This window comes from Crossiella cryophila (assembly GCF_014204915.1).
Classification (GTDB): domain Bacteria; phylum Actinomycetota; class Actinomycetes; order Mycobacteriales; family Pseudonocardiaceae; genus Crossiella; species Crossiella cryophila.
In genome coordinates this window covers 8,283,014-8,396,608 of record NZ_JACHMH010000001.1, presented here as the reverse complement: position 1 = coordinate 8,396,608, position 113,595 = coordinate 8,283,014, and the positions used below count along the sequence as shown (strand labels likewise).

The 113,595-nt window shown below is 71.0% G+C and carries 107 protein-coding genes (2 of these 107 only partly in view); 58 read left to right on the top strand and 49 right to left on the bottom strand.

Annotation, left to right across the window (positions count from 1 at the left end):
- The 5 genes in view from HNR67_RS36045 to kstD are tightly spaced (at most 10 nt apart) and all read right to left on the bottom strand, a layout consistent with a single transcriptional unit that may run on beyond the window.
- Nucleotides 1–385, bottom strand: partial view of a MaoC/PaaZ C-terminal domain-containing protein gene (locus HNR67_RS36045; RefSeq protein ID WP_185007322.1) — the start only. The gene continues 449 nt to the left of window position 1, outside the view; 385 of the gene's 834 nt are visible here — the first part of the coding sequence; its start codon is at nucleotides 383–385; the stop codon falls past the left edge of the window.
- Nucleotides 386–395: 10 nt separating this feature from the next.
- Entirely contained in the window at nucleotides 396–1,406 is a 1,011-nt protein-coding gene (locus HNR67_RS36040; protein WP_185007320.1) for a ferredoxin--NADP reductase, read from the bottom strand.
- The gene (locus HNR67_RS36035) at nucleotides 1,399–1,650 is read right to left on the bottom strand and encodes a hypothetical protein (protein ID WP_185007318.1); all 252 of its coding nucleotides are present in this window, start codon (nucleotides 1,648–1,650) and stop codon (nucleotides 1,399–1,401) included. The genes HNR67_RS36040 and HNR67_RS36035 overlap by 8 nt, the downstream gene beginning before the upstream one ends.
- Nucleotides 1,640–2,776 carry a Rieske 2Fe-2S domain-containing protein gene (locus tag HNR67_RS36030; RefSeq protein ID WP_185007316.1) on the bottom strand — a complete coding sequence of 379 codons (1,137 nt, stop codon included), beginning with the start codon at nucleotides 2,774–2,776 and terminating at the stop codon, nucleotides 1,640–1,642. Before HNR67_RS36030 ends, HNR67_RS36035 begins: the two co-directional genes overlap by 11 nt.
- Nucleotides 2,776–4,437: a 3-oxosteroid 1-dehydrogenase gene (gene kstD / locus HNR67_RS36025; RefSeq protein ID WP_185007314.1), complete on the bottom strand. Its 1,662-nt coding sequence runs from the start codon at nucleotides 4,435–4,437 to the stop codon at nucleotides 2,776–2,778. The genes HNR67_RS36030 and kstD overlap by 1 nt, the downstream gene beginning before the upstream one ends.
- Nucleotides 4,438–4,562: 125 nt before the next feature.
- Here kstD and HNR67_RS36020 point away from each other — a divergent pair, with 125 nt between their 5' ends.
- Genes HNR67_RS36020 through hsaB form a run of 8 tightly spaced genes read left to right on the top strand, consistent with a single transcriptional unit; the run spans nucleotide 4,563 to nucleotide 12,326 of the window.
- A complete protein-coding gene (locus HNR67_RS36020; protein ID WP_185007312.1) occupies nucleotides 4,563–6,164 on the top strand; it encodes an FAD-binding protein in 1,602 nt (533 codons plus the stop codon).
- Entirely contained in the window at nucleotides 6,151–6,945 is a 795-nt protein-coding gene (locus HNR67_RS36015; RefSeq protein ID WP_185007310.1) for a 2-keto-4-pentenoate hydratase, read from the top strand. The genes HNR67_RS36020 and HNR67_RS36015 overlap by 14 nt, the downstream gene beginning before the upstream one ends.
- Complete coding sequence (locus HNR67_RS36010; RefSeq protein ID WP_185007300.1) at nucleotides 6,942–7,832, top strand: acetaldehyde dehydrogenase (acetylating); 891 nt, start codon at nucleotides 6,942–6,944, stop codon at nucleotides 7,830–7,832. The genes HNR67_RS36015 and HNR67_RS36010 overlap by 4 nt, the downstream gene beginning before the upstream one ends.
- A complete protein-coding gene (dmpG, locus tag HNR67_RS36005; protein WP_185007297.1) occupies nucleotides 7,829–8,848 on the top strand; it encodes a 4-hydroxy-2-oxovalerate aldolase in 1,020 nt (339 codons plus the stop codon). Before HNR67_RS36010 ends, dmpG begins: the two co-directional genes overlap by 4 nt.
- On the top strand, nucleotides 8,845–10,011 hold the full coding sequence (gene hsaA / locus HNR67_RS36000; RefSeq protein ID WP_185007295.1) for a 3-hydroxy-9,10-secoandrosta-1,3,5(10)-triene-9,17-dione monooxygenase oxygenase subunit: 1,167 nt from the start codon (nucleotides 8,845–8,847) through the stop codon (nucleotides 10,009–10,011). Before dmpG ends, hsaA begins: the two co-directional genes overlap by 4 nt.
- Nucleotides 10,011–10,880, top strand: coding sequence for a 4,5:9,10-diseco-3-hydroxy-5,9,17-trioxoandrosta-1(10),2-diene-4-oate hydrolase (hsaD, locus tag HNR67_RS35995; protein WP_185007292.1), 870 nt, complete (start codon nucleotides 10,011–10,013; stop codon nucleotides 10,878–10,880). Before hsaA ends, hsaD begins: the two co-directional genes overlap by 1 nt.
- Before the next feature lies 1 nt (nucleotide 10,881).
- On the top strand, nucleotides 10,882–11,787 hold the full coding sequence (hsaC, locus tag HNR67_RS35990) for an iron-dependent extradiol dioxygenase HsaC (RefSeq protein WP_185007290.1): 906 nt from the start codon (nucleotides 10,882–10,884) through the stop codon (nucleotides 11,785–11,787).
- Nucleotides 11,784–12,326, top strand: coding sequence for a 3-hydroxy-9,10-secoandrosta-1,3,5(10)-triene-9,17-dione monooxygenase reductase subunit (gene hsaB / locus HNR67_RS35985; protein WP_185007289.1), 543 nt, complete (start codon nucleotides 11,784–11,786; stop codon nucleotides 12,324–12,326). Before hsaC ends, hsaB begins: the two co-directional genes overlap by 4 nt.
- Here hsaB and HNR67_RS35980 read toward each other — a convergent pair.
- The 5 genes from HNR67_RS35980 to HNR67_RS35960 are packed head-to-tail and all read right to left on the bottom strand — an operon-like array spanning nucleotide 12,295 to nucleotide 17,701.
- Nucleotides 12,295–13,290: an acyl-CoA dehydrogenase family protein gene (locus HNR67_RS35980; RefSeq protein ID WP_221490167.1), complete on the bottom strand. Its 996-nt coding sequence runs from the start codon at nucleotides 13,288–13,290 to the stop codon at nucleotides 12,295–12,297. The genes hsaB and HNR67_RS35980 overlap by 32 nt on opposite strands.
- Nucleotides 13,275–14,228, bottom strand: a complete 954-nt coding sequence (locus tag HNR67_RS35975) for an acyl-CoA dehydrogenase family protein (RefSeq protein ID WP_185007287.1) — start codon at nucleotides 14,226–14,228, stop codon at nucleotides 13,275–13,277. Before HNR67_RS35975 ends, HNR67_RS35980 begins: the two co-directional genes overlap by 16 nt.
- Entirely contained in the window at nucleotides 14,225–15,352 is a 1,128-nt protein-coding gene (locus HNR67_RS35970; protein WP_185007285.1) for an acyl-CoA dehydrogenase family protein, read from the bottom strand. The genes HNR67_RS35975 and HNR67_RS35970 overlap by 4 nt, the downstream gene beginning before the upstream one ends.
- 1 nt (nucleotide 15,353) lies before the next feature.
- Nucleotides 15,354–16,181 carry an enoyl-CoA hydratase gene (locus tag HNR67_RS35965; RefSeq protein ID WP_185007283.1) on the bottom strand — a complete coding sequence of 276 codons (828 nt, stop codon included), beginning with the start codon at nucleotides 16,179–16,181 and terminating at the stop codon, nucleotides 15,354–15,356.
- A complete protein-coding gene (locus HNR67_RS35960) occupies nucleotides 16,181–17,701 on the bottom strand; it encodes a FadD3 family acyl-CoA ligase (RefSeq protein ID WP_185007281.1) in 1,521 nt (506 codons plus the stop codon). Before HNR67_RS35960 ends, HNR67_RS35965 begins: the two co-directional genes overlap by 1 nt.
- A 74-nt stretch (nucleotides 17,702–17,775) precedes the next feature.
- On the opposite strand from HNR67_RS35960, the gene HNR67_RS35955 reads away from it, so the two are divergent.
- The 4 genes from HNR67_RS35955 to HNR67_RS35940 are packed head-to-tail and all read left to right on the top strand — an operon-like array spanning nucleotide 17,776 to nucleotide 21,500.
- Nucleotides 17,776–18,915 carry an acyl-CoA dehydrogenase family protein gene (locus HNR67_RS35955; protein WP_185007279.1) on the top strand — a complete coding sequence of 380 codons (1,140 nt, stop codon included), beginning with the start codon at nucleotides 17,776–17,778 and terminating at the stop codon, nucleotides 18,913–18,915.
- The gene (locus tag HNR67_RS35950) at nucleotides 18,912–19,682 is read left to right on the top strand and encodes an SDR family oxidoreductase (RefSeq protein WP_185007277.1); all 771 of its coding nucleotides are present in this window, start codon (nucleotides 18,912–18,914) and stop codon (nucleotides 19,680–19,682) included. Before HNR67_RS35955 ends, HNR67_RS35950 begins: the two co-directional genes overlap by 4 nt.
- A gap of 14 nt (nucleotides 19,683–19,696) precedes the next feature.
- Entirely contained in the window at nucleotides 19,697–20,323 is a 627-nt protein-coding gene (locus HNR67_RS35945) for a TetR/AcrR family transcriptional regulator (protein WP_185007275.1), read from the top strand.
- Nucleotides 20,324–20,345: 22 nt separating this feature from the next.
- On the top strand, nucleotides 20,346–21,500 hold the full coding sequence (locus tag HNR67_RS35940) for an acetyl-CoA C-acetyltransferase (RefSeq protein WP_185007273.1): 1,155 nt from the start codon (nucleotides 20,346–20,348) through the stop codon (nucleotides 21,498–21,500).
- 281 nt (nucleotides 21,501–21,781) lie between these two features.
- Here the strand turns inward: HNR67_RS35940 and HNR67_RS35935 are convergent, their stop codons facing one another.
- The 3 genes from HNR67_RS35935 to HNR67_RS35925 form a co-directional block, all read right to left on the bottom strand.
- The gene (locus HNR67_RS35935) at nucleotides 21,782–23,065 is read right to left on the bottom strand and encodes a tetratricopeptide repeat protein (protein ID WP_185007271.1); all 1,284 of its coding nucleotides are present in this window, start codon (nucleotides 23,063–23,065) and stop codon (nucleotides 21,782–21,784) included.
- Nucleotides 23,062–23,583 (bottom strand): M15 family metallopeptidase, encoded by a 522-nt coding sequence (locus HNR67_RS35930; protein ID WP_246492668.1) that lies wholly within the window; start codon nucleotides 23,581–23,583, stop codon nucleotides 23,062–23,064. The genes HNR67_RS35935 and HNR67_RS35930 overlap by 4 nt, the downstream gene beginning before the upstream one ends.
- 187 nt (nucleotides 23,584–23,770) lie before the next feature.
- Nucleotides 23,771–24,739 (bottom strand): phosphotriesterase family protein, encoded by a 969-nt coding sequence (locus tag HNR67_RS35925; protein WP_185007267.1) that lies wholly within the window; start codon nucleotides 24,737–24,739, stop codon nucleotides 23,771–23,773.
- A 61-nt stretch (nucleotides 24,740–24,800) separates the two neighbouring features.
- On the opposite strand from HNR67_RS35925, the gene HNR67_RS35920 reads away from it, so the two are divergent.
- From HNR67_RS35920 to HNR67_RS35885, 8 genes are all read left to right on the top strand, one after another.
- Complete coding sequence (locus HNR67_RS35920) at nucleotides 24,801–25,355, top strand: helix-turn-helix domain-containing protein (RefSeq protein WP_185007265.1); 555 nt, start codon at nucleotides 24,801–24,803, stop codon at nucleotides 25,353–25,355.
- Between the two features lie 70 nt (nucleotides 25,356–25,425).
- Complete coding sequence (locus HNR67_RS35915; RefSeq protein WP_312988813.1) at nucleotides 25,426–26,715, top strand: NAD(P)/FAD-dependent oxidoreductase; 1,290 nt, start codon at nucleotides 25,426–25,428, stop codon at nucleotides 26,713–26,715.
- The gene (locus HNR67_RS35910; protein WP_185007263.1) at nucleotides 26,712–26,984 is read left to right on the top strand and encodes a (2Fe-2S)-binding protein; all 273 of its coding nucleotides are present in this window, start codon (nucleotides 26,712–26,714) and stop codon (nucleotides 26,982–26,984) included. Before HNR67_RS35915 ends, HNR67_RS35910 begins: the two co-directional genes overlap by 4 nt.
- A complete protein-coding gene (locus tag HNR67_RS35905; protein WP_185007261.1) occupies nucleotides 26,984–28,300 on the top strand; it encodes an FAD-dependent oxidoreductase in 1,317 nt (438 codons plus the stop codon). The genes HNR67_RS35910 and HNR67_RS35905 overlap by 1 nt, the downstream gene beginning before the upstream one ends.
- Nucleotide 28,301: 1 nt before the next feature.
- Nucleotides 28,302–29,213, top strand: coding sequence for a dihydrodipicolinate synthase family protein (locus HNR67_RS35900; protein WP_185007259.1), 912 nt, complete (start codon nucleotides 28,302–28,304; stop codon nucleotides 29,211–29,213).
- A 1-nt stretch (nucleotide 29,214) separates the two neighbouring features.
- Nucleotides 29,215–30,216 carry a proline racemase family protein gene (locus HNR67_RS35895; RefSeq protein WP_185007257.1) on the top strand — a complete coding sequence of 334 codons (1,002 nt, stop codon included), beginning with the start codon at nucleotides 29,215–29,217 and terminating at the stop codon, nucleotides 30,214–30,216.
- Nucleotides 30,213–31,574 (top strand): aldehyde dehydrogenase family protein, encoded by a 1,362-nt coding sequence (locus HNR67_RS35890; RefSeq protein ID WP_185007255.1) that lies wholly within the window; start codon nucleotides 30,213–30,215, stop codon nucleotides 31,572–31,574. The genes HNR67_RS35895 and HNR67_RS35890 overlap by 4 nt, the downstream gene beginning before the upstream one ends.
- 17 nt (nucleotides 31,575–31,591) lie before the next feature.
- A complete protein-coding gene (locus HNR67_RS35885; protein ID WP_185007254.1) occupies nucleotides 31,592–33,034 on the top strand; it encodes an aminopeptidase P family protein in 1,443 nt (480 codons plus the stop codon).
- 42 nt (nucleotides 33,035–33,076) lie between these two features.
- On the opposite strand, the gene HNR67_RS35880 is transcribed toward HNR67_RS35885, so the two are convergent.
- Entirely contained in the window at nucleotides 33,077–34,714 is a 1,638-nt protein-coding gene (locus tag HNR67_RS35880) for an ABC-F family ATP-binding cassette domain-containing protein (protein WP_185007252.1), read from the bottom strand.
- A gap of 86 nt (nucleotides 34,715–34,800) precedes the next feature.
- Between HNR67_RS35880 and HNR67_RS35875 the strand changes: the two genes are divergently transcribed.
- On the top strand, nucleotides 34,801–35,634 hold the full coding sequence (locus HNR67_RS35875; RefSeq protein ID WP_185007250.1) for an NmrA family NAD(P)-binding protein: 834 nt from the start codon (nucleotides 34,801–34,803) through the stop codon (nucleotides 35,632–35,634).
- A 2-nt stretch (nucleotides 35,635–35,636) separates the two neighbouring features.
- On the opposite strand, the gene HNR67_RS35870 is transcribed toward HNR67_RS35875, so the two are convergent.
- A complete protein-coding gene (locus HNR67_RS35870) occupies nucleotides 35,637–36,533 on the bottom strand; it encodes an oxidoreductase (protein ID WP_185007248.1) in 897 nt (298 codons plus the stop codon).
- Nucleotides 36,534–36,578: 45 nt separating this feature from the next.
- Between HNR67_RS35870 and HNR67_RS35865 the strand changes: the two genes are divergently transcribed.
- Complete coding sequence (locus HNR67_RS35865) at nucleotides 36,579–37,001, top strand: MerR family transcriptional regulator (RefSeq protein WP_185007246.1); 423 nt, start codon at nucleotides 36,579–36,581, stop codon at nucleotides 36,999–37,001.
- Here the strand turns inward: HNR67_RS35865 and HNR67_RS35860 are convergent.
- From HNR67_RS35860 to HNR67_RS35830, 7 genes are all read right to left on the bottom strand, one after another.
- On the bottom strand, nucleotides 36,983–38,692 hold the full coding sequence (locus HNR67_RS35860) for an acyl-CoA dehydrogenase family protein (RefSeq protein WP_312989681.1): 1,710 nt from the start codon (nucleotides 38,690–38,692) through the stop codon (nucleotides 36,983–36,985). The genes HNR67_RS35865 and HNR67_RS35860 overlap by 19 nt on opposite strands.
- Nucleotides 38,693–38,758: 66 nt before the next feature.
- The gene (locus HNR67_RS35855; RefSeq protein WP_185011507.1) at nucleotides 38,759–40,999 is read right to left on the bottom strand and encodes a HelD family protein; all 2,241 of its coding nucleotides are present in this window, start codon (nucleotides 40,997–40,999) and stop codon (nucleotides 38,759–38,761) included.
- A 185-nt stretch (nucleotides 41,000–41,184) separates the two neighbouring features.
- Nucleotides 41,185–43,080: a M48 family metallopeptidase gene (locus tag HNR67_RS35850; RefSeq protein ID WP_185007242.1), complete on the bottom strand. Its 1,896-nt coding sequence runs from the start codon at nucleotides 43,078–43,080 to the stop codon at nucleotides 41,185–41,187.
- The gene (locus HNR67_RS35845; RefSeq protein ID WP_185007240.1) at nucleotides 43,077–43,721 is read right to left on the bottom strand and encodes a sigma-70 family RNA polymerase sigma factor; all 645 of its coding nucleotides are present in this window, start codon (nucleotides 43,719–43,721) and stop codon (nucleotides 43,077–43,079) included. The genes HNR67_RS35850 and HNR67_RS35845 overlap by 4 nt, the downstream gene beginning before the upstream one ends.
- Nucleotides 43,722–43,788: 67 nt before the next feature.
- Nucleotides 43,789–44,082, bottom strand: a complete 294-nt coding sequence (locus tag HNR67_RS35840; protein WP_185007238.1) for a DUF1330 domain-containing protein — start codon at nucleotides 44,080–44,082, stop codon at nucleotides 43,789–43,791.
- Nucleotides 44,083–44,295: 213 nt separating this feature from the next.
- Nucleotides 44,296–45,036, bottom strand: coding sequence for an SDR family oxidoreductase (locus HNR67_RS35835; RefSeq protein ID WP_185007236.1), 741 nt, complete (start codon nucleotides 45,034–45,036; stop codon nucleotides 44,296–44,298).
- Nucleotides 45,037–45,091: 55 nt separating this feature from the next.
- Nucleotides 45,092–46,072 carry a sigma-70 family RNA polymerase sigma factor gene (locus HNR67_RS35830; protein WP_312989680.1) on the bottom strand — a complete coding sequence of 327 codons (981 nt, stop codon included), beginning with the start codon at nucleotides 46,070–46,072 and terminating at the stop codon, nucleotides 45,092–45,094.
- Nucleotides 46,073–46,253: 181 nt separating this feature from the next.
- Between HNR67_RS35830 and HNR67_RS35825 the strand changes: the two genes are divergently transcribed.
- A complete protein-coding gene (locus HNR67_RS35825; RefSeq protein WP_185007232.1) occupies nucleotides 46,254–46,658 on the top strand; it encodes a DoxX family protein in 405 nt (134 codons plus the stop codon).
- Nucleotides 46,659–46,711: 53 nt separating this feature from the next.
- On the top strand, nucleotides 46,712–47,113 hold the full coding sequence (locus HNR67_RS35820; protein WP_185007230.1) for a VOC family protein: 402 nt from the start codon (nucleotides 46,712–46,714) through the stop codon (nucleotides 47,111–47,113).
- A gap of 73 nt (nucleotides 47,114–47,186) precedes the next feature.
- Here the strand turns inward: HNR67_RS35820 and HNR67_RS35815 are convergent, their stop codons facing one another.
- Both HNR67_RS35815 and HNR67_RS35810 read right to left on the bottom strand, forming a co-directional pair.
- Nucleotides 47,187–47,660 carry a hypothetical protein gene (locus HNR67_RS35815; RefSeq protein ID WP_185007228.1) on the bottom strand — a complete coding sequence of 158 codons (474 nt, stop codon included), beginning with the start codon at nucleotides 47,658–47,660 and terminating at the stop codon, nucleotides 47,187–47,189.
- A gap of 186 nt (nucleotides 47,661–47,846) precedes the next feature.
- Entirely contained in the window at nucleotides 47,847–49,130 is a 1,284-nt protein-coding gene (locus HNR67_RS35810) for a nitric oxide synthase oxygenase (RefSeq protein ID WP_185007226.1), read from the bottom strand.
- Between the two features lie 154 nt (nucleotides 49,131–49,284).
- Here HNR67_RS35810 and HNR67_RS35805 point away from each other — a divergent pair, with 154 nt between their 5' ends.
- Nucleotides 49,285–50,973, top strand: coding sequence for a hypothetical protein (locus HNR67_RS35805; protein WP_185007224.1), 1,689 nt, complete (start codon nucleotides 49,285–49,287; stop codon nucleotides 50,971–50,973).
- Here HNR67_RS35805 and HNR67_RS35800 read toward each other — a convergent pair.
- The 7 genes from HNR67_RS35800 to HNR67_RS35770 form a co-directional block, all read right to left on the bottom strand.
- The gene (locus HNR67_RS35800; protein ID WP_185007222.1) at nucleotides 50,948–51,661 is read right to left on the bottom strand and encodes a hypothetical protein; all 714 of its coding nucleotides are present in this window, start codon (nucleotides 51,659–51,661) and stop codon (nucleotides 50,948–50,950) included. The two genes, HNR67_RS35805 and HNR67_RS35800, sit on opposite strands and share 26 nt — an antisense overlap.
- Nucleotides 51,662–52,057: 396 nt before the next feature.
- Nucleotides 52,058–53,359, bottom strand: a complete 1,302-nt coding sequence (locus HNR67_RS35795) for an MFS transporter (protein WP_221490166.1) — start codon at nucleotides 53,357–53,359, stop codon at nucleotides 52,058–52,060.
- Between the two features lie 42 nt (nucleotides 53,360–53,401).
- Nucleotides 53,402–54,607, bottom strand: coding sequence for an alpha/beta fold hydrolase (locus HNR67_RS35790; protein ID WP_185007220.1), 1,206 nt, complete (start codon nucleotides 54,605–54,607; stop codon nucleotides 53,402–53,404).
- Nucleotides 54,608–54,650: 43 nt separating this feature from the next.
- Entirely contained in the window at nucleotides 54,651–55,040 is a 390-nt protein-coding gene (locus tag HNR67_RS35785; RefSeq protein WP_185007218.1) for a septal ring lytic transglycosylase RlpA family protein, read from the bottom strand.
- Between the two features lie 61 nt (nucleotides 55,041–55,101).
- Complete coding sequence (locus HNR67_RS35780) at nucleotides 55,102–56,010, bottom strand: LysR family transcriptional regulator (protein WP_185007216.1); 909 nt, start codon at nucleotides 56,008–56,010, stop codon at nucleotides 55,102–55,104.
- A gap of 24 nt (nucleotides 56,011–56,034) precedes the next feature.
- Entirely contained in the window at nucleotides 56,035–56,997 is a 963-nt protein-coding gene (locus HNR67_RS35775) for a hypothetical protein (protein WP_185007214.1), read from the bottom strand.
- Between the two features lie 110 nt (nucleotides 56,998–57,107).
- Entirely contained in the window at nucleotides 57,108–57,785 is a 678-nt protein-coding gene (locus HNR67_RS35770; protein WP_185007212.1) for a biliverdin-producing heme oxygenase, read from the bottom strand.
- 257 nt (nucleotides 57,786–58,042) lie between these two features.
- On the opposite strand from HNR67_RS35770, the gene HNR67_RS35765 reads away from it, so the two are divergent.
- Nucleotides 58,043–58,636, top strand: coding sequence for a dihydrofolate reductase family protein (locus HNR67_RS35765; RefSeq protein ID WP_185007210.1), 594 nt, complete (start codon nucleotides 58,043–58,045; stop codon nucleotides 58,634–58,636).
- Here the strand turns inward: HNR67_RS35765 and HNR67_RS35760 are convergent.
- Nucleotides 58,633–59,265 (bottom strand): TetR/AcrR family transcriptional regulator, encoded by a 633-nt coding sequence (locus tag HNR67_RS35760; protein ID WP_185007208.1) that lies wholly within the window; start codon nucleotides 59,263–59,265, stop codon nucleotides 58,633–58,635. The two genes, HNR67_RS35765 and HNR67_RS35760, sit on opposite strands and share 4 nt — an antisense overlap.
- A gap of 109 nt (nucleotides 59,266–59,374) precedes the next feature.
- Here HNR67_RS35760 and thrS point away from each other — a divergent pair, with 109 nt between their 5' ends.
- The 6 genes from thrS (at nucleotide 59,375) to HNR67_RS35730 (ending at nucleotide 67,406) form a co-directional block, all read left to right on the top strand.
- On the top strand, nucleotides 59,375–61,438 hold the full coding sequence (thrS, locus tag HNR67_RS35755; RefSeq protein WP_185007206.1) for a threonine--tRNA ligase: 2,064 nt from the start codon (nucleotides 59,375–59,377) through the stop codon (nucleotides 61,436–61,438).
- A gap of 271 nt (nucleotides 61,439–61,709) precedes the next feature.
- The gene (locus tag HNR67_RS35750; RefSeq protein WP_185007204.1) at nucleotides 61,710–64,208 is read left to right on the top strand and encodes a PEP/pyruvate-binding domain-containing protein; all 2,499 of its coding nucleotides are present in this window, start codon (nucleotides 61,710–61,712) and stop codon (nucleotides 64,206–64,208) included.
- A 10-nt stretch (nucleotides 64,209–64,218) separates the two neighbouring features.
- On the top strand, nucleotides 64,219–64,770 hold the full coding sequence (locus tag HNR67_RS35745; RefSeq protein WP_185007202.1) for an HIT family protein: 552 nt from the start codon (nucleotides 64,219–64,221) through the stop codon (nucleotides 64,768–64,770).
- A 94-nt stretch (nucleotides 64,771–64,864) separates the two neighbouring features.
- Complete coding sequence (gene pgsA / locus HNR67_RS35740; RefSeq protein WP_185007201.1) at nucleotides 64,865–65,473, top strand: phosphatidylinositol phosphate synthase; 609 nt, start codon at nucleotides 64,865–64,867, stop codon at nucleotides 65,471–65,473.
- Entirely contained in the window at nucleotides 65,470–66,321 is an 852-nt protein-coding gene (locus HNR67_RS35735) for a phosphatidylinositol mannoside acyltransferase (protein ID WP_185007199.1), read from the top strand. The genes pgsA and HNR67_RS35735 overlap by 4 nt, the downstream gene beginning before the upstream one ends.
- Entirely contained in the window at nucleotides 66,318–67,406 is a 1,089-nt protein-coding gene (locus tag HNR67_RS35730; RefSeq protein WP_185007197.1) for a glycosyltransferase family 4 protein, read from the top strand. Before HNR67_RS35735 ends, HNR67_RS35730 begins: the two co-directional genes overlap by 4 nt.
- Here the strand turns inward: HNR67_RS35730 and HNR67_RS35725 are convergent, their stop codons facing one another.
- From HNR67_RS35725 to HNR67_RS35715, 3 genes are all read right to left on the bottom strand, one after another.
- On the bottom strand, nucleotides 67,407–67,619 hold the full coding sequence (locus HNR67_RS35725; RefSeq protein WP_185007195.1) for a hypothetical protein: 213 nt from the start codon (nucleotides 67,617–67,619) through the stop codon (nucleotides 67,407–67,409).
- Nucleotides 67,620–67,696: 77 nt separating this feature from the next.
- Nucleotides 67,697–68,260 carry a hypothetical protein gene (locus HNR67_RS35720; RefSeq protein WP_185007193.1) on the bottom strand — a complete coding sequence of 188 codons (564 nt, stop codon included), beginning with the start codon at nucleotides 68,258–68,260 and terminating at the stop codon, nucleotides 67,697–67,699.
- A 65-nt stretch (nucleotides 68,261–68,325) separates the two neighbouring features.
- The gene (locus tag HNR67_RS35715; RefSeq protein ID WP_185007191.1) at nucleotides 68,326–70,410 is read right to left on the bottom strand and encodes an elongation factor G-like protein EF-G2; all 2,085 of its coding nucleotides are present in this window, start codon (nucleotides 70,408–70,410) and stop codon (nucleotides 68,326–68,328) included.
- 127 nt (nucleotides 70,411–70,537) lie between these two features.
- On the opposite strand from HNR67_RS35715, the gene HNR67_RS35710 reads away from it, so the two are divergent.
- Together HNR67_RS35710 and pdxS are read left to right on the top strand one after the other, a co-directional pair.
- On the top strand, nucleotides 70,538–71,053 hold the full coding sequence (locus tag HNR67_RS35710) for a pyridoxamine 5'-phosphate oxidase family protein (RefSeq protein ID WP_185007189.1): 516 nt from the start codon (nucleotides 70,538–70,540) through the stop codon (nucleotides 71,051–71,053).
- A 158-nt stretch (nucleotides 71,054–71,211) separates the two neighbouring features.
- On the top strand, nucleotides 71,212–72,111 hold the full coding sequence (pdxS, locus tag HNR67_RS35705) for a pyridoxal 5'-phosphate synthase lyase subunit PdxS (RefSeq protein WP_312988804.1): 900 nt from the start codon (nucleotides 71,212–71,214) through the stop codon (nucleotides 72,109–72,111).
- Between the two features lie 83 nt (nucleotides 72,112–72,194).
- Here pdxS and HNR67_RS35700 read toward each other — a convergent pair whose 3' ends face one another.
- A complete protein-coding gene (locus HNR67_RS35700) occupies nucleotides 72,195–72,869 on the bottom strand; it encodes a TetR/AcrR family transcriptional regulator (protein ID WP_185007185.1) in 675 nt (224 codons plus the stop codon).
- A 129-nt stretch (nucleotides 72,870–72,998) separates the two neighbouring features.
- Here HNR67_RS35700 and HNR67_RS35695 point away from each other — a divergent pair, with 129 nt between their 5' ends.
- Entirely contained in the window at nucleotides 72,999–73,331 is a 333-nt protein-coding gene (locus HNR67_RS35695) for a hypothetical protein (RefSeq protein WP_185007182.1), read from the top strand.
- Nucleotides 73,332–73,424: 93 nt separating this feature from the next.
- Here HNR67_RS35695 and HNR67_RS35690 read toward each other — a convergent pair whose 3' ends face one another.
- Nucleotides 73,425–74,276, bottom strand: a complete 852-nt coding sequence (locus HNR67_RS35690; RefSeq protein WP_185007180.1) for an SDR family NAD(P)-dependent oxidoreductase — start codon at nucleotides 74,274–74,276, stop codon at nucleotides 73,425–73,427.
- A gap of 231 nt (nucleotides 74,277–74,507) precedes the next feature.
- Between HNR67_RS35690 and HNR67_RS35685 the strand changes: the two genes are divergently transcribed.
- The gene (locus HNR67_RS35685) at nucleotides 74,508–75,971 is read left to right on the top strand and encodes an alpha/beta hydrolase family protein (protein WP_185007178.1); all 1,464 of its coding nucleotides are present in this window, start codon (nucleotides 74,508–74,510) and stop codon (nucleotides 75,969–75,971) included.
- Nucleotides 75,972–76,071: 100 nt separating this feature from the next.
- Here the strand turns inward: HNR67_RS35685 and HNR67_RS35680 are convergent, their stop codons facing one another.
- Nucleotides 76,072–76,638, bottom strand: coding sequence for a helix-turn-helix domain-containing protein (locus HNR67_RS35680; protein ID WP_185007176.1), 567 nt, complete (start codon nucleotides 76,636–76,638; stop codon nucleotides 76,072–76,074).
- 114 nt (nucleotides 76,639–76,752) lie between these two features.
- On the opposite strand from HNR67_RS35680, the gene HNR67_RS35675 reads away from it, so the two are divergent.
- Together HNR67_RS35675 and HNR67_RS35670 are read left to right on the top strand one after the other, a co-directional pair.
- The gene (locus HNR67_RS35675) at nucleotides 76,753–77,397 is read left to right on the top strand and encodes an AzlC family ABC transporter permease (RefSeq protein ID WP_312988801.1); all 645 of its coding nucleotides are present in this window, start codon (nucleotides 76,753–76,755) and stop codon (nucleotides 77,395–77,397) included.
- On the top strand, nucleotides 77,394–77,702 hold the full coding sequence (locus HNR67_RS35670; RefSeq protein WP_185007172.1) for an AzlD domain-containing protein: 309 nt from the start codon (nucleotides 77,394–77,396) through the stop codon (nucleotides 77,700–77,702). Before HNR67_RS35675 ends, HNR67_RS35670 begins: the two co-directional genes overlap by 4 nt.
- Before the next feature lie 15 nt (nucleotides 77,703–77,717).
- Here HNR67_RS35670 and HNR67_RS35665 read toward each other — a convergent pair whose 3' ends face one another.
- The 3 genes from HNR67_RS35665 to HNR67_RS35655 all read right to left on the bottom strand — a co-directional run bounded on the left by HNR67_RS35665 (nucleotide 77,718) and on the right by HNR67_RS35655 (nucleotide 79,652).
- Nucleotides 77,718–78,500 carry a DUF4190 domain-containing protein gene (locus HNR67_RS35665; RefSeq protein WP_185007170.1) on the bottom strand — a complete coding sequence of 261 codons (783 nt, stop codon included), beginning with the start codon at nucleotides 78,498–78,500 and terminating at the stop codon, nucleotides 77,718–77,720.
- A 65-nt stretch (nucleotides 78,501–78,565) separates the two neighbouring features.
- Nucleotides 78,566–79,126: a DUF4190 domain-containing protein gene (locus HNR67_RS46495; RefSeq protein WP_185007168.1), complete on the bottom strand. Its 561-nt coding sequence runs from the start codon at nucleotides 79,124–79,126 to the stop codon at nucleotides 78,566–78,568.
- A 52-nt stretch (nucleotides 79,127–79,178) separates the two neighbouring features.
- A complete protein-coding gene (locus HNR67_RS35655) occupies nucleotides 79,179–79,652 on the bottom strand; it encodes an Lrp/AsnC family transcriptional regulator (protein ID WP_407645158.1) in 474 nt (157 codons plus the stop codon).
- Between the two features lie 75 nt (nucleotides 79,653–79,727).
- On the opposite strand from HNR67_RS35655, the gene HNR67_RS35650 reads away from it, so the two are divergent.
- The 7 genes from HNR67_RS35650 to HNR67_RS35620 all read left to right on the top strand — a co-directional run bounded on the left by HNR67_RS35650 (nucleotide 79,728) and on the right by HNR67_RS35620 (nucleotide 85,762).
- Nucleotides 79,728–80,921: a trans-sulfuration enzyme family protein gene (locus HNR67_RS35650; RefSeq protein WP_185007164.1), complete on the top strand. Its 1,194-nt coding sequence runs from the start codon at nucleotides 79,728–79,730 to the stop codon at nucleotides 80,919–80,921.
- Between the two features lie 217 nt (nucleotides 80,922–81,138).
- Entirely contained in the window at nucleotides 81,139–82,512 is a 1,374-nt protein-coding gene (locus HNR67_RS35645; RefSeq protein ID WP_185011503.1) for an amino acid permease, read from the top strand.
- Nucleotides 82,513–82,559: 47 nt separating this feature from the next.
- Complete coding sequence (gene pdxT / locus HNR67_RS35640) at nucleotides 82,560–83,180, top strand: pyridoxal 5'-phosphate synthase glutaminase subunit PdxT (protein WP_185007162.1); 621 nt, start codon at nucleotides 82,560–82,562, stop codon at nucleotides 83,178–83,180.
- 48 nt (nucleotides 83,181–83,228) lie between these two features.
- Nucleotides 83,229–83,981 carry a YebC/PmpR family DNA-binding transcriptional regulator gene (locus HNR67_RS35635; protein ID WP_185007160.1) on the top strand — a complete coding sequence of 251 codons (753 nt, stop codon included), beginning with the start codon at nucleotides 83,229–83,231 and terminating at the stop codon, nucleotides 83,979–83,981.
- Between the two features lie 195 nt (nucleotides 83,982–84,176).
- On the top strand, nucleotides 84,177–84,683 hold the full coding sequence (locus tag HNR67_RS35630) for a DUF4262 domain-containing protein (RefSeq protein ID WP_185007158.1): 507 nt from the start codon (nucleotides 84,177–84,179) through the stop codon (nucleotides 84,681–84,683).
- A 57-nt stretch (nucleotides 84,684–84,740) separates the two neighbouring features.
- Nucleotides 84,741–85,268 carry a DUF4262 domain-containing protein gene (locus HNR67_RS35625; protein ID WP_185007156.1) on the top strand — a complete coding sequence of 176 codons (528 nt, stop codon included), beginning with the start codon at nucleotides 84,741–84,743 and terminating at the stop codon, nucleotides 85,266–85,268.
- Complete coding sequence (locus tag HNR67_RS35620; RefSeq protein WP_185007154.1) at nucleotides 85,265–85,762, top strand: GNAT family N-acetyltransferase; 498 nt, start codon at nucleotides 85,265–85,267, stop codon at nucleotides 85,760–85,762. The genes HNR67_RS35625 and HNR67_RS35620 overlap by 4 nt, the downstream gene beginning before the upstream one ends.
- 178 nt (nucleotides 85,763–85,940) lie before the next feature.
- On the opposite strand, the gene HNR67_RS35615 is transcribed toward HNR67_RS35620, so the two are convergent.
- From HNR67_RS35615 to HNR67_RS35590, 6 genes are all read right to left on the bottom strand, one after another.
- A complete protein-coding gene (locus HNR67_RS35615; RefSeq protein ID WP_185007152.1) occupies nucleotides 85,941–86,342 on the bottom strand; it encodes a pyridoxamine 5'-phosphate oxidase family protein in 402 nt (133 codons plus the stop codon).
- A gap of 1,851 nt (nucleotides 86,343–88,193) precedes the next feature.
- Complete coding sequence (locus HNR67_RS35610) at nucleotides 88,194–89,072, bottom strand: carbohydrate kinase family protein (protein ID WP_185007150.1); 879 nt, start codon at nucleotides 89,070–89,072, stop codon at nucleotides 88,194–88,196.
- Nucleotides 89,073–89,256: 184 nt separating this feature from the next.
- Nucleotides 89,257–90,318 carry a serpin family protein gene (locus HNR67_RS35605; RefSeq protein ID WP_185007147.1) on the bottom strand — a complete coding sequence of 354 codons (1,062 nt, stop codon included), beginning with the start codon at nucleotides 90,316–90,318 and terminating at the stop codon, nucleotides 89,257–89,259.
- A 24-nt stretch (nucleotides 90,319–90,342) separates the two neighbouring features.
- On the bottom strand, nucleotides 90,343–91,359 hold the full coding sequence (locus HNR67_RS35600) for a serpin family protein (RefSeq protein WP_185007145.1): 1,017 nt from the start codon (nucleotides 91,357–91,359) through the stop codon (nucleotides 90,343–90,345).
- Between the two features lie 9 nt (nucleotides 91,360–91,368).
- On the bottom strand, nucleotides 91,369–94,797 hold the full coding sequence (locus HNR67_RS46490) for an NACHT and WD repeat domain-containing protein (protein ID WP_185007143.1): 3,429 nt from the start codon (nucleotides 94,795–94,797) through the stop codon (nucleotides 91,369–91,371).
- Nucleotides 94,798–94,821: 24 nt separating this feature from the next.
- On the bottom strand, nucleotides 94,822–96,447 hold the full coding sequence (locus HNR67_RS35590) for an FAD-binding oxidoreductase (protein ID WP_185007141.1): 1,626 nt from the start codon (nucleotides 96,445–96,447) through the stop codon (nucleotides 94,822–94,824).
- Between the two features lie 160 nt (nucleotides 96,448–96,607).
- Between HNR67_RS35590 and ruvC the strand changes: the two genes are divergently transcribed.
- From ruvC to HNR67_RS35540, 10 genes are all read left to right on the top strand, one after another.
- Entirely contained in the window at nucleotides 96,608–97,198 is a 591-nt protein-coding gene (ruvC, locus tag HNR67_RS35585) for a crossover junction endodeoxyribonuclease RuvC (RefSeq protein ID WP_185007139.1), read from the top strand.
- A gap of 4 nt (nucleotides 97,199–97,202) precedes the next feature.
- On the top strand, nucleotides 97,203–97,793 hold the full coding sequence (gene ruvA, locus HNR67_RS35580; protein ID WP_185007137.1) for a Holliday junction branch migration protein RuvA: 591 nt from the start codon (nucleotides 97,203–97,205) through the stop codon (nucleotides 97,791–97,793).
- A 12-nt stretch (nucleotides 97,794–97,805) separates the two neighbouring features.
- Nucleotides 97,806–98,843 carry a Holliday junction branch migration DNA helicase RuvB gene (gene ruvB / locus HNR67_RS35575; protein WP_185007135.1) on the top strand — a complete coding sequence of 346 codons (1,038 nt, stop codon included), beginning with the start codon at nucleotides 97,806–97,808 and terminating at the stop codon, nucleotides 98,841–98,843.
- A gap of 154 nt (nucleotides 98,844–98,997) precedes the next feature.
- Nucleotides 98,998–99,336: a preprotein translocase subunit YajC gene (yajC, locus tag HNR67_RS35570; protein ID WP_407645157.1), complete on the top strand. Its 339-nt coding sequence runs from the start codon at nucleotides 98,998–99,000 to the stop codon at nucleotides 99,334–99,336.
- Between the two features lie 171 nt (nucleotides 99,337–99,507).
- Nucleotides 99,508–101,223, top strand: a complete 1,716-nt coding sequence (gene secD / locus HNR67_RS35565) for a protein translocase subunit SecD (protein ID WP_185007131.1) — start codon at nucleotides 99,508–99,510, stop codon at nucleotides 101,221–101,223.
- A 1-nt stretch (nucleotide 101,224) separates the two neighbouring features.
- Entirely contained in the window at nucleotides 101,225–102,475 is a 1,251-nt protein-coding gene (secF, locus tag HNR67_RS35560; RefSeq protein ID WP_185007129.1) for a protein translocase subunit SecF, read from the top strand.
- Between the two features lie 59 nt (nucleotides 102,476–102,534).
- Nucleotides 102,535–103,095 (top strand): adenine phosphoribosyltransferase, encoded by a 561-nt coding sequence (locus HNR67_RS35555; RefSeq protein WP_185011501.1) that lies wholly within the window; start codon nucleotides 102,535–102,537, stop codon nucleotides 103,093–103,095.
- Between the two features lie 158 nt (nucleotides 103,096–103,253).
- Nucleotides 103,254–103,463: a hypothetical protein gene (locus tag HNR67_RS35550; protein WP_185007127.1), complete on the top strand. Its 210-nt coding sequence runs from the start codon at nucleotides 103,254–103,256 to the stop codon at nucleotides 103,461–103,463.
- Between the two features lie 136 nt (nucleotides 103,464–103,599).
- Nucleotides 103,600–104,514 carry an FKBP-type peptidyl-prolyl cis-trans isomerase gene (locus tag HNR67_RS35545; protein ID WP_185007125.1) on the top strand — a complete coding sequence of 305 codons (915 nt, stop codon included), beginning with the start codon at nucleotides 103,600–103,602 and terminating at the stop codon, nucleotides 104,512–104,514.
- A 209-nt stretch (nucleotides 104,515–104,723) separates the two neighbouring features.
- Nucleotides 104,724–107,018: a RelA/SpoT family protein gene (locus HNR67_RS35540; protein ID WP_185007123.1), complete on the top strand. Its 2,295-nt coding sequence runs from the start codon at nucleotides 104,724–104,726 to the stop codon at nucleotides 107,016–107,018.
- 16 nt (nucleotides 107,019–107,034) lie between these two features.
- On the opposite strand, the gene HNR67_RS35535 is transcribed toward HNR67_RS35540, so the two are convergent.
- Nucleotides 107,035–109,848, bottom strand: coding sequence for a LamG-like jellyroll fold domain-containing protein (locus tag HNR67_RS35535; protein WP_246492667.1), 2,814 nt, complete (start codon nucleotides 109,846–109,848; stop codon nucleotides 107,035–107,037).
- Between the two features lie 242 nt (nucleotides 109,849–110,090).
- Between HNR67_RS35535 and HNR67_RS35530 the strand changes: the two genes are divergently transcribed.
- Entirely contained in the window at nucleotides 110,091–111,086 is a 996-nt protein-coding gene (locus HNR67_RS35530) for a terpene synthase family protein (RefSeq protein WP_185007119.1), read from the top strand.
- Nucleotides 111,087–111,344: 258 nt separating this feature from the next.
- Here the strand turns inward: HNR67_RS35530 and HNR67_RS35525 are convergent, their stop codons facing one another.
- A complete protein-coding gene (locus HNR67_RS35525; protein ID WP_185007117.1) occupies nucleotides 111,345–112,184 on the bottom strand; it encodes a peptidylprolyl isomerase in 840 nt (279 codons plus the stop codon).
- Between the two features lie 185 nt (nucleotides 112,185–112,369).
- On the opposite strand from HNR67_RS35525, the gene HNR67_RS35520 reads away from it, so the two are divergent.
- Together HNR67_RS35520 and hisS are read left to right on the top strand one after the other, a co-directional pair.
- The gene (locus HNR67_RS35520) at nucleotides 112,370–113,071 is read left to right on the top strand and encodes an MBL fold metallo-hydrolase (protein ID WP_185007115.1); all 702 of its coding nucleotides are present in this window, start codon (nucleotides 112,370–112,372) and stop codon (nucleotides 113,069–113,071) included.
- A 10-nt stretch (nucleotides 113,072–113,081) separates the two neighbouring features.
- Nucleotides 113,082–113,595 carry the 5' end (the start) of a histidine--tRNA ligase gene (gene hisS, locus HNR67_RS35515; protein ID WP_185007113.1) on the top strand. It continues 755 nt past the right edge of the window, so the window shows 514 of its 1,269 coding nt (coding positions 1–514); it begins with the start codon at nucleotides 113,082–113,084; its stop codon lies off the right edge, out of view.

The window sequence follows — 113,595 nt, the reverse complement described above, 5'->3', positions numbered from 1 at the left end:
ACAGCGGGTCGTCGTCGATGTCCACTGTGGACTCCTGCACGATCACCGCGGACTCGCCCTTGTCGTAGACCGCGACGATCCTGGTCACCAGCCGCGCGGTGCCGGCCACCGGGATGGGGCGGCGCAGACTGATCGACTGCTCACCGTGCAGCACCTTGGTCAGGTCCAGTTCGACCCCCGGGTAGGACACCGTGGGCGGGGCGGTGACGTGCAGGGTCGGTGCGACCACGCCGAAGGTGGGTAACACCTGCAGGCCGGGTTCGTAGGTGTAGGGGAGTTCGCTGGCGCCCAGGGCCAGGTGGTACAGCAGCACGTCAGTGGGCGACCAGGAGAACTCCACCGGCGGCAGCTCGGCGCCGATCGCGCGGTCGGGGTCGATGGGCATGGCGCTCCCGTCACTCGTAGCTGATCCGGACCGAATCGGCGGCGGGCAGGGCCTGGCAGGCCAGGATGATCCCCTCGGCGAGGTCCTCCTCGTCCAGGACCTCGTTGTTGGCCAGGGTGACCTTGCCGTCGAGCAGGCGGCAGGCGCACGCGCTGCACGCGCCCGCGCGGCAGGAGTAGGGGGCGGCCAGGCCGTGGTCGAGCAGCACGTCCAGGAGTTTGCGTTCCCGCGGCCAGGGCAGGGTGTGTCGCGCGCCGTCCAGGTCGACCTCGACCACGGCGGCCTCCGCGTCCGCCTCGGGTGCGGCGGCGAAGGGGTTGTCGGACAGGGACAGGAAGACCTCACGGTGGATCCGGTCCTCAGGAATATCCACTGTGGACAGCGCGGCGAGCACCGCGGTCATGAACGGGCCCGGTCCGCACAGGAACACCCGGTGACCGGTCAGGGCCGCGGCGAAGGCGCGGAGCGCGGGGACGGTGGGCAGGCCCTGCACGGACTCCAGCCAGTGGATCACCCGCAGCCGGTCAGGGTGGGCCGTGCACAGCGCCCGCAGCTGCGCCGCGAATATCACCGAGTGCTCGTCCCGGTTGGCGTAGAACAAGGTCAGGCGGCCGGAGCCGTTGGCCAGCGCGGCCTTGATGATCGAGATGACCGGGGTGATGCCGCTGCCGCCCGCGAACAGCAGCAGGTCCTCCTCGAGTGAGGGTGGGGTGAACACCCCGGCCGGGGGCAGCACGTCCAGTTCGGCGCCCGCGGTGATCCGGTCGCACAGCCAGTTCGAGCCGTAGCCCTCGGCCACCCGCTTCACCGTGACCGCGGGCGGTTCGCCGGGGCCGTTGCACAGCGAGTAGGAGCGGGCGATCTCCCCTCGCTCACCGGGGACGCGCAGGGTCAGGAACTGGCCGGGCCGGTGCCGGAACACCTCGGCCAGCTCCGGTGGCACCTCGAACACCAGGGTGCGGGCGTCCGCGGTCTCACTGACCACAGTGGACACCCGGAGCCGGTGACCCCGGTCAGCCATCGGACACCGCCAGCCTGCCCTGGACCACCGCCGCCTCGATCCCGGCCCGCAGCCGGGGACACCCGGCCACCTGCGCGCTCGGCCGGTCCGCGCCGCTGAGCACCGGACAGGCCGTGGTGCCGGTGGTCCACTGCACGCTGGTGTGCTCGGGACTGTTCTTCTTCACCAGCACCTCGGTGGCACAGCCCGGACAGGTCAGCGGGCGCAGGCCACCGGTGAGGTAGTCCGCGCGGTCACCGCCCATCGCCGTCCCGCCGGGCCAGGTTCTCGGCCACCTCGCGCTCCCAGGCGGCCACCGCACGCGAAGTGTCCACTTCGAACTCGAAGCGCCGCACCATGTCCTCGGTGACCTCCTCGGTGTCCACATAGAACTGGTCGTACCAGCGGCGCAACTGGTAGACCGGCCCGTCCTCCTCGCACAGCAGCGGGTTGTCGATGCGTGCCTTGTTCTTCCAGATCTCCACGTCCTGCAGGAAACCCACGCCGATGCCGCGGGCGAACTTGCCGGCGATCTTGTCCGCGTGCTCGTCGGTCAGCCCCGGCAGCTTCTTCACGATCGCGCCCCACTGCAGCACGAAGGAGTTGGCGCTGACCGGGTAGTGGCAGTTGATCAGCACCGTCTCGATCACGGTGCCCTTGTAGTCGTTGGCCAGGTGGTTGATCATGTACGACGGTCCGTAGTAGGAGGCCTCGGACCGCACCTGCACATCGCCGGTGTAGTTGGAGGCCACCGCCACGTCCGGGCGGCCGCGGGTGGTCAGGTACTGGCTGGCGATGTGGCCCTCGAAGACGTTCTTGAAGTAGGTGGGGAAGGCGAAGTGCACGTAGAAGAAGTGCGCCATGTCCACCACGTTGTCCATGATCTCCCGGCAGTTCGAGCCGTCGATGCGCACCGAGTCCCAGGTCCAGTTGCTCCACTCGGAGCTGAAGGCACCCTCGATCCGCGGGATCACCACGTGCTCCGGCGGCGGTTTGCCCTGCGGGTCGTGGTAGACGAAGAGCTGCTTGTTCTGCTCCATGGTCAGCCAGGACCGGGTGCGCGCCCGCAGCGGAACCCTTTTGGCGTACGGGATTTCCACGCAGCGGCCGGCGCCGGACCAGCGCCAGTCGTGGAACGGGCAGGCGATGTTCGCGCCCTTCACCGTGCCCTGACTGAGATCCCCGCCCATGTGCCTGCAGTACGCGTCGAGCACGTGCAGCCGGTCGTCCTCGCCGCGGAAGACCACCAGCTTGGTGCCGAATGCCTCCACCGGATGCGGTTTGCCGTCGCGGAAGGTCGCGGCCAGGCCGAGACAGTGCCAGCCGCGGGCGAACCTGGCCGGCGGCGCACCGGACTCGATCAACCGCACCTCGTCGGCTGTTGCGGTCATCAGCTTCCTCCTGCCTTGGTCCGTGCCGCGTCCAGCGCGGCCAGGTAGCCGAAGGTCATCGCCGGGCCGATGGTCGCGCCGGCCCCGGCGTAGGTGCGGCCCATCACCGCGGCACTGGTGTTCCCGGCCGCGTACAGCCCGGGGATCACCGAGTCGTCGGCGCGCCGCACCCTGGCGTGCTCGTCGGTGCGCAACCCGCCCTTGGTGCCCAGATCCCCTGGCACCAGGCGGATCGCGTAGAACGGTCCCTTCGCCACCGCGCCAAGGCACGGGTTCGGGCGTTGCCGCGGATCGCCGTAGTAGCGGTCGTAGGCGGACTCGCCGCGGTGGAAGTCCTCGTCCCGGCCGGTGTGGGCGAACCCGTTGAATCTGTCCACAGTGGACTTCAACGCGTCGGCGGGCACCTCGATCTGACCGGCGAGGGCCTCGATACTGTCGGCCTTGCGCACCACGCCGAGTTTGAGCCAGCGTTCCGGGAACGGTTGGCGTGGCGGCAGTCCGGCGAACAGGTAGCGGTTGCGGTAGCGCTGGTCGCAGATCAGCCAGGTGGGCAGGTTCGCCGCGGCCTCGCCGGGTGGGCCATACATGGCGTGCACCGCGTCCACGTACGGCGCGGCCTCGTTGACGAACCGTTGCCCGGCCCCGTTCACCAGCAGGCAGCCGGGCAGGGTGCGTTCGGCCAGGCAGAAGTACGGGCCGCCGCCGAGCGGGATGGACGGCCCCCACCACGCCTCGTCCATCAGCTCCACCGCCGCGCCGAGCCGTCGCGCCGCCTCGATCCCGTCGCCGGTGTTGCCCGCCGCGCCCACGGTCCACTCGGCACTGCTCGGCGCCCGGTGGTGCAGTCCGCGCAGCTCCTCGTCGCGCTCGAAACCACCGCAGGCCAGCAGCACCCCGTGCCGTGCGGTGATGATCCGCTCGCCTTCCTCGCCACCGACCTGGATCCCGGTGACCCGGTCGTCCTCGACCACCAGGGACAGCAGCGGGGTGTTCAGCCACACCGGCACCCCGGCCTGGACCAGCCCCGACCGCAGGCAGGCGGCCAGGGCCTGCCCCATGGCCAGCACGGGTTCCCGGCGCAGCAGCACATCGCGCAGTTTGCGCGCGCCCACCCGCGCGGCCCGCCAGAGCCCGCGCGGATGTCGCAGCACCAGGTTGAGCCAGCGGTAGTCCGCCGCGGTCACGGTCAGCCCGTACTGCGCGCTCAGGTACGGCGGTTCGAGGTCCTCGACCTCGCCGCCCAGGGAGTTCGCGCTGACCGGCCGTGGTTCCACCGTTCGGCCGCCGGGGGATCCGCCGGGCGCCTCGGGGTAGTAGTCGGCATAGCCGGGCACCCAGGCCAGGCGCAGCGGGGTGTGCGCGAGGACCAGGTCCAGCATGTCTGGGCCGTGGGTGAGCAGTGCGCGCCAGCGGGCTTCGGGCACCGAATCGCCGAGCAGGTGCGCCAGGTAGGTCGCGGCCTGTTCCGGTGCTTCGGTCACCCCGGCCGCGCGCAGCACCGAGTTGCCCGGCAGCCAGATCGCGCCACCGGAGCGGGCGGTGGATCCGCCGTAGCGCGCGGACTTCTCCACCACCAGCGCGGTCAGCCCGTGCTGGGCGGCGGTCAGTGCGGCGGTGAGCCCGGCGGCCCCGCTGCCGACCACCACGAGGTCGACCTCCATGCCACCTCCCTCGAACATCAGACTGGAACAGGTTATAGTTTTTTCGACGCAAGACGCTATGGTTGGCTTAGATTGCTGCGATCGAGCGAAGAGAACGTGTTGCATGCACGCTTCGGGAGGATCCTGTGTCGACCGCGTGGGACGACCGTGCTGAGGTTGTCGTGCTCGGGTTCGGCGCGGCGGGCGCGTGCGCGGCGATCGAGGCCGCGGCCGGTGGCGCCGACGTGCTGGTGGTGGACCGGTTCAGTGGCGGCGGCACCACCGCGATCTCCGGCGGCGTGGTCTACGCCGGTGGCGGCACGAAGATCCAGTCCGCGGCCGGGGTCGGCGACTCGGTCGAGGCCATGCACGCCTACCTGCGCGAGGAGGTCGGCGACGCGGTCTCCCCGGAGACCCTGCGCCGCTTCTGCGCCACCAGCGCCGACCACCTCGAATGGCTGCGCCGTCAGGGTGTGCCGTTCGAGGGCAGCCTGTGCCCGTACAAGACCTCCTACCCGGACAACCGCTACTACCTCTACTTCTCCGGCAGCGAGAACTCCGGCGCCTTCCGCCGCTACGCCGTGCCCGCCCCGCGCGGCCACCGCGCCAAGGGACCAGGCACCTCGGGAGCCACGCTGTTCACCGCATTGGCCGAATCCGTGCGCTGCCAGGGCGCACGCGTGCGCACCCAGACCACCGCGCGCCGACTGATCGTCGAGCGCGGGCGGGTCACCGGGGTGGAGTGCCGGAGCCTGGACCGAGCGCCGGGCTGGGTGCGGCTCGCACACCGGGTGCTGAGCCGGTACGCGGCCAAACCCGGGGTGTACCTGCCCTGGCTGCGGCGGCTGCTGCACGGGCGGGTGGCCGGGCTGGAACGGCGGCACGGCAGGCGGATCCGGATCGGCGCCACCACCGGGGTGATCATCGCGGCCGGGGGATTCGCGGAGAACCGGGAGATGCTGCGCGAGCACGCGCCGGACCATCGCGGCGGGCTCGCCCTTGGCACGCCTGGGGATGACGGCTCCGGCATCCGGCTCGGCGTCGAGGCCGGGGCGGCGACCGCGTTGCTGGACCGGGTCTCCGCCTGGCGGTTCCTCAGTCCGCCCAGCGCGTTGCTGTCCGGGCTGCTGGTGGATCGGGACGGGGCCAGGGTGATCGACGAGTCCCGCTACGGCGCGGCCGTCGGCGAGGCGTTGATCAGCAGGCATCGCGGGCGTGGCTGGCTGCTGGTGGACGCGGCGATCCTGGCCGAGGCCCGCCGCCAGGTGCCGCGGCAGGCACTGTGGTTCCAACGGGTCCAGGCCTACGCCCAGCTCGCCGCGCGGGTCACCGGGCCGACACTGGAATCGGTGGCCGCCCGCGCCGGGGTCGACCCGGCCGGACTGCGTGCCACCGTGCGGGCGCATCAGGACCGGGTGCGCCGCCGGGCCGCCGACCCGACCGGGCGGCCCGCCGAGCTGTCCAGGGAACTCCGGCCGCCGTTCGCCCTGCTGGACATGTCGATCCGCAACCGGCTCAACCCGTGTCCGATGCTGCCGCTGGGCGGACTGGTCGTGGACGAGCGGACCGGGGCGGTGCGCCGACCGGACGGCTCGGCCATCCCCGGCCTGTACGCGGCCGGGCGCTCCGCGGTCGGCCTCTGCTCGCGCTCCTACGTCAGCGGCCTGTCCCTGGCCGACTGCGTGTTCTCCGGCCGCCGTGCCGGGGCCCACCTCGCCGCAACCAGGAGGTCCGGTGCTCACCGCTGACCAGCGCGTCGACGCCGCGGAGTTGTTGCGCGCGGCCGAGACCGAGCGCAGACCGATCGGTCCGCTGATCCGCAGCCACCGCGGCATCGACGTGGTGGACGCCTACCAGATCCAGCTGCTCAACATCCGCCGCCGACTGGACGCGGGACGGCGGGTGCTCGGGCACAAGGTCGGGCTGTCCTCCGCGGCCATGCAACAGATGATGGGCGTCACCGAACCCGACTACGGACACCTCCTCGACGACATGGCCCTGGCCGAGGACGTGCCCGTCGATCCGCGCCGGTTCTGCCAGCCCCGGGTGGAGGTCGAGGTGGCCTTCATCCTCGGCGAGGACCTGCCGCCCGGCTGCACCGAGGCCGAGGTGCTGGCCAGGACCGCTGCCCTGGCCCCGGCCATCGAACTGATCGACAGTCGGATCACCGACTGGCGGATCAGCCTGCCGGACACGGTGGCGGACAACGCCTCCTCGGCCGCGTTCGTGCTCGGCGCGGCCCGCGTCCCACCGTCCCATGTGGACATCAAGCGGATCTGGGCCAGCCTGTCCCGCAACGGCGAGGTACTGGCCAAGGGGCGTAGTGACGCGGTGCTGGGCAATCCGGCCACCGCGGTGGCCTGGCTGGCCGGGAAGGTGGCGGGCTTCGGCGTGCGACTGCGGGCCGGGGACGTGGTGCTGCCCGGCTCCTGCACCCGCGCCTACGACGCCAATCCCGGCGACAACTTCCACGCCGATTTCACCGGACTGGGCACCGTGTCCCTGACGTTCCAGGAGGGCCAGGCATGACCAAGGCCGCCGCCGCCATCGTCGGCTCCGGCAACATCGGCACCGACCTGCTGTACAAGCTGCTGCGCTCGCCGGTGATCAGTCCACAATGGATGGTCGGGGTGGACCCGGACAGCCCTGGGCTCAAACGGGCCGCCGACCTTGGCCTGTCCACCACCGCCGACGGCGTGGCCTGGTTGCTGTCCCAGCCGGAGTTGCCCGAGCTGGTGTTCGAGGCCACCTCCGCCGCCGTGCACCGGGCCAACGCGCCGCGCTACGCCGAGGCCGGGATCACCGCGATCGACCTGACCCCGGCCGCGCTCGGCCCCGCCGTGGTGCCGCCGGTCAACCTCGGTGAGCACCGCGAGGCCGGCAACGTCAACCTCACCACCTGCGGCGGCCAGGCCACCATTCCGATGGTGCACGCGGTGTCCAGGATCGTGCCGGTGCGCTACGCCGAGATCGTGGCCAGCGTCGCCTCGGTCTCCGCCGGACCCGGCACCAGGGCCAACATCGACGAGTTCACCCGCACCACCGCCCGCGGCATCGAGCGGATCGGCGGCGCGGAACGCGGCAAGGCGATCATCGTGCTCAACCCGGCCGATCCGCCGATGGTCATGCGGGACACCGTGTTCTGCGCCATCCCGGAGTACGCCGACCGGGCCGCGATCACCGCCTCGGTGCTGGCCATGGCCGCCGAGATCGCCGGGTACGTGCCCGGCTACCGGCTGCTCAACGAACCCCACTACGACGATCCCAGTCCGGCCACCGGCGGGATGGCCAGGGTGACGGTGTTCCTGGAGGTGGAGGGTGCCGGGGACTTCCTGCCGCCCTACGCGGGGAACCTGGACATCATGACCGCCGCGGCGACCCGGGTGGGCGAGCAGTTGGCGGGGGTGCGGGCGTGATCGACATCCGGGTCACCGACACCGCGCTGCGGGACGGGTCGCACCACAAGCGGCACCAGTTCACCCCCGAGGAGGTGCGCGCGATCGTGGCCGCGCTGGACGGGGCCGGGGTGCCGGTGATCGAGGTGACCCACGGCGACGGACTCGGCGGCTCGTCCTTCGCCTACGGCTTCAGCCACACCCCCGAACAGCACCTCATCCGGGTCGCCGCCGAGACCGCGACCCAGGCCAGGATCGCCTTCCTGATGCTGCCGGGCGTCGGCGTCACCGATGACATCCTCGCTGCCAGGGACAACGGCGCCGATATATGCCGGATCGCGACACATTGCACGGAGGCGGATATATCGGTCCAGCACTTCGGGCTGGCCCGCGACTGGGGACTGGAGACCGTCGGGTTCCTGATGATGGCCCACTCCCAGCCGCCGGAGGTCCTGGCCAGACAGGCGCGGATCATGGCGGATGCCGGGTGCCAGTGCGTGTACGTGGTCGACTCGGCGGGCGCGCTGGTGCTCGAACAGGTCAGCGACCGGGTGGCCGCGCTGGTCGCCGAACTCGGCGAGGACGCCCAGGTCGGGTTCCACGGGCACGAGAACCTGGGGCTCGGTGTGGCCAACTCGATGGCCGCGGTCCGGGCCGGGGCGAGACAGATCGACGGCAGTGCCCGCCGGTTCGGGGCCGGGGCCGGGAACACCCCGACCGAGGCGTTCGTGGGGGTGGCCGACAAGCTCGGTTTCCGCACCGGCATCGACTTCTTCGCCATCACCGACGCCGCCGAGGACGTGGTCCGCCCGGCCATGCCCGAGGAATGCCTGCTGTCCCGGCTCGCCCTGGTGATGGGCTACACCGGCGTGTACTCCAGCTTCCTCAAGCACGCCGACGACCTGGCCCGCCGCCATCAGGTCTCAGGCGCGCAGATCCTGGTCAGGGCCGGCGCGCGCAGGCTGGTCGGCGGCCAGGAGGACCAACTCATCGACATCGCACTGGAACTCCAGCGAGAGAACGGGATCGTGTCATGACCGAGCAGGTGATCGCCGCCGTCCGCGAGCTGCTGCCCGCGCTGCGGGACCGGGCGCAGGAGGCCGAGGACCTGCGCCGGATCCCCACCGAGTCCATCAAAGCCTTGCAGGAGAACGGCTTCTTCAAGCTGCTGCAACCCACCCGGTACGGCGGCCAGGCCGCGGACCCGGTGGTCTTCTACGAGGCGGTCACGCTGATCGCCGCGGCCTGCGGCTCCACCGGCTGGGTGGCCTCGGTGCTCGGCGTGCACCCTTGGCACCTGGGCCTGTTCGACGACCGGGCGCAGCAGGACGTGTGGGGCGAGGACGTGGACACCCGCATCTCCTCCTCCTACGCCCCGGCCGGCCGGGCCACCCCGGTGGACGGCGGGTTCCGGTTCAGCGGCCGGTGGAGCTTCTCCTCCGGCTGCGACCACGCCACCTGGGTGCTGCTCGGCGGCCTGGTGCTCGGCCCGGAGGGCAAGCCGGTGGACTTCCGGACCTTCCTGCTGCCGATCGCGGATTACTCCATTGTGGACGTCTGGGACACGGTCGGCCTGCGCGGCACCGGGTCCAACGACATCCTGGTGGAGGACGTGTTCGTGCCCGAGCACCGCACGCTCAGCTTCAGCCACACCGCCAAGTGCGCCTCCCCCGGCCAGGAGGTCAACCCGGAGCCGATCTACCGGCTGCCCTACGGCACCGTGCACCCGTTCGCGATCACCGCGCCGATCATCGGCATGGCCCGCGGCGCCTATGAAGCGCACGTCGGGCACACCAGGGCGCGGATCCGGGCCGCCTACCTCGGCGAGAAGGCCGCCGAGGACGGCTTCGCCCAGGTGCGCATCGCCGAGGCGGCCGGTGAGATCGACGCGGCCTGGTTGCAACTGCGGTCCACTGTGGACGAGGAGATGGCGTTGATCGCCGCGAACGAGCGGATCCCGGTGACGTTGCGGCTGCGGGCCAGACGGGATCAGGTGATGGGCACCGGGCGGGCGATCGCCGCGATCGACCGGCTGTTCGAGTCCGCCGGTGGCAAGGCGATCAACAACGGGCTGCCGATCCCGCGGTTCTGGCGGGACGCGCACGCCGCGCGGGCGCACGCGGCCAACGACCTGGAACGCGCGCTGGTGATGTTCGGCAAGCACGAGCTGGGCATCCAGGTGCGGGACGGGATGTTCTGATGACCGCCTCGGTGCTCAGTTTCGAGTCCACCAGCCGCTACGCCGAGGCCGGCGGGCTGCGGCTGCACTACCACGAGGCCGGTCCCGCGGACGGCCCGCCGCTGGTGCTGTTGCACGGCGGCGGTCCCGGCGCGAGTTCGTGGAGCAACTTCGGCCGCAACCTGCCGGTGTTCGCCCAACGGCATCGCACGATCATGCTGGACCAGCCCGGTTTCGGGCACTCGGACAAGCCGGAGATCACCGGCCACTACTTCACCTTCAGCGCCGACGCGTTGCTGGCACTGCTTGATCACCTGGAGATCGGCAGGGCGGACCTGCTCGGCAACTCCCTCGGCGGCGGCACCGCGGTGCGCTTCGCGTTGCGGCATCCGGCGCGGGCCGGGCGACTGGTGCTGATGGCGCCGGGTGGCTTGGGGCTCAACGTGTTCGCGCCCGACCCGACCGAGGGCGTCAAGAAGCTGGCCCGTTTCGGCGCGCCGCCGGGGCCGAGCCGGGAGAAGCTCGCGGAGTTCCTGCGCACCCTGGTCTTCGACCCGGCGATGGTCACCGACGAGTTGGTGGAGGAGCGGTTCGCGGTGGCGAGCACGCCGGAGTCGTTGCGTGCCATGGCCTCGATGGGCAAGTCCTTCGGCAGGCCAGACAGTTATGAGGACGGCCTGCTGTGGCGGGAGGCACACCGGCTGCGGCAACGCGTGCTGCTGGTGTGGGGCCGGGAGGACCGGGTGAACCCATTGGACGGCGCGCTGTTGCCGCTCAAGCTGATCCAGCGGGCGCAGCTGCACGTGTTCGGGCGGTGCGGGCACTGGGCGCAGCTGGAGAAGTTCACCGAGTTCAACCGGCTGGCGCTGAACTTCCTCGGGGAGGACTGAGATGGGCATCCGATCGCTGGCGTACCTGCGCATCGAGGCCACCGACGTGCCGAAGTGGCGCGAGTTCGGCCTCAAGGTGCTCGGCATGGTCGAGGGCAAGGGCGCCGACCCGGCCGCGCTGTACCTGCGGATGGACGATTTCCCGGCCCGGCTGGTGATCCTGCCCGGCGAGCGCGACCGGCTGGCCGCGGCGGGCTGGGAGGTCGCCAACGAGGCCGAGCTGACCGAGGTCGCGGACCGCCTGGACGCCGCCGGGGTGCCGGTGAAAGCGGCCGAGAAAGCGGAACTGGCGGACCGGCGGGTCACCGGCATGATCAGCTTCGAGGACCCGTCCGGGAACACCCTGGAGGTCTTCCACGGCGCCGCGCTGGAACACCGGCGGGTGGTCAGCCCGTACGGGCACCGGTTCGTCACCGGCGAGCAGGGCCTCGGGCACGTGGTGCTCTCCACCCACGACGACGCGGCGGCGCTGGCCTTCTACCGGGACGTGCTCGGCTTCCGGCTGCGGGACTCGATGCGGCTGCCCCCGCAACTCGTCGGGCGGCCGGCGGACGGGGATCCGGCCTGGCTGCGGTTCTTCGGCTGCAACCCTCGCCACCACAGCCTGGCGTTCCTGCCGATGCCCACCCCGTCCGGGATCGTGCACCTGATGGTCGAGGTGGAGGAACCCGACGACGTGGGCCTGTGCCTGGACCGGGCGCTGCGGCGCAAGGTGCCGATGTCGGCGACCCTGGGCAGGCACGTCAACGACCTCATGCTGTCCTTCTACATGAAAACCCCCGGCGGGTTCGACGTCGAGTACGGCTGCGAGGGCAGGCAGGTCGAGGACGAGAACTGGATCGCCAGGGAGAGCACGGCGGTGAGCCTGTGGGGTCACGACTTCAGCATCGGGCAGCCACCGTCGTGACCGTCGACAGTGGACTGACCGCGGACCGGTTCCGCGCGGTGCTCGGGCACTTCTGCACCGGGGTGGCGGTAGTGACCGCGCCGGGACCGGTCGGGTTCGCCTGCCAGTCCTTCGCGGCGCTGTCCCTGGACCCGCCGCTGGTGCTGTTCTGCGCGGGCCACACCTCGCGGTCGTTGCCGCTGATCCGGCAGGCGGGCGTGTTCGCGGTGAATATGCTCGCGGAAGATCAGCAGGGACTGTCCACTGTGTTCGGTCGAAGTGGACCGGACAAGTTCGCGGGGGTTGACTGGAACCCGGCCGGGAGCGGATCGCCGTTGCTGGCCGGGGTGCTGACCTGGGCGGACTGCGAGTTGCGGGCCGAGCATGACGCCGGTGATCACGTGATCGTGGTCGGCGAGGTGCGTGAGCTGGGACCGGTCAGCGAGCGGCGGCCACTGTTGTTCTATCGCGGGCGGTACGCGGCCACCGACGGCGGTGGCGAGTCGCCGGGGCACCTGGACTCGTTGTTCACCTGGTCGCGGCCGACCGACTGGATGTGAGGTCCAGCAGTCCGGCCAGCCGGTCCAGGTGCTGGGCCGGGGTGCCGAACAGGTGCGAGCTGCCGTGCGCTCGTTTGAAGAACAGGTGCGCGTCGTGCTCCCAGGTGATCGCGATGCCGCCGTGCAGCTGGATCATCTCACCGGCCACTGTGGACAGCGCCTCGGAACAGTGCACCTTGGCCAGGGCCGCGTAGCGCGGGAGTTCGGTGGGGTCGGCCAGGGCGTGCAGGGCGGCCGCGGCGGCGGAGCGGGCGGTTTCCACGGTGAGGTGCAGGTCGGCGAGGCGGTGCTTGATCGCCTGGAAGGAACCGATCGGGCGGCCGAACTGGACCCGGGACTTGGCGTAGTCGACCGTCCGGACCAGGGCGTCGGCGGCGATCTCGGCCTGTTCGTAGGCGAGCAGCACACATGCCTGGTCGCGGAGCTGGTCGAGGTCGACGGGACCGAGGTGGTCGGCCGGGGTGTTGGCGCAGTGGAGGGTGCCCAGTGGGCGGGTCGGGTCCAGTGCGTTGGTGTCGACGCGGGAGCAGGTGCGCGGGAGGAACAGGGCGGGGCCGGTGGCGGTCTGGGCGAGGACCAGGGTGAGGTCGCCGTCGAGGACGTAGTGCGCGGTGCCGGTCAGGGTGCCGTCGTAGGTGCAGGCCGGGGTTGTCCAGTGTCCTTTGTGGTCGGTCCAGGCGAGGGTGGCCGGTTCGCCGCCCGCGATGCGGGGGAGCAGGCGGGCCTGGGCCTCCGGGTTTCCGGTGGCGAGGATGGCCTGGGCGGCCAGGGTGGAGTTGAGCAGTGGGTTGGGGGTGAGGCGGAGTTCGCCGAGGGCGATGGCGACCTCGGCGAGACCACCGCCCTGGCCACCGTGGGTGTCCGGAATGGACAGTCCGAGGTCGATCTCCCGGTGACCACGGGACAGGGCGGAGCGGATGGTGGCGCGCAGGGCGAGTTGATCCTCGGTCAGTCCCAGGTCCATGAGTCCTCCGTGAGCGCGGCCATGACCCGGCCGCGATGGTGGTCCTGGGTGCCCCAGCTGGTGTGCAGGGCGCGGACCAGGGTGAGCCAGCGGCTCAACGGATATTCCCGGGTGTAGCCGATCGCGCCGTGCAGTTGCAGCGCGGTGCGCGCGGTGCGCTGGGCGGCGTCGGCGGCGGCCACCCTGGCGGCGGAGACATCGCGGGCGGTGCGGGTGAGGGCGGCGGCGTGGGTCAGCGGGCGGGCCAGTTCGAGGGCGACGTGGGCGTCGGCGAGGCGGTGCTGGACGGCCTGGAACGCGCCGACCGGGTGACCGAACTGGGTGCGGGCCTTGGCGTGCGCGACGGTGAGGTCGAGCATGGCCCTGGCCGCGCCGAGGAGCTGGGCGGCGGTGGCCAGGGTGGCGAGGTTGAACGCACGGGCCGCTGCGGCGCGGACGACTGGGCCCTGGGCGAGGGGAGTGGTCGGGGTCAGGTGGTGCAGCTGGCGCTCGGGGTCCACAGAGGACAGTGGAGTGCGGGGTGCGACGGAGTTGGGGCTGGGGCGAGGTGCGGGGGTCGCGGTCGTGAGGGTGTTCTGGTCGAGATGGAAGTAGCGACTGGCGGTCAGGGCCAAGGGGGTGTGTGGGGGCATGACCAGTGACGCCTGGGTTCCGGTGGCGAGTTCGGTCAGTAGCTCGGGTTGTTCGAGGTCGGTTAGCAGGGTGGGAAGAGCGGCCAGGGTGTCGGCGAGTGGGCCGGGGACGGCGTGGTGGCCCAGCTCCTCCATGGCCACCACCAGGTCGATCGGGTCCGCGCCCAATCCGCCGTGTTCCACGGGGATGAGCAGGGCGGGGACGCCGAGGGTGACGAGGGTGGGCCAAGGGTCCTTTGTGGACTCCAGGGCGGCGTGGAGGGTTTTGGCGAACTGGCTTTGCTCTGGAGTGAGGGCGAATCTCATCGGGGGCTCCGGGGGAGGCCGAGCAGGCGTTCCGCGACCACGGTGCGCTGGATCTCGTTGGTGCCCGCGTAGATCGGACCGGCCAGTGCGAACAGCCAGCCACGCAGCCAGTCGCTGTCCAGTTCCGCTTCCGCGCCGAGGAGGTCCAGGGCGGTCTCGTGCAGGGACAGGTCGAGTTCGGACCAGAACAGCTTGCCCACACTGGATTCCGCGCCCAGCTCGCCGCCCTCGGACAGGCGGGTGACGGTGGCCAGGGTGTGCAGGCGGTAGGACTGGGCGCCGATCCAGGCGTCCACCACCCGGTCGCGATGCACGGGATTCTTGTTCTGCTGCCAGAGGTTGACGAGTTTGCGGGCGGTGGCCTGGAAGCGGCCGGGGCTGCGCAAGGACAGGCCGCGTTCGTTGGCCGAGGTGCTCATCGCGACCCGCCAGCCGTCGCCCGGTTGACCCAGCACATCGGCATCCGGGACGAAGACCTCGTCCAGGAAGACCTCGGCGAAGCCGGGTTCGCCGTCGAGCTGGGCGATGGGGCGGACGGTGACGCCGGGGGCACGCAGGTCGAACAGGAAGTAGGTGAGGCCGCGGTGGCGTTGCGCGTCCGGGTCGGTGCGGAACAGGCCGAAGGCCCGGTCGGCGAAGGCTGCCCGGGAACTCCAGGTCTTCTGCCCGGACAGCAGCCAGCCACCGCTGGTTTGCCTGGCGCGACTGCGGATCGCGGCCAGGTCGCTGCCCGCCTCGGGTTCGGACCAGGCCTGGGCCCAGATCTGCTCGGCCCTGGCCATCGGTGGCAGCAGGCGTTCGCGTTGCTCGTCGGTGCCGTGGGTGAACAGGGTGGGGGCCAACAGGAAGATGCCGTTCTGGCTGACCCGGGCCGGGGCGCCCGCGGCGTAGTACGCCTCCTCGAACAGCAGCCAGTGCAGCAGGTTCGCCTCCCGGCCGCCGAATTCGCGCGGCCAGCTCACCACCGACCAGCGGGCCTGGGCCAGGGAGTGCTCCCACTCGCGGTGCGCGGCGAAACCCTCGGCGGTGTCAAGGGAAGGCAGTCGGGCGGGGGTGTGCTCGGTGAGCCATTCCGTTGCCTCGGCACGGAAAGCGCGCGCTTCGGCGTCCAGGGTCAGGTCCACCTCAGCGGTCCGCTCGCATCGACTTGGCGTCCAGCCCGGACAGTGCGTCCGGACCGGTTTCGGCGTTGTGCGCGTGCGCCAGGTGGTGCAGGCCGAACACCGAGTCCATGCCCGCCCGCTGACCCATCAGGTCCTCGCACTGGTTGACCGCGCGTTTGGTCAGGGCCAGGCCGAACTGCGGCATCCTGGCGATCCGTTCGGCGAGTGCGAAGGTGGCCTCGGCGAGTTCGGCGCGCGGCACCACCCGGCTCACCATGCCCCACTCGAAGGCACGGGCCGCGCTGAACCGGTCGCCGGTGAACAGCACCTCCTTCGCCGCCCGCGGACCCAGCACCCACGGGTGCGCGAAGTACTCGACGCCGGGAATCCCCATCCGCACCACCGGATCCGCGAAGAACGCGTCCTCCGACGCCACGATCAGGTCGCACACCCAGGCCAGCATCAGCCCGCCCGCGATGCACGCGCCCTGCACCATCGCGATCACCGGTTTCGGGATCTCCCGCCAGCGGCGGCACATGCCGAGGTAGACCTCCATCTCCCTGGCATAGCGTCGATCCCCGCCCTCCCGGTCGGTGTGGTCCCACCACAGCACGGCTTTCCGGTCGAAGGCGGTGTCCGCGTCCCGGCCGGGGCTGCCGATGTCGTGCCCGGCGGAGAAGTGCTCGCCGGACCCGGCCAGCACGATCACCTTGACCTCGGGATCGTCCACCGCGCGGGCGAACGCCTCGTCCAGGGCGTAGGTCATCGCCGAGTTCTGCGCGTTGCGGTACTCCGGGCGGTTCATCGTGACCACCGCCACCGCGTCCTTGCGGACGTACTCGACCACCATCAGCTCTCCTCGCGCAACCGCTGTTTGAGCACCTTGCCGGAAGCGTTCCTGGGTAAGGAATCCCGGAACTCCACCGAACGCGGCACCTTGAAGTTGGCCAGCCGTGCCTTGCAGAACTCCAGAACGTCCGAAGTGGACAGTGCGGCGCCGGGACCGGTCACCACGAAGGCACGGCCCACCTCGCCGAGTCGTTCGTCCGGCACGCCGATCACCGCGGCGGCGGACACCCCGTCCAGTCCGGCCAGGGCCTTCTCGATCTCCGCCGGGTACACGTTGAACCCGCCGCTGATGTACATGTCCTTGAGCCGGTCGGTGATGGTGAGACAGCCATGCTCGTCCAGGCGGCCGATATCGCCGGTGTGCAGCCAGCCATCGCCGTCGATCGCGGCCGCGGTGGCGACCGGATCGTCCAGGTAGCCGAGCATCAGATTGGGGCCACGCAACAGGATCTCGCCGTCACCGGCCAGCCGCAGCTCGAACCCGGCGGCGGGGCGGCCGCAGGTGGTGGCCACGGTGACCGGGTCGTCGCCGGGGTGGCACATGGTGGCCACCACCGCCTCGGTCAGCCCGTACGCGGTGAGCACGGTGTCGAAACCCAGTTCGGTCCGCATCCGCTCGACCAGGCGCACCGGCACCACGGCCGCGCCGGTCACCGCCAGCCGCAACGTGGACAGGTCCGCGGTGTGCTCATGGTCCAGCAACGACTGGTAGATGGTGGGTGCCCCGGGCAGCACGGTTATCCGCTCCCGCTCGATCAGCCGGACCGTGGTGGCCGGGTCGAACACGGCCTGGGGCACCAGGGTCGCGCCGGTGAGCAGGCTCGCCAGGATGCCGATCTTGTAGCCGAAGCTGTGGAAGAACGGGTTCACCACCAGGTAGCGGTCACCCGTGCGCAGTCCGGCCAGTTCCGCCCAGGCCGCGGCCACGCCGAGGGACTGGTGGTGCGCGCTCATCGCGCCCTTGCTGCGGCCGGTGGTGCCGGAGGTGTAGAGGATGTCGCTGACCTCGTTGTCCCGCACTGATTCCGCGCGCGCCACCACCGCGCGCGCCACCACCGCGTGTGGCGGAACCGGCGAGCCGGTCAGGTCAGGGGCCGGCGCGGCGGAGTCGACCGGGATACGCAGCACGGTGCGCAGTTCCGGTGGCAGCCCGGCCCGGCGTAGCTCGGCGAGGCGGTCGACGCCGAGGAATTCCTCGGTGACCACCAGGGCTTTCGCGCCGCTGCGGGTGAGTACGTCCAGGGTTTCCGCGGCGGTGAACCGGGTGTTGAGCGGGACCAGGGTGCCGCCCGCGTACAGCGCGCCGAGCGCGGCCACGATCCAGTGCGCGGTGTTCGGCCCCAGCACGGCCACCCGGTCGCCCGGATGCAGGTCCGCGCCGAGGAACACCCCGGCCGCCGCGCGCACCCGGTCCAGCAGGCCGGTGAAGTTCCAGCGGGTCTCGCCGTCCACCACGGCCTCGGCCGCGCCGAACCGCTGCGCCGCCGAGTGCAACGCCGCGGGGATGGTGCTGGGATTCACCGAACACCTCCAAGCAAGTGCTTGGTAGGCTAGCCTACGCAGGTCGGTGCGCCTTGAGAAGCCTGGAGGCCGACATGGATACGTTCCGTTGCGCGGTCAGGGAATGGCTCGCGACCAACCTGACCGGCGAGTTCGCCGCGCTGCGCGGGCTCGGCGGGCCGGGTCGCGAACACGAGGCATTTGAAGAGCGGCTGGCCTGGGACCGGCACCTCGCCGCGGCCGGCTGGACCTGCCTGGGCTGGCCGGTGGAACACGGTGGCCGGGGGCTTTCCCTGGCCGAACAGGTCGTCTTCCACGAGGAGTACGCCCGCGCCGAGGCCCCGGCCCGGGTGAGCCATGTGGGTGAGGAGTTGCTGGGGCCCACGCTGATCGCCTTCGGTTCACCCGAACAGCGGCAACGGTTCCTGCCCGGGATCGCCACCGTGAGCGAGCTGTGGTGCCAGGGCTATTCCGAGCCGGAGGCCGGGTCGGACCTGGCCGCGGTGCGCACCACCGCGCGCCGGGACGGGGACGAATGGGTGGTCAACGGGCAGAAGGTGTGGACCTCGCTGGCCCATCTGGCCCAGTGGTGCTTCGCCGTGGTGCGCACCGAACCGGGGTCACGACGACAGGCCGGGCTGTCCTACCTGCTGATCCCGATGGACCAGCCCGGCGTGCGGGTGCGGCCGATCCGGCAGCTCACCGGGACCGCCGAGTTCAACGAGGTCTTCTTCACCGACGCCCGCACCTCCGCGGAACTCGTTGTGGGCCAACCGGGTGACGGCTGGCGGGTGGCCATGGGCACGCTGACCGTGGAACGCGGCGCGGCCACCCTCGGTCAGCAGGTCGGGTTCCGGCGGGAACTGACCGCGCTGGTGGAGCTGGCCAGGGAATGCGGGGCCCTGGAGGATCCGGCGATCCGGGAACGGGTGACCAGGGCGTGGATCGGGCTGGAGGTCATGCGGGCGCAGGCGGTGCGCACGATGTCCGGGCCGCGTAACGGGTTCGAGGCGTCGGTGGCCAAACTGTGCTGGTCCCGCTGGCATCGCGGCCTCGGCGAACTGGCCATGGCGGTGCGTGGTGCGGCCGGGCTGACCGCGCCCGATGATCTGGACCGGTGGCAGCGGCTGTACCTGTTCAGTCGCGCCGACACCATCTACGGCGGCTCGGACGAGATCCAGCGCAACATCATCGCGGAGCGGATTCTGGGGCTGCCCAAGGAGGTTCGGCCGTGAGACCACCCGAGGGACACGGGCTGCTGACCGGGAAGGTCGCGGTGGTCACCGCGGCCGCAGGCACCGGGATCGGCGCGGCCGCCGCGGAACGCTGCCTGCTGGAGGGCGCGGCGGTGGTGGTCAGCGACTGGCACGAGCGACGACTCGGCGAGACGGTCGAACGGCTGGCCGCCGAACACGGTGACCGGGTGACCGGGATTCCGTGCGACGTCACCGACGAAGCCCAGGTGCAGCAACTGTTCACCGGCGCGTCCGTCCATTTCGGACGACTCGACGTAGTGATCAACAACGCTGGACTCGGCGGCACCGCGTCGATCCTGGACATGACCGACGAGCAGTGGCAACGGGTCCTGGACGTCACGCTGAACGGGACCTTCCGCTGCACCAGGGCGGCGTTGCGGCTGCTGGTCGAACAGGGCCAGGGCGGCGCCATCGTCAACAACGCCTCGGTGATCGGCTGGCGTGCCCAGGCCGGGCAGGCGCACTACGCTGCGGCCAAGGCGGGCGTGATGGCGTTCACCCGGTGCACCGCGCTGGACGTGGCCCAGCACGGCATCCGGGTCAACGCGGTCGCGCCCAGCCTGGCCACGCATCCCTTCCTGGCCAAGGTGACCAGCGAGGAACTGCTCGCCGAACTGGCCGGGCGGGAGGCGTTCGGCCGGGCGGCGCAGCCCTGGGAGGTGGCCACCGTCATGATCTTCCTCGCCAGCGACTACGCCACCTACCTCACCGGCGAGGTGCTGTCGGTGAGCAGCCAGCACCCGTGACCAAGGAGAACCGCGTGACCCCACGACGTGCCCCCGACACCGGCGGATCGCAGCGCCGGGCCGAACTGCTCGCGCTGGCCGCGAAGCTGTTCGCCGAACGCGGGTTCCGGGCGACCACGGTCCGCGATATCGCCGACGCCGCCGGGATCCTCTCCGGCAGCCTGTACCACCACTTCGACTCGAAGGAGTCGATGGCCGACGAGATCCTCACCGGGTTCCTCAACGAGCTGTTCGGGCGCTACCGGGAGATCACCGCCACCGACCTCGGCCCCCGGCAACGGCTGGAACAGGTCGTGATCAGCTCCTTCGAGTGCATCGACAAGCACCACGCCGAGGTGGCGATCTACCAGAACGAGGCCAAATACCTGGCCCAGCAGGAACGGTTCGGCTACCTGGGCGACCACAACGTGGAGTTCCGCAAGCTGTGGGTCGGCATCCTGGAGGACGGGGTGCGCGCCGGGGTGTTCCGGCCGGACCTGGATGTCGAGCTGGTGTTCCGGTTCGTCCGGGACACCGTGTGGGTGGCGGTGCACTGGTACCGGCCGGACGGCCCGCTGTCCGCCCAGGACGTGGCCCGGCAGTACCTCGGCATCCTGCTCGAGGGCATCGCCACCCGGCGACGTCCCGTCCGCAAGGCGTAGGCGAGAAGAGGAGGAGAGTTCCGTGCCCGAGGCGTACCTCATCGACGCAGTGCGCACTCCGGTCGGCCGCCGCGGCGGCGGACTCAGCACCATCCACCCGGCGGACCTGGGCGCGCACGTGATCACCGCGCTGTTCGAGCGCACCGGCGCCGATCCGTCCGAAGTGGACGATGTGATGTTCGGTTGCGTGGACACCATCGGCGCCCAGGCCGGTGACATCGCACGCACCGCCTGGCTGGTCGCGGGCTACCCCGAGCAGGTGCCGGGGGTGACCGTGGACCGGCAGTGCGGGTCGAGCCAGCAGGCCCTGCACTTCGCCGCCCAGGCGGTGATGAGCGGCACCGCGGACCTGGTGGTGGCAGGCGGGGTGCAGAACATGAGCCGGATCCCGATCGCCTCGGCGATGACCGTCGGCGAACAGTTCGGCGACCCGACCCCCACCGCGATGTCCCCCGGCTGGGCACACCGCTACGGCGACGAGGAACTGTCCCAGTTCCGGGCCGCCGACCACATCGCGCTGCGCTGGGAGATCAGCCGCGCGGAGATGGAGGAGTACGCCCTGGCCAGCCACCAGCGGGCGATCACAGCCAGGACGGAAGGCCGCTTCGACTGCGAGATCGTGCCCTGCAACGGCGTCTCCGACGACGAAGGCCCCCGCGCGGACACCACTCTGGACCGGATGGCCGGGCTGAAACCGTTGCGGGAGAACGGCCGCATCACCACCGCCCTGTCCAGCCAACTCGCCGACGGCGCCAGTGCGATCCTGGTCGCCTCGGCGGAGGCAGTCCGCCGGTACAAGCTGCAGCCCCGGGCGAGGGTGCACCACCTGTCCGCGCGCGGGGCGGACCCGGTGGCGATGCTGACCGCTCCGATCCGGGCCACCCGGCACGCGTTGCGGCGGGCCGGGATGACGGTGGACGAGATCGACCTGTTCGAGGTCAACGAGGCGTTCGCGAGCGTGGTGCTGGCCTGGATGCGCGAGGTCAAGGCCCCGTGGGAGAAGGTCAACGTCAACGGCGGCGCCATCGCCCTCGGCCATCCGATCGGTGCGACCGGGACCAAGCTGATGGGGACCTTGCTGAACGAACTGGAACGCACCGGCGGGCGGTTCGGGCTGCAGACGATGTGCGAGGGCGGCGGCCAAGCCAACGTCACCATCATCGAACGCCTGGGCTGAGAGAGGGACGTACAACAACAGCCAACCTGGCGTACAAGAACGGCCAACACACGGTACAACAACGGCCAACACGCCGTCCCAGAACGGCCAACACGCCGGGAGCTTGAACCCCAGCCGGCGTGTTGGCCGTTCTGGTACAGGGTGTTGGCCGTTGTGGACGGTGTGTTGGCCGTTGTGGGCGGGCGGGGTGGCTTTTCGAACTCCTCCCGAGCGGTTTCCCATCCTTTGATTTGTGCCCGTCCGGCGAGGGCGCTCTTGATCTTCGCTTTTGTTCCAGGAGGCTAGGTGGATTTGCCTCGGGCGATGTGGACGGTCATGGCGGTGAAGTCGAGGGTGATGTTGTACGGCTTGTAGAAGGAGTGCGAGAAGTGGACCAGGACGTCGAAGCCTTCGCGGCCGAGGGCGGGCTGGTCGTTGGCGTAGCAGTAGCTGTCCCTGGCGGTGGCGTTGCCGAGGCGTACCTCCCTCGGGTAACAGGGATAGGTGGTGAGGAACTGGCCGCCGGCCGAGGTTTCCAGTGGGCGGTCGTGGTCGATGCGGACCCGTAGCTGCTTGGCCGTTTCCTGGGTCATGCCCGCCATCATCTCGCCGGAGCCGCCGATGTTCAGGCCGGCCACCCGGGGGCCGGAGTCGACGACGCTGCCCCGGCTGAACAGCAGATGTTCGCGGGCCAGCCACAGCGGCAGGGGTTCGGCGCCCGCTCGTTCGGCGTCGGCGCGGACTTTCCTTGCCGTTTCGGGGGTTCGGCGGCGCAGGATCAGTGCTCGGCCGGCGTAGTCGATGGTGGTCAGGAAGTGGTACAGGATCCAGGTGCCGATCAGTCCGTCCGATCCGTGGCGGGCTTCGCCGTCGGACCAGCGGACGGGGATGTTGCGCAGCTCGATCTCGCCCAGTCTGAGGGAGTCCAGGATCCCGTAGTAGCTCCAGTGGATTTTGCCCTCGAACTCGATCTGGTCCTTGGACACGACCTGCAGTCCGGCGTCGGCGGCCGCTTTCGCCGACAGGGTCAGGGGCGCGACCCGGGTGTAGAAGGAGAGGTTCTTCGGCGGTCCGCCGTTGAGTGAGACCTCCATCAGCGGAACCGGGTCGAGCTGTTTCCACGGCAGCCGGGCGAGGTCACCGTGGATCTGGTACGGCTCGCCGCGGAAGGCCGCGAGCAACTTGGCGGCGGATTCCTGGCCCGCTGCCTGGCAACGCGGCGCGGCGAGGGCGAATTTGTCCTGCCGGGTGTAGCAGTCGGCCAGCAGCCGGTTGGCCTCCCTGTTGTCGGGTGCCAGGGTGATGGCCGTGGTGAGGTATTTCTCGGCGTCCGGGAAATTGTTGGACAGCAGCCCCACATAACCGCGCTGGCGGGCGGCGTGCGCGTTGCCGGGATCGGTGGTCAGGATTTTCTCGTAGGCGCGGCCGGCCTGGTCGAACTTCCCGGCCTTGAACAGTGCGTCCGCGTCACCGCCGGAGCCGGGCTGGGCCAGGGCCGACTGGCCCAGCAGTGGCGCCGCGGCGGCGGTACCGGCCAGTGCGGCCATCGCCCGCAACGCCGAACGTCTACCGAATTCGCTGGTCATCGTCGCATCCTCGGATCCTGGGTTGGGTCGGCGTACGGGAGTGGACAGCCGTTCCGGACGGCCTTGGGGCGTAGCTCGAAATGCCAGGGCTCGTTGCCGTAGATCCGGCACAGGCCGTACTCGGCGCCGTGTTTGGCCAGCCACGTCGTAGCTTTGGCCGGCCCCAGGTCGACCGCGTCCCCGGAGACGTGCAGCGATTTCTCCGCGGTGGCCACCCAGCGGGCGGCCTCCTCTTTCGAGCCGTACTTCGAGACGGCGTCGCGGAGCATCCGTTCCTGGTGTTCCGCGGAACGCCAGCCGCTGTTGACGACGAACTGGATGCCGACCTCCTCGGCGTCCTTCGCGGCCTTGCGCAGGGCGTCGAGCAGTGCCGGTTTGAGTTTGGTCACCGCCGGAATGTCGGTGACGAAGACCGTCACGCCGTCAGGGACGGAGCCGTCGGCCATGGTGAGACCGGGTGGGCCATGCCGGTCGCCGTGCGGGATTTCGATGGCCGAGTCGGGCGAAAGGGAAGGCAACTGGTGCAGGAAGACACCGACAAGCGCCGTGACACCGACCGCGAGGGCGATCAGGATCGCCGGCCGGGTGCGACGGGGTGCCGTTCGTGCTGATTCACCGAGGGGCATGCCGCCAGTCAAGGCAGCCGGACGTTGTCAGCCCGTATGCGGTTTCCGATACGCCGGCGATATGCGTACGGCAGTGGGCTCAGGCGGGGGTGAAGTAGTCGCGGGGGTTGGTGATCAGCATCTGGTCGATGTCCGACTGCGGCACGCCCTGGGACAGCAGGGTCGGGATGACGGTGCCGCTGAGGTAGTCGTAGCGCCAGTTGGGCAGAATCTGTTCCTTGACGCCGGGCGGGAACCAGTCGATGTGGCTGCAACTGTCCTGGGACAGCACCATCCGCTCCGCGTAACCCGCCGCGCACAGCGCCCGGACGGTCTCGATCCGCTGCTCGGCGGTGATCGCCAGGTCCAGCCCGAAGCGGTCCATGCCGAGGTAGGAACCGTTGTCCGCCAGGCGTTTCAGCAGATCCAGGTCGGTGGTGTCGCCGACGTGGCCGAGCACCACCCTGGACAGGTCCACGCCCTCGGCCTTGAGCAGGTCCTGGACCTCCAGGGGCGTGTTGTTGGTGACGCTGGTGTGCACGGTGATCGGCGCGCCGGTCTGGTGGTGGGCGGCGATCACCGCGTGCAGCACCCGGGTGACGTCCGGGGTCAGGCCGTGGATGTCGGCGGCGCACTTGAGGAACGCGGCACGCACCCCGGTGTCCGCGATGCCCTCGGTGAGGTCGCGCAGGAACAGCGGGATCAGCGGGTCCTCGCCGCCGAGGGTGGTGCCGGGGCCGCGGTGGTGCAGGGTCAGCGGCACGTCGCGGTAGGTGTAGAGGCCGGTGGCGACGATGATCGTCAGCTCCGGCACCCGCGCGGCCACCCGGAGCAGGCGCGGGATGTCCCGGCCCAGGCCCAGCACGGTGGGATCGGCGATGGCGGAGATGCCCGTGTCGCGCAGGGCCTGGAGCCGGGCCACCGCGTTGTCGATCTCCGCGGACTCGTCCCACAGGTGCGGGTAGTTGGCCATGATCTCGGTGTCCTGGATGAACACGTGCTCGTGCATCAGGGTGCGACCGAGCTGGTCCGGGTCCTTCGCACCGCCGAGGGTGTGCACGGTTGGCATGTCCTCCTGCATACCAGGCGGGCAGGTGTGGTGCGATGGGCCGCACGGTGGAGGAGGCGGCATGACGAGTCAGCGGGCCGGTCAGGTGCTCGGCGTGAACCTGCGGGAACGGCGGGAGGCGCTGGGCATCTCGCTGTCCGAACTCGCCAGGCGATCCGGCATCGCCAAGGGCACGCTCTCCCAGCTGGAGTCCGGGTCGGGCAACCCCACCATCGAGACGGTGTTCAGTTTGTCGAACGCTCTTGATGTCCCGGTTTCCAGTTTGCTGACTGAACAGGCCGACCCGGACGTGGTGGTGGTGCGCTCGGCCGACCTGGAGGTGCTCAGCGGCGAGGCGGTTGATCTGCGCCTGCTCCGGCGGATCGAGCACGGCGGCGCGGTGGTGGAGGTCTACGACCAGCGGGTGCGACCGGGCGTGGTGCAGGAATCCGCAGGTCACCCGGGGTTCGAACATACCGCGGTGGTGACCGGGACGTTGCGCGTGACAGTGCACGGGCGAGTGCACGAGATCGGCCCAGGGGACTACGTGCGGTTCCGTGCGGGCACCCCGCACCAGTACGCGGCCGTGGACGGCGAGGTGCGCTCGGTGCTGCTGCTGGAGCACCCGGCTGAGTAGCCGCCGTTGACGGCGGCCGATCCGGGACTTAGCCTCGGCATCGTTCATTTTACTGAACGATGGGAGGTGGGTGTTGTCGGCGGACGTCGTGGTGGTCGGGGCCGGGGTGATCGGGGCGGCGTGCGCGTACGCGCTGCGGCGGGCCGGGCTGCGGGTGCTGGTGCTGGAGCGGGGGGCGCCCGCTTCGGGGACGACGGCGGCGGGGGAAGGGAATGTGCTGGTCTCGGACAAGGCGCCGGGGCCGGAGTTGGCGTTGGCCCTGGAATCCCGGCGGTTGTGGCCGGGGGTGCTGGCGGAGTTGGGGGCGGCGGAACTGGCTCGGCGGGGGGCTGGGGCCGGGAACGCGGGCGGTGGGGTGGACGCGGCGGGTTCGCTGCGCGGGCCGAGCAGGTTTCCCGGAGCGAGTGGGCCGAGCCTGGTTGGTGGGGTAGCCGCACCCGGCGAGGTGGGTTCGGGGGCGCGGGGCGACGCCGCCCTGCTGGCCGAGTTGGCCGGGGTCGAGTGGGAGGCCAAGGGCGGGCTGACCGTCGCGACCCGGGACCCGGAACCGCTCTTCGAGTTCGCGGCGGCCCAGCGAGCCGCCGGGGTGGACGCCCGGGTGGTCGAGGATCCCTGGGAACTGGAACCGCACCTGACACGACGGGTCACCGGCGCCGTGCACTACCCGGAGGACGCCCAGGTGCAGCCCGTGCTGGTGGCGACCGCTTTGCTGCGGGGGATTCCGGTGCGTTCCGGGGTCACCGCGCTGGGGCTGGTGCCGGGTGGAGTGCGGACTTCCGAGGGGGTGATCCGGTGCGATCTCGTGGTCAACGCGTGTGGGCCGTGGGCGGGGGAGTTCGCGGCGGCCGTGGGTGCGCCGATCCGGGTGTTGCCGCGGCGGGGCATGGTGCTGGTCACCGGGCCGTTGCCGGAAGTGGTGCGGCACAAGGTTTATGACGGCGACTATGTGGGCGCGGTCGCCAGTGGTGACGCGGGCCTGCAGACCTCGGCGGTGGTGGAGTCCACCCGGGGCGGGACCGTGTTGATCGGGTCCAGCCGGGAGCGGGTGGGGTTCGACGAATCGTTGCGGGTGCGGGTGTTGCGGGAGCTGGCGGTCAAGGCGATGGCGTTGTTCCCGGTGCTGGGGGATGTGCCGGTGATGCGGGCTTACGGCGGGTTCCGGCCTTATGCGCCGGATCATCTGCCGATCATCGGGGCGGATCCGCGGGTGCCGGGACTGTGGCATGCGACGGGGCATGAGGGAGCGGGGATCGGGTTGGCGCCCGCTACCGGGGAACTGTTGGCGGACTTGGTGTCGGGACGCTCGCCCCGGGTGGATCCGCGGCCGTTCCGGGTGGATCGGGCGGCGGTGCTGGGATGAGTGCGATCTGGGTCGAGGTGGACGGGGTTCGGGTGGCCGCGATGAGTGGGCAGACCGTGGCGGGGGTGTTGCTGGGACTGGGGCGCACCTCCTGGCGGAGTACCCGGCGGGATGGGCGTCCGCGTGGGGTGTTCTGCGGGATCGGGGTGTGTTTCGACTGCCTTGTGTTGGTGAACGGGGTGCCGGATGTGCGGGCCTGTCAGCGGCGGGTCGCGGACGGGGATGTGGTTCGGGTGCAGTGTGGGGCCGAGCTTCCGGGGGAGTGTTGATGTCGCGGGTGGTGGTGGTCGGGGCCGGGCCCGCTGGATTGGCGGCGGCTTGGGCGGCGGCTTCCGTTGGGGCGTCGGTGTTGCTGGTGGACTCCGGGGTCGCGGTGGGTGGGCAGTATCGGCGGCAGTCTGGGTTGCGGGCGGCGCGGACGCCGGTGCATCCGTTGATCGAGTGGCTGCCGGAGACCTCGGTGTGGGCCGTGGAATCCATGGCCGGCGGGCATCGGGTTCGGTTGCAGACCGGGGCCGCGGACTCGCCGGGGCGGACCATGTCCACTGTGGACACCGACGCGCTGGTGATCGCGACCGGGGCCTATGACCGGGTGTTGCCGTTTCCCGGGTGGGATCTGCCGGGGGTGTACACGGCGGGGGCCGCGCAGGCTTTGGCCAAGGGGCAAGGGGTTTCGGTCGGGCGGCGGGTGGTGGTCGGCGGGACCGGGCCGTTCTTGTTGCCGGTGGCGCGGTCCCTGGTTGAGGTGGGGGCCGGGGTCGCGGAGGTGTTGGAGGCCAACGGGATTGGCGGTTCCTGGGGGTGGCGGCGGGATCCGTTGGGGGCGTTGGGGAAGGTGGGGGAGCTGGCGGGGTATGGGGTGATGCTGGCCCGGCGGCGGGTGCCGGTGCGGTTCGGGGCCGCTGTGGTTGCCGCGCACGGGGAATCGCGGGTTGAGGCGGTCACCGTGGCGCGGCTGGATGCCGGGTGGCGGGTGGTGGCCGGGAGCGAGCGGGTTGTTGAGGTTGACGCGGTGTGCCTGGGGTTCGGGTTCACCGCGCAGCTTGAACTGGCCGTCTCGGCCGGGTGCCGGATCGAGGACGGGGCCGTGGTCGTCGACCCGGCGCAGCGGACCTCGGTGGCCGGGGTGTTCGCGGCGGGAGAGGTGACCGGGATCGCCGGGGCCGGGCCCGCCGCGGCCGAAGGGACCGTGGCGGGGTACGCGGCCGCGGCTCGGGTGGGGCGGACGGTCGCCGTGCCCCGGGACGCGGTGCGGACGGTGCGGGCCGGGCGGCGGTTCGGGCGGGCTTTGGCAGCCGCTTATCCGGTGCGATCCGGTTGGCGGGACTGGGTTTCCGCGGACACCGTGGTGTGCCGGTGTGAAGAGGTCCGCATGTCCGACTTGTGTGCCGCCGTGGCACAGGGTGCGCTGGGGATGCGGGCCGTGAAGCTCGTCAGCCGAGCCGGGCTCGGGCTGTGTCAGGGACGGATCTGCGGGCGGATCGTCGGGGAACTCACCGGCACCCCGTTCACCCAGAACCGGCCGATCGCTGTACCGGTGCGCCTGCGGGACCTGGCGGCCGTCGAGGACGAGGAGGAGAACTGAGTTGAGCACCGAGAAACTGGACGGCGTGATCGTGGCGACCGCGCTGCCCTACCGCGAGGACCCCGCCGCGCCCGCGGGACTGCGACCCGACCTGGACCGCTACGCCGAACACTGCCGCTGGCTGGTGGACAACGGCTGCCGGGGTGTCGGGCCGAACGGGTCACTCGGCGAGTACTCCTCGCTGACCGACGCCGAACGCCGGGTGGTCGCCCGCACCGCGGTGGACGCCGTGCGCGGCAAGGGAATCGTCGTGGTCGGCGTGCACGGCGTCGGCGCGCACCAGGCCCGCTACTGGGCCGAACTGGCCGCCGAGGACGGGGCGCACGGGGTGCTGTGCCTGCCGCCCACCATGTACCGGGCCAACCCGGCCGAGGTGCTGCACCACTTCCGCGAGGTGGCCAAGGCCGGACTGCCGGTGATGGTCTACAACAACCCCATCGACACCAAGGTCGACCTCACCCCCGAACTCCTCGCCGAGATCGCCCAGATCGAGAACATCGTGGCGGTCAAGGAGTTCTCCGGGGATGTGCGGCGGGTACTGGAGATCCGCGAGCAGGCGCCCGAGCTGACCGTGGTCGCCGGGGCCGACGACGTCGTGCTGGAAAGCCTGCTGATGGGCGCCACCGGGTGGTTCGCCGGGTTCCCCAACGTCTTCCCCGCCGAGTCGGTCCGGCTCTACGAGCTTGCCACCCAAGGGAAACTCGCCGAGGCGCGGGCACTGTACGAACCACTGGTGGCCGCCTTCCGCTGGGACTCGCGGGTGGAGTTCGTACAGGCCATCAAGTACGGCATGGACCACGTCGGCCGCTACGGCGGACCCTGCCGCCCGCCTCGCGGCCCCCTGGAACCCGCCCAGCTGGACCGGCTGCGCGCGGACATGATCCGGGCCGTCGACTCGCTGCGGGCCGGCTGAGATGCGCGCGGCCCGGTACTTCAGCGCGGTCGACTCGCACACCGAGGGCATGCCCACCCGGGTGATCACCGGCGGCGTCGGGGTCATCCCCGGCGACACCATGGCCGCGCGCCGCGAACACTTCATCGACCACCTCGACCACATCCGCGAACTGCTGATCAACGAACCCCGCGGGCACGCCGCGATGAGCGGCGCCATCCTGCAACCACCCACCACCCCGGACGCCGACTGGGGCGTGCTCTACATCGAGGCATCCGGCTGCCTGCCCATGTGCGGGCACGGCACCATCGGCGTGGCCACCGTGCTGGTGGAGACCGGCATGGTCGAGGTCACCGAACCCATGACCAGGGTCCGCCTGGACACCCCGGTCGGCCTGGTCGTGGCCGAGGTCGAGGTCAGGGACGGGCGGGCAGCACACGTCACCATCCAGAACGTGCCCGCCTACACCGACCGCCTGGACGCCACCGTCGACGTGCCCGGATACGGCAGGATCCGCTACGACCTCGGCTACGGCGGCAACTTCTACGCCATCCTGCCCCTGGACCAGCTCGGCATCCCCTTCGAGCGCACCGAGAAGGACCGCATCCTGGCCGCCGGACTGTCCATCATGGACGCCATCAACGCCGCCGCCCGCCCGGTTCACCTCCTTGAACCCGGCATCAACGGCTGCAAGCACGTCCAGTTCACCGCGCCCGGCCGGGACGGCGGGCAGGCCCGCAACGCGATGGCCATCCACCCCGGCTGGTTCGACCGATCCCCCTGCGGCACGGGAACATGCGCGCGGATGGCGGTGTTGCACAGTCGGGGCGAGCTTGAGGTCGGCGCGGACTTCGTCAACGAGTCCTTCATCGGCACCCGCTTCACCGGGCGGATCACCGGGGAGACCACCGTGGCCGACCGGCCCGCGATCATCCCCGCCGTCACCGGACGCGCGTGGATCACCGGGATGGGCCAGTACCTGCTCGACCCGACCGATCCGTTCCCGAGGGGGTTCGTGCTGTGAGCACCATCGTGTCCACCAGTCCGCAGCGGCCGGCCGAGATCGTCGTGGCGACCGCGGCCGCCGACCGCGCCGCCGTCGAGGCCACCGTCGCCCGCGCCCGCGCCGCCGGGCGGGACTGGGAGGACGCCGGACCCGCCGTGCGCTCGGCCGCGCTGACCGCCGCGGTCGCCGAGTTCGAGCAGGACGCCGGGCACCTCACCGACCTCATCGTGCGCGAGGTCGGCAAACCACGGCAGGAAGCCGCCGCCGAGGTCGCCAGGGCCGTCGCCATCCTGCGCTACTACGCCCAGCAGGCCTACGACCCGGCCGGGGAGAACTACCCCACCGCGGGCGGCCTGGCCTTCACCACCCGGCGGGCCCGCGGCGTCGCCGGACTCGTCACCCCGTGGAACTTCCCCCTGGCCATCCCGGTCTGGAAGCTCGCACCCGCGCTCGCCGCCGGCAACGGAGTGGTGATCAAGCCCGCGCCGGAGGCCACCGCGGTCGCCCAGCGGATCGCCACCCTGTTCGACCGGGTGCTGCCCGCCGGACTCCTGGCCGTCACCCCCGGCGGCGCGGAAACCGGCTCGGCCCTGCTGGACACCGTGGACGTGGTGTCCTTCACCGGATCCACCACGGTCGGCCGGATCATCTCGGTGGCCGCCGCCCAGCGCGGCATCCCGGTGCAGGCCGAGATGGGCGGCCTCTCCGCCACCATCGTGCTGCCCGACGCCGACCTGGACCGCGCCGCGCAGGACGTGGCCAGGGCCGCCATGGGTTACGCCGGGCAGAAGTGCACCGCCACCAAACGGATCTTCGTCGTCGGCGACCCCGGCCCGTTCACCGACCGGCTGGTCGCCGCGGTCACCGGACTGCGCGTCGACGACCCGGCCGAGAGCCCCGACCTCGGCCCGGTGATCACCGAGGGCGCCCGGGAACAGGTGTTCACCGCCGCCGCCCAGGCCGAGGCCGCGGGCGGACGGCTGCTGACCAAGCCGCACACCGAGGCCACCGACGGCTGGTACCTCAACCCGGTGCTCCTGGACGGGCTGTCCCCGGACGCGCCGCTGTTCCACGAGGAGGTCTTCGGCCCCATCACCGCCCTGGCCGGGGTGGCCAGTGCCGATGAGGCGTTCGCGCGGGCCAACGGCACCCAGTTCGGCCTGGTCACCTCGGTGTACACGGCCGACCTCGGTGCGGCGCTGACCGCGGTGCGGCGCAGCGAGTCCGGCATGGTCAAGGTCAACCTGCCCACCAACGGCGTGGACTTCCACCTGCCCTTCGGCGGCGAGAAGCACTCCGGCTACGGCGAGAAGGAGCAGGGCAAGGCGGCCGTCCGGTTCTACACCAGGGAACGTACTGTGCAGGTACAGGCGTGAACACGGCAGGAGGAGCAGTGACTACCCAGAACGAGGCGGAGGAACCCGCCCGGCGTGACCCGATCCGGCCGATCGATGCCGAGGGCTTCCGTGCCCTCATCGGCACCGGCTGGGGCCCCGCCGACCGCGCGGTCCGGGTGCCGGACGGCCTGGCCAAGGCCTCGGCGGCACACCGGGCCCGGCTCTCCGCCGCCCTGCCGGGCAAGCGCATCGCGGTCGCCGCGGGCCGCGCCCCGGTTCGCGCCAACGACACCGACTACGACTTCCGCGCCGACAGCGACTTCGTCTGGCTGACGGGCTGCCAGGCCGAGGGCGCGGTGCTGGTGATGACCCCCGCCGGCGGCGGCCACGACGCGGTGCTGCACCTGCGGCAGCCCGCCCGTGCCGACGAGGCGGACTTCTTCGCCAACGCCCGTGACGGCGAACTGTGGATCGGCCCGGTGCCCGGCCTGCCGGAATGGTCGGAGGCGCTGGAGATCCCGGTGCGGCCGATCGAGGAACTGCCCTCCTCGCTGCGTGGGGCGATCCCGGCGGTGCTGGTCACCAGCGGCGTCGAACCGCTGCTGGACGCCCTCGCGCCCGGCACCGTGGCCGAGACGTTGCAGCTGCGGCGCACGCTGTCCGAACTGCGCCGGATCAAGGACGACTGGGAGATCGGCCAGCTCCAGCAGGCCATCGACGCCACCGTGCTCGGTTTCCAGGACGTGGCCCGCGAACTGCCCTACGCGATCAGCCGCGGCGGTGAGCGCTGGCTGCAGGGCACCTTCGACCGGCGCGGCCGCACCGAGGGCAACGGTGTCGGCTACGCCTCCATCCTGGCCGCCGGCCCGCACGCCCCGGTGCTGCACTGGGTGCGCTGCGACGGCCCGGTGCCCGAGGACTGCGCGCTGCTGATGGACGCCGGTGTCGAGGTCCGCACCCTCTACACCGCGGACGTGACCAGGACCTTCCCGGTCTCGGGCACGTTCAGCGAACCGCAGCGGCGGATCTATGACCTGGTGCACAAGGCGCACACCGCGGCGATGGCCGAGGTCAAGCCGGGCGTGGAGTACCGGGCCTTCCACAACAAGGCGATGGAGGTCATCGCGACCGGCCTGCACGAGTGGGGCCTGCTGAAGGTCTCGGTGGCCGAGGCGCTGGACCAGAACGGCCAGCAGCACCGCCGCTACATGGTGCACGGCACTGGCCACTACCTGGGCCTGGACGTGCACGACTGCGCTTCTTCCAGCGCCAAGGCCTACCACGCCGGCACCCTGGAGGCGGGGATGACGCTGACCGTGGAACCGGGCCTGTACTTCCACCCCAACGACGAGACCGTGCCGCCGGAACTGCGCGGGATCGGCGTCCGGATCGAGGACGACCTGCTGGTCACCGACACCGGCAATCAGGTGCTGTCCGAGGCGCTGCCGATCACCGCCGACGGCATCGAGCAGTGGGTGCGGTCGCACCTGCCGCGCTGAGCTGACCGGGCCGCGCCGGGGATCACCCGGTGCGGCCCGGTGTCAGCGGTCGGTGACCTTGCCGTTGTCCACGTGCAGGTGCCGGGTGGTGGCGACCGTGTCCAGCATCCGCCGGTCGTGCGTGACCAGCAGCAACGTGCCCGGGTAGTTGGCGAGGGCCTGTTCGAGCTGTTCGATCGCGGGCAGGTCCAGGTGGTTGGTGGGCTCGTCCAGGACGAGCAGGTTGACGCCTCGGGCCTGGAGCAGGGCGAGGGCGGCGCGGGTGCGTTCGCCGGGGGAGAGGGTGGCGGCCGGGCGGGTCACGTGCACCGCGTTCAGCCCGAACTTGGCCAGCAGCGTGCGCACCTCGGCCGGGGCCTGTTCGGGCACGGCCGCGTTGAACGCGTCGACGAGGGGTTCGCCGCCGAGGAACAGGCCGCGGGCCTGGTCGACCTCGCCGACCACCACACCCGGCCCGAGTGACGCCTGGCCCGAGTCGAGTTGTGCGCGGCCGAGCAACGCGGCGAGCAGGGTGGATTTGCCCGCCCCGTTGGCGCCGGTGATGGCGACCTTGTCCGCCCAGTCGATCTGCAGGTCCACCGGTCCGAGGGTGAAGCCGCCGCGGCGCAGCACCGCGGCCCGCAGCGTGGCCACCACCGCCCCGGCGCGGGGTGCGGCGGCGATTTCCAGGCGCAGCTCCCACTCCTTGCGGGGTTCGTCCACCACGTCCAGGCGTTCGATCAGCCGTTCGGTCTGCCGGGCCTTGGATGCCTGTTTCTCGGTGGACTCGCTGCGGAACTTGCGGCCCTGTTTGTCGTTGTCCCCGGCCTTGCGGCGGGCGTTCTTGACGCCCTTCTCCATCCAGGACCGCTGGGTGCGGGCTCGTGCTTCCAGGGCGGAGACGGTGTCGGCGTACTCGTCGTACTGGTCGCGGGCGTGCCGCCGGGCGACCTCGCGTTCGGTGAGGTAGGCGGTGTAGCCGCCGCCGTAACTGCGGATCTGCTGCTGGACGAGGTCGAGTTCGACCACCCGGTTGACGGTGCGGGTGAGGAACTCGCGGTCGTGGCTGACCAGCACCGTCCCGGCGCGCAGCCCGGTGACGAAGGCTTCGAGGCGGTCCAGGCCGTCCAGGTCGAGGTCGTTGGTGGGCTCGTCGAGCAGGAAGATGTCGTACCGGCTCAGCAGCAGCGAGGCCAGTCCGGCCCGCGCGGCCTGCCCACCGGAGAGCCCGGTCATCGGCGCGTCCAGGCCGACGGACAGGCCCAGGTCGGCGACCACCTCGCCCATCCGCTCGTCCAGGTCCGCGCCGCCGAGGGCCAGCCAGCGTTCCAGGCTGTCGGAGTAGGCGTCGTCGGAGCCGGGCGCGCCCGCGGTCAGCGCCTCCAGGTCGAGGTCCATCCGCGTCTGCGCGGCGGCGACCCCGGTGCGGCGGGCCAGGAAGTCCCGCACCGATTCCCCGGCCCGGCGTTCCGGTTCCTGGGGGAGGTGGCCGACGACGGCGCTGGGCGGGTTGAGCCGGATCGAGCCCTCCTCGGCGGTGAGCAGCCCGCCGAGGGTGCGCAGCAGGGTGGACTTGCCAGCCCCGTTCACCCCGACCAGGCCGATCACATCGCCGGGGGCGACGACCAGGTCCAGACCGGAGAACAGAACACGGTCCCCATGCCCTGCGGCGAGACCCTTGGCGACGAGTGTGGCGCTCATATCGAGGTGAATCGTAGGCGGCCGCCCCGAGCGCCCGCGATTCGGCCGTTGACCTCCAGTTAAATGGAGGAAATAGCCTCCGGATCATGATCGATGACAACGGAATCACGCTGGTCGCCGGGGCGACCGGGAACATCGGCGGCCGGGTGCTGGCCGAACTGCGCCGCCGGGGCCACCGGGTGCGGGCGCTGACCCGAAGTCCGGAACGAGCGGTGTTCCCGGACGGGGTGGAGGTGGCCGTGGGTGACCTGGCCGACCCCGGCAGCCTCCGCCCCGCACTGGCCGGGGCGAGCGCGATGTTCCTGCTCACCTATGACGCGGCCACCGGCGCCCCGCTGCGCACCGGTCCCGAACTGGCCGGGGAGATCGCCGCGGCCGGGGTGCGGCGGGTGAGCACGCTGTGGGGTGGCGAGCCGGGACCGGTGGAGCGGGCGATCGAGGCGGCCGGGCTGGCCCAGACCACGTTGCGGGCGGTGGAGTTCATGTCCAACACCCTCGGCTGGGTGGAGTCGATCCGGGACGAGGGCGTGGTGCGGGAGGCTTTCCCCGCGCTGCGCAGCGCCATGGTGCACGACGCGGACCTCGCTGAGGTGGCGGTGCGCACGCTCACCGAGGACGGGCACGGCGGCCGCGACTACGTGCTCACCGGGCCGGAGGTGCTGACCTTCGCCGATCGGATCCGGCAGCTGGGCGCGGTGCTGGGCCGGGACATCCGGTTCGTCGAGCTGACCGAGAAGCAGGCCAGGGCGCGGATGCGGGGCTGGGGGTACTCGCCGGCGGCGGTCGAGCACGTCATCGGCTGGTACGCCGACCCGCCGCCGGAGGGCTACACCGTGGATCCGGCGGTGGCGCAGCTGCTGGGGCGGCCCGCGCGCACCTTCGCCGACTGGGTGGCCGAGCATTCCGGGGCCTTCCGCTGATCTCAGCCCACGCCGGTCAGCTCGGCGGAGAGGTCCCACAGCCGGGCCGCGGCTGCCGGGTCCCGCGCCCACGGTTTGACGCCGCCGATCAGCATGTCCTCGGTGGCCGCGGGCCTGGCCAGTGCGTTGTCCTGGCAGTACGCCCCGCCGTGCGCGTCCAGTTCGGGCGCGGTCGCCGCCCACACCGCGGTGGCCGCGCCCTGCGCCGGGGTCTTGAACCCGGGCGCGGGGGTGCCGTCGGCGGCGAACCAGCCCAGGGCGAGCTGCTCTTCGCGCGGGATGTGGCGTTGCAGCGGGGTGAGGATGCTGCCGGGGTGCACGGCGAAGGACCGCACGCCCAGGGTGTCCAGGTGCAGCGCGAACAGGGCGTTCGCGGTTTTGCTCTGCGCGTAGGCGAGCCAGCGGTCGTAGCCGGTGTGCCAGTGCGGGTCGGCCCAGCGGATGTCGGCGAGGAAGTGGCCGGAGGAGCTGACCGACACCACCCGCGCGGTGCTGGACAGGGCCGGGCGGAGCCGGTTGACCAGGGCGTAGTGGCCGAGGTGGTTGACCGCGAAGTGCGCTTCCCAGCCCGGTCCGACCCGGGTTTCCGGGCAGGCCATGATGCCCGCGTTGGCGATCACCAGGTCCAGGGTGCGGCCGGAGTCCAGGAACCGGGCGGCGAAGTCGCGGATGTCGCGCTGGTCGGCCAGGTCCAGGGCGTCGATCTCGGTGTCCGGGAGGTGGGTGCGGGCGATCTGTGGGCGGCGGGCCGGGACCAGGACGTGCGCGCCCGCGGCGGTCAGCGCGCGGGTGATCTCCAGGCCCAGCCCGGAGTAGCCGCCGGTGACCAGGGCGGTCCGCCCGGTGAGGTCGACGCCGGTGAGGACTTCGGCTGCGGTGCTGTGCGCGGTGAAGGGCATGGGGCGACGCTAAAATCTAGAGTGTTCTCTAGGTCAAGGAGTGCCGTGACCACCAGTGGCTTGGGGCTGCCGATCGGACGGGTCGCCGAGGCGACCGGGTTGAGCGTGCACGCGCTGCGCTTCTTCGAGCGCGAGGGCCTGTTCCTGCGCGAGATCCCGCGTACCAGCGGCGGGCAGCGGCTGTTCGCGGAGTCCGATGTGGACTGGCTGGTGCTGTGCAACCGGCTGCGTGCATCCGGCATGCCGATCACGGTGATCAAGGAGTTCGCCCGCCTGGTCCGGCTCGGACCCGGCAACGAGGCGGAACGCCTTGCCTTGCTGGAGGAACACGAGCGGACGGTGCGGGAGAAGATCACCGAGTTGCAGGCGAACCTGGCGGTGATCGAGGGCAAGGTCCAGACCTACCGGCGGCACGTCCAGGAGGGGACGGCCGCCGGTGTCTGGGAGCCTCAGGGACGCATCTCGTAGCGGCCCGACAGCGCCGCCACCTCGGCCCACAGCCGCTCGAACCGCTCCCGGTCGACCACCGGTCCGCGCACGTGCTCCAGGGCCCAGGCGCGCTGGGCGTCGGTGGCGGAAGCCTTGCCGTGCAAGGCGACCGCGTAGCCGGAGAAGTCGCGGACCAGCACGTCGAAGACCTGGTCGAGCAGGTCAGGGGTGGCCCCGGTCAGCTCGGCCTGCTCCAGGATCAGCTGGCCGTAGACGACCAGGGTGAACAGCTGGCCCAGGTTGAGCAGGAAGTCCAGGTCCTTCTGCTGCGCCTCGTCCGGGGCGGCGGTGGTGAGCAGCTTCTTGAGGCCGTCGGCCTGCTCCAGGAAACGGGTGACGTTGGGGATCTGGGCGAAGCGTTCGTACACCGCGCGCCAGTCCGGGAAGCGGATCTTGCCAAGGCCGCGGGCCGGGCCCTGCTGGAAGAAGAACTCGTCGTCGGCGGGGTCGTGCCGGGTGGGCACGGCGGCGTGCTCGGCCGGGTTGAACAGGTAGTTCGGCATGAACTTGAGCACCAGGGCCAGGTTGACGTGCACCGTGCCCTCCAGCTTGGGCAGTGCCCTGATGTGCGCGGTGGCCTGGTTGAAGTAGGTGTTCTTCTCGAAACCCTTGGCCGCGACGACATCCCACAGCAGGTCGATCACCTGCTCGCCCTCGGAGGTCACCTTCATCTTGGTGATCGGGTTGAACAGCAGGTAGCGCCGGTCCTCGGCGGTGGCGGAGCGGAAGTAGTCCACCGAGCGGTCGGCGAACAGCTTCATCGCGGCCAGCCGGGCGTAGGCGTCCACGAAGTTCTGCCGCACGTGCGGGAACTCGGTGACCCGCTTGCCGTAGAGGATCCGGTTGTGCGCGTGCGTGATTGCTTCATAGTATGAGTGCTCAGAAATCCCGATGGACGCTGTGCACAGGTTGAACTTGCCCACGTTGACCGTGTTCAGCGCGGCACTGAAGGCGTCCGGGCCGGTGTGCAGGATGTCCTGCTCCCGCACCGGATAGTCCTCGAGCCGGAACTCGGAGACGAACATCTGCGAGTCGACCACGTTCTGCACCAACGAGAACTTCTCGTGCTGGCTGTCCACCGCGAAGAAGACGTAGCCCTCTGGACCGTCCACATCGGAGCGTCGGCCGAACACCGAGACGATCCCGGCCACGTTGCCGTTGCCGATGTAGTACTTGTCCCCGGTCGCGGTGAACCCGCCGTCCGCGGTGGGGGTGAGGATCATGTCGGTGGAGTAGACGTCCGCGCCGTGTTCCTTCTCCGACAACCCGAAGGCGAACACCGCGCCGCTGTCCAGGAGTTCGGCCGCCCGGCCGCGGGCCTCCTTGTTTCCGCTCATCCAGATCGGGCCGAGGCCGAGCACGCTGACCTGCCAGGTGTACCAGTACGGCAGGCCGTAGAAGCCGAGGATCTCGCTCAGCGCGGCGTTGCGGGTGGCGTCCCAGCGCTTGTGCTCGTCCCCGGCGGCGTCGGCGGCGGGGGTGTTGAAGGTGGCGAACAGTTTCTCCCGCCGCACGAAGTCCAGGAACTCCGTGTACCAGACCCGGTCCAGGGCGTCGGCGAGCAGCCGGCGCTTGCCGCGGGCCTCGAACCAGTCGATCGTGGCCCGCAGCAGGCGCCGGGACTCGGCGTCCAGGTGCGTCGGGTCGTAGCTGTCGGGGTTGAACAGCACCTCGTTGCCCACGGTCGGGTCCCTTCGTCCTGGAAGAAGATCCCCGGTAGGCTACCAGTCGGTAACTTAGCTCGCCTCGACCTGTGTCAGGCCCCTCAGCGCGGGCGGCAGCGGCGCGGTGTGCAGCACGCCGAGCCGCTGGGTCGCCCTGGTCAGCGCCACGTACAGGTCGTTGGCGCCGCGTGGGGACTCGGCCAGGATCTCGGCCGGGTCGACGACCAGGACCCCGTCGAACTCCAGGCCCTTGGCCTGCCGGGTGCTCATCAGCACCACCTGGTTCTCCAGTTCGGGGCTCTCGCCCAGCGCCGCGCCGGGCACGACCTCCAGGACGGCCTCGCCGAGTTCGGCCAGTCCGGCGGCCGGGACGATCACGCCGAGGCGGCCCTCGCCGATCTCGGCCAGTTCCCGCAGCACCGTGTCGGCGAGCTGTTTGGCCAGTTCACCGCGGTCGACCCGGCGGCTCCACGGGGCGTGCCCGCTGTCCCGGACCGAGCTGGGCGGGGTGAGTCCGGCGGGCAGTTCGGCCAGCACCTCGGCGGCGATGTCCATGATCTCCCGCGGGGTGCGGTAGTTGACCGTGAGCTGGGTGAGCTTCCAGCGTTCGGCCACGTAGGGCCCGAGCACGTCCTGCCAGGAGTTGGCCCCGGCCAGGTCGCCGGTCTGCGCGATGTCGCCGACCAGGGTCATCGACCGGCTGGGGCTGCGCCGCATGAGCAGCCGCCAGGCCATCGGGGACAGTTCCTGGGCCTCGTCGACGATGATGTGGCCGAAGGTCCAGGTGCGGTCGGTGGCGGCGCGTTCGGCGGCGGTGCGGGTGTCCACCTCGTCGTAGCGGTCGGCGAGCTGTTCGGCGCTGATCAGGTTGTAGGCCATCAGCATCTCGGGGTCGGCGTCGTCGTCGAGGTCGAGGATGTCGAGGACGCCCTGGGCGTAGGCGCGGCGTTGTTCCTGACGTTTGCGCTCGCGGGCCTTCTCCGCCCGGTCGTCCACGCCGAGCAGTTCCATCGCCTCGTCCAGCAGCGGCACGTCCGCGGGCGTCCACGGCGCGTCGGGTTCGCGCAGCAGCAGCTTGCGCTCGGCCTCGGACAGGTGCGGGGTGGCGCGTTCGAGGCGGTCGGGGTCGCTGAACAGGTCGCGCAGCAGCTGTTCGGGGGTGAGCACCGGCCAGAGCTGGTCCATCGCGGCCCTGACCTCGTCCTCGGCCCGCAGTTCGGCCCTGATGTCGGCCAGGTCGCCGCGGTCGAGGAATTCCCGGCCCAGTTTGCCGGCGACCTTGCTGGTCAGCCGTTCCAGGAGTTCGCGTTCGACCAGCGGGCGGGCCAGGTTGTGCAGGCGCCGGGAGCGGCGGCCGCGGCTGACGATGCCCCGGCAGTCGGCGGGCTTGAGCACCAGTGGCTGCCGCTCGAAGAGGATCTCGATGGGCTCCTCCGGGGGCTGCTGCCGGTCCTTGACGGCGGCTTTGAGCACGCCGAGGAAGTCCAGGCTGCCCTTGATCGCGGCGGCCTCGGGGGATTCCTGGCCGGTGGCGGTGACCCCTGGGTACAGCTCGCCCATGGTGGCCATCAGCACGCTGGTCTCGCCGAGGGAGGGCAGCACCTCGCCGATGTAGTGCAGGAAGGTCTGGTTGGGGCCGACGATGAGCACGCCGCGGCGGGTGAGCATGTCGCGGTGGGTGTAGAGCAGGTAGGCGGCGCGGTGCAGGGCGACCGCGGTCTTGCCGGTGCCGGGCCCGCCCTGGACGACCAGCACGCCGGAGAGGTCGGCCCGGATGATCCGGTCCTGTTCGCCCTGGATGGTCTGGACGATGTCCTTCATCCGGCCGGTGCGGCTGGCGTTGAGCGCGGCCAGCAGCACGGTCTCGCCGGTGAGGCCGTCGCCGTGCCTGGACTGGCGGCCCTTGTTGTCGGCGGTGATGTCCAGGACCTCGTCGTCGATGTCGACGACCTTGCGCATCCGGGTCTTGATGTGGCGGCGCCGGTGCACGTCCAGGGGGTTGGCGCCGGTGGCGAGGTAGAACGGGCGGGCGGCGGGCGCGCGCCAGTCCATCAGCAGCGGTTCGTACTCGTTGTCCTCGTCGAAGATGCCGATCAGGCCGATGTGCCTGGCCTCGCCGTTGTCGTAGTCGAGCCTGCCGAAGCACAGCCCGGCCTCGACCGCGCTGTACTGGGCGAGCTGCCGGTTGAAGTGCGCGGCGGAGACATCGCGTTCGGTGCCGGCGGACAGGCTGCCGCCCGCGGATTCGCGCAGGGTCTTGGCCAGCCCGGTCTTCGCGCGGGCGCGCAAGGCGTCGAGCCTGCCGTAGAGCATGGAGACGTGCTCCTGCTCCCTGGCCAGCTCCACCGTCCGCAGGTCCTCGTCGGTTGACAAGCGGGCTTCCCCTCTACTAAGCTCGTGCCAGACACATTTTCAGTGTCCGTTTCCCATGCGCACAGTCTGATGCGCTCAGGAATGGCAAATATAGCCGTTTCTCTTCTCTCACGCCAACGCCCAGTTCAGGGCTGGCCCGCCGTGCGCCGTGGGGTCACCGGTCGCAGGTCATTCGGGTTGATCCGGATCGTGGGCATTACGAAAGTCGGCAGCCGCAGGCTGGGCAGCACCGGGTACACCGGCTGCTGGTAGACCGGGGTGCGGATGTCGAAAGGGTTGTGCGTGTTCAGCGGCGGGCGGTACGGGGGCCGGTATTCCTCGCGGAAGACGAACAGCGCGAGCAGCACGCCGACCGCGACGACGCAGGCGGTCCACAGGCTCAGTTTCTGGCTGCGCCTGCTGTCCGCGCGGATCTCCGGGTCGGCGATGCCAAGGCGCAGGTCGGTCTTGCCGGTTTTGGCGGCGGGGGCTGGGCGGGGTTTGTGGCTGTCCACGCCGAGCGCGGCCAGGTGTAATCGCAGCCGGGGGACCTCGCGGGGGTTGTCCAGGGCGCGTTGGACCAGGTCGCCGAGTTCGATGGTGGGGTCGCGCACGATGAGTTTCGGGGTGCCGGTCCAGGGCGCGGTCCAGCTGGCCGAACCGGCCCGGACCAGGGCCGCGCCGAGCAGGCTGACCAGTGAGGCGCGCAGCAGGTCGGGGCCGCGGTCGGTCGGCACGCCGGCGTGTTCGGCGACCTGGTCGGCGAGTTCCCCTGCGCGGCGGGCGTCGAGGAGTTCGAGCACGGCGTTGATGGTCAGTTCGGTGGTGTCGTCGCCGCGCAGGGCGTGCACGGCCGGGCGCAGCCAGGCGAGCTGGCGTTCGACGTGGCTGCCCGCGGCCAGGGTCACCCAGTCCCGCCACGGCATTGTCTTGCGCTGCTTGGGGTACATGGCCTTGCGCAGGCGGTGCGCGGCCTCGGTGGGGTCGGCGCCGAGCAGGTTGAGCGCGGGCCGCAGTTCGCGTGGCAGGTCCCGCGGCGGCAGGGTGGCCAGGTAGGCGAGCCGGTCGGCCAGGCTGGGATGGGTGTCCAGGGCGGCCCTGGTGGATTCGGCGGGCGCGGCGCGGTGCTGGGCGAGCACGTCGCGGTAGTCGGGGTCGGCGAGCATGGCCTCGAAGGCGCTGAACGGGTCGTCCGGGACGGCCCCGGCGGCGGCCAGCGGGGTGAGGAAGCGGTCCCGGAAGTCGGTCCAGGCGGCCATCAGCACCAGCGCGGAGCGCAGTGCCTCGCCGGTGACCCTGGGGCCGGCGACCGCGGCGGCGGAACGGTCGGCCTCGATCTCCTGGCGGCGCAGCACGGCGAAGGCGATCCGCACGTAGCACCAGCCGTAGATCCGGATCACGCCGAAGATCAGTCCGGAGTACATCCTGGCGAGGGCGTTGGTGTTGATCGCGCTGCGCATCTCCTCGGTGGCGGTGTCCAGGGCCAGCGCGCCGCGGTAGACCACCGCGCCGAACCGGTTGTGCCGTCCGGCGAAGTGGCCCAGTTCGTGGCTGAGGATGGCTTTCAGCTCGTCCAGGGGCAGGCCGGTGAGCAGCGGCAGGCCGAGGTAGAGGCGGCGTTCGCCGACGACCAGGCCGAGCATCCGGGTGTCCTCGGTGACCGCGGCGTTGGCCTCGGCGGTCAGCCGGATCTCATCCGGCATCGGCGCGTCGGCGCGTTCGGCCAGTTCCTCGACGGTTTTCCAGAGCAGCGGGGCCTCGGCGCGGGTGAGCAGGACCGAGTCGAGGTCGAGGTGGCCGGGGGAGTTGGTGGCCAGCACGCCGCGGACCACGCCGAGCAGCACCGGGATGCTGCTGCCGGCGATGAGCACGGGCAGGTGGAAGTTGGTGGGGAAGGTGTTGGTGGGCAGGGTCAGGGTGTGCAGGGCGAACACGACCAGGGCGAGGTAGCCCAGGACCAGGCAGGCGGCGAGCACGTAGAAGCCCACGAGCAGCCCGACGGCGAGCAGCCCGCGCACGGTCGCCAGCACCCGGGAGATCACGACAGGCCCAGCCTCCCGGAGATCCGGGCCAGGGCCTCGGCGTCCTCCGCGGCCCCGGCCCGCAGCTGGTTCTCGGCGCGCCGCAACGCCTCCGCCACCGCGTCACCCGGTTCGCCCTGCTGTCCGGGCAGCGCGACCCGGCGGACCTTGCCGGTGAGTGCCTCCCGGTCGCGCACGCCGGTGAGTCCGAGCAGGCTGTCCAGCGCGATCCTGGCCTTGCCGATCATGGCGGTCACCGCGCTCTCGCTGGTGTCGAGTTCGGCCGCGATCTGGTGCGCCGTGAGCCCTTCGGCCCAGTGCAGGTAGGCGATGACGCGGTGTTTGCGCGGCAACCGGGACAGCGCGTCGAGCACGAGGCGGACTTCGGCGGCCTGTTCGGGGGAGCAGCGGGCGGGCAGCGACACCACGAGTTCCAGCGGCCGGTGCAGCCGCCACCGGCGCGCGGCGGCCCAGAGCCGGCGCTTCACCGCCTGGTAGACCCAGTCCTCCGGCACCCGGTCGGCGAGTTCGGGCCAGCGCCGCATGGCCTCGGCGTAGGCCTCCTGGACGGCGTCCTCGGCGTCCTGGCGGTTGTGGGTGAGCATGAGGGCGCGCGCGAGCATGCCGGGGCAGGTCTGGGCGAAGAAGACCGGGAAGTCCACCGATCAATGGGATCACGGCTGCCTGACAAAAGCCCTCCGCCAGATGACGTAGGCGGACGGCGGGAGGTCACGGTCCGATGCCGTTGAGCAGTACGACTACGCCGGTGGTGCCTGCTTGGCGGTCTTGGGAGATCTCCTGGTATTCGGCGGATTGCGACCAGTCCTCGAAGGCTTCCCTGGTGGGGAAGGAGAGCAGGACGGCTTTCTGGTGGGGGTAGCCGCCTTCGATGGTGGTGGGGGAGTCGTCCGCGGCCAGGAGGGTGCCCTGGTGGTTGTTGAAGACCTCAGGGAAACGGGATTGGTAGCGGGAGTAGGCGGTGGGGTCGGTGATGGTGAACTGGGCCAGGGCGTAGACGGTCATGGGGGGATTTTAGGAGCGGGGATCAAGGACGAGGTCAAGATCGAGGGCGTACGACAACGGCCAACGTGCCGTACAAGAACGGCCAACACTGGGTACGACAACGGCCAACACGCGCGGAGGGGGTTCAAACCCGAACCCCTCCCGGCGTGTTGGCCGTTGTCGTACGGTGTGTTGGCCGTTCTTGTACGTCGTGTTGGCCGTTGTGGGACGGGGTTAGGCGGTGAAGCCGCCGTCTGTGTTGATGGTGGCTCCGGTTACGTATTGGGCTGCGGGGGTGGCTAGGAAGGCCACTACCGCGGCGATTTCTTCTGGGGTGGCGAAGCGGCCCAGGGCGGTGAAGGCGTTGATGGCTTCCACGAAGCCGGGGTCGGTGGGGGCGGCGTCGGTCTGGGTGGGGCCGGGGCTGACCAGGTTGGCGGTGATGCCCTGGGGGCCGAGTTCGCGGGCCAGGGCCTTGGTCAGGCCGGTCAGGGCGCTCTTGCTCATCGAGTACAGGGCGAAGCCGGGGAAGACCGCGCGGTCGGCGACGTTGCTGCCGATGTTGATGATGCGGCCGCCCTCGCGCAGGTGGGGGAGGGCGGCCTGGGCGGCGAGCAAGGGGGCGCGGACGTTGACCGCCAGGGTGCGGTTCACTGCTTCCGGGCTGAGTTCGGCCAGCGGGGCGAAGTCGAACGCGGCCGCGTTGTTGACCAGGATGTCCAGCGCGCCAAGGGTTTCCACCGTCGTTGCCACGGCGTTGGTGATCGCCACGGGGTTGGCGCTGTCCGCCTGGATGGCCAGGCCACGTGCGCCGAGATCTTTGATCTGCTCGACGATCCGGTCGGCGGCGGTGGCGTTGTTCTGGTAGGTGATGGCCACGTCGGCGCCCTTGGCGGCCAGGGCGAGGGCGATGGCGGCGCCGATGCCGCGGCTGCCGCCGGTGACCAGGGCGGTCCGGCTTGCGAGTTCGTTCATGTCGCAGAGCCTGGTTGAGCGGACCGTCCTGGTCTGGCGGAGTTCGGACGCGGAGTTAGGCGGGGATTTCCATTGGCAGGCCGAACTTCTCGAACAGGGACAGGTCGAAGAAGCTGGAGACGTGGGTGATTCCGTTGGGACCCAAGGTGAGCACCGGGAGGTTGAAGGGTTTGTACACGTCGCCGTCGCGCATGTAGAGGCCGAAGCCGGGCTGGCCGTTGGCGTTGACGGGCAGCAGTCGCATGTCGCCGGGGCCTTCGGCGGGACAGGCGGTGTCGATGAGCCTGCCGATGTTCTCCGCGCCCTGGTACCAGCCGACGAACGGCGGCATCTCCCACACCGCGTCGGCGGTGAACAGGGCCACGATCGCGCTGATGTCCTTGTCCTCGAAGGCTTTCACGTACCGTTCGAGCAACTCGCGCTGGTCGGCGTCCAGTGGTGCGGCCACCGTGTCCTGGCGGGGCTGGACCGTCTCGAGCTGGGCGCGGGCGCGTTGCAGGGTGCTGTTCACCGCGGCCACCGAGATGTCCACCGCCTCGGCCACCTCCGCGGCCTTCCACTGCAGCACATCGCGCAGGATCAGCACCGCGCGCTGCCTTGGCGGCAGGTGTTGCAGGGCGGCCACGAAGGCCAGCCGGATGGTCTCCCGGTCGGTGACGATGGTGGCCGGGTCCGCGCTGTCCAGGCCGACCGCGCTGTCCGGGATCGGTTCCAGCCACGGCACTTCCGGCTGCTGCACCAGGGGATCCTCGGCCTGCGAGCCGGGCTGGCCGAGACCGGTGGGCAGCGGGCGCTTGGCCCGGTTCTCCAGCGCGGTCAGGCAGGTGTTGGTGGCGATCCGGTGCAGCCAGGTGCGCAGCGAGGACTGGCCCTCGAACTTGTCGTAGGCCCGCCAGGCGCGCAGGTAGGTCTCCTGCACCAGATCCTCGGCGTCGTGCACCGAGCCGAGCATGCGGTAGCAGTGCGCGAGCAGCTCCCGCCGGTACTGGCCGGCCTGGCCGAGGAACTCGTCCTCGACCGGCTTCTCCGTGGACACCACGACCGTTCTTCCTCTCCCCAGACAGCTCTCGGACCAGCGGCCCCAGTCTGCTTCATGCCCCCTGACCTGTACAGACGGGCTCGCCGGAAAAAAGTTCGGCGGCGACCGATGAGTTTGCCGCGGGGCCGTTGTCAGTACCGGTGACACCACAACGAGGACATCATCTGGGGAGCCGGACATGACCACCATCGCCATCGCCACCGCCACCAGCACCGCCAAGCCCGCCTCGCGCGCCGGGAACATCGCGCTCTGGACGCTGCAGGGCCTGCTCGGCGCGTTCTTCCTGGTCGCTGCAGCGATCCCGAAGCTGGTAGGGGAGGCCACCGCCGTTGGGATCTTCTCCTCCATCGGCGGTGACTGGTTCCGCCTGTTCATCGGCCTGGTCGAACTGGCCGGCGCGATCGGCCTGGTCATCCCGCGACTGGCCGCGGCGGCCGGACTGGGCCTGACCCTGCTGATGGTCGGCGCGACCTACTACCAGGTGGTCGTCTTCGGCACGCCGGTCCTCGCCATCACCACGGTCACCCTCGGCGTGCTCGCCGGGGTCGTCGCCTGGGCCCGCCGCCCGCGCCGATCCGCTTGATCTTTTTCGCTGAATCGCCCACGAACAGACTGACAAATCAGGAGAATCCCGCCATGCGCATGATCTTCATCAACCTGCCGGTCAAGGACGTCGCCGCCGCCCGCGACTTCTACACCAAGCTCGGTTTCACCGCCAACGAGCAGTTCTCCGACGAGACCGCCGTCTCGATGATGGTGGAGCAGAACATCACGGTGATCCTGCTCGGCGAGGACAAGTTCAAGGACTTCATCAAGGGCGAGATCGCCGACCCGGACACCACCGAGGTGCTCAACTGTCTGTCCGCGGACAGTCGCGCGGAGGTGGACGAGCTGGTCGCGGCCGCGCTGGCCGCCGGTGGCCAGGAGTGGAAGCCGTTCCAGGACCACGGTTTCATGTACGGCGGCAGCTTCCGCGACCTGGACGGGCACGTGTGGGAGGTCATGCACATGGACCCGGCCGCCGTGGCCCAGGGCTGAGTCGGACCGAGCTGATCACAACGGAGACGACGGCCGCCCGCGCACCCCAGGTGTGCGGGCGGCCGTCGCGGCATCACGGGTTCGCGATGGTCACCGTGACCGCGGCCGGGGTCAGCTTGTCCTTGCCGACGCCGCCGGACTCGTAGTAGACGTAGCCGTCGAAGGTGGAGTAGCCGGTGCTGCCGGCCTTGGCCTTGTAGGTGGCCTGGATGGAGCGGCTTTCCCCTGGCAGCACGGGGGTGCTGTCCGCGACGACCGCGTTGTTGACGCCCGAGGGCGTGCAGCCGAGGCAGGATTCCAGGGTCCACTCACCCCCGTTGACCGCCGGGTGGATGCCCTGCCACAGGAAGATCACCGGCGTGCTCTCCGGGTTGGTGAAGGTCGCGGTGAGCACGAAGGACTCCTCCGGGGCGACCGTGGTCTTGCTGGCGGTGTACACGGCGGGATCGGCCGCGGCGAAGGCGGTTCCGGTGGGCAGCAACAGGCCGAGGACCCCGGCCAGGGCGACGAGGACTCCGGACAGCACCGCGCGGGCACGAGCGGACACAGCTCACCTCACATGACGTTGGCGCACAAGGGAAACAGCGGGGCGATCGCCGCAGCGGACACTATCCGGAGCCTCGCCACAAAACAACGCATGGTGATTGGGTGACCACTGTCCGTATCAGTGGATCTTCCGCGTTCGGCGGCCACCGCCGGGGCCGACCGGGGTAGTCGCCGCCGCCGGATGGGCTCAGCCGCCGACGGGAACCGGCCTGCGCAGCCAACTCCACACGTCCGGCGCAATGCCCGCGGTATGCGGCCTGGTCGCGAAGTGTTCGGGGGTGCCAAGCTGACCCCGCCGGGCCGCCTCGTCGTCCAGCGTGAACTCCGGGCGCAGGTGCGCGGAGTCGTAGTAGCGGTGGAAGACCGGGGTGAGCGAGCCGGACATGGGCGGCACGATCCAGCTCCAGTCCGCCGGGCAGCTCCGCCCCGCCTTCTCCTCCTTGGCGATGTGGGTCAGGAACCGCTGCGACTCGGTGTGGTGGTCGCTGATGGCGACCCCGGCGACCTGGTAGGAGTGCAGCACCGCCCGGTTGATCTCCACCAGGGCCCGGTCCCGCCACAGGGTGGCCTCCGAGCTGGTGTCCAGGCGCATCCGCTCGGCGATCTCCGGCAGCGCGTCGTAGCGGCCGGTGTCGCCGAGGTTGCGGGCGCCGATCTCGGTGCCCATGTACCAGCCGTTGAACGGGGCCGCCGGGTAGGCGACGCCGCCGATGGACAGGGTCATGTTGCTGATCGCCGGGACCGCGTGCCAGCGCAGGCCGAGTTCGCCGAACCAGGGCAGGTCGGGGTGGGTCAGCGGCACCTCCACCCGCACGTCGGCAGGCAGGTCGAACAGCCTCGGGCCGTCCGCGGCGGTCTCCACCACCAGGGGCAGCAGGTCGAACGGGCCGCGCGGCAGCGGCCGCTCCCAGCCCATCCGCAGCACCTGGGCGGTGAACCCGGTGTAGCGCGGGTCGCCGAGCACGGTGCCGTCGCCGACCGGGTAACCGGCGTAGCGCAGCAGTTGCTCGTTCCAGATCCGCGGCGCGGGCCTGCCGGGCAGGTCGGGGGCGAACACGGTGATGGTGGGCCGCACCCGGCCGTCGTTGTGCGCCACCCGCAGGTGCTCGAAGCACTGCGCGGCGATCTCGGCGGCACTGTGCACCGCGCGCAGGTCGCGGACCTTCATGCTGCGCCAGTACAACCGGCCGATGCAGCGCGCGCTGTTGCGCCAGGCCACCCGCGCGCCGAAGGCCAGTTCCGCGCTGGAGTGCTGGTAGCCGCCGGTCAGCTCGATCTCCGCGCGTACCCAGCGGACCCGGGTCTCCACCTCGCCCGCGTCGGGGTTCTCCGCGTGGAACAGGCGCAGGAACTCCTCGGCCTCGTCCGGATCCACGCTCGGCGCGACGGGGGTCTCGGGTGGCTCGACGGCCAGGTGTGCCGGGCGCGCCCAGGGCTCGCCGGGACCGGTCGAACTGGCGGAGGAGAACATTGTGCTCAACCTAGTCGTGCTCGATCACCCGTTCGAGGAGCGGGGTGGCGTTGTCGGGCAGCGGCAGTTCTGCGGCGATGAGCGGCTTGAGTGTTGCGTTCGCCACTCTCGTGTGACATGCAGAGGGTGAGCGCACGAGTGGGGAGAGCTGCGGGTGAGCGATGAGCAGGCCGCCGGGGACACCAACCACGAGCTGAGCGGCACGGTGGGCGGAAACGCCTGGCAGATCAGGGATGTGCACGGCGACATCCACCTCGGGCCGGGCACACCGCCGCCGAGGGTGCCCAGGCAACTGCCCGGGATCGCCGGTCACCTGGTCGGCCGGGACCGGGAGCTGGCGGCGCTGAGCGGGGTGCGCGCGGCGGGGGCACGGGTGGCGGTGGTCTCGGGCGTGCAGGACGCGCCGGGGGTGGGGCGGTCCGCGCTGGCGCTGCACTGGGCGCACCAGGCCGCCGCGGCGTTCCCGGACGGCTGTCTGTACGCGGACCTGCGGGGTTCGGCGGACGCGCCACCGGTGCGGGCCGAGCACGTGGTGCACCGGTTCCTGGAGGCATTCGGCGTCGAGCGGATCCCACCGGACAGCGACTCCCGGCTGGGCCTGTACCGCGAACTGGTGGCCGACCGGCGGATCCTGGTGGTCCTGGACGACGCCCGCGACGCCGACCAGGTCCGCCCGCTGCTGCCCACCGGCCCGGCCGCGTTCGCCGTGGTCACCGCCCGCCGCGCACTGCCCGCCCTCTACGCCACCGACGGCGCCCGGCCCCTGGTCCTGGACACCCTCGACGCCGCGGCCGCCCGCGAACTGCTCGCCCCCTACCTGGGCGCCGACCGCCTGGCCGCCGAACCGGTCGACGAGCTGGCCCTGCTGTGCGGCCGCCTGCCCGCCGCCCTGCACCTGCTCGGCCCCTACGCCGCCGCCATGCCCCTGGACACCCTCACCGCCGGCCTGGAGGAACGCCTCGGCCTGTCCCGCATCCCGGACCTGGCGGGCAAGCTGGCCGCGGTCCAGGAGTGGCAGCGCCAAGTGTCCACTGCGGACAGTCGACCGAGGATTTCCCTGGCCAGGGCGCACAACCCGGCGCTGCTGCCGATCGCCGCGGTCGCCATGTCCGCCACCACCGTCGCGGTCTGGACCGACACCCTCGGCATCGCCACCCTCCTGGCCGTGCTCTACCTGGCCGCCCGGTTCACCCTGCTCGGCCTGGGCCTGACCTGGTTCCGCCGCGACGGCGACCGGGCGTCCCTGGGTCTGGGCCTGGTCGCGGGCAGCGCCCTGGGCTCGGTGGCCGACGCGCTGACCTCCATCCACGCCCGCGGCGACATCCTCGGCTGGCTCCAGTTCCTGGCCGTGGTCGCGTTCGTCGCGCTACTGATCCTGCGGCTGGCCCCGCTGCCCCGCCCGCACCGACCACCGCTGCTGCCACCGAGCCGCCGCCCCCTGGCCTACGGCGTGATCATCGCCCTGGCCGCCCAGTTCATCCTGCTGTTCGTCGGCATTCCCAGCGCCTACAGCACCGCCAGCCTCATCGCCCGCGCAGGTGCGCTCGGCGCGCTGGCCCCCTTCGCCGCACTCGGCGGGCTGTGCCTGCTGGTCGCGCTGACCACGGTCACCGGCCCGCGCCTGCGTGCCTTCGTCCCCGCGGCGCTGCTGGCGTTCGCGGTGCCGGAGTTGTTCCTGTTCCTGGGTTCGCTGCTGCTGGGCGCCAACTTCACCTACGTGGGTGCTTCGGTGGCGGTGCTCGGCGGCGGCGCGACCCTGTTCACCCTGTTCCAGTCCGCCGCCCTGGCCGCGCTGACCGGGTGCACCCTGCTGCTGCTCAGAACGGCCAGTCCGCGCCGCTGAACCCGGCCAGCCCGGCGAGCTGCTCGGCCCCCGGCCAGCCCGAGTCGATCACCAGCTGGCGCACCGAGCGCGGCGGGTCGGCGCGCAGGTGCAGGCTGCGGTTGAGCCGGATCTCGAAGGTGTCCAGGTCCAGCACCGGCGTCCGCCGCCCCGCGCCGGGCCGTCCGAGGGGTTCGGTGACGATGCCGAACACCGGTGAACCGCCCAGCAGCCACAGTTCGGGGGCGAGGTCGGCGGCCGCGGCGGAGAAGGCGAAACCGCCGTTCCAGGGCCCGGTGCAGGTGATGTCCAGGCGCAGCCAGGGTTCGATCACCTCGCCGGTGTCCGGGTCGTGGTGCACGCCGTCCTCGGTGACCGCGCCGACCGGGGCGGCACACCAGCGGACCCGGCCGTCGAGGTTCTCGGCCAGCCAGAACCCGCCCTCGCGGTGCAGCAGGGAGATCAGCCGGGACAGCGGTTCGCCGGTGGTGGCCCGCCGCCAGTCCGCTTCGTCCACGACCAGGAACGGCACCATCACCGCGGATCCGTCCTCGTCCTCGGGCGCGGATGGGCGGCCGGCCGGACACTGCCCGGCGAGCCTGCCGAGCACCGGGGAGATGCCGCGGATCGCGGCGGTGCCGGCCCGCAGGGTGGCGATGTAGTCCAGGCGTTCGGCCGCGGTGGACAACCGGGGTGGCTCGCTGGTCATCGGCCCTCCGGAATCCCGCGATCACGGACAGTATCCGTCGGGATCCACTGGGCGGCCATCCCCCAATCGCGGTGGGTCGCAGGCTGGGCAGCGCCCCGCCAAGGACCCACCGGCGTGTTGGCCGATGTCGTACACAGTGTTGGCCGAACTGGTACGCCATCCGGCCAACACATCGCCCACAACGGCCAACACCCTGTACGAGAATGGCCAACACGCCGCCCACATCGGCCAACACGCCGCCCACATCGGCCAACACGCCGTCCGCATCGGCCAAGACACCGTCCAGTTCGGCCAACACACCGTCCGGAACGGCCAACACGCCGTCCGGAACGGCCAACACGCCGTCCAGTTCGGCCAACACACCGTACGAGAACGGCCAACACGGTGGTGGGGGGCTTAGTCCGGGGTGGTTGTGGCTTGGCGGCGGGTGGCTTCGCGGAGGACGTGTTCGTCGGTGCGGGCGTCGTAGTGGCGGAACGCGGGTAGCCAGGCGGCCAGGGCCGCGACCCCGGCCGTGCAGAGCAGGCCGCCGCTGACGATGGCGGCGGGCACGCCGGTCCACTGGGCCATCAGCCCGGCCCTGGCGTTGCCCAGCATCGGGCCCGCCGAGTACGAGAGCAGTTCGATGCCGGCCAGGCGGCCGCGTAGTTCGTCGGGGATGGACTGGTTCCAGATGACCGAGCGGAACAAGCCGCTGATCATGTCGAACACCCCGGCCAGGACCAGGCAGACCAGGACCAGCCACAGACTGGTGGTCAGCCCGGCCACCGCCATCACCGCGCCCCAGGCCGCGGCGGCGAGGATGACGGCCATGCCGTGTCGGTGCACCTTGTGCGTCCAGCCCGAGGTCAGCGCGGCCAGCAACGCGCCCACCGCGCCCGCGGAGTACATCAGGCCCAGTGCCCAGGGTGCCTGCAGGCGGTCCACCAGGAACGGGAACAGCGCCTGGGGCATGGCCATGGCCATCGCGACGATGTCGACCAGGTAGGTGCCTGCCAGGTCGGGGCGGGTGGCGGCGTAGCGGATGCCGGTGGCGATGCTGCGCAGGCCCGCGGCCTCGGCCTTCTCCGTCGGCGGGGAGGGGCGCATGCGCAGGAGCAGCAGCAGGGACAGGCCGAAGGTGAGCACGTCCAGGAAGTAGGCCCACTGGAAGCCGGCGAACTGGACCAGCAGACCGCCCATGGCCGGTCCGGCGATGGCGCCGAAGTTCCAGCGCAGCGAGTTGAGCGCGCCGGCGGAGGCCATCATCGAATGCGGCAGGTAGCGCGGGACCAGGCCGTCCAGGCTGGGGCGTTGCAACGCGTCGAAGGAGGCCACGCCCGCCGCGACCACGTAGAGCACCCAGACCTGCGGGGTGGGCAGCATCGAGTTGAGCAGCAGACCGCCGGTGCAGACCATCAGGCCGACCTCGCACCAGATGACGATCTTGCGCCGGTCCAGGGCGTCGGCCAGCGCGCCGCCGTAGAGGCCGCACAGGATCATTGGGATGAACTCCGCGAGGGCGACCAGGCCGACCGCGGCCGGGGAGCCGGTGAGTTCCTTCATCTGGATCGGGACCGCGATGAAGGTGACGTAGCTGCCGAACATGGTGATCGCGCCCGAGAACGTCAGGTACCGGTAGTCCCTGGACACGCGCAGGGGGCTGAAGTCCATGCGCAGTGCGGCGATGCGGGCTCGCCAGCCGGATTGTTCGGACACGAGCGGTCATGGTCGGCCGTGCCAGGGGATCGCGCCACCCAATTACCAGGGCAGGGTGAGCCGGGCGTGCAACATCAACTCGAGTGCGCGGCTGCGCGCCGGGCGGGGGATCGAGCCGAACCGGCCGGCCATCGCGGGCAGTCGCCGGTGCGCGCCACCGGCGACCGCGGCGGCGGCCAGCAGCGCGGCCGAGGGATGGGAGTCCAGGATGCTGTGGCCGATTCCGTTGAACGGCAACAGGATCCCGTCCGGGACCAGGTCGGCGATCTGGGCCGCGATGACCCTGGGGGTGCGCACGTCGCGTTCGCCGGAGAGCACCGCGACCGGCCAGTCGAAGCCGGGCAGTTCGGCAGGCAGGTCGAAGGGCTCGCCGGTGAAGGGCGGGAAGTCCTTGGCGCGCTTGGCGAAGGACAGGTTGACATCCAGTGGGCGGCCGTCGGGTTCGGGGGCGTAGCCGAGTTCGCGGAAGGCGATCGCGCCGACGAGGTCGAACTCCATGACACACGGCTGGTTCTGGCTGATCTCCCGGTTGCCGAGCCCGTGCAGCCAGCGCCACAGCCGGTTCCCGTGCCCGGCGGCGATCCGTTCCAGCAGTCGCCGGACCAGCCGGGGGCCGCCGTACTCGTGCACCAGCTGGATGACGTCACCGGTTTCCGCGGCGTTCAGCCTGCCCGCCTCGACCAGCTCGCGCAGCAGGCGTGCGGCGGGCGCGGTGGCCGGGTCCGCGCCGTCGAGGTAGTGGCGGCGCAGTTCGGCGCGCTGCACCCGGCCGTCGTGCGCGGTGAGCATCGGCGAGTCCAGGACCATCCCGGCGATCCGGTGCGGATGCCGGACGCCGAGGCCCTGGGCCAGGTAGGTGCCGTAGGAGCAGCCGTAGACGACCACCCGATCGATACCGAGGTCGTCGAGCACGGCGGCGAGGTCGTCCACCACCTGGGTGACCGTCAGGGCCGCCGGGGGCAGGTCCTGGCCGTGCTCGTCGGTGCGGGACAGGCCGACGCCGCGGTGTTCGACCATCAGCACGTCCAGGCCGCGCGCGGTGGCGATGGCGCGATGCCCGACGTAGGGCAGCACCGAGGCCAGGCCTGGACCGCCGGGCAGGATCAGGATCGGTGGCAGGGCGGTGGACATCGGGTCCGCCCGGACGTGGCTGAGCGCGAATCCGGCGGGACCGCCGGGTGTCACCGGTCTGCGCGTGGTGCGCACCCCCGGCATGATCCGCAGGCTCTCCGCGAGTTCCGTCGTCACCACCCCCTGCCCCGACCATACCGAGTAGCGAGGCAGTGATGTGTCAGTTGAGCCGTTCGACGCGCACCGGCAACACTCCGGCCGACTGCGGGGCCAGTGCGCCGAAGGCGGCCCAGGTGAGGTTCACGCAGCGTTCCGGGTGGGCCTCGGCGTTGGGGCTGAAGTCGTTGACCCGCACTTCCACCGACTTCCCGGTGCCGGTCCAGGTGACCCGCAGCAGCGTGTTGTGGCCCCAGTCGCGGGCCCCGGTGGTCATGGCCAGCCGGTCGAACCGCTCGCCGTAGGCGGTCATCCGATCGGGTTGACCTTCCACGCCGTACCAGGACGCCTTGCAGTCCAGGACCGGCGGCCCTGACGGGTCGGCGGCGGCCACCCCGGGGCCTGCGAGCAGCAGGGTGGTGGCGGCGAGGAGCGGGAACAGGCGGCGTGGCATGGGTTTTCCTCCGAGCTGACCGTCCACCGTGGACGGTCACCCCAGAGTAGTCGATCTTGATTCAGCCGAGTCCCTCGGCGGTGCGGCGCAGTTCGGCCAGGGTCGCCTCGACCAGCGGCCGGGCCTCGGAGCCGCGCCGGATGGCGGCGAAGACCCGGCGCACCGGGGCGGGCGCGACCAGTGGCCGGGTGACCGCGCCGGTCAGCCGCACCCCGTACAGCGCGGTCCGCGGCACCAGCGCGACCCCGGCCCCGGCGCCGGCGAGTGCGGCGGTGGCGCGGAAATCGGCGGAGTAGTGCGCGATCCGCGGTGTGATCCCGGCGTGCTCGCAGGCCAGCCGGACCACGTCGTAGACCGGGTTGCCCGGAGAAGGGCTGATCCAGTCCTCGCCGGCCAGTTCGGCCAGTGGGACCTCGGCGGCCTCGGCCAGGGGGTGCGCGGCGGAGAGCACCGCGTCGAAGGGTTCGGCGTAGAGCGCGACCCTGGCCACCCGTTCGTCGTCCTCCCGGGGCGCGCCGCGGTACTCCACCGCGACGGCCAGGTCGACGCCGCCGTCCATCAGCATCGGCAGGCTCTCGTGGCCCTCGGCGTCACGCACCCGCACCACCACGCCGGGCGCGCGTTCGCGCAGCGCGGCGATGGTGGGCGCGACCAGCAGGCCGATCGCGCTGGCGAAGGCGGCCACCACGATCTCGCCGTGCTGCCCGCTGGCGTGCGCGGCCAGCGCGGCCTCGGCGCGTTCGAGTTCGGCCAGGATCGTGTTGGTGTGACTGAGCAACAGCTTGCCGGCGGCGGTGAGCTGCACCCGCCTGCCGCGGCGCTCCAGCAGGGGCTGACCGACCTCGGTCTCCAGCGCGGCCAGGTGCTGGGAGACCGCGGACGGCGTCACGTACAACGCGTCCGCGGCCGCCGTCACCGTGCCGTGGTCGGCCAGCGCCCGCAGCATCCGCAGGCGGCGCAGGTCGAGCACGACCTCAGCCCTGTCCGGGACAGGTCACTCGCAGACCTTCCAGCCCGCTTCCTCCTTGACCAGGGACAGCGACTGCTTCGCGGGGGCCTGGCCGGAGGCGTTGAGGTCGATCATGGCGATCCCGGTGGCCGGCATGGCCATCACCTTGGCCACGGTGAGCGTGGCGTCCGGCACGTGCTTGACCACCTTGCCCTCGGCCTTGTTCTTGGTCAGCTTCTCCACCATCTTCGCGCAGGTGTAGGGCGCGTACTCGGAGACAGGGGCCTTGCCGCCGGAGCGCAGGTCGCTCTGCCACGCGCCGGCGAACCCGGCCGCCGCCGCCCGGACCGCGGGCGCCTCGGCGCCGGAGTCGCCGCCGCCGGTGTCACTGCCGCTGCCGCCGGTGGGCGCCACGCTGCCGCCGGTGGTCGGCCGCACCGAGCCGGTGGTCAGCTTGGGCCGCGAGGTGGCGGTCACGCTGGTCTCGCTGGTCTGCCCGGCCGCGGTGTTGGACGGGGTCGGGTCGTCGCCGGAGAAGGCGTAGATGCCGCCGATCACCGCGCCGGTCACGATGACCACCGCGGCCACCGCGATCCCGGCGATGAGGCCCTTGTTCGGCCCGCTCGGCGGCGTCGGCCCACCCGGGTAGCCCTGCTGATAGCCGCCGAACTGCTGGGTCTGCTGGTAGCCCTGGTTGTACGGGTCCTGGCCGTAACCCTGCTGCGGCTGCTGGCCGGGCTGGCCCCAGCCCTGCTGCTGCGGGTCGGGCTGGCCGTAACCCGGCTGCGGCTGACCCGGCTGCTGGGGCTGCTGGCCGAAGCCGGGCTGCGGACCGGTCTGCGGGTACCCGGGCGGCGGCTGCTGGCCCGGCTGCGGCTGACCCGGCTGCTGCTGCGGGTAGCCGGGCTGCTGCGGCGGCTGCTGCTGCCCCCAGCCCGGCTGGCCCGGCTGCTGGCCGTAGGGGTCGGGCTGGCCGTACGGGCCTGGCTGCTGGGGCGGGTAGGTCACCGAGTACTCCTGCGGAAAACGTGGGGGGCGAAAGCCACCACAGTCTGACGCAGAGCGGTGAGCCGTGTGGTCCGAACGGGTCAAAACCCGCCCGGACTCCACCGGAAGTGCTAGGCCACGAGGTATGCGGGCAGGTCGCGGCCCAGATCGTCGAAGACCTCGATGTTGTGCCGGTAGGCCACGATCGCCTCCTCGATCACCCTGCGCTGCTGCGCCGGGTCGAACGGGAGCAGGTCGAGCATCTCGCGGTAGCCGTCCTTGAACCGCTTGACGTTCTTGATCAGCGGGAAGGTGTAGGCCGACGCGCCGCGGTCGCCGGGCAGGTCGTAGGCGCGGATCACGCAGCGCTGGATGATCTGGCCGCCGGAGAGATCGCCCAGGTAGCGGGTGTAGTGGTGCGCGATGAACCCGCCGGGCCAGTCGAAGCAGACCGCGCGCATCCGGTCCAGGTAGCGCAGGGTGGCCGGGCTCGGGGTGATCCGGTCCTGCCAGTCCAGGCCGAGCAGGTAGGCCAGGTCCTCGGCCAGCGCGGGCGCGCGGTCGAGTTCCGGCAGCACAAAACGTCGCCCGATCGGGTCTGTTCGCATCACCTGCGCGGCCTGTTCGAGGACCGAGTAGGCGAAGTACTGCTGGGCGACCATCTCGGCGTACCCGGCGCGGCTGAGTTTGCCGGCCAGCATCGCGTCCACGTACGGGAGTTGTTGCGCCTGTGCGTGATCACCGCGGGTGCGGGCTCGCAACTCGGTGGAAAAACGCTGCGGTGCAACGGTTTCGCTGTTCTCGGACATGGTCAGTCTCCTCCTCGCCCGGACCCAGTGTGCGGCCGGAGCGGACGGGGGGTCAAGGGTTTCACGACAGGTTGTCAGAATATCCTGACGAGGTGTCAGAATCCCACCGTGTCTCACCAGGCTAAGTTAGGCTTACCTAAGTTGTCCAGGGCGCGAGCGGGTGTGCTCCAGGTCACTTCGGGGGTGGCGATGAGTTTCGGGTGGCCGCCCGGTCTCTCTTCCCGTAAGCCCGGTGGCGAGACAGAGGAGCGGGACCCATGCGCATCGTGGTCAGCGAGTTCATCAGCCTGGACGGCGTCGTGCAGGCCCCCGGCGGTCCGGAGGAGGACACCGACGGCGGCTTCGCGCACGGCGGCTGGTCCGGCCCGTTCTTCGACCCCGAGGTGGTCGGCGTCGCCTTCGACGAGGCGCTGCGGGATGCCGACGCGCTGTTGTTCGGCCGCCGCACCTGGAGTGTGATGGCCGGGGCCTGGCCGGAGCGGGCGGGCGATCCCTTCGCCGACCGGATGAACGCCATCCCCAAGCACGTCGTCTCCGCCACCCTCGGCGCGGCCGACCTGACCTGGCACAACACCAGCCTCATCCCGGGTGCGGCGGCCATCGACGGGATCAGGGAACTGCGGGAGAGCGAGGGCGGCAACCTGCTGATCATGGGCAGCCCGACCCTGGTGCGCGCGCTGATCAGTGCGGGCCTGGTCGACGAGCTGCGGCTGATCCTGATGCCGGTGCTGCTCGGCGGCGGCAAGTCGATCTTCCCGGCCGACGGCGGCAAGCGGCCGCTGGAACTGGTGTCCACGGTCAAGGGCGGCACCGGCGTGCAGGTGTGCGTGTTCCGCCCGGTCCAGGACTAGCGGCGGGGGAGTTTGCGGGGCTTGCCGCCGGGTCCCAGGCGCGCGCCGACCCCGCGCAGCACGAACCCGACGGTGTGTTCGGTGGCCTCGGCCAGGGCCGGTTCGTCCAGCCCGGCCAGGCTGCGGCCGCTCACACTGGCGGTGACCAGGGGCACCAGCGCGTCCAGCTCGGCCGAGGGCAGGTAGCCCTGGTCCATCCCGGCGGCCAGCACCCGGCGCAGCGTGGACTCCAGCTCGGTCACGTGATCGAGGACCCGGCTGCGGCCCTGTTCGGACAGCAGCGGCCGCAACGCCGAGCTGGGCGGCATGTGCCGGGTGGCGAAGACCCGGATGTGCAGCCGGACGTAGGTGGCCAGCTTGTCCACCGGGTTGTCCAGCTCGGCCAGTGCCGCGGTCAGCTCCCGCAGGTAACCGCCGGTCTCGTGCTCGGCGAAGGCCAGCAGCAGCGATTCCTTGTCCGGGAAGTAGTTGTACATCGCGGTGCGGCCCACCTCGGCGGCCGCGGCGACCTCGGCCAGGGTGATCGCGTCGTACCCGCGTTCGCCCGCCAGCCGGGCGAGCGCGGCGAAGATCCGCTCCCGGGTCTGCTCCCGGTGCTCGGCCAGTGAGCCACCGACGATCTTCGGCATACCGACCAGGATATGCCCGGCACAGGCCGGACCGGGGACGGCCGATAGCATCGAGGCTCCTCGGGCGTGCCGCGCCCGGTGCCTGACCTCGATGTCCTAGGAGTTCGTCGTGTCCCAAGCCAGTCCCGCGCCCGCCGTGCTCGCCTCGCGTGTGACGGTGCCAGCCGGGACTACCGCCGGCGCGGCCCTGCGCGAGGTGGAAGCCCCGAACAAGGGGGCCCAGGCCGTGGTCGTGGTCCGCGACCCCGAGGGCAACCTGCGCGACCTGTCCTGGGCCCCGTCGGTGGACACCGAGGTGGAGCCGGTCACCGCCGAGTCCGCGGACGGCCGCAGCGTGATCCGGCACTCCGCCGCGCACGTGCTGGCCCAGGCGGTGCAGGAACTCTTCCCCGAGGCCAAGCTGGGCATCGGCCCGCCGGTCAAGGACGGCTTCTACTACGACTTCGACGTGGCCCGCCCGTTCACCCCGGAGGATCTGACCGCGCTGGAGAAGCGCATGAAGCAGATCATCAAGGGCGCGCAGCGGTTCTCCCGCCGGGTGTTCGGCTCCCAGGACGAGGCCAAGGCGGAACTCGCGGCCGAGCCGTACAAGCTGGAACTCGTGGACATCAAGTCCGATGTGGACACCAGCGAGGTGATGGAGGTCGGCGGCGGCGAGCTGACCATCTACGACAACCTCGACCCGCGCAGCGGCGACCGGGTCTGGGCCGACCTGTGCCGCGGCCCGCACGTGCCCACCACCAAGTACATCCCGGCGTTCAAGCTGACCCGCTCGGCCGCCGCCTACTGGCGTGGCAGCGAGAAGAACCCGCAGCTGCAGCGGATCTACGGCACCGCGTGGGAGACCCAGGAGGCCCAGGACGGCTACCTGGAGCTGCTGGCCGAGGCCGAGCGCCGGGACCACCGCAAGCTGGGCGTGGAGCTGGACCTGTTCAGCTTCCCGGACGAGATCGGCTCCGGCCTTGCCGTGTTCCACCCGCGTGGCGGCGTGATCCGCAAGGCGATGGAGGACTACTCGCGGCAGCGGCACGAGGAGGAGGGCTACGAGTTCGTCTACAGCCCGCACATCACCAAGGGCGGGCTGTTCGAGACCTCCGGCCACCTGGACTGGTACCGCGACGGCATGTACCCGGCGATGCACCTGGACGCCGAGTACGACGAGGACGGCAAGCTGCGCAAGCCGGGCCAGGACTACTACCTCAAGCCGATGAACTGCCCCTTCCACGACCTGATCTTCCGGTCCAGGGGCCGTTCCTACCGCGAGCTGCCGCTGCGCATGTTCGAGTTCGGCACGGTCTACCGGTACGAGAAGTCCGGCGTGGTGCACGGCCTGACCAGGGTCCGCGGCATGACCCAGGACGACGCGCACATCTTCTGCACCCCCGACCAGGTGCAGGAGGAGCTGAAGTCCCTGCTCGCCTTCGTGCTCGGGCTGCTCCGCGACTACGGCATGGACGACTTCTACCTGGAGCTGTCCACCCGCAACGAGGAGAAGTACGTCGGCTCCGACGAGGTCTGGACCGCCGCCACCGAGGCGCTGCGCTCCGCCGCCGAGGACTCCGGCCTGGAACTGGTCCCTGACCCGGGCGGCGCCGCCTTCTACGGCCCGAAGATCTCCGTGCAGGTCAAGGACGCCCTGGGCCGCACCTGGCAGATGTCCACCATCCAGGTCGACTTCAACCTGCCCGAACGCTTCGAGCTGGAGTACACCGCCGGTGACGGCTCCCGCCAGCGCCCCGTGATGATCCACCGGGCCCTGTTCGGCAGCATCGAACGCTTCTTCGGCGTCCTCACCGAGCACTACGGCGGCGCTTTCCCGGCGTGGCTGGCCCCGACCCAGGTGGTCGGCATCCCCATCGCCGACGACCACGTCGAGCACCTCATGGGCGTGCAGAAGGCGTTGCGCGCCAAGGCCATCCGCGCCGAGGTCGACGCCAGCGACGACCGCATGCAGAAGAAGATCCGCAACCACACCACCCAGAAGGTCCCCTTCCTGCTCCTGGCCGGGGCCAAGGACGTGGAAGCGGGCGCGGTCTCCTTCCGCTTCCGCGACGGCACCCAGATCAACGGCGTCCCCACCGAACAGGCAGTGGACCTGATCGCCACCTGGATCGCCCGCCGCGAGAACACCAGCCCCACCGCGGACACCGTCACCCCCCTGCTCCCGCGGTAACCCCCCACAACGGCCAACCACCCGTACAACAACGGCCAACACACCGTCCCAGAACGGCCAACACTCGGTACCACAACGGCCAACACGCCGGCGGGGTCGAACCCCTCCCCGCGTGTTGGCCGTTGTCGTACGCCGTGTTGGCCGTTGTCGTACGGCACGTTGGCCGTTGTGGGCGGGTGGGGTGGCTTTTCGGGCTTCAGCCGAGCACTGCTCTTCGCGCTTAGGGGCGGAAAACCCGGCACCCGCATGCGTCGCCTGGCAACATATAGCCATGAGCGTTGGCTTGGTATTGCCGTTGGGTGCCGAACAGGCAGACCTGACGACCGCGGGCGGCAAGGGCGAATCCCTCTCCGCCCTGGTCAGAGCGGGCATCCCGGTCCCACCCGGCTTCCACATCACCACCACCGCCTACCGCGACTTCACCGCGGGCCCCCTGACCGCCCTGATCCACCAAGCCCTGACCACCGAGCCCGAGGACGCCTCAGCCACCATCGCCGCCGCCTTCGCCCGCGCCCCCTTCCCCGCGAGCACCGCCACCGCGATCCTGGCCGCCTACGCCGACCTCGGCAGCCCCGCCGTCGCCGTCCGCTCCTCGGCCACCGCCGAGGACCTCCCCGGCCTCTCCTTCGCCGGTCAGCAGGACTCCTTCCTCAACATCACCGGCGAGGAAGCCCTCCTGGACGCCGTGCGCCGCTGCTGGGCCTCGCTCTGGACCGCCCGCGCCATCGGCTACCGCGCCCGGCACGGCATCACCGGCGACCTCGCCCTGGCCGTGGTCGTCCAGGAACTCGTGCCCGCCGACTCCGCGGGCGTGCTCTTCACCGCCAACCCGATCACCGGCGCCCAGGACGAACTCGTGATCAACGCCGCCTGGGGGCTCGGCGAAGCCGTGGTCGGCGGCCAGGTCACCCCGGACACCTACGTGATCACCGACGACACCGTCACCACCCGCGAGGTCGCCGACAAGACCGTCCGCACCGTGCGCACGTCCAGGGGCACCCGCGACGAACCCGTGCCAACCGACCTGCGCTGGCTTCCCGTCCTCACCAACCCCCAGGCCCTGGAACTCGCCGCCCTCGGCCACCGGATCCACCAGCTCTACCGCCGCCCCACCGACATCGAATGGGCCTGGCACGACGGCCGCTTCGCCATCCTGCAGGCCCGCCCGATCACCACCGTGGTCCGCGAGACCTGGAACGACTCCCGGCTCGGCGACTACCTGTGGACCTCGGCCAACCTCGGCGAGGCCATCCCCAGCGTGATGACCCCGGCCACCTGGTCCCTGGTCCGCGCGGTCTCGGTCAGCTCCCTCGGCGGGCACCCGATGAACGGCAACATCGGCGGCCGCTTCTACCTCAACATCAGCCTCAGCCTCGGCCTGGCCGACGCGGTGGGCGCCGGCCGATTCCTGCGCCGCGCCAACGAGAACCTGTGGGGCCGCATCGGCGAGGACCTGCCCAGACTGCCCACCTCCCGGCTCACCCTGATCCGGCTGGCCCTGCGCACCGCCATCAGCGAACTCGGCACCGCCCGCACCCTGCGCCGCCGCCTGCCCGACCTGCTCGCCACCGGCCAGGAACGAAGCCGCGACCTGCGCGAACGCATCGGCAAAACCGACGAACCGGCCGAGCTGGCCCGGCTCTGGGACACCGAACTCGACCACGTACTGCGGGTGGACGCGCACCTGCTCTCCGCCGCCGCCCGCACCGTCGCCCTGGACCAGACCCGGGTCCGCACCCGCCTGGAGAAACTCGTCGACCCCGGCGAGGTGACCGCGCTGCTCAGCGGCGCGCACGGCGCGGGCGGCGACCTGGCCAGCCTCGGCCCGGTGCTCGGCCTGGCCGAACTGCGCGCCGGCCGGCTCGACCGGGACGCCTACGCCGCCGCCTGGGGCCACCGCGGCCCCGACGAGTTCGAGGTCTCGATCCCACGCCCCGCCGAAACCCCGGCCTGGATCGAGGCACAGCTCCGCACCCTCGGCACCGGCGAACAGGACCCCTCCACCCTGCTCGCCCGCCAGGCCCAGCTCCGCCAGGCCGCCTGGCACCGCCTCCAGACCCAGCATCCGAAGCAGGCCGCCAAGCTGTGGCCCAAGCTGGACCAGGCCGCCCGCGCCGCCCGCCGCCGGGAACAGGCCCGCTCCGAGTTCGCCCGGCTGTTCTGGATCTTCCGCGCCTTCCTGATCAGGGCCGGCGAACTGACCGGCCACGGCGACGACCTGTTCTACCTGGCCATCGAGGAGACCGTGCGCGTCCTGCACGGCGACCCCGCACCCCTGACCGCCGTCCCGGCCCGCCGCGCCGCACACGAGCACTACCGCGCCCTGCCGCTGTACCCGACCCTGCTGCGCGGCCACTTCGACCCGGACACCTGGGCCGCCGACCCACACCGCCGCACCGACCGCCACGACGCCACCGCCACCCCCGCGCCAGCCCCTGACGACCTGGTCCGCGGCTTCGGCGGCGTCGCGGGCGTGGTGGAGGGCCTGGTCCGGCTCCTGCACACGGTCGAGGACGGCGCCCGGCTGCAACCGGGGGAGATCCTGGTGACCACGGTGACCAACATCGGCTGGACCCCGCTGTTCCCGCGCGCCGCCGCCGTGGTCACCGACATCGGCGCCCCGCTCTCGCACGCCGCCATCGTCGCCCGCGAACTCGGCATCCCCGCCGTGGTGGGCTGCGGCGACGCCACCACCAGGCTGCGCACCGGGGACCGGGTCCGGGTCGACGGCGGCCAGGGCACGGTCACCGTGATCGACTCCGCCCCCTAGGATCGATTTCATGGGCGAGCCGGAGCTGGACGAGCAGGAGGGCATCGGGATCCCCGACCCGTTGCAGCGGTTGTGGACCCCGCACCGGATGGCCTACATCCGCGGTGAGGGCAAGCCGGCCGACTCCGAGTCGACGGGCTGCCCGTTCTGCCAGGTCACCGAGCTGGACGACCCGAACGGCCTGGTCATCGCCCGCGGCAGGCTGGTGTTCGCGGTGCTCAACCTCTACCCGTACAACCCCGGCCACCTGATGGTGCTGCCCTACCGGCACATCCCCGACTACACCGACCTGGACCCGGCCGAGACGATCGAGTTCGCCGAGTTCACCCAGCGCGCCATGCGGGCGATCCGGCACGCCGCCGCCCCGCACGGCTTCAACATCGGCATGAACCAGGGCACCGTGGCCGGGGCCGGCATCGCCGCGCACCTGCACCAGCACGTGGTGCCGCGCTGGGGCGGGGACGCCAACTTCATGCCGGTGGTCGCGCACACCAAGGTGCTGCCGCAGCTGCTCGGCGAGACCAGGGAGTTGCTCGCCGGGGCCTGGAACGAGGTCGGCTAGCCACCGCGGGTGCCTGGGCTACCGGCCGGTTAGGCTGGCGTCACCAGGTTCTTTGTTGCCCACGGGGTCACCGAAAGTCGATGCCGAACAGCCGATGCTGAACATCTTCGCCCGCGCGTCGGTCTCGCGCGTCACCGATCCGGTCGGGTCCTGGCTGCTGCGCCGCGGGCTGACCCCCAACGCGATCACCGTCTTCGGCACCGCGGGGACGGTGCTCTCCGCACTGTGGTTCCTGCCGCGCGGCCAGCTGCTGGTGGGCACCCTGGTGGTCACCGTCTTCACCCTGTTCGACCTCATCGACGGCGCGATGGCCCGCGCCCAGGGCAACGGCACCCGCTTCGGCGCGGTCCTGGACGCCAGCTGCGACCGGATCGCCGACGGCGCCCTGTTCGCCGCCATCGCCTGGTGGGCCTTTGTCGAGGCACACGACCGGGCACTGGGCGCCGCGGCACTGTTGTGCCTGGTCACCGCACAGGTCATCTCCTACGTCAAGGCCCGCGCCGAGGCCACCGGACTCTCCGCCGACGGCGGCCTGGTCGAACGCGCCGAACGACTCATCCTGGCCCTGGTCGGCACCGGCCTCACCGGCCTGGACGTGCCCTACGCCCTGGACATCGCGCTGTGGTCCCTGGCCGCGCTGTCCCTGCTCACCGTCGCCCAACGGCTGCACGCGGTCTACCGCAGCGCCAAGGCGACTCCGTGACCGCTGCCCGCGACCGGCTCCTGGACACCGGTTACGCGGCGGCCTGGCGACTCACCCGCGCCCTGCCCGACCCCCTCGCCCGGCACCTGTTCGCCACCGCCGCCCAATGCGCCACCCACCGCGGCCCCGGCCACCGGCTGCGCGCCAACCTGGCCCGGATCGTGCCCCCGGACCGCCTGGACGCCACCGTCCGCGCCGGCCTGCGCTCCTACGGCCGCTACTGGGCCGAGACCTTCCGCCTGCCGGCCCAGGACCTGACCGCCCTCCGCCGCCGGGTCGCCACCACCGGCGTCCACCACCTCGACGCCGCCCTGGCCGCCGGCCGCGGCGTGGTGCTGGCCATGCCGCACAGCGGCAACTGGGACATCGCCGGGGTGTGGCTGACCGGCCACGCCGGCCGGTTCACCACCGTCGCCGAACGCCTGCGCCCCGAATCCCTGTACCGCCGCTTCACCGCCCACCGCGAAGCCCTCGGCTTCGAGATCCTCCCGCTCACCGGCGGCCCGCCACCGGGCCGGCTGCTCCTGGACCGCCTGCGCGCCAACCGGATCGTCTGCCTGCTCGCCGACCGGGTGCTCACCGGCGCGGGCGTGCCGGTCACCTTCTTCGGCGCCCCCGCCCTGCTGCCCGGCGGACCCGCGCACCTGGCCGCACGCACCGGCGCCGCGCTGCTGCCCGCCGCCACCTGGTTCACCCGGCACGGCTGGGGCCTGCGGTTCCACCCGCCACTGCCGGTCACCGGCGTCGCCGAGACCACCCAGCGACTGGCCGAGGTCTTCGCCGCCGACCTGGCCCGGCACCCCGCCGACTGGCACATGCTGCACCCGGTGTGGACCGGCCGGCGGTGAGGATCGGCCTGGTCTGCCCGTACTCCTTCGACGTGCCCGGCGGCGTGCAGACCCACGTGCTCGACCTGGCCCGCGAACTCCGCGCGCGCGGCCACCGGGTCGCCGTGCTCGCCCCCGCCCGGCACGCCGACCTGCCCGACTACGTCACCCCGGCTGGCGGCGCGTTCGGCATCCCCTACAACGGCTCCGTCGCCCGCCTCGCCTTCGGCCCGCGCGCCCTGCACCGGGTCCGCCGCTGGCTGCGCACCCACCGCCCCGACGTCCTGCACCTGCACGAACCCGCCGCCCCCAGCCTGTCCCTGCTCGCCCTCACCCAGGCCGACTGCCCCGTGGTGGCCACCTTCCACACCAGCTCCCCGGCCGCAGGCAACCCGCTGCTGCGGCCATTGCTGCGCCGCGTCACCACCCGGATCGCCGTCTCCGCCACCGCCCGCAGCACCCCCGGCATGATCGAGATCCCCAACGGCGTCGACGCCACCCGCTTCGCCACCGCCACCCCGCTACCGCTGCCACCCGGCGCGATCGGCTTCCTCGGCCGCTACGACGAACCCCGCAAGGGCCTGCCCGTCCTGCTGTCCGCCGCCCGCCACCTACTGCCCACCCACCCCGATCTGAACCTGGTCATCGCGGGCACCGGCGACCCGTCAGCCCTGCACCGCGCCGCCGGACCGGCCCTGTCCGCCCGCATCACCCACCTCGGCCACATCGACGACCCGACCAAGGCCCGCCTGCTCCGCGGCCTGGACCTCTACTGCGCGCCCAACCTCGGCGGCGAGAGCTTCGGCATGGTCCTCACCGAGGCCATGGCCGCCGGCGCCCCCGTGCTCGCCAGTGATCTGACGGCTTTCCGGGAGGTGCTGGGCGGCGCGGGGGAGACCTTCCCGGTCGGGGATTCCGTCGCGCTGGCAGCGAAACTCGCCGCGTTGCTGGCCGATCCGGCCCGACGGGCGCGGTTGGCGGCCGCCGGACGGATCCGCGTGCGGCGGTACGACTGGACCGAGGTGGCCGGGCGGATCGAGGAGGTCTACCGGAGCGCGCTCAACGCCCCGGCCCGCCAGCGGGACGTGGCCCGGCTGGCCCGGTGATCAGGGCGCCGCCTTCCGCCGCGAGGCCGCCTCGATGATCGCCAGCACCTGTTCCGGCCGCTCGATCGCGTGCAGCCGCGTGACCTGCCGGAGCGGGAGGTCCAGCACCGCCTTCGGACCGTCCCGGCGCAGCCGCGGCTCGGCCACCCGGTAGTCGGTGCCGATGTACTCGGTGCGGCGCGACCAGCATCGGCAGCCCGGACACCAGATCAACCAGCAACCGCGCGCACCGGCGACCTGCCCGCCTGCACCTACGACCGGACCCAGGTGGCCGGAGCGCTCGCAGCGGTCTACCAGGCCGCGCCGGCCGGTCCCGACCGCGCGTGCCAGGCCGCCACGATCAGCCCGCACACCTGCTCCGGGTACTCGATCTCGTGCAGTACCAAGGGCTTCTCGGTGTACGGGGAGAACCCGAACGGCAGCCAGTGGTCGCCGTCGCGGCCGAACACCACCGTGCCTGACCGCTGACCGGATCGCGAGGACCGCGCCAGCCGGGGATCGGGGTCCTCCGGGCCGAGCGTGAGCTGCCAGGTCCGCAGCCGCCCACCCGCGGTGCAGACCGCCAGCACCCGCCGGTCGGTGAGCAGGTACTCCGTGGCACGCAGCTCCCGCGCCCGGCGGAAGAGCTGGAACGGGCCCAGGAACAACAAGCCCAGTGCGCCGGCCGGGCCCGTGATCATGAAGATCGACTGCGTCCACACCGCGCCCACCACGCCCGCCAGGAAGCCCAGCGCGCCGAGCGTGGTGATGATCAGCACCGGCAGGTCGAACCCGCGCAGCACCAGGAACTTCCCCGGCCGCCCACGCCAGCGAACGGACTCGCCGGCGGGCAGCGTGAACTCGTTGTCCCCCATGGCCCGACGCTACCCACGGCGGCAGCGCCGAACCAGGGACATCTGTCCATACCTCGGGGCGGGAGTCAGAGTTTGGCGGCGATGGCCTCCGGCAGCGGGTCGTAGCGCACGAAACGGCGGGTGAAGGTCGCGGTGCCCGAGGTCAGCGAACGCAGATCGATGGCGTAGCGCAACAACTCCACGCACGGCACCTCCGCGCGCACCAGCGTCCGCCCCGACCCGGCAGCCTCGGTGCCCAGCACCCGGCCGCGACGGCCGGACAGGTCACCCAGCACGGTGCCCAGGTGGTCGTCGGGCAGCAGCACCGCGACCTCGTCCAGGGGTTCCAGCAACGCGATCCCGGCCGCGGCGGCCGCCTCCTTCATCGCCAGTGAGGCCGCGGTCTGGAAGGCCGCGTCGGAGGAGTCCACGCTGTGCGCCTTGCCGTCGACCAGGCTCACCCGCAGGTCCACCACCGGATACCCGGCCTGCAGGCCCCTGGCCATCTGGGCCCGCACGCCCTTCTCCACGCTCGGGATGAACTGGTGCGGCACCGAACCGCCGACCACCCGGTCCACGAACTCCAGCCCGGACCCGCGCGGCAGCGGCTCGATCACCAGATCGCACACCGCGTACTGGCCGTGCCCGCCGGACTGCTTCACATGCCGCCCGTGTCCCTTGCCCGCCTTGGCGAAGGTCTCCCGCAGCGGCACCCGCACGTCCTCGGTGTCCACCTCCGCGCCCCCGGCCCGCAGCCGCTGCAGCACCACATCGGCGTGCGCCTCGCCCATGCACCACAGCACCAGCTGGTGCGTCTCGGCGTTGCGCTCCAGCCGCAGCGTCGGATCGCTCGCGGCGAGCTTGGCCAGGTTGCGCGCCAGGGTGTCCTCATCGCTGCGGGTGCGGGCCAGCACCGCCACCGGCAGCAGCGGCTCCGGCATGTCCCACGGGCGCACCAGCAGCGGATCCTCCGGCGCGGACACGGTGTCCCCGGTCTCGGCCGAGGTGAGCTTGGTCAGCGCGCACAGGTCCCCGGCCACGCAATAGGGCACCTCGCGCAGGGTCGCGCCCAGCGGGGAGTAGACGTGCGCCACCCGCTCGTCGTTGTCGTGGTCCTCGTGCCCGCGCTCGGCCATGCCGTGCCCGGAGATGTGCACCGGCCGCTCCGGCCGCAACGTCCCGGAGAACACCCGCACCAGGGAGACCCGGCCGACATAGGAGTCCACCGCGGTGCGCACCACCTCGGCCACCAGTGGCCCGTCCGGGTCGGCGGCCAGGCGCGGGCGCGGGATGCCGTCGGTGCCGGTCACCTCGGGCGGCTCGTGCTCGGCGGGGGAGGGGAAGGCCCTGGTCAGCATCTCCAGCAACTCCGGCACGCCCAGGCCGGTGGTGGCGCAGACCGGGATCACCGGGTGGAAGGAGCCCCGCGCCACCGCGGTCTCCAGATCGGCGATCAGCACGCCCTGGTCGAGGTCCCCGCCCTCCAGGTAGCGCTCCAGCAGGGACTCGTCCTCGCTCTCGGCGATGATCCCCTCGATCAGGGTGTCCCTGGCCGCCGCGAACTCCTCGGCCATCGCCGCCGGCGGCGTCCCGGTGATCAACCCGACCAGCCCGGACAGCCGGCCGCCGGTGCGCAGCGGCAGGTACAGCGGCAGCACACCGTCGCCGAAAGCGTCCCGGCAGGCGGTGATCTCGGCGCCGATGTCGGCGCGCTGGTGGTCGCAGCGGGCGATGACCACCGCGCGCGGCATGCCCACCGCGGCGCACTCCTGCCACAGCGCCACCGTGGCCGCGTCAACCCCCTCAGCCGCGCACACCACGAACAACGCGGCGTCGGCGGCGCGTAAACCGGCGCGCAGCTCGCCGACGAAATCGGCGTACCCGGGGGTGTCGATCAGGTTGACCTTGACCTCGCGGTGCATGAACGGGGCCACCGACAGCCCGACCGAGCGCTGCTGCCGCACCGCCGCCGGATCGTGGTCGCACACCGTGGTCCCCTCGGTGACCGAGCCGGTGCGGTTGATCACCCCCGCCGCCGCCAGCAACGCCTCGGTGAGCGTGGTCTTCCCGGAACCCGACGGTCCGACCAGCACGACGTTGCGCACCTTGGTGGGGTCGGCTACAGCGACCTGGCCGCCGGCATGGCCGTTGTCCGAGTGCTTGGTGCCCATGGGACTTCCACCTCCCGAACGGCCGGCCTGATCCGACCGCGCGTTGGATGTGTCCGATCTCACACCCGATGCCCTGGTGGCGTCCACCCCAGGGCGCGCGCACCATCCGGGAGTACTAATTGCGGTGATGAGTGAGCTGCTGACCCCGCTGCCCCGTCCGCGCACCTCCCGGCCCAGCCGCGGCGGTGTCCGGGCCACCGGCGCGCACCTGCTCGACTGGGACTGGGCCCGCTACCGCCTGGAGGACGCCCGCAACTACTGGATCGCCACCGCCGGCGCGGGCAGGCGACCGCACACCCGGCCGGTGTGGGGGGTGTGGCTACCTGCGGGTTTCTGCTTCGTGACCGGCTCGGCCGCGGTGCGCAACCTGGCAGTGAGCCGGGAGATCAGCGTGCACCTGGAAAGCGGCGACGAGGTGGTCATCGTGGAGGGCGAGGCCGCCCTGGTCACCGCCCAGCTGGACCTGCTCCGCCTGGCCGAGGCCCTGCGCGAGAAGTACCGCTGGCCCCTGCACCTGGCCGACGGCCGGTTGGCCGGGGAGGGCGGTCAGGGCGGCCCGGCGTACCTGGTGCGGCCGCGGGTGGTCTTCGGCTGGGCGCGGGACGGGGAGAGCATGACCCGCTGGCGGTTCGGCGCAGGCTGAGCCACCATCCGGGGCAGTGGGGTGACGCGGGTAACTGGCCTGCTCAAATCGCGCGGAATTGGCCACTTTGAGGGGCCGCGCGCGGACGTAGCATGTGGTTCCCAGTCATCCACCGGAGTGGGTTTTCCCACTTCAGAGCACAGTTGGGCAGGACACCAGTGACCTCCAGTGACATCCAGGCCGTCGGCACCGCGCGGGTCAAGCGCGGTATGGCCGAGATGCTCAAGGGCGGCGTGATCATGGACGTGGTCACCCCGGAACAGGCCAAGATCGCCGAGGACGCCGGCGCCGTCGCGGTGATGGCCCTGGAGCGGGTCCCCGCCGACATCCGGGTCCAGGGCGGCGTCGCCCGGATGAGCGACCCGGACATGATCGACGGCATCATCGCCGCCGTGTCCATCCCGGTGATGGCCAAGGCCCGCATCGGCCACTTCGCCGAGGCCCAGGTCCTGCAGTCGATCGGCGTGGACTACATCGACGAGTCCGAGGTGCTGACCCCCGCCGACGAGGCCCACCACATCGACAAGTGGGACTACACCGTCCCGTTCGTCTGCGGCGCCACCAACCTGGGCGAGGCCCTGCGCCGCATCAGCGAGGGCGCGGCCATGATCCGCTCCAAGGGCGAGGCCGGCACCGGCAACGTGGTCGAGGCGACCCGGCACATGCGCCAGATCCGCGCCGACATCCGCAAGCTCACCCTGCTCGACGAGCCGGAACTCTTCGTCGCCGCCAAGGAACTGCGCGCCCCGTACGAGCTGGTCAAGGAAATCGCCCAGCTCGGCAAACTCCCCGTGGTCCTGTTCACCGCGGGCGGCATCGCCACCCCGGCGGACGCCGCCATGATGATGCAGCTCGGCGCCGAGGGCGTCTTCGTCGGCTCCGGCATCTTCAAGTCCGGCGACCCCGCCAAGCGCGCCGAGGCCATCGTCAAGGCCACCACCTTCCACGACGACCCCGACGTCATCGCCAAGGTCTCCCGCGGCCTGGGCGAGGCCATGGTCGGCATCAACATCTCCGACCTCCCCGACTCCCAGCGCCTCGCCACCCGAGGCTGGTAGCCGACCGGCCTTGGGGCCGTTTCGCCTCGGATTCCAGCGCGATCCGGTGGTGGGCCGCCTGCCCACCACCGGATCGCGGGCTGTCAGGAGGACGGCTGTTTGGCGCCCCGGCGCTTCGGGCCTGGGCGCCGCGCATCCGCGGCACGTGCTTGCGCCGCCATGCCGGCGATGAAGTCTTCCTTGGTCAAGGGCCCGACCGGCAGTGCGGTCGTCGATCCCGGCCTGAGCCCGTCGAGAAGCAGCGGCAAGAATCGCCGCCAGAGTTCCGGCGCCACGGGACCGAACAGCCGCACGACCTCACCCAGCAGGGTGGCCAGCACCGCGAGGTCGGAAACCACCACATCCTCGCGGATGGAGCCCTGCTTCCTCGCCTTCGCCAGTAGCGTGCCCAGGCTGTCGCCGATCCGGCGATGCACCTCCAGCATCGGCGCCGACTCCGGATCAGTGGCCAGCACATCCCGGAGGACCTGCTGGGTCGCCTGCGGCTCGATCGTGACCTCGAAGAACTCGGCCAGCCCTGCCCAGCCGTCCGGCATCAAGGCCGCCGCCTCGGCAGCCTGCAGCATCGACTCCAACGATGCTTCCAGAGCGGCGAATGCCAGTGCCGTCTTGTTCGGGAAATGGCGATAGGCGGTACCGACGCCGACCCCCGCCGCGCGTGCGACCTCGTCGAGAGTAGGCGTGAGCCCACGCTCGTTGAACAGTCTCAGCGCCGCATCGACAAGCGCCTGACGGTTCTGGGCGGCATCGCTGCGCACGCGCGTCCCCCTTCGGGTGGAGCAGTTACCGGAGAAGCATCTCCAGTAGGCTAACCCGAGATAAGCGGAGATGAATCTCCGTATCGGCTCGAGCTGCTCCGCGGCTCGGGCTGCTCCGGAGGAGTGACCATGGACCACGATCCCGTCGCGCGGATCATCTTGGGCACCATGACGTTCGGCTATCGCGGCCGCGGTGTCCGCATCGACGATCCGGCGCGGGTGCGCGGTTGCACGAGCAGGGGGCGTTCGACGAGCTGGGTCTCTACAACGCGATCAGCCGCGCCGTCGAGCCCGAACTCCTGCCGGAGCTTCGCCGGCACGACATCCGCTTCCACGCCTGCAACCCCTTGGCGGCTCGCCGCTGCCGAAGCCGGACCGCTGCCGGCTGACATCGTCGCGGCGCTCGACCGGGCGGCCGAGATCACCCGCCCCGCCTGGCCGCCGGTGCCGCGGACCGGGTGACCGGGCGGCGCGGCGGCTGATGATCGGCGAAGCACATCCCGCGGAGCCGCGGGGGAGCGGCGCTTCCGAGGTGCCGCTCCCGGCGACCGGCGCCTACTGCCCGGCAGGTCCCGCACCTTGCGCCAGCCGAGCGATGTGATCCCACTTCTCGAACTCCGCGATCCTGCTCGCGTACTCCGCTCGCATCGGCTCGATGCCGTTGACACCGAACAGCACCCGCAGCGGCGGCTCCGGCGCGTCGACGATCGCGAGGATGGCCGCCGCGGTGGCGGCCGGATCGCCCGTCACGAACGGGCTGTCCGCCGCACCGGCCATGAGCCCCTGGCGCACCGCGTCGTACTCGGGCATCGGCTCGACCGCCGGAGCCTTGGCACCGAGTTCTGTCGCGAACGTCAAGGGCTCGACCAGCGTCACGTGGATACCCTGACCGGCGACCTCGGCCGCGAGCGCCTGACTCATGGCCTCCAGCGCCCACTTGGACGAGTGGTAGAGCCCCATGGTCGGGTACGCCACCAGACCGCCGTACGACGAAACCTGGATGACGCGCCCGTGACCCTGGGCCCGCATACCGGGCAATGCCGCCCGCGTCGTCCACAGCGGCCCGAAGAAGTTCACCTCGTACTGGGCCCGAGCCTGCTCCTCGGAGACCTCCTCCACCGTCCCCAGCAGAGCCTGACCCGCATTGTTGACGAGCACGTCGATCCCGTCGAAGTGATCCTCGGCGGCATGGATCGCCTGCTTGGCCGCCGCGGCGTCGGCGACATCGAACTCAAGGGCCAGAACCTGCTCACCGAACTTGGCGACCAGGGGCTCGAGCGACGCGGCACTCCGTGACGTGGCGGCAACCTGGTCACCGCGCGCCAAGGCGGCAGTGACCCAGTGAAACCCAAGGCCCCGCGACGCGCCGGTGACGAACCAGGTGAGGGGGGCGCGTGATGGTGACATCCCAGTGTTCCTTGTCTTCGAACGGCGATCCCCGGCTATCGCTACCGTCAACCGGAGATCAATCTCCACTTAAAGATAGCACGAGGCCGCGCACCCAGGGTCGAGCGAGAAGCGCCGCCGCCGGACCTCGCCCGGGGCCGGGCGGCGCCCTGGGTGGCCCCGGGGCGAGGTGGCCGCTACTCTTGACTTGAATCGGAGGTTAATCTCCGTTTAATCGAGGAGGCCCAGGCCATGGGATCGAGGGAGAGCCGGTTCTTCGGCTCCGGCAGGCGGTTGGCCGTCAGTGCGCTGGCCCTGTCGCTGGCAGTCGGCGGAGCCCAGGTCGCCGTCACGGGCGAGTCGACCGCGGCGGCGGCTGCCCAGGAGGTGGCGGCCCGTCACCTGACCGGATCACTGCGCTCCGGGGCGACGTACGTCATGGATGTCCCGCAACGGTGGAACGGGACCGTGCTGCTGTTCAGCCACGGGATCAACCCGGCCGGTCTCGGCATCCCCAACCCCTCGAAGAACGCGGTCGGCAACGGTGACGCGCAGGTGCTGCTGAGTCGCGGGTACGCCCTGATCGGCTCTTCGTATGCCGACCACGGCTGGGTGATCCAGGACGCCGTACCCGATCAGATCGCCACCTTGGCGACGTTCGAGCGTCAGTTCGGCAAGCCCCGGCGGAGCATCGCCTGGGGAGAGTCGATGGGTGGCCTGGTGACGACGGCCATCGCCGAAGCGCACCCTGACGTCATCGACGGATCGCTGGCGATGTGTGGACTGGTCATGGGAGGTGTGGCCGAGTGGAACGCGGCCCTGGACGCCACCTACGCCTTCAAGACCCTGGTCGCGCCGGGCTCGACCGTCCCGTTGGTGGACATCGGGACCACCGCGAAGGGTCTTGAGTACGGCAAGACGTTCGGTCAGTTGGTCGACCAGGCGCAGAAGACTCCGCAGGGGCTTGCCCGGATCGCGCTCGCGGCGGCCCTGTACGACGTGCCGGCCCACAACACGATCGGCCAGGCCAAGCCGGATCCGCGCGACGTCGAAGCCATCGCGAAGAACCAGGCGGCCGCCCTGTCCGGTCAGGTGTTCACCGCGCAGTTCCTGCTCCGCGCCGACGCCGAGCAGTGGGCTGGTGGAAGCATGTCCTGGAACACGGGCGTCGACTACGCCTCGCTGCTACGTCGCTCGGCCAACTACCGGAGTGTCGAAACGCTCTACCGTCGCGCAGGCATTTCCCTCGGCAGCGATCTGGGGCTGCTGGCATCAGGGCAGCGCGTCTCCGCGGTACCGGCGGCCAAGGAGTACATGACGCGCTATGGCTCACTGACCGGGCGGTTGCGTAAGCCACAGCTCAACATCCACACCATCGGCGACGGACTGGTTCCCGTCACGGCTGAGCAGGCCTACCGCACCGCCGTTCGCGAGACCGGCAACGATTCGCTGCTGCGCCAGGCGTATGTCGACGCTCCCGGACACTGCGACTTCACCCCCGGTGAAGTCGTGGCCTCGGTCGAAACCATTATCGCCCGCGTCGAAACCAACCGCTGGCCGTCAACCACGGCCGCGGCCCTCAATCACCGCTCCGCTGCCGTCGTAGCCACTCCGCCCGCCGACGCCAGGCCCTTCACACCCAGCGAGTTCGTGGAGCACAACCCCAGCCCCTACCTCCGGCCCTTCACCGCACCGAGCACTGCTCTTCGCCCTTGATCCTCGCTCTTGCCGCAACCCGCCCACAACGGCCAACACGCCGTACAACAACGGCCAACACTCCGTACGACAACGGCCAACACGCGGGCTGCTCTGGGGATCAGACGTGCTCCATCACCAGCACGAAAGACGTCCCCGCCGCCAAAGCCTCATACACATGCGGCGCATCCCCCGGAAAAGCCGCGTAATCCCCAACCTCCAACTCCACCGAACTCTCCGCCGGCCCACACCGCAACCGCCCGCTACTCACCACCGCGTGCTCGATGGACCCCGGGATATGCGGATCAGCCAACCGAGCCTGCCCCGGCTCCATCGTGATCACGTAGATATCCCGCCGCGCCCCCGGCGGACAGGCCGACAGCAACGTCCCCACGAACGCCGCCTGCTCCGAGGTCACCCCCGGCCCCTCCCCGGCCCGGATCACCCGCACCTGCGCCACCGGCGGCTCCACCAACCGTGAGAACGGCACCCCCAGTGCCACCCCCAGTGCCCACAGCGTCTCCACGCTCGGGTTCCCGCTCGCCGACTCCAGCTGGGACAGCGTGGACTTGGCGATGCCCGCCCGTTTGGCCAGTTCGGTCAGGGTGAGGCCGGTGCGGTCGCGTTCGCGGCGCAGGTTGGCCGCGATGGTGCGCAGGGGGGCGCCGCCGGGGCGGGCGTCGGTCATGGTGTTCGCTCCAGCGGTCTTTGTATTCGCGTTGACGAACGCACCTTAGTGTGTTCAGTATAGGCGTCGATGCGTTCGATATGGCGAACACTTGACTCCGCACTCATCCGTGACGTGAGTGCCGCCGCCCTGACCGGCGGCATGATGGGGATGTCCTTCGGGGCGGTCGCGGTGACCTCCGGGCTGTCCGTGTGGCTGGCCGTGGCGATGTCCGTGCTGGTCTTCGCCGGCGGCGCCCAGTTCACCGCGGTCGGCGTGGCCGCGGCGGGTGCAGGGCCGCTGGCCACGGTGCTGGCCGGGTTGCTGGTCAACGCGCGGCTGCTGCCGTTCGGGCTGGCCGTGGGCGGGGTTTTCGGGCGCCGCTGGTATAGCCGGCTCCTGGGCAGCTACCTGATGATCGACCAGTCCGTGGCCTTCGCGCTGGCGCAGAAGGACGCCGAACGGGCCCGCGCGGTCTACTGGGCGGCCAGCATCGCCGCGTTCGTCACCTGGAACTCCGGCACGCTGATCGGCGCGCTGATCGGCTCGGCGGTGGGCGATCCCAAGGACTTCGGCCTGGACGCGGTCTTCCCGGCCGGCATGTTCGCACTGATCCTGCCGCAGCTGGCGGACAAGACCCCGCGCCGGGTGGCGATCCTGGGCGGGGTGATCGCGGTGGCCACCGCACCCCTGCTGCCGGCCGGCCTGCCCGTGCTGCTGGGCCTGCTCGGCCTGGCCGCCGCGCTGCCCGTGCCGAAGTGGAAAGGCAAGACGGCATGACACTCACGACGATCCTGATCCTCGCGGGCGGGACCTACGCCTTACGCGCCGCCGGACCGTTCCTGCGCGACCGCCTGGAGATCTCCGAGAAACTGCAACGCGGACTGGCCCTGGCCGCGATCGCGCTGCTCTCCGCACTGGTGCTCACCCAGGCCGTGCTGGACGGGCAGGTCTTCAGCGGCTGGGCCCGACCAGCGGGAGTGCTGGTCGGGGCCCTGGCCGCGTGGCGGAAGCTGCCGTTCGCGGTGGTCGTGCTGCTCGCCGCGGGCACCGCCGCCGGACTCCGGCTGGCCGGAATCCCGTAGTGCTGGCCGGAATCCCTAGCGCTTGGCGACCTTCTCGGTCAGCTTGGTGCCCTTCTGCCCGGTCACCACGCACACCGCGGTCCGGTCACCGGTCCGCCAGGAGGAAGCCGTCGGGTAGAAGTAGTACAGCTCCAGCTTCTCCAGGGTGGCCGGGGGCAGCATGCCTTCCAGGCGTTCGCTGCACTCGGTCTCCACGTCGCTGGTCACCTTCGCCTCACCCGGGTACTCCGGCGCGGCCGGCATCGGGAAGCGGTCCATGACCTCGGCCTCGTGCGGCTTGTCGCAGGGCTGCGCGGTCACCGAGGTGATCGCCTTGCCCTCCTTGACCCCGTCGAAGCAGTCGCCCACGTTCAGCTTGAACACGCTGAGCCGACCGGAGTCCACGACCTGACCGGCCTCGTTCCGGGTGGCCCCGGTGTTGATCGCGACCGCGATCAGCGTCGCCCACAGGGCCAGCCAGACCCCGGCCACCACGATGCCTGCGATGGCCAGGCCCTTGCCGCGGTCGGCCCGCTGCTTGATCTGGTTCAGCGAGACCAGCCCGAAGATCACCGCGAGCACGTTGGTGATGATGCCCGGGATGATGCCCAGCACCAGCGCGGCGATGGCGAACCCGTTGGTGTTGCCGGGAACCGGCGCCTGACCGTAGGCCGGGTACGGCTGCGGGTAGCCGGCTGGCGCCTCCGGCGGAGGCGGCGGCGCCGACGGGTAGAACTGCGCCGGACTGGGCTGCGGCTGCTCGGGCTGCCCCGGCTGCTCGGGCTGGCCCGGCTGCTCCGGCTTCGGCTGATCTGTCACGGAGCGAACTTTCCACTACCCGCGACACTCTAGGCAAACCGGATCCACCCAGCCCGGCTCCGCGCTCAGCGCACCAGGAACGGCACCGAGCCGACGAAGAGCAACGGGATCAGGAAGAACAACAGGAACAACCCGACCCAGACGCAGCCCACGACCAGCCCGGCCAGTGCCATGCCCCGGCCCTGGTCGCCGGTCTGCTTGATCTGGTTGAGCGCCACCGCGCCGAAGATGATGCCCAGCACCGGCAGGATGAAGAACGGGATGATCCCGCAGACCAGCGCGGCCACCGACATCCCGTTGGTCTTCTGCTGCGGGTACGCCTGCGGATAGCCCTGCTGGTAGCCACCGGGGTAGCCCTGCGGGTAGCCCGGGTAGCCGGCCTTCTGGTAGCCGCCGGAGTCCTGGTAACTCATCGGCTGCTGGTACTGCGCCGGATACTGCGCCTCCGGCGTGACCGGGTACTGCACCTCCGGGGCCACCGGGTACTGCGGCTCGGGCGCGACCGGATACTGCGGTTCCGCCGGTGCGGGGTAGTGGGGCTCCGCGGTGGCCGGGGTGTACGGGGCCGGGGAGTACGGCGCTGGGTCCTGCGACGGCGGCTGGACCGGATCCTGTGGTGCTGACACGGCGAGCACCGTAGCCGGTACCAGGCCCGGCCACGTGCGAAACGCCCGCACGTCACCCCAGCAGGGCGCCCTCCGCCGGCGGCACCGCCCGCTTGCGGATGTGCTCGAAGACCAGGTGCGTCTGCAACTGGGCGACCTCCTTGCGGGTGGTGAAGGAGTCCAGCACCAGTCGTTGCAGGTGCGCGGTGTCGGCCACCGCCACGTGCACCAGGAAATCGTCCGGACCGGCCACATGGGACAGCGCCACGGTCTCCGGCAGGGACAGCACGAAGTCGATGAAGGGCTGCACGATCGCCCTGGTGTGCGGGCGCACCCGCACCGCGATCATCGCCTGCACCGGCCTGCCCAGCTCGGCCAGGTCCACCTCGGCCCGGTACCCGGTGAGCACCCCGCGCTCCCGCAGCGCCCGGTGCCGGACCAGGCAGGTCGACGGCGCCAGGTTCACCAGCGCGGCCAGGTCCTTGTTGGGCAGCCGAGCGTCGTTCTGCAACTCCTGCACGATGGCCGCGTCCACCGCATCCAGCACGGACCTCACCCCACTTCGCCGAACAGGATTCGTAATCTACCCAGAGACGCCGACGATTGCTTCACGATTCGGCCCATGCGCAGCATCCACACCCGAGCCGTGCACGCCGGCCGGGACGAGTTGACCGCCCTGGGCGTGCACGCCCTGCCGATCGACCTGTCCACCACCTACCCGCTCACCGACGCCGACTCCGGCGAACGCGCCCTGCTGGAACTGGCCGAGGGCGCCCCGGCGGCCGGTTCGCCGGTGTACGGGCGGCTGATCAACCCGACCGTGTCCCGCTTCGAGCGCGCGCTGGCCGAACTGGAGGGCCTGCCGGACGCGGTCGCCTTCGGCAGCGGCATGGCCGCCCTGGTCGCCACCGTGCAGGCCGCCTGCCTGGTCACCGGACGACGGCACGTGGTCGCGCTGCGCCCGCTCTACGGCGGCACCGACCACCTGCTGACCAGCGGGATCCTCGGCGTGGAGGTCACCTTCGCCGACGCGGGCGAGGTGGCCGCCGCGATCCGCCAGGACACCGGCCTGGTCATCGCCGAGACCCCGGCCAACCCGACCCTGGACCTGGTGGACCTGGACGCCCTGGTCGCCGCCGCCGGGAAGGTGCCGGTGCTGGTGGACAACACCTTCGCCACCCCGGTGCTGCAGAACCCGGCCGCGCACGGCGCCACCTACGTGCTGCACTCGGCCACCAAGTACCTCGGCGGGCACGGCGACGCCATGGGTGGCATCGTGGCCGCCCCCGCCGAGCAGGCCGCGGCCATCCGGAGCCTGCGCATCGCCACCGGCGCGCTGCTGCACCCGATGTCGGCCTACCTGCTGCACCGCGGCCTGGCCACGCTGCCGCTGCGGGTGGAGGCGGCCCAGCGCACCGCCGCCGAACTGGCCGCCAGGCTCAGCGTTCACCCGGCCGTGTCGGCCGTCCATTATCCGGGACTGGCCGGTTCCGATCCGCACGGGGTGCTGGGCCGACAGCTCCGAGGGCCCGGCGCGGTGCTCTCCTTCGAGACATTCGAAGAATCGGATGCGATGTTGGCCGAACTCCGCCTTTTCACCCATGCGGTGAGCCTCGGTTCGGTCGATTCCCTGGTGGAGCGACCCGCCGCGCTGACCCACCGGCTCGTACCCGACGCAGACCGCCTGGCCTGCGGAATCAGCCCCAAACTGGTGCGCGTCTCGGTCGGCCTGGAGGACGTCGAGGACCTGTGGAGCGACCTTGATGCCGCACTTGAGGTTCTCATAAGAATCAACGTGATTCGCATTACGTCCTAGCGAACGCTATAGCTTTGTGCACACTCGATGGCGATATCGTCCCCGCTTCAGAGGGCAACGGGGCCCGTTACGTGATTCCACAGTGTGGGCCCCGGATATCTATGTAATCGAGGATAGAGAGGGGCGCCGCGTGGCTTCCGCGCCGGAGCTCGACACCAAACCGGGACAGCCTGACGACGACGGCTACGTCAAGACGTTGTCCAACCGCCAGGTCCAGATGATCGCGATCGGCGGCGCCATCGGCGTCGGCCTGTTCCTGGGCGCCGGTGGCAGGCTCGCCACCTCCGGCCCAGGACTGGTCCTGGCCTACGCGGCCTGCGGCATCGCCGCGTTCTTCGTGATGCGCGCGCTGGGGGAGCTGGTCATGCACCGGCCCACCGCGGGCAGCTTCGTGGAGTACGCCCGAGAGTTCGTGGGCCCGTGGGCCGGCTTCACCAGCGGCTGGATGTACTGGGTCAACTGGGCCATGACCGGCATCGCGGAGATCACCGCGGTGGCCATCTACGTGCACCGCTGGCTGCCCGACGTGCCGCAGTGGATCACCGCGCTGGTCGCGCTGGCCGTGCTGCTGCTGGTCAACCTGCTGTCGGTGAAGCTGTTCGGCGAACTGGAGTTCTGGTTCTCCGTCATCAAGGTGCTGGCGATCATCGTCTTCCTGTTCACCGGCCTCGCGCTGGTGCTGACCTCGGCCGATGTCGGCGGGACGACCGCGTCGGTGTCCAACCTGACCGCGCACGAGGGCTTCCTGCCCAACGGCGTCGGCGTGGTGCTGATGAGCCTGCAGGCGGTCATCTTCGCCTACTCCGCGATCGAGCTGGTCGGCATCGCCGCCGGTGAGACCAAGGACCCGCGCAAGGTGCTGCCCAAGGCCATCAACGGCGTGGTCTGGCGGATCGGCATCTTCTACATCGGCTCGGTGCTGCTGCTGGCCATGGTGCTGCCGTGGACGCTGTACTCCGGCGCGGAGAGCCCGTTCGTCACCGTGTTCACCCGGCTGGGCATCCCCGGCGCGGGCGATGTGATGAACGCGGTCGTGCTGACCGCGGCGCTGTCCTCGTGCAACTCGGGGCTGTACTCCACCGGCCGCATCCTGCGCTCGCTGGCGCAGAAGGGCGAGGCGCCCAAGTTCACCGGCAAGATGTCCGCCCGGCACGTGCCCTACGGCGGCATCCTGTTCACCGCGATCGTCTACCTCTTCGGCGTGGTGCTGAACTACCTGGTGCCCAAGGAGGCATTCGACATCGCCATCGCGGTGGCCAGCCTCGGCGTGATCACCACCTGGATCACCCTGCTGTACTGCCAGATCCGGTTGCGCCGCAAGGCCGACAAGGGCGAGCTGCCGCGCAGCGAGTTCCGGATGCCGGGCGCGCCCTACACCAGCTGGCTCAGCATCGCCTTCCTGCTGCTGGTGCTGGTCCTGATGGCCTTCACCGAGGGCGCCGAGCGGATCGCGTTCTACTCGATGCCGGTCATCGCGCTGGTGCTGTTCGTGGGCTGGAAGTGGGTCAGCCGCCGCAACCAGGCGGCCGCCGCCACGGCGGGCCAGGCCAAGGAGAGCACCCCGGTTCGGGAGCCGATCGCGGGCGAATAAGCTGGTAGGACCAGCAAGCAACGGTTCCAGCAGTTCAGGAGTGCGCAGTGTCGGCAGCCCAGCCCGTGGTCGGAGTACTCGCCCTGCAGGGTGACGTGCGAGAGCACCTGGTGGCGCTCGCCGAATGCGATGTGCTGGCCCGCCCGGTCCGCCGGGTCGAGGAGCTGGCGCAGGTGCACGGGCTGGTCATCCCCGGTGGCGAGTCCACCACGATGAGCCGCCTGCTCACCAACTTCGAGCTGCTGGAACCGTTGCGTCTGCGGTTGAAGGAGGGCCTGCCCGCCTTCGGCTCCTGTGCTGGCATGATCATGCTCGCCAGCACGGTGCTCGACGGACGTCCGGACCAGCACCAGCTCGGCGCCGTGGACATGGTGGTCCGGCGGAACGCCTTCGGCCGCCAGGTCGACTCCTTCGAGGCCGACCTCGACGTCACCGGCATCGAGGGCGACCCGGTGCGCGCGGTCTTCATCCGCGCGCCGTGGGTGGAATCGGTCGGCGACGAGGTGGAAGTGCTCGCCACCGTGCCGGACGTCCCGGACTCCGGGGCGGCCGCCGGTAGGATCGTCGCCGTTCGACAGGGACGCGTGCTGGCAACCGCGTTCCACCCTGAACTGACCGGCGACGGGCGGGTGCACCGCCTGTTCGCGGACACCGTGCGCGCGGCCTGAGAAGCTGACGGGGAACGCGTCAACGGTGACGAGAGCGACGGAGGAGAGATGAGCGGCCACTCCAAGTGGGCCACCACCAAGCACAAGAAGGCCGCCCTCGACGCCAAGCGCGGCAAGCTGTTCGCGAAGCTGATCAAGAACATCGAGGTCGCCGCGCGGACCGGTGGGGGCGACCCCGAAGGCAACCCGACCCTCTTCGACGCCATCCAGAAGGCGAAGAAGAACTCGGTGCCCTCGGACAACATCGAGCGCGCCCGCAAGCGCGGCGGCGGTGAGGAAGCCGGCGGCGCCGACTGGCAGACCATCATGTACGAGGGCTACGGCCCCAACGGCGTGGCGGTCCTGGTCGAATGCCTCACCGACAACCGCAACCGGGCCGCCAGCGAGGTCCGGGTGGCCATGACCCGCAACCACGGCAACATGGCCGACCCCGGCTCGGTGTCCTACCTGTTCACCCGCAAGGGCGTCATCCTCGTGCCCAAGAACGACATGAGCGAGGACGACGTGCTCATGGCCGTGCTGGACGCGGGTGCCGAAGAGGTCAACGACCTGGGCGACAGCTTCGAGATCGTCTCCGAGGCCAGTGACATGGTCGCGGTCCGCACCGCACTGCAGGGCGCCGGCATCGACTACGACTCCGCCGACGCCAACTTCCTGCCCGCCATCAGCGTCGCACTCGACGCCGACGGCGCGCGGAAGGTCTTCCGGCTGATCGACGCCCTGGAGGACTGCGACGACGTGCAGAACGTGTTCGCGAACTTCGACGTGAGCGACGACGTGATGGCCGAGGTCGACGCGTAGGCGGTCCCCCTGGCCGGGCTTTCCGCGATGCCGCGCCCTCTCGCACCAGCGAGGCGGCGCGGCATTCGCCTGTGCCCGCCCCGCCCATGGACCCGGAGCCCGCGGAGCAGCCCGGCGGCGGGAGTTGGGAAATTGGGCCGAACGGCCTAGCCAACCCCCGCTCAACCGGCCTCCACCGGACGGCAGAATGACCCCATGCCGCCCCTGGAAACCGCCGACGACCAGCTCCGCCGCGAACTCCTCGCCTCCGCCGAGCAGCACGGCGCGGCCGTCGTGCACGTCCCCGAGGAGGAGGGCGCGGCCAACTTCGCCCTCTCCGTCGGCTGCTGGCGCCGCTTCGGCGCCCCCGAGGCCGTGGTCATCGGCCTGCCGGAGGAGGCGGCCACGCACGTCATCGGCGCCTACGTGGACCGCATCTCCCGCGGTGAGCGCTTCCCGCTCGGCAAGGTGTACAAGGACTTCCTGCCCGGCTGCCTGGTCACCTTCGAGAAGGTCAACCTGGGCTACTACCCGGAGTTCCTCGGCTTCGTCTTCCTCTTCCACCCCCAGGGCAACTTCCCGGCGATGCAGATCATCGTCACCACGCCCGAGGGTCACTGGCCGTGGCAGGAGGACGCCCCCGCCGGCTTCTTCGAGTGGCAGCCGGTGCTCACCGAATCCGGGTACCCCGAAAGTTGGACATCCGGCCCCGAAGGCCCCTGACTGTCGGCGGCTCGTGCGAACATATGTTCGAACGAGCCAACCGGAGGGACTTCAGGCATGTGCGACAGGTGCAACGGCGCCACCGCGGAAGACGTCCGCCGCGACCTGCTGAAACACGTCGCCGAACACGACTACGCCACCATCGCGGTACCGGCCGAGCGGGACCCGCTCACCGGCCTGCGCATCCCCGGCAGCCACCACACCGTCGGCCTGTGGGCCCTGCGCCACACCCCCGAGGTCATCATCCTGGGCGCCCCCGACCACCACGCCCGTGACCTGGTCCGCCGCTACGCCGAGCGAGCCGACGCCGGCGAACGCTTCGCCCCCGGCTACCGCTACGACGGCTTCATCGACGGCTACCAGATCACCTTCGAACACGTGGCCGAGGAGCACTACCCCGACTGGCTCCCCACCGCCCGAGCCCTCTACCCCGACAACGACTTCCCCACCCTGCAACTGCTCTGGCCCAAACACGACCACGCCTGGCCCTGGCAGGGCGGCTGCTACCGCTTCCACCGGGCCCAGCCGGTCCTCACCACCAGCGGCACCCCCGAAAGCTGGCTCCCCGGAGTGAACGGCCCATGAGAACCCCCACCCGCATCGCCCCCCTGCACCCCGACCACGCGGGCGAACTCCTCACCCTGCAACGCGCCGCCTTCGTCCCCGAAGCCCAGCGCTACCAGGAACCCTTCCTCCCCCCACTCCTGGACACCCTGGAACACCTCCACTCCCTGATCGCCAACCCCACCGTCCCCACCCTCGGCGCCTGGCAAGGCCACCGCCTGGTCGGAGCGGTCCGCGGCATGATCAAAGGCCCCCGCATGGAACTGGCCCGCCTGGCAGTAGCCCCCGACCGCCAAGCCCAAGGCATAGGCGGAGCCCTGATCCAAGCCCTGGAAAACGCCGCCCCACCCCAGATAACCACCCTCTGGCTGGCCACCGGAACCCAAAGCACAGAAGCCCTGACCCTGTACAAACGCCACGGCTACGTCCAGGTCTCCCAACACCCAGACACAGCAGGCATCCTCCTGACAATCCTGGAAAAACCCCGCCCCCAGCCAGAAAAACCCCACTCCTAGCCCGGAAGTCCCCGCTCCAGTCCGGAAGCCTCCGCTCCTAGCCTGGCAAACCCTCGCCCTAGTCCGGAAACTCCCGCCCCCGTCCCGGAAACCCCCATTCCGGAAGCCCTTCCCCGAGCCGGAACCCCCGCCCCGCCCCCGCCCGGCAAACCCCCACGCCCAGCCGGAACCCCCGCCCCTACCGGTTCCCCAACACCCGACTGACCACGATCTCCAACACCACCCGAGCCGGATTCTCCTTCGGCTGCCGATACCGCCGCGCATACCGAGCCACCGCCTCAGCCACCGACGCGGCATCGTCCCGCAACACAGCCCGCCCCTCCAGCGTCGACCAGTGCGCCCCCTCGAACTGACAAACCGCCACCGCCAACCCCGAGGCCCCCGCCCCAGCCACCAACCGAGCCTTCACCGAATGCCGAAAAGTGATCACCCGAGCAATCCCGCTCGCGAAGTCCACGGTCACCCCCACCGGCACCACATGCGGCCGCCCATCAGGCCGCACCGAACTCAACGACGCCAACCGCCGCTCAGTCCAGAACTCCGCAAACCCCACCCCACGCCCCACCAAATCAACACCCACCCCCAAACCCTATGCCGCCAGCTCAAGGCCCCACCCGCCCCACCCACACCCCGCCCGGCCGGCCGGCCATCCGAGCCAACGAGACCCAGTCAGCCCACTCGCGCCGGCCCTCCGCCCGTGCCCAGCCAGCGCCCAGCCCAGCCCGGCTTGATCACCCACCTCGATCGCCCGGCCCAGCCACCCGCGCCACTTGCCGTCTCGCCCGTCCCACCACGGGACCCCGAGCAGACGCCCGCTCCAAACCGGCCAGACCCCCGCGCCGGACAGGCCGCAGCCCAGACCTGAACCTGTTCAAGGCGATCAGGCCCCGCACCCAGCCTGCACAACCACGCACCTTCCGCGCACGCAGCGTGGCCCGGCAACGTCGACCACCCCGCCAACTCCCGCGCAAACGCCGCCAGCCCCGCACCGCCCCCAGACGCCCAAGCTGATCATCCAGGCCCAGGCCACCACCTGCCGCTGGCCACACCCGGCGCCCAGATTCTGGCCACGCCCGCCGCGCCGCGCTACGGCACCTCGCATCGCACGGTCAGCCACCCTGTCGCCAGCGCCAGTCACCCGATGCCCAGCTGCTCTTCTGCCACGAGTCGACCCGCAACCGGCCGACCCGCCGCATGGGCGACCACCCAGCTCACTTCGGGCCACCCAGCTCGCTTCGGGCCCCACACCGCCCAGCCTCGACCTGACCCGAGCCGCGTCCACGGGCCAGGCCGAGTCCGAGCCGAGCCGACTCGCCCGACCTGCCCACACCCTGCCGAACCGCCCGCGCGCACCCTGCCGACTCGCCCGACCTGTCGGCTCACCCGGGCCGTCTGCCGACTCGCCCAAGCCGACTGGCCCATCACCGTGCCGACCCATCCTCGCCTGGCCGCGCTCCGCCCCACTCCTGCTCGGACCCACCCCGGCTGGTCTCACCTCGGCCCGGACCCACCTCACCTCAGCCCGGACCCGTCTCGGCCCGGTCCGGACCCATCCCGACCCGGCTCACCCCGACTCGACCCGGCCCACTCCGACCGACCCGGCCCACCGAGCCCGCCCGTTCTCCCGCCCCGCCGCCGCTTCCTCTGCGGAACGCTTTTCGAGCCAAAAAGGTTGCCTTCCGGTCCAACCGAAGTTCAAACCACCCACCGTCAAACCCGATTATCCCAGCTCACAAGCCTAAGCCCACCAACCCACCCAACCAAACCCATGTTCCGCCCAACCCAGCCCCCAAACCCCCAAACCCCCAGGGAAGGCCCCCACCCCCGAAGGCCCTCACCCCCCCCGAAGGCCCTCAACCCCCACCCCCCGAAAGCCCCCGAGCCCACCCCCGAATCTTCTCAACATCCCCACCCAACACCCCAACCCGCGGATCCACCCCACACAACAACGTCGCCACCCCCACCCGAGCCCGCTCAAACCCACCCCGCCCCCGAGCCACCCCCGGATCCCCGAACTCATCATCCAGCCAAGCCACCGCCCGCCCCGCCGCGTACTCAGCCACCGCCGCCCACTTCCAACCCCCACCCGAACGCCACACCCCATCCACCGCCCCCAGATCAGCATCCGGAAACGTGATCACCGGCAACGACGGCAGCCCGATCGCAGGCCCGATCCGGGTGTTCGCCTCATGCATCCACGTCGTGCACCAGGTCAGCTCCAGCCCGGTTTCCGCCGCAAGATCCAGCAACATCGGTCCATGCGCCGGATTGAGCCACACCCGAAGGCCCTTGTGCCGGCGGACATCCCGACCAGTCAGCCAAGCGCCGCCGCTCGTCAGCCGGAATGTCTGGAACCCGGGTGGTCGCAGGTGGGCCTTTTCCGCGTAGGGGTTCAGCGGGCCGTCGACGTCCAGTAACAACAGTCCTCGGCTCAGCAGACCTTGCCTTCCGTGGAGTCCTTGCGGCAGCGCAGCAACGCGGTGGCCGCGGCCACGCCGGCCTCGGTGGCTCGGCGTGGGTCGGCTGGGGCCTCGATCATGCTGGCCACGGCCGCGGCGAAGAAGACGTCGCCGGCGCCGGTGGTGTCGACCGCGTCGACGGCGGTGGTGCCGACCGCTCCCGAGTTGCCGTTGTGCCAGAACTGGGCGCCTGCCGAACCTTGGGTTTCCGCACGCAGGGCTTCGGCTCTGGTGCGGTCTCGTAATGTCCTTGGCGCTACCGCTCGTTCCAGGAAAAGGCGTTCTCGGGTGGAGAAGGTCAGGACTGAGGCGGTGGAGAGGAGTCGGTGGACCAGGCCGCCGGGGTAGGCGTCGGGGTCGTCCTTGACCGTCCAGGCCAGGTGTTGGTCTGGGCGGAGGAGGTCGAGGATCTCGACGGTGACGGGGCGGGGGCCTACCAGCAGGCAGACCCAGTCGCTCTCGGCGATGACGGTGCGCTGGGTCTCGGTCAGGGACTGGGGGACCGGCTCGCCGGGGTCGTAGACGGTGACGACCTGTTCGTCGGGGGCGTAGAACAGGTAGTTCGACGGGGTTCGGTCGCCGCTCTGGTCCACCCCGGACACGTCGACGCCCCAGGCGGCGAGGCGGTCGGTGTAGGCCGTGCCGAAGGCGTCCTGGCCGACCCAGGTGACCGCGCGGACGTCGTGCCCGGCCTCGGTCAGGCCCTCGGCGGCGTAGGTGATGCCGCCCAGGTGGGGCCAGGGGTGAGACAGGCGGCGGCGGACCAGGGTGGTGCCGGTCGCCGCCAGGAACGGGTCTGTTTCCATGGCGTGGTCGACACTCGCGTAGCCGATCACCGCTACTCGCGGCACGTGGTCTCCCGGCGGGCTCCGTGACGGTGGACGTTTCAACGTAGCGTGCCGCCGTTTCCGGGGTTCACCGATTCCCCAGGACTTCGCGATTCTCGATCCGCTCTTGCCCGAAGCGACTGGTCAGGCTTCCCCCTGCCGCGGGTAATCCTGCCGGGCAGGGGCCGAAAGTCGGGTCGGACCGCGATCAGGGACGCGCCACCCTGGCCAGGAAGTAGGGCGCGCCGCTTTCCTGGTGCCGCACCAGGAACAGGAACGGCCGGTCCACCCGCACCTCCAGGGGTGGCTCCGGTTCCAGTTCCAGGGAGACCGCGCCGAACATCACCGCGGTCACCGCCGCCCCTTCCAGGCCCTGCTCGTCCACGTCCAGCACCGCCTGGTGCAGTGCCGCGGTGACCGCCACCCGTTCCTCGGTCAGCTCGCCCAGGTCCGCGTCCTCGCCGAACACGGTGCGCACGCCCAGTTCGCCGAGCGGATCGGCCAGCTCCAGCCGCGAGGACACCTTGAACCGCGGCAGGAACAGCTCCACCTCCCGGTACACCCCGGAGCCCACCAGCGCGTCCAGCAGTTCCGCGTCCAGCCTCGCCGCGTCCAGGTCACCGTCGGGCAGCAGCACCACGGCCTCGGTGCCGCCGTCGGCGGGCAGCACCACCGACTGCCAGCCGCCCAGCGCCTTGTGCCGCAGCTTCCCGCCGCGACTCATCGTCGGCACCGACACGGTGCCGCCCGGCGCGTGGAACGGCAGCGCGGCCGTCCGGTCGGCGTCCCGGAACGGCGTGAGCCAGCCGACCTTGAGGTAGAGCGCGTTCACCAGCGCCACCAGGGTGTCCGCCGTGATCGCCCCGGCCGGCACCGCCTGGGTGATCAGCCCGCGGGTGATCTCGGCGACGTCGGCGTTGATCACCCCGCGGGCCACCTCCGGCGCCGCCCGCAACGCCAGCTCGCGAACCCGCGCCCCCGGCCATCCGGCCAGTCGCGCCAGGAAGTCCTCGTGCACCGCGACCCCGTCGTCCACCCACAACGTGCTGGTCACCGCGGCCGTCCCGGCCCACAGTTCAGCGGCCCCCGCGACCCGTTCGAGCAGCTTCGCCGGCTCCCCGATCAACTCGACGATCTCCGCCCGGGACCGTCCCCTGGCCGCCTCGGCGACCAGGCCCAGCGCGGTCGCGACGGAGTACGGCGACCAGCACGCGTTGGTGTCGGCAGGACCGGAGAGCGCCCGATGCAGGGCCAGCGTGAACTCGTGCACGCCGCCACGCTAGCCGCGAACCCGCTACCCGGCAGCCGGATCGGTCACGGTCGCGACGAAGTAGGGCACCCCGGTGTCGGCGTGCCGCACCAGCACCACGAACGGCCGATCCACCAGCACTGACACCTCCGGTTCCAGGGGCACCCGCCGCCCCCGCGTGGTGATCACCGTGACCGCCGCTCCCTCCAGGCCCTGCTCGTCCACGCTCAGCACCGCCTGGTGCAGCACCGCCGACACCGAGGCCCCCGCCGAGGTCAGTTTCGCCAGCCCAGCCCCGAAAACCTCCCGGATCCCCACACCCCGCAACGCCTCCTCCAACCGAACCCGCGCCCCCGCCCGGAACCGCGGCAGCACCAGCTCCACCACCCGGCTGTCCTCGATCTCCAACGGCACCCCGGCGAGATCCCCGATCTCCCCGTCCGGCACCGCCACCACCACCTCGACGCCACCCTCGGCGGGCACGACCACCACCCGCCACCCGTCCCGTTCGAGGTAGCCCAGCCGCGCCCGCACCCGCATCATCGGCACAGGCACTTCCGCGACCGGCGTACGGAACGGCAAGTCCCCAACGGCGGTGAACACGGTCCGCCAGGCCGCCCGGAGATACAGCGCGTTCACCAGCACCACCAACGTTTCCGGCCCGATCATCCCGGGCGGAACCGCCTCCGGAATCAGCCCGCAGGTCGTCTCGGCGACGTCGCCGTTGATCACGCCCCGCGCCTGCTCAGGCTGGCTTCGCAGGGGTGCGACCCGCACGTGCTCCGCGCCGACGGCCGCGAGGTACTCGTCCAGGATCGGCACGCCGGTATCGGCCCACACGGTGCTGCTCACCGCCAGCGTCGGACCCGGTGACAGCTCGGCGGCCTTGGCGAGCAGGTCGCGGGGGTCGCCGAGGGCGTGGCGGAGTTCCTCGTGGGCGGTGCCGGTGGTGGCGTCGAGCAGCAGGCTCAGGGCGGCGGCGACGGAGTAGGGCGACCAGCAGGGGTTTGGTTCGGCGGGGCGGGGGAGGGTGCGGTGCAGGTCGAGGGTGAACGGCAGCATGGCCGCAGGCTACGAGGTCAGGCCGAACCGGACCCGCTCTTCGGCGGTCAGCTCCCGGGCGTTGGCGATGGCCAGCAGGGCGGCGGGGTCCTCGACCGGGGTCCAGGTCAGCAGCACGCCGTCGCGGTTGAGCACCCGGATCGTGTGGTCGTCGTACCAGCCTGCCTCGATGACCTGGCCGTGCGTGGTGAGGGCGGCCAGTTCGTCGCCGGTGTCCGCGTCCCAGATGCGCAGGTCATCGGCATGACTCAGGATTCGCCTGCCATCCGGTGACCAGTCGAGGAACCCGACCGTGGACGTGAGGCTGGTGCTCGCGCTGTGACCCGCCCGGGTAGCCACGTCCCAGCAGCGGATGGCCCGGTCCGTGCCCGCTCCGGCCAGCAGCCTGCCGTCCGGTGACCAGCTGAGCTGGCTGACACCTGCCACCGCCTCGATCACCCCAACGCGCTCCCGTGCGGACAGTGACCACACCTCGATGGAGTGCGAGCCATCGAACACGGCGAGCCGGTCATTGTCCGGAGACCAGGCGAGCGGGCCGCCTTGGCCCGTGGTGGCGAAGGACGCGATTGGTTCCTGGTGGTCCATCGACCACACCAGCACCTCGGACGGACCGCTGGCCGGACGCTCGTTCCGGCGGGCTGCCAAGTGTCGCCCATCCTGTGACCAGGCCAGGAACGCACCATTCCGATTGCCCAGCGGGTAGCGTCGCAGGATCTGGTGCGTTGTCGCCGACCACACGACCACCGTTCCGTTGTACGTGGCTGCGACCAGTCCGGTGGCCGCCGACCAGATGAGTGCCTGCCGCCACTGGTCAATCGGATAGGGAAGCTGTATCCACTCCGCGGGTGTCCAGCCAGCCAGCACGACACCGCTCGAGTTGTACTGGGACAGCGCAAGACGAGAAGGGTCCGGGTGGCTGGCCGCCACGGCGAGTTTGCCACCCCGGCCGACCGCCAGGTCGCCGGTCGCGATGTCCCAGATCGTGGCCGAGTCCGCGTTTCCCATGAACGCCAGCACTGTGCCGGAAGCTGACCAGCACAGCAGTGTTTCCCTGCTCCGCTGATGATGGCCCAGTGTGCTGAGGTCCGCGGCGTTCAGCAGTTGGATGTCCCCCATGGAGGTCCTGACCATCGCGATCACCGATCCGGCCGGTGACCAGGAAACCCGGGTTGTACCAGGGGAATCCAGGGTCTCCTCGGCAGACGTGCGCAGGTCAAGGATGATCAGTGTGTTGATCAGTTGCCGAGCAGGCCGATCGCTTACCAATATGGCCAGTCGATCGCCGGTCGGCGACCAGGTCAGGTCGTTCACCCGGTAGGTCCACCGCGTGGACACAATGGTCCAGGACGAGGTTTCCAGGATGGTCACCGTGCCCTCGCCGCCCAACGCGATCAGCGTGTCATCCGGTGACCAGCTAACGGCGTGGATGTGTTTCGCGGCCACTCGCCTGCCTGTGCACGGACCGTCTTCTCGAATCGTCCACACCTGTGCCCCGGAGTGCTCGGACCAGGCGAACAGGCGGGAACTGTCGTTGGACCAGCGGAAGTTGATGGAATGCTCATCACTCAGAGTCGGTGCGATCCACCGGCCGTCCGTTCTCGACCAGACTCCTCTCGCGCCGGCGTATTCGCCGAGCACGATTTTGCTGCCGTCCGGGGAAAGTTCGGCGCGATACGGGTTGGCCAACGGAAGATCGGCGGTCTCCACCAGGTCGCCAGCGCGGTTCCAGACGCACTCGAGGCCGTCCGACCCGACGGTCAGCAGGCGACTCTCGTTGGCCAGCCACGCCATTGCCAGGATTCCCCCGGTGTGTCCCAAGGGAAACCGCTTGCGGGCGGGTTCGGCCAGCAGCCCCCACAGTGACAGGACCGCCGCTGGTGACGCCGATTCGCGTACCGCCGCGGCGGCGATTGATCGGGCCAGTTCGATATCGCTGTCGCGGTGTTGTCGGGCCCAAGATGCCGCCTGCCTCGCTCGAATTCCGGCGGAAAGTCGTTGGGCGACTTGGGAAGCGGCGATGAACTCGGCCACCACGCCATCCGCGGCCGTCCCCGTGGCGAGCACAAGTGCCTGCCCGCGAAGCAGATCATCGTCCCGTCGCTCGACCGCCCAAGCCCGCGCCTGACTGTTCAACAACGCCAACCGGCGAAGGCGGTCCTCGTTCTCGATGATCAGGTCGTGTAGCCAGGACCATTGGCGCAGCAAGGCATCGTGCGCCAAGTCGAAGGACTTACCATCGTCCGCCTCGACCAAAAGCCGGGCCGCCCGGAACTCATCGGCGATGCGAAACCCGGTGGTGTCCAGGTCGGCGGTGAATACAGCCCGCCGAGTGGGTTCCCTCCCCTCCCACGAGACGAACCGCAGCAATGTCGCCTCGATCTCCGCATCCGGATGTACCGCGGCCAGCGCAAGCCTGACCTCATCCGCATGCCGAGCAATCGCCCCGCCAACCCGACCAGCCCGGTCGTACGCCTCAACCGTGATGACTTTGGCGCCGGACAACCGCTGCAACAAATGCCCCAGCAGCGGCAACGCATCCCCAACCGTCGCCTCCGAGACCATCTGCCCGACTAGCCCAGCCTCGAAGTCGATGCCAGCCGCCTGGGCAGGCCCGACGATCACCTGAAGTATCGACCGAGGTGTCAGGTGGCCGACCGCATACGGGCGCGCAAACAGTCGGTTCGCCGAGAAAATCCCATACGCATCCGGCCGCAACGCGACCAGCACGTGCAGATTCGGCTGAGCCGCCAACACCGCCTCGATCAGGCTGACGAACAACGTCCGCTCAGCCTCCGGCACCCGGGTCAGGTCCTCCCACTGGTCAATCACCAGCAGACAGCGGGTCCCGGCCAAACGAGCGGCCAGATCAGTCGGCGGACGCTGGGGGAGTTGGGCCGCTTCGTCCCGCAGCAACCGGGCGCACCGACTCCGATCAGTGGCAGTCAACGCCGAAGCCAACGCCCCGAACGGATCCGGCCCAGGTTCCACCGGCCCGAAGACGGTCCATCGGGAGTTCAGCCCGGCCAGCACACCCGCCTGGATCAGCGACGACTTGCCAGTACCGGACGGCCCGACCAACGGCACGAACCGGTGCGCCGGATCGCCACCAGACCGAGCGAGGCGCTCCAGGAGTTCGCGGGTTTCGTTGTCGCGCCCGAAGAACACCGCGGCCCGATCAGCGGTGAAGGACTCCAACCCGGGGTAAGGACTGCCGTCGTGCCACACGCGATGCCGGGTGGCCAAGTGGCGGCGGAGGTGTTCGGCCAGGTAGATCGCCAAGATCAACGCGGGCAGCCACACCCAGGCATACCGGGCCACTGGTTGCAGCGGAGACCACCAGTTGTCCGGGGCCGAGGTGACCAGGTTGGTGCCCAGACCCAGCAGCACGCCCAGGAACAGCGGGAGCAGGTCGAGCGGGTGGTGGTCACCTCGGCGCACCGGGTTGAGGCTACGACACCGGGGTCACGGCAGGCGGATGGACAGGGCGTGGTGGAAGACGTTTCGCGGGTCCCACTTGGCCTTGACCTGCTGCAACCTCGGGTAGTTGCCCTTGTAGAACAGCTCGTGCCATGGCACGCCGGAGGTGTTCCAGGCCGGGTCGGCCATGTCGATGTCGGGGTAGTTGATGTAGCAGCCGTCGTTGGCGGCGTTGGGGACCGGGACGCCGCCGGTGTCGGCGTAGAGGTCGCGGAAGAGTTCGCGGACGCGGCGGATCTCCAGGGCCTCCTGGGCGGGGTCGGGCCAGTAGGTGATGAAGGTGGCCTTGAGGATGGAGTCGCGTTGCGGCATGGCGGTGGCCTCGGGGGCGACCGTGTTCACCTTGCCGCCGAAGGACAACAGCCACAGCATCGGCGGCGGGCTGGTGCCCTCGGGGGCCTTGGCCTTGGTGATGTGCCGGTAGGCGATGCGGGCCTGTTCGTCGGTGTAGCGCTTGCGCAGGTAGGCCGATTTCTGTTTGTAGCGCCCGGATTCCTGGTTGGTGCCCGAGGACAGCGCGCTGGTCAGCCAGGTCCGGCGTTCGGGCGGGAGCACGTGCACGCCCTTGTCCACCCCGGCGGTGACCGCGGCGAAATAGTCGGCGAGGAGCTTGTCCGCGTTGGGCACGGTGGCGTCGAGCTGGCCGGTGAAGATGAACCCGCCCTGGTGCGCGCCCTCGGTCGGGCAGGGCACCAGGAAGGCCGACCACAGCGAGGCGTACGGGGAGTCCGCGCCCTTGTGCTGCTCCATGAACTCGCCGTAGTTGCGCATCAGCCGGACGAAGCGGGTCTCGTCGATCTCCGCCCAGCCGCACAGCGCCACCCCGGTCAGCACCGCGGGAGCCGGTTTCGGCAGCAACTTCGTGGGGTCATTGCCCTTGGCCTTGGGGTCGCGCATCCAGTACCGGGTGACCACGCCGAAATTGCCGCCGCCGCCACCGGTGTGCGCCCACCACAGGTCCCGGTTGGGGTCGTGCGGCTCGCGGGTGGCGACCACCGCTCGGGCGGTGCCGTCCTTGTCCACGACCACCACCTCCACCGCGTGCAGGTAGTCCACCATCACGCCCAGCTTGCGGGACTGCGGGCCGTAACCGCCGCCCTGGATGTGCCCGCCGACGCCGACCTCCCCGCACTCCCCGCCCGGCACGGTCACACCCCAGCCCAGGTACAGCGTCTTGTACACCTCGCGCAGGGTGGCGCCCGCCTCGATGGCGAAGGCGTTGCGGCGCGGGTCGAAGTACACGTCGTGGAACTGGGACAGGTCGATGATCACCTGCGCGCCGTCGCCGACGAAGTCCTCGCAGGAGTGGCCGCCGCCGCGCACGGTGATCCGCTTGCCCGCGCGCACCGCCTCCTGCACCGCGCGCACCACCTGCTCGGTCGAACCGACCAGCTGGAAGGCTTCCGGACTCGGGCGGAAGCGGACGTTGATCCCCTTGATCCGCAGGTCCTCATACCTCGGGTCGCCCGGCCGCACCGTCACCGGGCCCAGCGGCGGATGACCACCACCGGCCGCCTCCGCCGGGGCCGCCGCGGCCACCCCGCCGGTGGCCGCCAGGCCGCCGACCGCGGCGGCTCCGGCCAGGAAGCCACGTCTGCTGACATCATTCATCTCAAGAACCCCCAAGAGATCCAATGCGATCGCATTGCAACGCCGACGGTACCCAGTCGCCGGGTGACTGTCCACGAAATCGCGTGTCACCCGCCCGGGGAATCGGCTCGCCCTCTAGGGTTCGAACGAGTGTTCGCCAGTTGATCGGGAGTTGGTCTGCGTGCGCGTGCTGGGAGTGGACCCCGGCCTGACCCGCTGCGGCATCGCCGTGGTCGACGGCGGCACCGGCCGCAGCGTCCGCGCCATCGCCGTGGACGTCATCCGCACCCCGGTCGACGCCCCACTGGCCGTGCGGCTGATGCAGATCGCCGACGCCGCCGAACTCTGGCTCGATCGCTACCGCCCGGACGTCATCTCGGTGGAACGGGTCTTCAGCCAGCACAACGTGCGCACCGCCATGGGCACCGCGCAGGCGGGCGGGGTGATCGCGCTGTGCGCGGCCCGCCGCGACCTGCCGGTGGCCTTCCACACCCCCAGCGAGATGAAGGCCGCGCTCACCGGATCCGGCCGGGCGGACAAGGCCCAGGTCACCGCCATGGTCACCAAGGTCCTCGGGCTCACCGAGGCGCCGAAACCGGCTGACGCCGCCGACGCGCTCGGCCTGGCCATCTGCCACATCTGGCGCGCGCCCATGCAGTCCCGGCTGGCCGAGGCCCAGGCCAGGGCCGCCCAGCTCGCCCAGGCGCACAAGGCCCGGCTCGCCGCCGCGGCCAGGACGGCGGCCAAGCCCGCCCGGACAAGGAACAAGTGATCACGTGATTTCCTCGGTACGCGGCCAGGTGCTCGCCATCAGCCTCGACCACGCCGTCATCGAGGTCGGCGGGGTCGGGCTCGCGGTGCGCACCACCCCCGCCACCCTGGCCACCCTGCGCCGCGGGGAGGAGGCCCGGCTGTCCACCACGCTGGTCGTGCGCGAGGACTCCCTCACCCTGTTCGGCTTCGCCACCGACGAGGCCCGCGAACTCTTCGGTCTGCTGCAGACCGTCACCGGCGTCGGCCCCAAACTCGCCCTGGCCGTGCTCGCCGTGCTCGAACCGGACAAGCTGTGCGCCGCGCTGGCCGAGGGCAACATCACCGTGCTCACCCAGGTCCCCGGCGTCGGCCGCAAGGGCGCCGAACGCCTGGTCATCGAACTGCGGGACAAGGTCGGCGCGCTGCTGCCCAGCGCCAGCCTGCCCGGCGTCGACCACGACCAGGTCCGCGGCCAGGTGGTGGAAGCCCTCCTCGGCCTCGGCTTCCCGGCCAAACAGGCCGAGGCGGCGGTGGAGTCCGTGCTCGCCGACGGCGGTGGCGACACCGCCACCGTGCTGCGCCAGGCCCTGGCCGGGCTCGGACGCAAGAAGTAACGGGGCCGCGCGGTGTTCGACGACGACCTCGACGAGGAGACCCCGCTCTCCCCCTACCCCGCCACCGGGGAACGGGAGGACGAGACCGGGCTGCGCCCGAAGAACCTGACCGAGTTCGTCGGCCAGGCCCGGGTCCGCGAACAGCTCGAACTGGTGCTCGGCGGCGCCATGCGGCGCGGCTCGCCACCCGACCACGTGCTGCTCTCCGGCCCGCCAGGACTCGGCAAGACCAGCCTCGCCATGATCATCGCCGCCGAACTGGGCGCCGCGCTGCGGATCACCTCCGGCCCGGCCCTGGAACGCGCCGGCGACCTGGCCGCGATGCTGTCCAACCTGGCCGAGGGCGACGTGCTCTTCATCGACGAGATCCACCGCATCGCCCGGCCAGCCGAGGAGATGCTCTACCTGGCCATGGAGGACTTCCGGGTCGACGTCGTGGTCGGCAAGGGCCCCGGCGCCACCAGCATCCCCCTGGACATCGCCCCGTTCACCCTGGTCGGGGCCACCACCCGGTCCGGCTCGCTGACCGGCCCGCTGCGCGACCGCTTCGGCTTCACCGCGCACATGGAGTTCTACGTCCCCGGCGAACTCGAACGCATCCTCACCCGCTCGGCCACCATCCTCGGCGTCGACCTGCGCCCCGACGGCGCGGTCGAGATCGCCGGCCGCTCCCGCGGCACCCCCCGGATCGCCAACCGGCTGCTCCGCCGGGTCCGCGACTACGCCGAGGTCCGCGCCGACGGCGCCGTGACCAGGGACATCGCCATGGCCGCCCTCCAGGTCTACGACGTCGACGAACTCGGCCTCGACCGCCTGGATCGTGCCGTTCTGGGTGCTTTGGTGCGGTCGTTTGGAGGTGGACCGGTCGGGGTGTCTACCCTGGCTGTGGCGGTGGGTGAGGAGCCGACCACCGTCGAGGAGGTCTGCGAGCCGTACCTGGTGCGGGCGGGCATGCTCGCGCGAACACCGCGCGGGCGGGTCGCTACCGTGTCGGCATGGCGTCACCTCGGGCTTGAACCCCCGGCCCAGGCTCCCGGCGAGGTGGGTTAGCCCCCGCCCTGGCCGCACAGCGAGTGACACCTGGCACACTCGTACCCGCATACCCGAACAAACCGGAGGTCAGGCCGTCAGGGCGGCCTCCGCCGAACGGAGAATGATGGACCCGTCATTTATCTTCCCGCTCCTCATTGTCGGGCTCGGGGTCATGATGTTCCTCAGCGTCCGCAAGCAGAAGAGGGCCATCGCGGACCAGCAGTCGCTGCAGAACTCGCTCGCGCCTGGTGACCGGGTCATGACCACCTCCGGTCTGTACGCGACGGTGGTCGACGCCGAGGACGACACCACCATCCTGCTCGAACTCGCCCCCGGTGTGACCACCGAATGGGTGCGCGCGGCGGTCCGCGAGAAGGTCAAGGACACCGCCGACGAGGACGTGGACGCCGACGAGGTGGACGAGACCCCGGCCCCCTCGGTGGCGGAGAAGGCCAACGAGAGCAAGGCCGAGATCGCCCCGCCCCTTGAGCAGGGCAAGAACAACCGGTAAGACCCTAACGTCAGGTTTTCCTGGCGCGCTAGGCTCTGGCGCCCCCGCAGGCAGCGTGCGCGGGGGCGCACCGCCTTGTCTCGCCCGATGCGGGCAGGGTGGTCGACTTCCACTGACCATCGGCAACGGGGCCAGCAGACGGCCCCGTTGGCATGAGGAGACCGACGTACCGTGGCACCTCCGGCTGGGCATGTACGCCCGTGGCGCAACCTCGCCGCCTTCGGACTGATCATTGTCGTGCTCTACTCACTGGTGTTCTTCACCGGTGACGGGCAGGCGAAGCCGAAGCTGGGCATCGATCTGCAGGGCGGCACGCGGGTCACGCTGACCGCGCGGTCGGAGAGCGGCGCCCCGCCCTCCGCGGAGTCGCTCAACCTGGCCCGCGAGATCATCGACCGGCGCGTCAACGGCTCCGGCATCTCCGGCGCCGAGGTCGTGCAGGACGGCACCAACCTGGTGATCACGGTCCCCGGCAACAACCCGGACGAGGCCCGCAGCCTGGGCCGCACCGCGGTGCTGGGCTTCCGCGCGGTGATCGGCGCGGTCCCCGCGACGAACCAGCCCGCACCCAGCACCAGCAACCAGCCCTCCGGCTCCAACGCGCCCAAGCCGACCACCTCCGGTCCGGCCGCCGGCGCGCCGACCAGCTCGCCGAAGCCGCAGGGCCGGATCGCACCCGCCCAGCAGCCCACCGGCACCGGGCAGCCCAGCTCCCCGGCCGCGCCGCCGCCCAGCAGCAGCGCGCCGCCCGCGCCCAAGGCAGGCCCCGAGGCCATCAAGCAGGCCAAGGAGATCCGGCAGAACCCGGCGCTGCTCAGCGACCAGCAGATGCAGCAGCTCGCCCTGGCGACCCTGGACTGCAAGGCCGCCGACCCGCTCACCGGCCTGGACGACCCGAAGCTGCCGCTGGCCACCTGTGACGAGAAGGGCACCGAGAAGCTGATCCTCGGCCCGGTGTTCCTGGACGGCAAGCAGATCTCCGACGCCAGCGCCCAGGCCAACAGCCAGGGCCCCGGCTTCGTGGTCACCCTGAACTTCCACGGCGACGGCGTGAAGACCTGGGCCGAGTTCACCTCCAAGAACGTCGGCAAGCGCGCCGCGTTCGTGCTCGACACCAAGGTCGTCTCCGCGCCCTCGATCAACGAGGCCATCGTCGGCGGCAGCACCCAGATCACCGGCCAGTTCACCCAGAACGAGGCCCAGCAGCTGGCCAACGCGCTCAAGTACGGCTCACTGCCGCTCAACTTCGAGCAGTCGGAGTTCGAGACCGTCTCCGCCACCCTCGGCTTCGCCTCGCTGCAGGCCGGCCTCATCGCCGGTCTCATCGGGCTCGGGCTGGTGCTGCTCTACTGCCTGTTCTACTACCGGGCGCTGGGCATCCTCACCGCGTTGTCGCTGGTCCTGACCGGTCTGGTGGTCTTCGCGGTACTGGTGCTGCTTGGCCGCTGGGTCGGCTTCACCCTCGACCTGGCCGGCGTGGCCGGGTTCATCATCGCCATCGGCATCACCGCCGACTCCTTCATCGTCTTCTTCGAGAGACTCAAGGACGAGGTGCGCGAGGGCCGCAGCTTCCGCTCCGCGGTGCCGCGCTCCTGGGTCCGCGCCCGGCGCACCATCCTCTCCGCCGACGCGGTCAGCTTCCTGGCCGCCGCGGTGCTCTACATCCTGGCCGTCGGCCAGGTGAAGGGCTTCGCCTTCACCCTGGGCATGTCCACCGTGCTCGACCTGGTGATCGTGTTCCTGGTGACCCACCCGCTGGTCTCGCTGGCCTCCAACTCCAAGTTCCTCTCCCGCCCCGGCCTGTCCGGTCTCGGCGAGGCGCAGCGGTTCAACGCGACCTACCGCAAGGCCGCCCCGGCCGCCACCACTGCCGTGAAGGAGGCCTGAGATGGCTGACAACGAGACTGGAGCCGTGGTGGCCCCCGGCCTGGAGACCACCCAGCGGCCCAAGAAGAGGGAAGGCTTCTTCACCCGGCTCTACCTGGGCAACGGCGCGCTGGACATCGTCGGCAAGCGCAAGATCTGGTACGTCGCCACCACGATCCTGTTCCTGATCTGCCTGGGCTCCATGCTGTTCCGGGGCTTCGAGCTGGGCATCGACTTCAAGGGCGGCACCAAGCTGTCCATGCCGACCAGCAGCGTCACCGGCCCGCCGATCACCGATCAGCAGGTCAAGGACATCTACCAGCAGTCGGTCGGCAAGGAAGCCGCCTCGGTGCAGACCGCGGGCACCGGCACCAGCCAGACCATCCAGATCCGCTCCGAGGCACTGTCCTCCGAGCAGGTCACCAAGCTGCGCGACGCGCTGTTCAACCAGCTCAAGCCCAAGGACGCCAACGGGCTGAGCGTGCCGACGGTGATCAGCGACAGCGCGGTGTCCGGATCATGGGGCGGTGAGATCACCAACCAGGCGATCATCGCGCTGATCGTGTTCCTGGTGCTGGTCACGGTGTTCCTGATCTTCTACTTCGAGAAGTGGATGGCCGTCGGCGCGCTGGCCGCGCTGGCCTTCGACCTCATCGTCACCGCCGGCGTGTACTCCATCGTCGGCTTCGAGGTCACCCCGGCCACCGTGATCGGTCTGCTGACCATCCTCGGCTTCTCGCTGTACGACACCGTGGTGGTGTTCGACAAGGTCAAGGAGAACACCCGCGGCCTGCTCGGCCTGACCCGCCGCACCTACGGCGAGGCGACCAACCTGGCGGTCAACCAGACCCTGGTGCGTTCGCTCAACACCTCGCTGATCGCGGTGCTGCCGGTGTTCGCGCTGCTGGCCATCGGCGTCGGCGTGCTCGGCGTCGGCACGCTCAAGGACCTCGCGCTGGTGCAGATGACCGGCATGATCTCCGGTGTCTTCTCCTCGATCTTCCTGGCCTCGCCGCTGGTGGTGACGTTGAAGATGACCGAGCCGAAGTACCAGCAGCAGGCCCAGCGGGTCGCCCAGCGCCGGGCCAACCTGGCCCGCAAGGCCGAGGCCGCCGCGGCCGGTGAGCACTTCGAGCCCACCGACGAGGACAGCCTGGACGCGGAGTTCCGCCGCGAGCAGGCCATCAGCGCCGCGGCCAGCGTGCCCGGCCGCACCGCCAAGGCCACCGACGCCGCCCGGCGGGCCCGCCCGACCGGCAAGCGCGGCCGGTGACCGGGGAAACCCAGCAGCAGCCGGACCTCGCCGCCGCCGTCAGCGGCGTCGGCGAGGCCATGGCCGCCGCCCAGCAGGCCGTGGTCAAACAGGTCACCCTCGCCGGTGACCTGGAAGCCGCCCTCGACCTGATCCGGGACGTGCCCGACTTCCCCGAACCCGGCGTGCTCTTCCGCGACCTGACCCCGGTGCTGTCGGATGCCAAGGCACTCGGCGCGCTGGTCTACGGCGTGGCCGCGGCCTGCCCGGCCGCCGACGTGGTCGCCGGGATCGAGGCCCGCGGCTTCCTGCTGGCCGCCCCGGTCGCCTACGGCTGCGGCGTCGGCATGGTGCCGGTACGCAAGGCCGGCAAACTGCCCGCCGTCGCCGCCAAGGTCAGCTACGCCCTGGAATACGGCACCGCCGAACTGGAGATCGCCGTCGGCGCCATCCAGCCCGGCCAGCGCGTCGCCGTCATCGACGACGTCCTGGCCACCGGCGGCACCGCCGCCGCGGCCTGCGAGCTCGTCGAGCAGGCCGGGGGAGTGGTCGCCGGCGTCGTGGTGGTGCTGGAGATCGCCGCCCTCAACGGCCGGGCCGAACTCGAGGGTTACCAGGTCACAGCACTGCGCACGGTCTGAACTCAGCCAGATCACGAACGCGCCGGGAGACAACTCCCGGCGCGTTCTTGTGCACCTAAAGACAATCCCCCAGTCGCTCGATCGGGCTAACCTAGTGACCTGTGGCACACCGAGCCGAGCCGCCACCGCCCGGCCACCACACCAACGGGGGATCAACCATGACCTCAACTGTCATCCGTCGAGTCGCCAGCGTGTTCACCGCCGCTGTCGCCGCGACCGGCTTACTGCTCGTCGTCGGCGCGACCGAGGGCAAGGCCGCCGAGAGCGGCTGGTGCAAGGGCCCCGGTCCGTGCACCGCGCCCGCCCCGGCCGGCTGGTGCCAGGACGGCGCCGGCCTGACCCTGGGATCGGACATCTGCCGTCGCTGACCCACCGGCCCGCGGGCAGTCGCCGCCCGCCACCCGGCGACTGCCCGCCGCCGAGCAGCCCCGTCGAGCCCCGTGCCCGGCGGGGCTGCTCTCTTCGGTGGTGTCGACCGCGTTCCACCGCTGGTTACGGTGCCCTGTGACGCACACACTGACCCGCAGAGCCCTCGCGCTGCTGCTCACCGCAGGCACCGCGCTGGGCCTGGGCGCCGCCACCGCGGTCGCCGCGCCCGGCCACGGCCGCCCGATCGTGGCCGGGGCCTTCGGCCACGAACCGATCCTGGAGATCCCCTCGGCCGTCACCCCGACGGCGACCCTGGACATCCGCACCGCCATCCCCGGCCGCGGCCCGGCCACCCAGCGCGGCGAGATCCTGTTCGCGCACTACTTCCTCAAGGTGTGGCGCAACAACAAACTCGTCGAGCACTCCTACGACGGCGCAGCGCCCTTCGACGTGCCCCTCGGCGTCGGCAAGCTGATCAAGGGCTGGGACCAGGGCCTGCTGGGCGTGCGCGCGGGCAGCCGGGTGGTGCTGACCGTGCCGCCGGACTGGGGCTACGGCCCGCGCGGCGGCATCCCCGAGGCGGGCATCCTCAAGGACGACACCCTGGTCTTCGTCGTCGACGTCTACGGCACCTACCAGCCCGCCGCCTCCGCGGTCGGCGAACCCGGCCGTCCCTACGACACCCGGCGGCTGCCCGCGGTCGAACGCGTCGACGGCCGCCAGCCCGCCATCACCGTCCCCGCGGTCGCACCGCCGCGCTGGCCCGAGTCCCGCACCCTGGTCGAGGGGCGCGGCAGCCGGGTGTGGCCGGGGCAGACCGCGATCGTCCAGCACACCACCGTGGTGTGGCGGACCGGCGCGGTCACCGACTCCTCCTGGGGCAAGGCCAAACCCGCCGCCTTCACCCTCCGCCCCGGCAAGGCGGGCGACGGACTGATCGCCGGACTCGCCGGCGTCCGGGTCGGCAGCCGGGTGCTCCTGGTCGTACCGCCCGCCGCCGGCCAGACCGACACCCTCGTCCACGTGGTGGACGTACTCGGCTCGCACTGACAGCCCAGTCCCGGTCACCGGCGAACACGCTCGGTGACCGGGACGGCACGCACGGCGAAAAATGATCGGTCCGACGGTAACCCGGACGCAGTTCATCGTGTGACTCTTCACGTTCGTCGAACACCTGCGCGTTCCGCCCGAGGTGTGGCGTTATCCTCGGTTACCGGGGTCGGTGGCCCCGGCACCCGAGGCAATCCGGGAGCGTGCACTTGAGTCAAGACGTCGAAGCCTCCGTAGCGGCGCAGCCGGCGCTCCCAGCGCCGCCGCCCTCAGCCACCCGCAGGGTGCGCGCACGGCTGGCCCGGCGGATCACCGCGCAGCGCGCCGCCCCGGTCAAGCAGGTCCTGGAACCACTGGCCGCCGTGCACCGCGAACTGCACCCCAAGGCCGACCTGGCGCTGCTGCAGAGCGCCTACGACGTCGCCGAGGACAAGCACCGGCACCAGCGCCGCAAGTCCGGGGACCCCTACATCACCCACCCGCTCGCCGTGGCCACCATCCTGGCCGAGCTGGGCATGGACACCATCACCCTGGTCGCCGCGCTGCTGCACGACACCGTCGAGGACACCGACTACTCCCTGGAAGCCCTCAGCGAGGAGTTCGGCACCGAGGTCGCGCACCTGGTCGACGGCGTCACCAAGCTGGACAAGGTCAAACTGGGCGCCGCCGCCGAGGCCGAGACCATCCGCAAGATGGTCATCGCGATGGCCCGCGACCCGCGCGTGCTGGTCATCAAACTGGCCGACCGGCTGCACAACATGCGCACCATGCGCTTCCTGGCCCCGGAGAAGCAGGCCCGCAAGGCCAGGGAGACCCTGGAGGTGCTCGCCCCGCTGGCGCACCGCCTGGGCATGGCCACGGTCAAGTGGGAGCTGGAGGACCTCGCCTTCGCGATCCTGCAGCCCAAGAAGTACGACGAGATCGTCCGCCTGGTCGCCAACCGCGCGCCCAGCCGGGACAAGCACCTGCGCAAGGTCACCGACGAACTCTCCGGTCACCTGGAGGCCGCGCGCATCCTGGCCAGGGTGGAAGGCCGCCCCAAGCACTACTACTCCATCCACCAGAAGATGATCGTCCGCGGCCGCGACTTCGACGACATCCACGACCTGGTCGGCGTGCGCATCCTGGTCGACGAGGTACGCGACTGCTACGCCGCGATGGGCGTGGTGCACGCGCTCTGGCAGCCCATGCCCGGCCGGTTCAAGGACTACGTCGCCCAGCCCCGCTTCGGCGTCTACCAGTCCTTGCACACCACCGTGATCGGCCCCGACGGCAAGCCCCTCGAAGTGCAGATCCGCACCTACGAGATGCACCGCACCGCCGAGTACGGCATCGCCGCGCACTGGCGGTACAAGGAGACCAGGGGCACCCACAAGGGCGTCGAGGTCGACGACATGGCCTGGATGCGCCAGCTCCTGGACTGGCAGCGGGAGGCCGCCGACCCCGGTGAGTTCCTGGAGTCGCTGCGCTACGACCTCGCGGTCAAGGAGATCTTCGTCTTCACGCCCAAGGGCGATGTGGTCACCCTGCCCGCAGGCTCCACCCCCGTCGACTTCGCCTACGCCGTGCACACCGAGGTCGGCCACCGCTGCATCGGCGCCAGGGTCAACGGCCGCCTCGTCGCCCTCGAGCGCAAGCTGGAGAACGGCGAGGTCGTGGAGATCTTCACCTCCAAGGCCGAAGGCGCCGGACCCAGCCGCGACTGGCTGCAGTTCGCGGCCAGCCCACGGGCCAAGACCAAGATCAAGCAGTGGTTCGCCAAGGAACGCCGCGAAGAGGCGATCGAGGCCGGTAAGGACCAGATCGCCAAGGAGGTCCGCCGGGTCGGCCTGCCCATGCAGCGCCTGGTCTCGGCCGACTCGGTCACCGCGCTGGCCCGCGAACTCCGCTACCTCGACGTCAGCTCCCTCTACGCCGCCGTCGGCGAAGGCCACGTGTCGGCCCGGCACCTGGTGCAACGCCTGGTCGCCCTGCTCGGCGGCGTCGAGCACGCCGAGGAGGAGCTGGCCGACCGCGCCACCCCCTCCACCGTGCAGCGCCGCCGTGGCGTGGACGCGGGCGTGGTGGTCAAGGGCACCAGCGACGTCTGGGTCAAACTCGCCCGCTGCTGCACCCCCGTGCCAGGGGACGAGATCCTCGGTTTCGTCACCCGCGGCGGCGGCGTCAGCGTGCACCGCACCGACTGCACCAACAGCGAGGAACTCCAGGCCAGCCCGGAACGCCTCCTGGAGGTCGAGTGGGCCCCGTCGGCCTCCTCGGTCTTCCTGGTCGCCATCCAGGTCGAGGCCCTGGACCGGCACCGGCTGCTCTCCGACATCACCAAGGTCCTGGCCGATGAGCGGGTGAACATCCTGTCGGCGTCGGTGACGACCTCGCGGGACCGGGTCGCGGTGAGCCGGTTCGCCTTCGAGATGGGCGATCCGAAGCACCTGGGGCACGTGCTCAAGGCGGTGCGCAACGTCGAGGGCGTCTACGACGTGTACCGGGTCACCTCGGCGAGCTGATCCGGCCACCGCCGCCTCAGTTCACCGGCCGGGTCATGTCCGCGGTCAGTTCGGCCGGGCTCAGCGCCCGGTCGTACAACCGCACCTCGTCGATCATCCCGGCGAAGAACTCGTTGCCCCACACCGCGTTCCCGCCGATCCGCAACGCCCCGCTGGACGCGGTCACCGACCCGGCCACGGCCTGACTCGACACCAGGGCCCCGTTGACGTGGAGCCGCAACGTGGTCCCGTCGTAGGTGGTGCTGACATAGGACCAGGCGTTGGCCGGCAACGCGGTCGGGCCCGCGGTGTCCCGTTCCACCCCGCCGACCCGCACCGCCGCACCGGGTCCGCGGGAGGGTGAACTGGCGTACAGCCCGTAGCTGAGCCCGTTCGTGGTCTCCCGCAAGGCGATCGTGCGCCACTGCGTGCTCAGCGTGCCGGGTTGCACCCACGCGGACAGGGTGAACCGGGCGGGGGACAGGCTGGCGTGGTTGGGCACGGTGACCCAGTCGTTGACGCCGTCGAAGCGCAACGCCCGCCCGAACCGTCCGGTCGTCACCCAGGTCGCCCCCGACACCGTGCCGGTGCGGCCGTTGCCGCTGTCATCGGCCGCGCTCGTCCCGCTGCCCGCGTCGAAGCCGTACTCGGCCAGCAACCCGCTCGCCCGGTAGCTCGCCGTGTAGGTGGTCGCGGTGGCCGGCGCGGTGATCACGTGGCTGTTCGCGCCGCCGTCGGACCAGGCGGTGAAGCCGAAGGTGGTGCCGGACAAGGCTTGTGGGCTGGGCGCGGATACCGAGTTGGCCGAGCCGACGATCACCGTGCGGGTGAACGGGGTGGTCTGGGTCTGGGAGAACGTGGTCAGTTGCAGGCCCGGCGGATCGCTGGTGAAGGTCAGGTTCACCGTGCGCGGGTCCAGCCGCACCGAGGTGCTGGCCTCCCGGCCACCGGAGTCCCGCGCGGTCAGCACCAGCTCCAGGAAGGACGGGAACTCGTGGTCCGGGGCGAAGAACTCGCCGCCGGCCACGCCGGGGAAGCTCTGCACCGGGTGGGTGTGGCAGTTGCTCGGGCAGTGGTGCAGCAGCAGCCGCCAGGTCAGCGCCGAGGGCGGTAACTGGCCGTCCTGCGGGTCGGTGGCACTGCCGGAGAACGGGATCCGCTGCCCCACCTGCCAGCGCAGCGCCGCGGTCGGGTTGGCGATCACCGGCACCGGATCCTGCGGTGGCGGTTGCCCGGCGGTCACGGTGACCGTGGTGGTGCCGGACAGGCCGCCGGGGTCGGTCACCCGCAGGCCCACCCGGACCTCGCCGACCTGGGTGTAGGTGAAGCTCGGGCGGGGCAGGGTGGAGTCGTCGTAGGCGCCGTCGCCGTCGAGATCCCAGGCATAGCCCAGGGTGTCGGCGTCCGGGTCGGTGGACTGGCTGCCATCGAAGCGCACCGTCAGCGGCACCGGACCGCTGGCCGGGGTCGCGGAGGCCACCGCGGTCGGCGGCCGGTTGCCCGCCGGGTAGCTCAGCCGCCGCAGCTCGCCGGCGCCCAGCGCCAGGTAGAATATGTCCCCGCCGGGGCCACGGGTGATCGCCACCGGGATCCGCACCCCGGTCGCCACCGTCACGATCTTCGCTGGATCCGGCAGTCCGTTCGCGCCGACCTGCATGGCCCACACACAGCCGCGGGAGGAGTCGGCGAAGAACAACGCGCCCCGGTACTCCGCCGGGTAGGCGCTGCCCTGCTCGAAGGCCAGTCCGGTCACCGAGGAACTCCCGGTCGGGCAGCCGTCCCCGGCCACCACCGAGGCGTCGTGCCGGTAGGCGTAGTGCGGGGCCTGCTGCCCGCCCGCGGCGTAGAGCTGCTCGCAGGAGTCCAGGTTCGCCCCGTCGTAACCGCCCTGCCGGGCCGCGCCCTCGAAACACGGCCAGCCGAAGTTCTCCGCGGTCCCGTCCGCCGGGTTGGTGATCCGGTTGATCTCCTCCCAGGTGCCCCAGCCGACATCGGCCACCCACAGCTCCGAGGTGCCCGGCCGCACCGCGAACCGGAACGGGTTGCGCAGGCCGTGCGCGGTCACCCGCCGCGCGTTGGCGTCCGGGCTGCCCGCGAACGGACTGCCCGGCAGCCCGGCGCCGGTGTCCGGGTCGATCCGGATCATGCTGCCGCTCAACGTCCGCGGCTGGTCAACCGGCCGCCGCACCGACTGCGCCCGCAACGCCCCGCCCTGCGCGTCCGGCGGCGACAGGTTCGTGCCCGCCACGCCGGGCGGGTCCGCGCACGGGTTCTTGGTCTGGCCCCAGTCGGCGTAGTTGAAGCTGGCCCCGTCGCCCGCGCTGACGTAGAGCGCCCCGTCCGCGCCGAAACGCAGCTCACCCACGGTGTGGCTGGGGAACTGCTGGCACCAGGAGGTCAGCACCACCTGCTCGGTCCCGACGTCCCCGTTGGCGACCAGGCGGGACACCCGCCCCTGCACCACACACCCGTCCACGGTCGCTCCCGGCGGATCAGGACAGGTGTCGCCCCAGGCGGGCGGCGCGCCACCGGGTAGCGCGTCGTAGGTGTAGGCCACGTAGACGTGCGGCACCACCGGGAACCGCGGATGCACCGCCAGCCCGAGCAGCCCGCGGTCCCAGTAGTCCTGGACCTGCGGGCGCAGATCGGCGAAGACCGTCGGCGTCGGATCGGCCAGCCCGTCGAAGACCTTGACCAGGCCGCTCTTCTCGGTGACGAAGATCCGGCCGTCCGGGGCGAAGGCCACGTTGGTCGGCGCGTTCAGCCCGGACAACGCGACCGTGTCGGTGAACCCCGGCGGCGTGGCCGAGGCCGACGCGGCGGGCAGCACCACCAGGTAGGTCAAGGTCAACAGGACAGCGAGAACCAACCGCAGCACGGACATCCGGGCCCCCAAGGCTCGCGGCGACGAAGCGAACACCCGGCCCCCGCCCGGTACTCAAACAACTACCCTGCGCAATCGTTTGGTAGCAATCCGCCATCGGGGCAGCTCGTCGGCGCACCAGCGGCGGCCGGACGCCCGGAGGGAGGAATCCCGTCGCATTACGGTGACCCGGACTTGTCCCCGGCCCCGGCGGCTGGCATGACCGGGGCATGCCCACCCGTCCCGCGCGCACCCCCGGTCACCCGTTCCTGCTGCCCGACCTCACCGTGCCCTGGCCGTCCAGGTGCAACCCGCACGTCGACGCGGTCCGCCGGGACACCCGGTCCTGGGCCCGCCGGATGGGCCTGCTCGCCAGCCCCGGCACCTGGACCGAACTGAGCTTCGACGCCGACGACTGGACGCTGTTCGCCGCGCTCACCCACCCGGACGCCACCGAGGCCCGGCTGCGTCAGGTGGCCCGGTGGGACGTGTGCCTGCTCGCCCTCGACGACTACTTCGTGGCCGCCTACAAACGCACCCGCGACGCGCTCGGCGCCCGCCGGTTCGTGGACCGGCTGGCCGCGTTCATGCCACCGCCCGGAGTGGCCGCGCCGAGCCCGGAGAACCAGGTCGAACGCGCGCTGGCCGACGTGTGGGCCGACACCGCACCCGCGCTGCCCGCCCCGGTCCGCGCCCGCTTCCCCGGCGAGGTGCTCCGCTTCGCCCGCGGCAACCTGTGGGAGCTGGCCAACAACCTCCAGCACCGGGTGCCGGACCCGGTGGACTACCTGGAGATGCGCCGGGAGACCGCGGGCACCGAGCTGTCCACCGGACTGGGCGCGCTCAGCGTCGGCGTGCACCTGCCGCCCGAGGCGCTGGCCTCCCGGGAGCTGCGGCCGATGATCGAGACCTTCGCCGATGTGGTCGGCATCCGCAACGACATCCACTCCTACCGCAAGGAGATCGAGGAGGAACAGGACGTCAACAACCTGCTGCTGACCATCCGGCAGTTCTTCGCCTGCGACCTGCAAACCGCCGTCGACCTGGCCTTCGGCCTCTACACCGCCCGGCTGGCGCAGTTCGAGCGGATCACCGAGGCACTGCAGGCGCGGCCGGAGGTGCGGCGCTTCGCCTGCTACCTGCGGGACTGGCTGGCCGGGGACAACCAGTGGTACCGCCGCACCCGCCGCTATGTCATCGGCGGACGCAGTGGCTTCAGTGTCTAGTGAAATTAAGTCGAGGGGAGCGCGACCCAACCCCTGGCAGGGAAGCCCGGCGGGACGCCAGGACGAACCCTCGCCTGGAAGTCCGGCGGAACGCCAGAGCTACCCCCCGCCTGGAAGTCCGGCGGGACGCCAGAACGACCCTCCGCCTGCAAGCCCGGCGGAACGCCAGGACGAACCCCCGCAGGGAAGCCCGGCGGAACGCGAAAACGAACCCCCGGCCGGAAAGCCCGGCCGGGGGTTCGTCGAACTCGGGAGCGGTCAGCCCTTCAGCGTGGCCGTCTCGATCTTGACCTCGAGCTTCGGCTTGCCGTCACCCGGCTGCCCGCCCTGCGGGATCTCCACGCCACCGGCGGCGACCTTCTCGATCACCTTCAGCCCGTCCTCGGACACGGTGCCGAAGACCGTGTACTCCGGCGGCAGTTCGGAGTCGGCGAAGACCATGAAGAACTGGCTGCCACCACTGTCCGGCGCCTGCGTCTTGGCCATCGCCAGGGTGCCGCGCGGGTAGATGGTGTACTGCTTGCCCTGCTTGAGGTCCTTCGGCTTCTCGTCCTTGATCGTGTAGCCGGGGCCGCCGCGGCCGGTGCCCTGCGGGTCACCGCACTGCAGCACCTTCAGCGACTCCGTCGTCATCCGGTGGCAGACGGTGTTGTCGAAGTACTTCTTGGCCACCAGGTGCGTGACGCTCTGCACCGTGCACGGCGCCTTCGCCCGGTCCAGTGTCAGCGCGATCGCGCCCTGGCTGGTCTTCAGGTCCACCTGCGCGGTGCCCTTGTCCGGCGTCGGGCTGACATCCGGCGGCAGCCCGGCCTCCTTGGCCGCGGGCTCGGCCGGCGTCTCGGTGTACTTGCACGGGCCCTCGGTCTGCTTGCCCGGCGGGGGCGGCGGCGTGGTCGAGGTGTCCGAGGGGTTCGCCGCGGCGTCCGGGGTGCTCTCCGAGGTCGCCAACCAGTAGATGCCGCCGCCGACCAGGAGGACCGCCACGGCGGTGGCCGCCGCGCCGATCACACGACGGCGCTTGGCGCGCACCGCCCGGCGTTCCAGCTGCCGCTCCAGCTTGCGCTTGGCAGCCTGGCGCCGTTGCTCGTTGCTCGGCACGTGGATCCTCCCCTGGGGGTCGACCTGGTCAAGTTGATGTGGTGGTGGCGCGCGGAGTCTAGATCGGATCGTGTAAGGCCCGTGTGGCGGTACCCGCCGTCAGTCGGCCGACCCGGGAAAATCGGCTCGAACCGCTCGCTAGGCTAGGGGCACACTCCGCCAGCAGTCGACCAGGAGGTTTCCCCGTGCTCGTCGCCGGGTTCCCCGCGGGCCCCCTCGCCGCCAACTGCTACCTGTTGGCCGCCGACGAGGGCGAGGCCTGCGTCATCGTGGACCCCGGCCAGGAAGCCGAGGAACTCCTGGAGCGGGCGCTGCGCCAGTACCGGCTCACCCCGGTCGCCGTGCTGCTCACCCACGGCCACTTCGACCACATCTTCTCCGTCACCCCGGTCTGCGACGGCCACGACATCCCGGCCTGGATCCACGCCGGGGACCGCGCGCTGCTCAGCGACCCCGCCCGCGGCTTCGGCCCGGACGCCGCGGAGTTCTTCGGCGGCAGGCTGGAACTGCGCGAGCCGAACGAGGTGCGCGAGCTGGCCGACGGGCAGCAGCTGGAGATCGCCGGGCTGACCTTCACCGTCGACCACACCCCAGGCCATACCGGCGGGTCGGTGTGCTTCCGCACCGGCGCCGAGGAAGGCGGACGGCTGCTGCTGTCCGGCGACACCCTCTTCGCCGGGTCCATCGGACGCACCGACCTGCCGGGCGGCGACTCCGCCCAGATCATGGAGTCGTTGCGCGCCAAGGTGTTGCCGCTTCCCGACGACACCGTGGTGCTGCCCGGCCACGGCAGCCCGACCACCATCGGCCGCGAGCGCGCCGGCAACCCGTTCCTGATGGGGTTGTCCGGCGGAGACGCACCGGCCTTCCCGACCCGAGGACTGTGAAGCACTACCGATGAGCACCTTTGCCGCTCCCAAGGGCATCCCCGAGTACTACCCGCCGACCTCCGCGGGCTTCCTGCACGTCCGGGACACCCTCACCGATCAGGCCCGCCGCGCCGGGTACGGCTACATCGAGCTGCCGGTGTTCGAGGACACCGCGCTGTTCGCCCGCGGCGTCGGCGAGTCCACCGACGTGGTCAGCAAGGAGATGTACACCTTCGCCGACCGCGGCGACCGCTCGGTCACGCTGCGGCCCGAAGGCACCGCGGGCGTGATGCGCTCGGTGATCGAACACGGCCTGGACCGCGGCCAGCTGCCGGTGAAGCTGTACTACGCGGGCGCGTTCTTCCGCTACGAACGCCCGCAGGCCGGCCGGTACCGGCAGTTGCAGCAGGTCGGCATCGAGGCCATCGGCATCGACGACCCGGCCATCGACGCCGAGGTCATCTCGGTGGCCGACGCCGGCTTCCGCGCCCTCGGCCTGACCGGCTTCCGCCTGGAGATCACCTCACTCGGCGATGCCACCT

What these genes read in the sequence shown, in the direction of transcription:
- pgsA (WP_185007201.1), top strand. Translation starts at nt 64,865, where the DNA reads ATGCTGAACATCTTCGCCCGCGCGTCGGTCTCGCGCGTCACCGATCCG.
- HNR67_RS35680 (WP_185007176.1), bottom strand. Translation starts at nt 76,638, where the DNA reads ATGACCGACGCCCGCCCCGGCGGCGCCCCCCTGCGCACCATCGCGGCC.
- HNR67_RS35620 (WP_185007154.1), top strand. Translation starts at nt 85,265, where the DNA reads ATGAGAACCCCCACCCGCATCGCCCCCCTGCACCCCGACCACGCGGGC.
- HNR67_RS35910 (WP_185007263.1), top strand. Translation starts at nt 26,712, where the DNA reads ATGAGTGCGATCTGGGTCGAGGTGGACGGGGTTCGGGTGGCCGCGATG.
- HNR67_RS35745 (WP_185007202.1), top strand. Translation starts at nt 64,219, where the DNA reads ATGGGCGAGCCGGAGCTGGACGAGCAGGAGGGCATCGGGATCCCCGAC.
- secF (WP_185007129.1), top strand. Translation starts at nt 101,225, where the DNA reads ATGGCTGACAACGAGACTGGAGCCGTGGTGGCCCCCGGCCTGGAGACC.
- HNR67_RS35530 (WP_185007119.1), top strand. Translation starts at nt 110,091, where the DNA reads ATGCCCACCCGTCCCGCGCGCACCCCCGGTCACCCGTTCCTGCTGCCC.
- HNR67_RS35630 (WP_185007158.1), top strand. Translation starts at nt 84,177, where the DNA reads ATGCCGCCCCTGGAAACCGCCGACGACCAGCTCCGCCGCGAACTCCTC.
- HNR67_RS35880 (WP_185007252.1), bottom strand. Translation starts at nt 34,714, where the DNA reads ATGAGCGCCACACTCGTCGCCAAGGGTCTCGCCGCAGGGCATGGGGAC.
- HNR67_RS35820 (WP_185007230.1), top strand. Translation starts at nt 46,712, where the DNA reads ATGCGCATGATCTTCATCAACCTGCCGGTCAAGGACGTCGCCGCCGCC.
- yajC (WP_407645157.1), top strand. Translation starts at nt 98,998, where the DNA reads ATGATGTTCCTCAGCGTCCGCAAGCAGAAGAGGGCCATCGCGGACCAG.
- HNR67_RS35590 (WP_185007141.1), bottom strand. Translation starts at nt 96,447, where the DNA reads ATGAATGATGTCAGCAGACGTGGCTTCCTGGCCGGAGCCGCCGCGGTC.
- HNR67_RS35925 (WP_185007267.1), bottom strand. Translation starts at nt 24,739, where the DNA reads ATGCCAACCGTGCACACCCTCGGCGGTGCGAAGGACCCGGACCAGCTC.
- HNR67_RS35720 (WP_185007193.1), bottom strand. Translation starts at nt 68,260, where the DNA reads ATGGGGGACAACGAGTTCACGCTGCCCGCCGGCGAGTCCGTTCGCTGG.
- hsaA (WP_185007295.1), top strand. Translation starts at nt 8,845, where the DNA reads ATGACCGAGCAGGTGATCGCCGCCGTCCGCGAGCTGCTGCCCGCGCTG.
- HNR67_RS35750 (WP_185007204.1), top strand. Translation starts at nt 61,710, where the DNA reads ATGAGCGTTGGCTTGGTATTGCCGTTGGGTGCCGAACAGGCAGACCTG.
- HNR67_RS35810 (WP_185007226.1), bottom strand. Translation starts at nt 49,130, where the DNA reads ATGTTCTCCTCCGCCAGTTCGACCGGTCCCGGCGAGCCCTGGGCGCGC.
- HNR67_RS35625 (WP_185007156.1), top strand. Translation starts at nt 84,741, where the DNA reads ATGTGCGACAGGTGCAACGGCGCCACCGCGGAAGACGTCCGCCGCGAC.
- HNR67_RS36035 (WP_185007318.1), bottom strand. Translation starts at nt 1,650, where the DNA reads ATGGGCGGTGACCGCGCGGACTACCTCACCGGTGGCCTGCGCCCGCTG.
- HNR67_RS35855 (WP_185011507.1), bottom strand. Translation starts at nt 40,999, where the DNA reads ATGCTCTACGGCAGGCTCGACGCCTTGCGCGCCCGCGCGAAGACCGGG.
- HNR67_RS35715 (WP_185007191.1), bottom strand. Translation starts at nt 70,410, where the DNA reads ATGGGCACCAAGCACTCGGACAACGGCCATGCCGGCGGCCAGGTCGCT.
- HNR67_RS35685 (WP_185007178.1), top strand. Translation starts at nt 74,508, where the DNA reads ATGGGATCGAGGGAGAGCCGGTTCTTCGGCTCCGGCAGGCGGTTGGCC.
- HNR67_RS35770 (WP_185007212.1), bottom strand. Translation starts at nt 57,785, where the DNA reads ATGTCCGAGAACAGCGAAACCGTTGCACCGCAGCGTTTTTCCACCGAG.
- HNR67_RS35870 (WP_185007248.1), bottom strand. Translation starts at nt 36,533, where the DNA reads ATGCCCTTCACCGCGCACAGCACCGCAGCCGAAGTCCTCACCGGCGTC.
- HNR67_RS35555 (WP_185011501.1), top strand. Translation starts at nt 102,535, where the DNA reads ATGGCCGCCGCCCAGCAGGCCGTGGTCAAACAGGTCACCCTCGCCGGT.
- HNR67_RS35875 (WP_185007250.1), top strand. Translation starts at nt 34,801, where the DNA reads ATGATCGATGACAACGGAATCACGCTGGTCGCCGGGGCGACCGGGAAC.
- HNR67_RS35800 (WP_185007222.1), bottom strand. Translation starts at nt 51,661, where the DNA reads ATGACCAGCGAGCCACCCCGGTTGTCCACCGCGGCCGAACGCCTGGAC.
- HNR67_RS35955 (WP_185007279.1), top strand. Translation starts at nt 17,776, where the DNA reads ATGGATACGTTCCGTTGCGCGGTCAGGGAATGGCTCGCGACCAACCTG.
- HNR67_RS35650 (WP_185007164.1), top strand. Translation starts at nt 79,728, where the DNA reads ATGCGCAGCATCCACACCCGAGCCGTGCACGCCGGCCGGGACGAGTTG.
- HNR67_RS35645 (WP_185011503.1), top strand. Translation starts at nt 81,139, where the DNA reads ATGATCGCGATCGGCGGCGCCATCGGCGTCGGCCTGTTCCTGGGCGCC.
- HNR67_RS36030 (WP_185007316.1), bottom strand. Translation starts at nt 2,776, where the DNA reads ATGACCGCAACAGCCGACGAGGTGCGGTTGATCGAGTCCGGTGCGCCG.
- hsaD (WP_185007292.1), top strand. Translation starts at nt 10,011, where the DNA reads ATGACCGCCTCGGTGCTCAGTTTCGAGTCCACCAGCCGCTACGCCGAG.
- HNR67_RS35935 (WP_185007271.1), bottom strand. Translation starts at nt 23,065, where the DNA reads ATGACCAGCGAATTCGGTAGACGTTCGGCGTTGCGGGCGATGGCCGCA.
- HNR67_RS35600 (WP_185007145.1), bottom strand. Translation starts at nt 91,359, where the DNA reads ATGCTGCCGTTCACCCTCGACCTGCACCGCACCCTCCCCCGCCCCGCC.
- hsaC (WP_185007290.1), top strand. Translation starts at nt 10,882, where the DNA reads ATGGGCATCCGATCGCTGGCGTACCTGCGCATCGAGGCCACCGACGTG.
- HNR67_RS35765 (WP_185007210.1), top strand. Translation starts at nt 58,043, where the DNA reads ATGCGCATCGTGGTCAGCGAGTTCATCAGCCTGGACGGCGTCGTGCAG.
- HNR67_RS35975 (WP_185007287.1), bottom strand. Translation starts at nt 14,228, where the DNA reads ATGAGATTCGCCCTCACTCCAGAGCAAAGCCAGTTCGCCAAAACCCTC.
- HNR67_RS35825 (WP_185007232.1), top strand. Translation starts at nt 46,254, where the DNA reads ATGACCACCATCGCCATCGCCACCGCCACCAGCACCGCCAAGCCCGCC.
- HNR67_RS36010 (WP_185007300.1), top strand. Translation starts at nt 6,942, where the DNA reads ATGACCAAGGCCGCCGCCGCCATCGTCGGCTCCGGCAACATCGGCACC.
- HNR67_RS35710 (WP_185007189.1), top strand. Translation starts at nt 70,538, where the DNA reads ATGAGTGAGCTGCTGACCCCGCTGCCCCGTCCGCGCACCTCCCGGCCC.
- HNR67_RS35635 (WP_185007160.1), top strand. Translation starts at nt 83,229, where the DNA reads ATGAGCGGCCACTCCAAGTGGGCCACCACCAAGCACAAGAAGGCCGCC.
- HNR67_RS35785 (WP_185007218.1), bottom strand. Translation starts at nt 55,040, where the DNA reads ATGCCACGCCGCCTGTTCCCGCTCCTCGCCGCCACCACCCTGCTGCTC.
- kstD (WP_185007314.1), bottom strand. Translation starts at nt 4,437, where the DNA reads ATGGAGGTCGACCTCGTGGTGGTCGGCAGCGGGGCCGCCGGGCTCACC.
- HNR67_RS35670 (WP_185007172.1), top strand. Translation starts at nt 77,394, where the DNA reads ATGACACTCACGACGATCCTGATCCTCGCGGGCGGGACCTACGCCTTA.
- HNR67_RS35690 (WP_185007180.1), bottom strand. Translation starts at nt 74,276, where the DNA reads ATGTCACCATCACGCGCCCCCCTCACCTGGTTCGTCACCGGCGCGTCG.
- HNR67_RS35695 (WP_185007182.1), top strand. Translation starts at nt 72,999, where the DNA reads ATGGACCACGATCCCGTCGCGCGGATCATCTTGGGCACCATGACGTTC.
- HNR67_RS35905 (WP_185007261.1), top strand. Translation starts at nt 26,984, where the DNA reads ATGTCGCGGGTGGTGGTGGTCGGGGCCGGGCCCGCTGGATTGGCGGCG.
- HNR67_RS35840 (WP_185007238.1), bottom strand. Translation starts at nt 44,082, where the DNA reads ATGACCGTCTACGCCCTGGCCCAGTTCACCATCACCGACCCCACCGCC.
- HNR67_RS35895 (WP_185007257.1), top strand. Translation starts at nt 29,215, where the DNA reads ATGCGCGCGGCCCGGTACTTCAGCGCGGTCGACTCGCACACCGAGGGC.
- HNR67_RS35835 (WP_185007236.1), bottom strand. Translation starts at nt 45,036, where the DNA reads ATGAACGAACTCGCAAGCCGGACCGCCCTGGTCACCGGCGGCAGCCGC.
- HNR67_RS35980 (WP_221490167.1), bottom strand. Translation starts at nt 13,290, where the DNA reads ATGGACCTGGGACTGACCGAGGATCAACTCGCCCTGCGCGCCACCATC.
- HNR67_RS36040 (WP_185007320.1), bottom strand. Translation starts at nt 1,406, where the DNA reads ATGGCTGACCGGGGTCACCGGCTCCGGGTGTCCACTGTGGTCAGTGAG.
- HNR67_RS35920 (WP_185007265.1), top strand. Translation starts at nt 24,801, where the DNA reads ATGACGAGTCAGCGGGCCGGTCAGGTGCTCGGCGTGAACCTGCGGGAA.
- HNR67_RS35550 (WP_185007127.1), top strand. Translation starts at nt 103,254, where the DNA reads ATGACCTCAACTGTCATCCGTCGAGTCGCCAGCGTGTTCACCGCCGCT.
- HNR67_RS35760 (WP_185007208.1), bottom strand. Translation starts at nt 59,265, where the DNA reads ATGCCGAAGATCGTCGGTGGCTCACTGGCCGAGCACCGGGAGCAGACC.
- HNR67_RS35965 (WP_185007283.1), bottom strand. Translation starts at nt 16,181, where the DNA reads ATGGTGGTCGAGTACGTCCGCAAGGACGCGGTGGCGGTGGTCACGATG.